The sequence below is a fragment of the Acidaminococcus sp. genome (assembly GCA_022482815.1).
GTDB lineage: Bacteria > Bacillota > Negativicutes > Acidaminococcales > Acidaminococcaceae > Acidaminococcus.
On sequence record JAKVOM010000001.1, the window covers coordinates 922,746 to 1,038,088 of the forward strand.

A 115,343-nucleotide genomic window follows, 5' to 3' on the forward strand; every position below is an offset into this window, starting at 1 on the left:
ATGAACAGGGAAAAGTTCCGTCAGATCCCGAAGTTCTCCGGAAACTGCCCGGCATTGGTGAATATACAGCCGGTGCCATCGCTTCGATGGCTTACGGTGTTCCGGTTCCCGCGGTGGATGGAAATTTGCTGCGTGTGCTGGCGCGGCTTTATGCGGTTCGGGACGATGTGCTGTCGACGTCCGGTAAAAAGAAGATCGGAACCCTGGCTGAATCTGTGATCCCGTCCGCGCGGCCGGGAGATTTTAACGAGGCTATGATGGATCTGGGCGCTGACATCTGCATCCCTAAGAAACCTCGCTGCGAGAAGTGTCCCTTGATGGGCTGCTGTCAGGCTTATGCAAAGGGAATGACAGAAGAATTGCCCGTACGCAGGCGCCGCCAGACTCAAAAAGTCTATTATGCGGCATGCCTTTTTGCCAGACAGGAGGGCCGTGTGCTGCTGCACCGCTGCCCTGCAAAGGGCCTTTTGGCGTCCTTATGGGAATTACCGACTTTTCTCGCGGTCTCCGAAGAGGAGAGCAGGGCACTTGCTGCCGAAGCAGCCGGTGCGCCGCTGGAGAATCCGGTTTGGTCACACAAGCATGTCTTTACCCACGTCATCTGGTATATGACTGCTTATCCCGTCGTTTTGCGGGACAAGCAATTTGAAGAACGTGGAGATTACTGCTGGGCAGCGCCGGAAGACTACAGACGCCTTCCGCTCTGCGGTCCTTGTGAGCGCTTCTTCAAGGATATCCGGAATGGCACGGAAACCGAGTTATTCAGGTGAATCGGCGACTGGGTGTCAGTCGCTTATACCCTTATATTGTTCTCTATAGACCCCTGTGTTATAATATGGACAGTTTTCAGACTGAGTAGTCAGAAGGAAAGGTGATGTGCATGAAGGATAACAGACAGCCTTCCAAAAGTGCGCTCTACTATTATGTGGCGGCCATTATTGTGATTTTGGTCATTAATACCATCATTACACCTATGTTCTTTAAACCCCATGTACAGGAGGTTACCTATACGAATTTCCTGAAAATGGTGGACGAAGGCAAGGCATCCAAAGTTGAAATCAACCAGAATCGGATTGCACTTCTTTGCAAGGGTGATGACGGCAAGGAAATGATCTATGTGACGGGGCGTGTCGACGATCCTGAACTGGTCAATCGTTTGGTGAAGGCCAATGTAGAATTTTCTCAGGTTGTACCGAAGGAAGAATCTCCGATTGCAAAGTTCTTTAATAACTGGATCTTCCCATTCCTGCTCTTTATTGTCATCGGACAGCTGATTATGCGGTTCCTCGGGCCGAAACTTGGCGGCGGAGGCAATATGATGAGTTTTGGCAAGAGCAATGCCAAAGTCTACATCGAAGCACAGACCGGCAAGACATTCAAGGATGTGGCCGGGCAGGATGAAGCTAAGGAAGCTTTGCAGGAAATTGTTTCCTATCTGCATAATCCGACAAAATATAAGGAAATCGGTGCTACGATGCCGAAAGGCGTTCTCCTTGTGGGACCTCCGGGTACTGGTAAGACACTGCTTGCCAGAGCTGTTGCCGGTGAGGCCAAGGTGCCTTTCTTCTCGATTTCCGGCTCCGAATTTATTGAAATGTTCGTAGGTATGGGTGCTGCCCGTGTTCGTGATCTCTTTAAACAAGCACAGGAAAAAGCTCCTTGTATCGTCTTCATCGATGAAATCGATGCCATCGGTAAGAAACGTGATAACGGGTCTTTCGGCAGCAACGACGAACGGGAACAGACACTGAACCAGCTGCTTTCTGAAATGGACGGTTTCGATGGCAGCAAAGGGGTCATCATTCTGGCTGCAACGAACCGTCCGGAGGTGCTCGATAAGGCACTGCTCCGTCCGGGCCGTTTTGACCGCCGGGTTCCTGTTGAACTGCCGGACCTGCAGGGCCGTGAAGCTATCCTGAAGGTTCATTCTCATGATGTCAAGATTTCTCCGGATGTCGATTTTCATACGATTGCCCTGGCAACGAGCGGTGCTTCCGGCGCAGAACTGGCAAACATCGTCAACGAAGCAGCCCTGAGGGCCGTACGTATGGGACGTAAGGAAGTCATCCAGGAGGATCTGGAAGAATCTGTCGAAGTGGTTATTGCCGGTGCACAGCGTAAGGGTGCCGTGATTTCTCAGGAAGAAAAGCGGATTATCGCTTATCACGAAATTGGTCACGCGCTTGTCGCTGCCAAGCAGACGGAATCGGCGCCGGTACACAAGATTACGATTATCCCGAGAACTTCCGGTGCACTCGGCTACACGATGCAGGTAGACACGCAGGAAAAAGTCCTCATGACCAAGGAAGAACTGTTCAACAAGATTGTTACACTGACAGGCGGACGGTCCGCAGAAGAGTTGGTTTTCTCCAAGGTAACAAGCGGTGCTTCCAATGATATTGAACAGGCAACGAAGCTGGCACGGGCTATGATTACCCGGTTCGGTATGACGGATGAGTTTGATATGGTGGCACTGGAAACCGTCAATAATGCTTATTTGTCCGGAGATACGTCTCTGGCCTGTGCTCCTGAGACGGCCGCTAAAATTGACAGCGCTGTCTTTGAAGTCGTGAAAAAGGCTCATACGGAAGCACGCCGTATCTTAAATGAAAATCGTGACAAACTCGATGAACTGGCAGCCTATCTGCTGAAAAAAGAAACGATTACGGGTGACGAATTCATGGCTATCTTGAATGGCAAGGATCCGGATGGCCCGAAACCGGTCGAGGCCGAAGTTGTGCAGGAACAACCAAATGCTTAACTGCCTGTAATAAAGGGGCTGTGAAATAATGCATGTGCGTTATTTCACAGCCCCTTATCGCTTTCCGCCGTCCGCAGCCCGCATTCCGCCTATGGACGAAAAATGACAAGGCATTTTTCTAGAAACTTATAAAAATAAAACCTAAAATTTAGGTTTTCTGCTAAATTTCAGGTTTTACATAATTATTTATTTGAATCAAAACCTTCAATACACTGTTGTAGGCGAGGCTAAATGCCATAAGCTAAAAGCCAAATGCGCTTTTTTGTTTTTTCACAGTCCCTTTTCAAAAAGGATTTGTGCTGATTTTGATGCACTTTCCTCCTGTTTTGTCTTATGCTTTGACGCCTCTTTTCCCATTCTTCACATTATATGATATAATAACGGGTACAATTTTCTGATGACGCTTCTTCGTGGCGTGCTCCCCGCGAATTTGCACGCATTTTCGAGTGGGCGGAAGGAATGATGGATATGGAAATGAATAATTTACCCTGGAAAAATGAACCCGGTATTTTTAATCTCATAAAAGAACATCTTGATGAAAATGGTTTCTTCGCACCGGAACAAATTAAGGATAAAAATTTGCTTGAAAGTTATCCGACGGTTTTTCTGGATCCGGGAGCTGCCGATATCTTTCTCTCGGATATGCATATTGAAGGGCAGGAGGGCCTGGCAGAACCGATTTGGCAGACACTTATCGCCTATGCAGAGAATCCCGACCCTGAAACTGCCAAGAAAATCTATTATGGACTTTCGGCAACGCCGTTTATCTTCTATTATGATGCCATCGTCGAGCTCATGTCACAGGCACCCATTCCCGATGCGCTGTGGCAGCTCTGCAACGACTGGCTGCACGAGGCGATTAATCCGGAGCCGATAAAGCTGGCCATCACTGTGGCCGGGCTGTATTTGCTGAATGAAGAAAATCTGAACCGTGCCCAGAGCCTCAAAAAGGATTTAATGCTGATGGCGCGCTGCGAAGAATTCACGAATTATGTCATCTATGCACTGGAGCTCGGCCATATGCTGGAAGAGAATGATTTGTGGGAAATCATGAACCACACAAATCGCTGGGGCCGCGTCAGTGCCATGGAGATGTATAATTACGTAACGCCGGAGGAAAAGCATTGGCTCCTGCTGAACGGATGGGATTTGAACGTAGACTATCCGGCAATTTCTCTGCTGATTTTAAAGCGGAGCGACATGATGGACCTGCTGGAACAGGACGCCATGTCCGCAGAAGATTTTGCGGCCGTAATGCATACAGTTGTTGATTACGTGGACTTTTTACTGAACTTTGAACCGCCTACCCGGAGGGCGGCGGAAGAGATGCCGGTCATTCAGCTGTACAGCCTGCTGCAAAAATGCATTCTTCATGCCAAGGCGCATCATAAGACGTTGGAAGAGGCGGCCGTCCTGATGAATCTGTCGCGCGAGCTGCAGACTATGGTGGATCAGAAGAATTGGGATCAGCTCAGCATGAACCAGTGTCACACCCTGATCAGTGCTATTGAGTCCCTTGTCTATGAGACGCCCTGGAAGGAAATCCTGCCCAAGCATCTGCTGAATGAAGACGGCAGTACGAATCTGCTGGCCGTACAAATGGCCTACGCCATGGAAATCCCAATCCACACCAGGCTGTGGAATCTTTTGAAAAAGGATCCGATGCGGACGGAACTTTATCCTTTCCTGCTTTCGACGGAAAGCAAACGGTCTTTTGACCGGGTACTAGCTTTCGCTGAAGCCCACGTCAATGAGTATCTGGTGGATGAGCGGACAATTGTGCCGCTTTTGGTGGCCTTGACTCAGCACCCCGGCGAAGGTGAAAATATTCTGGCACCGGCGCTGACGAGTCTTTACGAAAGCGTGCGGGCCAATGCCATTACTGTCCTGGAAACCTGGCCGGATAAAAACTGGTCCCCTACCATTCAGCTTGCACTGATGAAAGCAAAGGAAATGACGGCGCAGCCATTTTTGACGTTGCGTCTGAATGAACTGCTTCGTCATCGGGCACTGCAGGTGGAAGATTTGAGCGCTGCGTTCTTCTCACATTTATCATAACCATAAAGGGGCTGTGAAATAATGCACACGCATTATTTCACAGCCCCTTTTTCACGCTTTCAGCTGCTCGCCGCCCGCATCCCGCCCATGGAAGAAAAATGCCTTTCATTAAACCAAACCGTCAGGTTGGGTATTCCTTTGGGACCTTGTATCATATGTATTGGGACTTTACCCCTCTTCTGGGGGAAAGTGCTACACTGTAGAAGATGCTGTGGATTGGTTTTGGGACCTACCGATTAACGGTTTGAAGAAGACTCCAACCACAGCTCTTTGCAGCGATGTTAATTAGTTAGATACCGCCAGACGGTTTATATAGAACAAGGATACATGGCAGAGAGTCTGTGGTTTCAGCATCATATTTTTTAGGAGGTTTTATATTATGATCTACGTTGGAATTGATGTGTCCAAAGACAAACATGACTGCTGCATCCTTGACCCAGAGCATAAGTCCAGGTACAAGCAATTTACTATTACCAATGATTGGGAAGGCTTTGACTTTCTGCTGAAGCAGATATGCTCTTACAAACAACCGGCAGAAAACATAAAAGTAGGGCTTGAAGCCACCGGACCTTACAGCGAGAATATCACCAGATTCCTGCTGAATAACGGGCTACCAACTTATGTCTTCAATCCCATGATGACAGATCAATACAAAAAGAGTCATAGCCTTCGCAAAACTAAAACCGATCGCATTGATGCTCATTTTATAGCCTGTATGTTCATGTCCGATTTGGATCTCAAACCCTACGTTCCTAAAGAATACCACAATGAACGTCTCATGTCACTTACCAGATCTCGGTTCAGAATGGTTCAGGCAAGAACAAAGATTAAACAAGACGTGGATCGGCTTGTGGTTCTCAACTTCCCTGAACTAGGAAAATATATGAACCTGAATTCTGCTACTGCTCACGCTATATTCATGGAATATCCTACCCCCGAGGAGCTGGCAAACGCCAATTTGAAACACTTGAAAAACATTATTCACAAGGCATCCAGAGGCAGCTTAAATGAGGATTTGGCTGAACAAATTCGTGACGAAGCAAAAAAATCTATCGGTAAACACAACAATCTGGGCAATGAACATGAATTGCGGGCGAACATCCGGATTCTTGAGGACTATGATGAAGAAATTCGCAAAATCGAGGCTGAGGAAAAGGAGCTGCTGAGCGAGCATCCGGAACCTATACTTACAATTCCTGGGATTGGTGCCGTCACAGGGGCTGCAATTTTAGCGGAAGTCGGGGATTTTTCCAGGTTCTCTTCTCCCGACAAAGTTCTAGCCTATGCCGGGCTTGCACCGTCCAGGAACCAGTCAGGACGCAGAAGTGGGATAGGTCGAAGCGCCCACATGGAGAAAAGAGGGTCACGTTATCTACGATTTGCGCTCTTTAACGCAGCGATATTCGTCTGCCGGTACGAACCCGCCTACAAGGAATATTTGGCTAAGAAACTAAACGAAGGCAAGCATTACTACATAGCAATCTCTCATGCAGCCAAAAAGTTGGTACGGTTAATTTATACACTTCAGACAACAGGAAATACATACAAAACATCTGCTCAATTAATGCTTCAAAAGCAGATAAATACTAGCTCCGATTCGCAGAATTTTGCACTTGACATATGATAGTTAGTCTCCTTCCACGCAGTCGGAAGGAGGAGGCCGCGAAGTGGCGGAAGATAGTACCAATCCAATGTTAAATGCCATAAGCAAAAGGCTAAAAGCATCTTTTTAAAATAAAACCTGAAATTTAGATTAACTGCTAAATTTCAGGTTTTATATCATATTTCACTTGAATCAAAAGCTTTAACACACTGTCGCAGACGAGGCTATATGCCATAGGCCAAAAGCGTTTTTTATTTTTTCGAATTTTACCAGGCCGGATGCAGTCCGGCATGTTATCAAAGAATTGCTGTCTCAGCGGCGTGCGAGAGCAACACCCTGATAAGCCAAGAGACCGCCGCAGATGTTGCCGGCCGTGATGACAAGGAGACGGCAGAAACCGGTTCCGTCCATGGCTCCTGCCATAAAATAATAGAACATATCGGCCACGCAGTGCTCATACCCGCTCAGAATGAAAACGGTGATACCGACAAAAATGGCAAGGTATTTACCTATTTGAAGCGGAATGCTGCGAAAGCCTTCCACCGCAAGAAAAACGAATACATTGCAAAACATGCCCAGAATGAACAGGGACAGCAGCGTATCGTTATTTTTGACTTGTACCAACGCCTGGGCCGCAGCCTGATTCGCTGCCAGCAGCCGGGTCTGACGGAGCAGGAATGCTACGATTCCCGTTCCCAGAAAATTTCCGACCCAAATCACCGGGAATTCCCAAAAGCTGTTCACGGGACGTTCGGTGGCGTAGCAGACTTTTCCGGTAAACAGGTGAAATTTAAATTCACAGATGGCGTAGAGTCCGACACAGAAAAGTACGGCGCCGAGGGGTTTATTGCTGATTTGGGCGACATAAACAGCTCCGCCGAGTCCGATACAGAAACCGGCACAAATTGCGGATAGTAAGAGTTTGAGAGGATTTGTGGAAGCAGTCTTCATTTACTTGTTGTCTCCTTATTGCCAACATGGATAAAAATAGGGATTGCTGCGTTTCGTCCTAAAAACGTCAAAAGCCTCAAAACAGGGCGGAATTTTTCCACGTCTTCTTTCTGTTTTAAGCCGGACGAATTTTGTTCAAGCCCGGTTTTTCGACGTTTGACTGTAAAAAGGGGCTGCCGCATGGCGTCAGTCCCTTTACGTGGTTAATCTACAGTTGTATAGATCAAGTCAACGCTCTTTTTCATCACTAAAGTAAATGCATCAGCCGGATTATCGGAAACGTAGAGCGTATCCGGTGTCAAGGCTATTCCGTTTAATGTGCAGCCGGTAAGATTGGAAGCGTCAACCAGCGGTACGTAGAGAAAGCGATGGGGTGCCGGAAGCATTTCTTTAGACGTGTTGACAATTTCATAGAAAGCTTTCAAGCCTTTCTTGTACATGACATTGAAATCAACGGCTTTGCCTTCGGAATGGGTATGCCAGCCGCCGTCAAAAAAGGCTTCTTCCAGCGGCTTCAGTGTTTCGGACTTGCCGGTTTCGGCGTACGTCAGCGTAAAGCCTCCCTTCAGCGGCGTGATGATCCGGTTGTAGTCAGGAAGCATTGTAAAGTCGGAGGCATCCAGATCGACGGTAGCCGAACTGATGCGGATTTCGAAGCGGCGGTCTTTGTAGGAACCATCCTTTGGAAAAATGTAAAATTCCGTAGTCGTCCCGCCGGACCAGGTCGAAGTGGTGGCTTTGGAACGAGGAATTACGGATACTGTCATAAAAAATCACCTCACATATTAATCCATTGCTATGCTAGGCCAAAAACGTCAAATATTTGTCAAAAGAGAGCTTTTTTCAGTATTTTTTGTGTTCAGACGTTTTTTAGGCGAAGCATTGGTACAATGACCACGATGTTTGCGGCAGGGCAAGAAATGCCGCGTGTTCTTACAAATTTATGGAGGTGCTCAAATGGCTAAGAAGTTAGTAGAATTTGTACCGAATTTTAGTGAAGGCCGTGACCTGGAGAAAGTTGAAAAGATTGTTGATGAAGCTCGTAAAATCAAGGGCTTGACGCTGCTTGACTATTCTTCCGATCCTAACCATAACCGTTCTGTTGTAACCTGCATCGGTTCTCCGGAAGCAGTAACCGAAGCTGCTATCAATATGGCCAAGGTTGCCATCAAATTGATTGATATGAGAACGCACCATGGTGCTCATCCTCGTTTTGGTGCCGTCGACGTTGTACCGTTTACTCCGGTTATGGGCGTCACGATGGACGAATGCGTTGAAATCGCTAACAAGGTTGGTAAGGCTTATGGCGAAATGGGCATCCCTGTTTACCTGTATGAAGATGCAGCAACCTGCGAAGAACGCCGCAACCTGGCTACCGTCCGCAAAGGACAATATGAAGGTTTCTTTGAAAAGATTAAGGATCCGGCTTGGAAGCCTGATTACGGCCCCAGCGAAATGAACGCTGTTTCCGGCTGCTCTGCTGTAGGTGCTCGTGTACCTCTGGTTGCTTTCAACGTAAACCTCGGTACGGACAATGTAGAAGTCGCCCAGGCAATTGCCAAGAAAGTCCGCAATATTGGCGGCGGCCTGCATTATGTCAAGGCTATCGGCCTGAAGCTGGAAGAAAGAAATCAGACCCAGGTTTCCATGAACCTCGTCAACTACGAAAAGACCGCTGTTTACAGAGCTTTTGAAATGGTTAAGATGGAAGCTCGCCGTTACGGTGTTCCTGTGGTTGGCAGTGAAGTCATCGGTACCGTTCCGATGAAGGCTCTGCTCATGGCTGCTGAATATTATCTGCAGATTGAAAACTTCGATATCAACGAAATTCTTGAAAAACGTCTGCTGGATGCAGAAGACTGACCGAAAAGGGAGGGTAAGACCGTGTTAAGTGATATTGAGATTGCTCAAAAAAATGTAATGGAACCGATCAGCAAGATTGCTGAGAAGCTCGATATTCATCCTGAAGAGCTGGAACAATACGGCCATTATAAAGCTAAGATTTCCCTGGATGTCCTGAAACGCCTGGAAGATAAGCCCAACGGCAAGCTTGTGCTGGTAACGGCTATCACGCCTACGCCTGCCGGCGAAGGTAAGTCCACGACGAGTATCGGTCTGGTTCAGGCTCTGAATAAAATCGGTAAAAAGGCTATTGTAGCCCTCCGTGAACCGTCCCTGGGACCTGTCTTCGGAATCAAGGGCGGTGCTGCCGGCGGCGGATATGCCCAGGTAGTTCCGATGGACGATATCAACCTGCATTTCACCGGTGATATGCATGCTATTACGGCTGCTAACAACCTGCTTGCCGCAATGATTGATAACCATATCCAGCAGGGAAATGAACTGCGTATTGATGCTCGTCAGGTAACCTGGCGCCGCGTAATGGATATGAACGATCGTGCCCTGCGTCATGTTGTTGTCGGTCTGGGCGGCAAACCCTGCGGGTACCCGCGTGAAGATGGCTTTATGATTACGGTTGCTTCCGAAATCATGGCTATCCTCTGCCTGGCAACGGATCTGCAGGACCTGAAGAAACGCTTCGGCCGCATTATCATCGGTCCGGATCTGGACGGCAATCCTGTTTATGTACATCAACTGGGCTGCGAAGGCGCTATGGCACTTCTGATGAAGGACGCCATTAAACCGAACCTGGTTCAGACACTGGAACATACCCCGGCCATTATCCATGGCGGCCCGTTCGCCAATATCGCTCACGGCTGCAACTCCATCCTGGCTACCAAGATGGCCATGAAACTCGGAGATATCGCAGTGACGGAGGCAGGCTTCGGTGCTGACCTGGGTGCTGAAAAGTTCATGGATATTAAATGCCGGTACGGCAACATCTTCCCGGATGCGGTTGTTCTGGTAGCTACGATTCGTGCCCTGAAGATGCACGGCGGCGTCAAGAAACCCGATCTCGGCAAGGAAAACGTTCAGGCTGTCAGCGATGGCTTCTCCAACCTGGCAAAACAGGTCGAAAATATGAGAGCTTTTGGTCTCCCTGTACTGGTAGCTATCAATAAGTTTGCTACGGATACGAACGCTGAAATCGAAATGCTGCTCAAGAAATGCGAAAGCTACGGCGTAGAAGTTACCCTGAACGAATGCTGGGAAAAGGGCGGCGAAGGTGGTATCGATATGGCTAACAAACTGGTGGAAATCCTGGATGAAAGCCATACGAAACCGACTACGCTGTATGATGTCAATGACTCTATTCCCGACAAACTGAAAACAATCGTGACCAAGATTTACGGCGGCAAGGGCGTTGAATTCACTCCTAATGCCAAGAAGCAGATTAAACAACTGGAAGACTGGGGCGTTGACAAGCTGCCGATCTGCGTAGCAAAGACGCAGTACTCCCTGAGTGATAACCCGGCTCTTCTGGGTGCCCCGAAAGACTTCGATATCAGTGTACAGGATGTCCGTGTCTCCAACGGCGCAGGCTTCATCGTTGTACAAACGAGCAACATCATGGTAATGCCTGGCCTGCCTAAGAAACCGGCTGCCCTGAACATGGATATTGATGCCAACGGTAAGATTACCGGTTTGTTCTAATAAAAATAGCAATAAGACACTGATTCACTTGTTGAATCAGTGTCTTATTTGAGAGAAATGAGGAATTCACATGGAACTGAAAAAAATGACCGTAGCAGATTTTATCCAGGAAACCAGTTCTTCTTCTCCGGCTCCTGGCGGCGGCAGCATCGCTGCCCTGAACGCGGCTTCCGCAGCTGCTCTGATTGAAATGGTTGCTCATCTGACCATCGGTAAGGAAAAGTATGCCGCTTCCGAAGCTGAGATGAAAGAAGTCGCTGCAAAAGCTGCTGACCTGAAGAATCAATTCTTGTCTTTGATCGATGAAGACAGTACTGCTTTCAATAAGATTATGGCTGCTTTCAAGATGCCGAAGGGTACAGACGAAGAAAAGAAAGTTCGCCATGAAGCTATCCAGACAGCTACGAAAGGTGCTGCCCTGGTACCTTTTAAAGTCGGTGAAACCGCTAATAAGCTGTTTGCCCTCGCTGACGCTGTCATTATGCGCGGCAACCCGAATGCCGTAACGGACGGTGCGGTGGCTTCCATGAACGCCCGTGCTGCCGTACGCGGTGCTTTCCTGAACGTTAAGATCAATCTGGGAAGCATCAAGGATGAAGCTTTTGTAAAAGATCTGACGGATAAAATGTCTGCCATTGAAGCTGAAGTAGACGGCAAAGAACATGAACTTCTGAGCAAAGTAAATCTTTGATTGCCTGATCTGAACACAGCGCCTGACATTTCCTATGTGAATAGGAGATGTCAGGCGTTTTTTCGTATATGAAGCAAAGCGATACAGGAAATGCCGCTGTTTATAGTCTGTATTCATAATGATATGAATGATTCGTAAATGAAGTGCCATAGAATCTATTAATCTTAAAGAAAATTTTGCAATAAAATTACTTCTTTAATGAGCCGACGGTATGATGAGGCGCCTGAAAAGCCCTTTATCGCTTATAAATTTCCTGCAAATAAGGGCAAAAAAATGACCAGTGAACCAATACAATTCAGAATTATACAATTTGGAGAATCACTTTAACATACGATAAGGGCCGAATAATTTATTTGACGGTACAGAAGAGAAATGTCATAAAAAGACTCAAAATCTGTGTTGTGCTATCAATTTTAGAAAGTAAAAAAAGCGCATGAAACCTTGTATTTTCGCATACTGACAACAAAAAGTTACAATGTTTAGCAAAGTAAAACGGTAAAACGATAAATTCCGTCAAAAGTTTCAGAAAAGAAAAAGACAAAAGAATCAGAAAAATAAAAACTATAATCGCTGTTTTTTGACGTTTTTCAGTCAGTCATGACGTACAATGGGGCCGTAATTTAAAAAAGAAGCTGAGCAGGCAGCTTCCGGACTCGGTAAAATTCATATAAAGGAGTTGAGAGTTTCATGGGTATTTTGTCCAACCCAATTGTACTTTCCGTTATTGTAATGACAGCTTTATGCTTGCTGAAAATGAACGTGCTCTTAGCCATTCTGGTTTCAGCCGTTGTAGCCGGTCTCACCGGGGGCATGGATCTTCCCACCACGTTTTCTACACTGATTAAAGGTATGGGCGGCAACTCTGAAACAGCTTTAAGTTATATCCTGCTTGGTATCTTAGCTGTTGCCATTGGCCGTTCCGGTGTGGCGGACATTGCAGCCCGCAAGATTGCAAAGCTCGTAGGCTCGAAGAAAATTCTTTTCTGCTTTACCATTGCTTTCTTCTCTTGCTTCTCTCAGAACTTACTTCCGGTTCACATTGCTTTCATTCCTATTCTGATTCCGCCTCTGCTGCACGTTATGAACAAGATGAAGCTGGATCGCCGTGCAGTGGCCTGTGCTTTGACATTCGGCCTGAAAGCTCCTTACGTTTCCCTTCCTGTTGGTTTTGGTCTGCTCTTCTTCACTATCATTAAAGACCAGATGGTTGCCAATAACGTTGACGTAGGAATTGGTGAGATTTCTTCCGTAATGTGGATTGCTGGTGTGGCTATGGTCGTCGGCCTGATCCTGGCTGTGTTCCTGTATTGCGCTCGTGACCGTGAATACAAAGATTTGCCGATTACCGGCGTGCAGGATGCCACCGAAAGTGAATCCAAGATGACTGCGGATTGCTGGAAAGCACTGGCAGCTGCTATTGTCGCTTTTGTAGCACAGCTTTACTTTGAATCCCTTCCTATCGGTGCTGCCTGCGGTCTTGCCCTGATGATTATTACTGGGGCTATCAAGTGGAAGAACATTGATGATTATGTCAACGGCGGTGTTGCCATGATGGGCTTTATTGCCTTCGTAATGCTGGTAGCTGCCGGGTATGCCCAGGTACTGCGTGATACTCACTCTGTAGAAGCTTTGGTCAACGCAACGACTTCCGTCATCAACACGAAGTTCGGCGGTGCTTTTGTAATGCTGGCTGTAGGCCTTCTCATCACGATGGGCATTGGTACTTCTTTCGGTACGATTCCGGTTGTCGCTTCCATTTACATCCCGATGGGATATAAACTGGGCTTCTCCACCGGTTCCATCATCCTGCTGATTGGTATTGCTGCAGCTTTGGGCGATGCAGGTTCCCCTGCTTCCGACTCCACGCTGGGCCCGACTTCCGGTCTGAATGCGGATGGTCAGCATAACCACATTTGGGATACTTGCGTACCGACCTTCATTTTCTACGATATTACCCTGTTTATCGGCGGCTTGATCGGTGCCATGATTCTCGGATAAGAAAGATGACTTCGGCTGCTGTTCCTGTTAAACGGCAGCCGATTTACTTGGAAAATTCACTTCGATGAAGTAAAAGAAATAAAGTTTTTAGAGGTTTAAGGAGGATGTATTTAAAATGTTATTAAAGGATGTAAAGGCTATCAAAGAAGTTACGCTGAATGGCAATGACCTGACCCTGGAAGAATTGATTGCTATTTCCCGCTACGGCGCCAAGATCAAAGTTGATCCGGATGCTGTTGCCCGCATCAAAGCTTCTCGTGCTCTGATTGATGACATCGTTGAAAACGAAAAGGTTGTTTATGGTGTAACGACCGGTTTCGGTTCCCTCTGCCGCGTTTCTATTTCTAAGGAAGACTGCAGCCAGCTGCAGGAAAACCTGATTCGTACCCATTGCTGCGGCTACGGCAACCCGCTTTCCCGCGAAGTTACCCGCTGCGCTATGACGATTCGTGCTAACGCACTGGTTAAAGGTTACTCCGGTGTTCGTCTGGAAACCCTGAATACCCTGGTTGACATGATTAACAAAGGCGTTCATCCTTATATTCCTGAAAAAGGTTCCCTCGGTGCTTCCGGTGACCTGGCTCCTCTGGCTCACATGGTACTTCCGATGCTCGGCCTTGGCAAAGCAGAATATAAAGGCGTGCTGATGGATGGTAAGGAAGCTATGGAAAAAGCCGGCATTCCTATCATTAAACTGGTTGCTAAGGAAGGCCTGGGCCTCATCAATGGTACCCCGATCCTGACCGCTATGGGCACCTTCGCTCTGTGGGACGGCATGATGCTCCTGAAACAAAGCGATATCGCTGCTGCCCTGACGATTGAAGCTAACCGCGGCATCATTGATGCTTTCGATGAAAGACTGCATACGATTCGTCCGCATCGCGGCCAGCTCGATACTGCCTACAATATGCGTTCCCTGCTGAAGAACAGTACTTTCGTAACCCATCAGGGCGAACTCAAAGTTCAGGATCCGTACTCCCTCCGCTGCGTGCCGCAAATTCACGGCGCCAGCAAGGATGCGCTGGGCTTCGTAAAAGAAAAGGTAGACATCGAAATCAACTCCGCTACGGATAACCCGATTGTGCTTCCGGATGGCGATGTAATTTCCGGCGGTAACTTCCATGGTGAACCGATGGCTCTTCCGTTCGACTTCCTGGGCATTGGCCTTTCTGAAATCGCCAACGTTTCCGAACGTCGTCTGGAACGTACCATCAACAACTCTCTGTCCGGATTCCCATCCTTCCTGGTTAAGCATTCCGGCCTGAACTCCGGCTTCATGATTACGCAATATGCAGCCGCTGCTCTCGTCAGCGAAAACAAAGTTCTGGCTCATCCTGCTTCCGTAGACTCCATCCCGAGCTGCGAAAACCAGGAAGACCTCGTTTCCATGGGTGCCTGCGCTGCCCGCAAAGCTGAAGAAATCTGCGGCAACGTTCGTCGTGTCGTCGCTACCGAAATCCTCGCTGCCTGCCAGGCCATTGACCTGCGCGACGGTGAAGGCTTCCATCTGGGCGATGGTACTCAGGCCGCTTACAACGCTGTTCGTAAATCCAACAAGTTCATTGAATACGATAAGGATATCCAGATGTTCGACGAATTGCAGAAGATCACCAAGACGGTTGCCGATGGTGATATCCTTGAAGCAGTTGAAGAAAAAGTCGATCTCAAGTTCTTCTAAAATCCATACCCTCGAACAAAGCTCCCGCTTATCGGGAGCTTTGTTCAATTTTGGAGGGAAACGGAAAGTGCTGTACGAATTATGCTGCATCAGGTTACCAGGAGGCTGGCACGTGATGGCATGACAGCTCGGCGACCGGATTGGTTCATAATTTTGAGCTGACTGCCCGTACCGGAATAATATTAACTGTTGCTTTTTTGCAGGGATGGTTTTCCACATTGTGTTCAATGAGAATGCTGTAGACATTGCGTGACTGCGGCATTCTTTTGTAGATTGAGTTATTTTAATTTTTGTTTTTTATTGACGGAAAAGTTGTTTTTTGGACGTTTTTGGTCATTTCATTGACGTTTAGCTTCTATTTCCGTCAAAAAACGTCTAAAAAGATTATTTTAAAAATATGCTAAAAATTGAATAAATTAGACGTTTTTTTGATGTAGGCTTCGTACAATAAGGTCGTAAGAAACGAGAGAATGCGATTCCTCGTAAGTGATATAGAAAAAAGGAGTGGATTCAAATCATGAAAAATGCTGACATTGCAAAGGCTATGACCATTAAACTGGAATTTCCTAACGGACTGCCTCCAAAGAAAAAATTTGTGGAAGGTATCCGCAGAGCTCCGGATCGTGGTTTCCGTCTGACCCCTGCTCAGACCGAAGTGGCTCTGAAGAACGCGCTCCGTTATATTCCGGAAGAATATCATGAAGAACTGATTCCTGAATTCCTGGAAGAATTGACGACCCGCGGCCGTATCTATGGTTATCGTTTCCGTCCGGAAGGCCGTATTTATGGCAAGCCTATCAATGAATACAAGGGCAAATGCACTGAAGGTAAAGCTTTCCAGGTCATGATTGATAACAACCTGGACTTCGAAGTGGCTCTGTATCCGTATGAACTCGTTACTTATGGTGAAACTGGTTCCGTTTGCCATGACTGGATGCAGTATCTGTTGATTAAACGCTATCTGGAAGAAATGACACCGGATCAGACCTTGGTTATGGAATCCGGTCATCCTGTAGGATTGTTCCATTCTAAACCGGAAGCTCCGAGAGTCATTATTACCAACGGTCTTATGGTTGGTGAATATGATAACCTGAAAGACTGGGAAATCGCTGAAGAAATGGGCGTTGCTAACTACGGTCAGATGACTGCAGGCGGCTGGATGTACATTGGGCCGCAAGGTATCGTTCATGGTACGTTCAACACCATCCTGAATGCCGGCCGTCTGAAACTGGGCATTCCTAACGATGGTGACCTGAGCGGCAAACTCTTCGTAACGTCCGGTCTGGGCGGCATGAGTGGTGCTCAGGGCAAGGCTGCTATCATTGCTAACTGCGCTGCTATCATCGCTGAAGTTGATGAATCCCGTATCAAGACCCGTCTGGATCAGGGCTGGATTACCGGCGAATCCGATTCTATTCCTGAAGTTATCAAACTGGCTCAGGATGCAATGGCTAAGGGCGAAGGCAAAGCCTATGCTTACCATGGCAACATTGTAGACCTGCTCGAATACATTGCTGACCATGATGTTCATGTAGACCTGGTTTCCGACCAGACTTCCTGCCACAACGCTTATAACGGCGGTTACTGCCCGCAGGGCCTGACCTTCGACGAACGTACGAAGATGCTGGCTGAAGATCCGAAACACTTCCGTGAACTGGTTGACAAGTCTCTCCATGCTCACTTCAATGCTCTGAAGAAAATCACCGCCAAGGGTGTATACTTCTTCGATTATGGTAACTCCTTCATGAAGGCTGTGTTTGATTCCGGTGTCAAGGAAATCTCCAAGAACGGCATTGACGATAAAGACGGGTTCATTTGGCCGTCCTATGTAGAAGATATTATGGGACCGCAGCTGTTCGACTACGGCTATGGCCCATTCCGCTGGGTATGCCTGAGCGGCAAACCGGAAGATCTGCATAAGACCGATATGGCTGCCATGAGCTGCATCGATCCGAACCGTCGTTATCAGGACCGCGATAACTATATCTGGATCCGCGACGCTGAAAAGAATAAGCTCGTTGTTGGTACCCAGGCTCGTATTCTCTATCAGGATGAAGTGGGTCGTGTAAATATTGCCCTGAAGTTCAACGAAATGGTTCGTAAGGGCGAAATCGGACCTGTCATGATGGGCCGCGACCACCACGACGTATCCGGCACGGATTCTCCGTTCCGTGAAACTTCCAACATCAAAGATGGTTCTAACGTAATGGCTGATATGGCTGTACAGACCTATGCTGGCAACGCTGCCAGAGGCATGAGCCTGGTAGCTCTCCATAACGGCGGCGGTACTGGTATCGGCAAGGCTATCAACGGCGGTTTCGGCCTGGTACTGGACGGCAGCCATCGTGTAGACGAGATTATCCGCAGTGCTCTGAGCTGGGATGTTATGAGTGGTGTTGCACGCCGCAGCTGGGCTCGCAACGAACATGCTATGGAAACGGCTGTTGAATTCAACAAGACCCGTGCCGGCATTGGCCATCTGACCATTCCGTATCTGGCTGACGATAAGAAAGTCCATGATGCTGTAGCTAAGGTTTATCCGACCGCTCATGTCATCAAAGACTAATGTGTCAACTTTAAATTGAATCGGAAAGCGATTGCTGCCGCAGGGCGGCAATCGCTTTCCATGTATTCACAGGAATATGAAAAAGGAGCCGAATGATGGGAAAAACTCTGTTGATTAAAAATGCGGCCCAGATAGTAACTCCGCAGGGAAAAGAAGCTCATTTCGGCAAAGAAATGAGCAATTTGAAGATTTACGAAAACGCTTCTATCCTCGTTGAGGATGGCAAAATTGCTGCCATTGGCACCGATCCTTCCTGGGAAAAGAAAGTTCCGGAAGAAAATCAAATTGATGCGGCCGGCAAGGCCGTTTTGCCGGGCTTTGTAGACTCTCATACTCACCTCGTTTTTGGTGGTTATCGTCCGGATGAATTCCTGTGGCGCATGGGCGGTATGAGCTATATGGATATCATGAACCGCGGCGGCGGCATCGTAAATACCATGAAGGCAACTCGTGCTGCTTCCGAAGAAGAATTGGCTGATCATGCCATGGACCATTTAAAAAAGATGCTTGCCATGGGCGTTACGACCGTGGAAGCAAAGAGCGGCTACGGCCAGGATTATGATACGGAAATCAAACAACTTCATGTAACTCAGAAACTCAATGCCTCCCAGCCCATTGAACTTGTTTCCACATTCCTGGGAGCCCATGCTGTACCGCCTGAATTTGCAGGACGGGGCGATGATTTCATCGAATTCCTGCTGAAGAAGGTTATGCCGACGGTGGCCAAGGAGCATCTCGCTGAATTTTGTGATGTCTTCTGCGAAAAAGACGTATTCTCTGTGGAACAAAGCCGTCACTTACTGACGGAAGCCCGCAAGATGGGCTTTAAGCTGAAAATCCACGCTGATGAGATTGTTTCTCTGGGCGGCAGTGAATTGGCCGGTGAGCTGCACGCTACCAGTGCTGACCATCTGCTGCACGCTTCCGACGCAGGGATTAAAGCAATGGCAGAGAACAAAGTCGTCTCTACGCTGCTGCCGACAACGGCTTTCTGCCTGCGTGAACCTTTCGCCCGTGCACGTGAAATGATTGATTCCGGCTGCGCTGTGGCACTTGCTACGGACTTCAACCCGGGCAGCGGCTTTACGTTCTCTGTACCATTGATGATTGGTCTGGCTGTAATCTATATGCACATGAGTGCTGAAGAAGCGATTACCGCACTGACTCTGAACGGTGCCGCCGCTGTTGACCGTGCGGACCGGATTGGTACGCTGGAACCGGGCAAACAGGCTGATATTGTTATTCTGCAGTATCCTTCTTACAAGTTCCTGCCATACCATACCGGCATCAATATTGTCGAAAAGGTCATCAAGAAAGGTGAACTTGTCATCGGGTAACCTATAATACTCTATATAAGAAGGGGCTGTGAAATAATGCACACGCATTATTTCACAGCCCCTTTTTGCGTCTTATAAAACTCCCCGAAAGGATTTTCTTTTCTGTTTTCTTCCTGCTGCTATATTGAAACTGGTAAACTCGTTCTTTCCTTTGTTTTCTGTATGATTTTATATTATAATGTATAGGTATTATGGGGTAGTATGTTGTTTTTAACTGGAGAGGAAAATACTGAAATCAAAAGATTTTTAAACTTATCAGTATTTTCTACCGGTTGCCTGATTTTATTTGAACGGTGAGGAGGATGGCATGTCTTGTAAGTTGGAAGCGCGCTTTCTTGGCGCACCGGTCATAAAAAAAGATGGGAAAGAAGTCTTTTTCCCGTACAACAAGGTCAATGCCCTTGTGTATTATATTCTCGTCAAGGGAACCGTCATGCGCGATGAGCTCAGCGGAATCCTGTGGGGTGATAAGTCGGATGCCGTTGCCAAAAAGAATTTGCGTAATGCGCTCTACGAGACCAAGAAGCTGCTTGGGAACGATGTCTTCGTATCTCCACGAAAAGCCATTATCAAGGTCAATCCGGACGTTTCCTTTACTGTGGATGTCAAACAGTTTGAGGAGGATCCGGGCAACCATCTGGAAACGTATCAGGGAAGTTTTTTACAGGGGTTCTATATCAAGGATGCTCCCGAGTATGAAAACTGGTACCTGACGGAGCGCGATCGGCTGGAAGGCATCTATATCGATGCTCTTTTTCAAAAATTGAAGGAAGCTGTGGCCACGCGCAATATGGCCCATGTGTCCAGGTATGGAAAGCAGCTGATTGCACACAATCCATATGACGAAAGTATTTACATTCTGCTTTTGAAGACGTATTGTGAATCCGGGAATATGCGCCAGGCTTTGGAACTGTATGACGAAATGAAGAAGCTTTTCCGTGAGGAACTGCAGAGCAGCGTACCTCCGGAAATCGAAGACATGATGAAACATGCCGAAGCCAGGGAGCGCAGTGCACAGGCTGAAACACAGCCGCAGATGGAAAATACGGCTACGGGCCGTGAGAAAGAGCAAAAGGCTGTAGCTGAAATCCTGCAGCATTTCCTGCGCGGTGACGGAGGAGACACACTGCTGCTTCGCGGGGATGCCGGAAGTGGCAAGACTATTGTGAAGGATATGGCACTCAAAACGCTTCCCCCTGATGTGGCTGTGATACAGTGTCACTGTTATCAGCCGGAGCAGAATATTTTGCTGCGCCCCTGGACGGACGTGATGGAAGGGCTGCGGAATATGATTCAGAAAGAACATATCCGCGTTCCCGATGTCGATGCGAATCGCCTGTACCGTCTTTTTCCACAGCTTGACCTGACGGAAGGCAGAGAAGTCGGACTCGGGGAAATCAAGGAACTTTTAAAGTTTGATGCAATTTTCCATACTCTTTATTCCGTGCTGGATGCTGTGACGACCAATCATCCCGTCGTAATCGTCTTTGAGGATGTGCAGTGGATGGATACGCTCAGCTTGTCTCTGCTGAGCAGTTTGATTCTTCACAAGAAATCGCGCCGTTTCATGTTTTTCCTGACGGCTCGGGAATCTCAGGAAAAGGAATTTCAGCAGTTTGAAACATCCGTTTCCATGTATGGTAAGATGCAGATTTTTGACTTGCAGACTCTTTCTTTGGAGGACGTGCGGCACTTGGCCGAGCAGCGTGACCTGGGGGTCAAGGTAGATGATAAGCTGGTGCAGCGTCTTTATGACGAGTCGGAAGGGAATTTATTCCTTCTGAATGAGTACATGATGGCTCTGAAGACGACGGGCAGTCTGGATAATCTGACCGAAAACGTCCGGGCGATCTTTAAGAGTGAGTGTATGACACTGAATGATGATCAGCGCAAGATCCTGGATTTTATTTCGCTCTTCTATGACGGTGCGCCGCTGGCCATGATTTCGGAATATATGCATATGAGTAATCTTCAGGTTTTGGAAAGCCTGGAAGTACTGGAAAAGAAAAACTTTATCCGTCCGATTCCGCAGCAGCCTGAGGTGCTCTATGAAATCGTTCAGCAGAAACTAAAGGACTATCTTCACTCCCAGCTGTCTCCGGAAAAATGCCGGATTTTGCATGGCTTTGTGGCTGAACTGTGGGAAAAGCGCCTGACGCACTCCACTCAGGATATCCGGATTTATCGCCACCTTGAATATCATTACAAAGAAGCAGGCGAGCTGGTCAACATGGGGCGCTACAAACTGAAGACCCTCATGTATTATCTGGACTTCAGCAACGAACTTTTCCCTGTTTTAAACAGCAGCGACGGCCAGGAAGACCGGGCGGAAAGCACTTCCATGGAGCTTCATCTGGACGAATTTCTTGCCGAAGTCAATGAGATGATGCATACGATCCATCGGACCTACGGGGATACGGCCGAGGTCAAGGATCTGGAAATGACCTACATGCATCTCATGGGACGCCATTATATCCGGACCGGTGAATATGAAAAGGGTGTCCGCAACATTCTGAGTCTGCTGGAACTTGCCGGTGAAGTCCATAATCTGGATTACCTGCTTATGGGTTACAAGCAGATGATTTATTATGATATCCAGATTGGCAATACGGAAGAAATGAAAAATTACCTGGAGCTTGCCCTCAATGTGGCTGATGAGTGCAACTACCACAAGGAAATGGGTATCCTGCTGAGACTGAAGGGCCTGAACATGATTATGCAGGGCGACTTCAAAGAGGCGGAACGTCTGCTCCGGGAATCCATCTCGACGCTTATGGTTACACAGAGTGTCCAGCGCCGGTATGCTCTGAATATTGCCGGTGCCTATAATTACCTTGGTGAAATCCGCCGCGGTCAGGGCCGGCTGCAGGAGGCCCTTGATTTTTACAAAGAGGCAATGCAGTATGCTTCGAATCAAGACGCCTATAGTTCGTGGGTTGTTTTTTCCTGCAACGCCGGTATTGTGTCCTATGAAATGAAACAATATGACCTGGCGAAACAGTATTTTAATCAGGCTTATGAGCTCTTCCCCCGTTATAATTTCTATTGGCGGCACCCGATTGTTGAAGCGTATCTGGCGCTGCTTAATATGCAGGATGGAAAAGAGAAAGAAGCTCAAAAGTTTTTGGATGACGCCCTGGCTAAACTGGGGAAGATGAATAATCCCCGGGAAGCCGGATATGTCTATATGGTCATTGCTTTGGTCAAGCATGGTTACCCGGAATCGGCGCTGGCAAGTCATTATCCGGGAAGCATGTCAAGTTATGCAACGCGGGCCCTGCAGGTTCTGGACCAGTACCGGGATGCATGGGAACGCCAGGAATTAGAAAAATTGTTCTGTATTACCAGAAGGTAAGGATGAAGGAGGAACGAATATGATTACGTTACAGCAAGCTGTGGATGTGCTGCAGGCCCAGGTCGTTTCCGGAGAAAATCTGCTGAACCGGGAAGTCAAGACGGCGTGCGGCAGCGATATGATGAGTGATGTGCTGGCTTATGCCAAGGAAAAGGCTATTCTGTTGACCGGTCTGCTCAATATTCAGGTTGTCAGAACAGCTGACGTCAGCGACGTGGCCGCACTTGTCTTTGTCCGCGATAAACATCCGGAACAGGATGTGCTGCGTGCCGCCAAGGCGAAGAATATCCCCGTTCTTTATACCAAATGCACTATGTTTGAAGCCTGCGGCCGTCTGTACCAGTTGGGAATCCGCGGCTGTACGGCCAAAGACGCGGAGAAGCGCTGACGTGGAAAGAGAATATACAGTAGCTAAAGATGATTTTGAACGGGCAGGCGCAGCTTCTATTTCCCTGAAGGAGCTGCTGCAGAAACTGGGCCTTTCTCCGGAGCTGATCCGTCGGATTGCCATCGGGACTTACGAAGGGGAGATTAACTGCCTCATTCATGGGGGCGGTGGTACCGTGAAAGCCGAAATTGACGGAAAAGCGATCAAAATCATCATCAGCGACCACGGTCCCGGTATTCCCGATGTGGGAAAGGCGATGCAGGAAGGGTGGTCTACGGCCTCCGAAGAAATCCGTGCCAAAGGGTTCGGAGCCGGTATGGGACTGCCGAATATGAAAAAGGTATCTGATGACATGGTCATCAATACGACACCGGGCGAGGGTACGACTGTAACAATGACATTTAATTGTTGATAGAAAGTGCAGGTGAGGTCTGTGGAGAGTTCCTATCTGAATTCCGTTTATATCAACAAGGAGCGCTGTACCGGCTGTCTCCTGTGTGTCAAAAACTGTCTTGTCCAGGCTATCCGTGTTCGCCGCGGCAAGGCCGTAATCATTACGAATCGATGCATTGACTGCGGTGAGTGTGTCCGTCACTGTCCGACTCATGCCGTGGAAACTCTGGCGGAACCACTTTCGGAACTGGCCAACTATAAAGTTAATATCGCACTCGTAACACCGTCTTTTTACGCACAGTTCGGCAGTGATATTCCGGCTTCCGTGCTGTGGGCGGGCCTCAAAGAAATCGGCTTTGATTCGGCTTTTGACGTGCCTCTTGCCGGTGATTATATCAGCGAGGAGATGGAAAATTTCCTGAAGCACCATGAAGGACCGTTTCCGGTGATTTCTTCCGCTTGTCCTGCCGTACTGCGTCTGATTCAGACAAAGTATCCGGAGCTTCTGAAGCATGTGATTCCGGTGCTGGCACCGGCGGAAGCGGCGGCCATTTACGTCCGGAGGGAAACAAGCAAGCGCCTTCAGCTTGATCCTGACAAGGTTGGCATCTGGTTTTTGTCGCCTTGTCCGGCTAAAGGAACGAATATCCATCAATCCGTCGACGTGGCCCATACTGCTGTGACCGGTTCGTTTACACTGTCGTCTTTGTTTGCCCCGCTGACCAAGGCAGTCAAAAAACTGCGGGCCGAGCGTAATGAGTTTCCCTCGATACCCCTTGGAACTTCCTACGGGCTTAGCTGGGGGGTGAAGACGGGAGAAGTAGAGGCTATGGGTGAAAAGAACGCCCTGGCTGTGAGCGGTCCACAGGATGTAGATGAAGTGCTCCAGCAGGTTATGCTCGGAAACCTTTCAGATGTGAAATACATCTGCTGCTACATTTGTGCCGGCGGCTGTATTGGCGGGCCAAGTGTGGCTGTCAATAAGTTCGTCGCCCTGAAGAACCTGAATCGACGCATTGCACTGCGGCGCGGCCGCGAGCTCGAAGACCGGAGAGAAGCCATGAGGGCAGCCCGCATTTGTGAAGATTTTCCAAAATCAGCCGCTTATATAAAACCGCTTCAGCCGAAACCGGCGCCGCCGCTGGATGCCGACTTTGGAAAAGCATTGGAGAAAATGGAGACTCTCACAGCGCTGGAAAAAGAATTGCCTCAGCTTGACTGCGGGGCCTGCGGCGCACCGACGTGCCGCAGCTTTGCCGAGGATGTAGTGCGCGGCTACGCCCGGAAGGAAGACTGCATTATGAAAAAGAGGGAAGCTTGCACATGTTCTCCCTGATTTCTTCTATGTGAAGTTTGGGAAAATGTGATGGCCGTGTTTAAAAAAGTTTTTCTTTTTGCAGCGGCATTTCCCTTGCTAGTTGTCAGAAAAATTGTTATGATTGAGTATGCAGTTTTGAGGCAGTCGGGCGGCAGAAAAAATGCAATTTTCCTCTGTCGGACGGTGACGCGGATAAACGCAGGCACAAGTCATAGAATTATTCAAGGATTTTGTATAAAAAACTTGTTAATGATTGAGCTTTTATGTTAGAATTGTGCTATTGCTTTAAGAGAATAGGACTGTATGTTCTGTTGTCAGGGAGGTGCGTTATTTGACTACAGCTGAAAAGATTCAGGATTTACTCGCACGTTATGAAAAGATCGAGGCCGGTGGTGGTGCCAAGAGAGTTGCCAAGCAGCATGATTCCGGTAAAATGACCGCACGGGAACGCATCGATGCTTTTCTGGATAAAGGAAGTTTTGTAGAACTCGATAAATTTGTTGAGCATCGCTGCTCTAATTTTGGCCAGGAAAAGAAATATCTGGCCGGTGACGGCGTAGTCACAGGGTATGGTACGGTAAACGGCCGTACGGTATTTGTCTATGCCCAGGATTTTACCGTAGAAGGCGGCAGCCTTGGTGAAATGCATGCAAATAAGATTGCCAAGGTTCAGGCCATGGCACTCAAAGTAGGAGCTCCGATTGTTGGTATGTCCGATTCCGGTGGTGCCCGTATTCAGGAGGCTACGGATGCACTGGCCGGCTTTGGTAAGATGTTCATGCAGAACACCAAGGCATCCGGGGTTATTCCTCAGATTTCCGCTATTATGGGACCTTGTGCCGGCGGTGCGGTATACAGCCCGGCACTGACGGATTTCATCTACATGGTGAAAAAGAGCTCCAAGATGTTTATTACGGGGCCTGAGGTCGTAAAATCCGTTACGGGTGAAGACGTTGGTCAGGAAGACCTGGGCGGCACTTTTACTCACACCACGCGTTCCGGCGTTGCTGATTTCCCGGCGGAAAACGATGCGGACTGTTTGGAACAGATCCGTTATCTGTTGAGTTTCCTTCCGTCTAATAACCGTGAAAAACCGCCTGTGTATGAAACTGGCGACAGTGCTTACCGGACGGATGAAAGTCTGAATACGATTGTTCCGGACGGATCCCATCTCCCGTACGATATGTACAAAGTAATCCGCAGCATCGTTGATAACGGTGAGTATGTAGAACCGCATAGAATGTATGCCCGCAATATCATTACCTGCCTTGCCCGCATGGACGGCAGCACGGTAGGTATCATTGCTAACCAGCCGCGCATCATGGCCGGTTGCCTTGATATTAACGCGTCCGATAAAGCGGCCCGTTTCATTCGTTTCTGCGACGCCTTCAATATTCCGCTGATTAACATTGTTGATGTTCCGGGCTTCCTGCCGGGAACTGACCAGGAATACGGCGGCATTATCCGTCATGGTGCCAAGATGCTGTATGCATACTGCGAAGCCACGGTGCCGAAGATTACGCTGGTAACGCGTAAGGCTTACGGGGGTGCTTATCTGGCTATGTGTGCCCAGGATCTGGGTGCGGATCACGTCATTGCATGGCCGACAGCCGAAATCGCTGTCATGGGGCCTCAGGGCGCTGCCAAGATTATTTTCCGTCATGAAGACGACGTGGAAGCAAAGACCCAGGAATATATTCAGAACTTTGCTACTCCGTACTATGCTGCCAAGCACGGTATGGTTGAAATGGTTATCGAACCGAAGGTTACTCGCCCGACGCTGATTAAAGCTCTGCGTATGTTAAAATCAAAGCAGGAAGACCGACCAGAAAAGAAACATGGTAACATTCCTCTGTGATTTTGATATAATTCATTCATCAACAGGAAAGAGAGGTGACATTCATGACTGAAAACCCTTGGTTAATTGCACTAATCAACATGACGATTGTGTTCGGCGTGCTGATTGTCCTGGGTATTCTGATGAAGATTATTTATTGGATTGACCCGACAAAGAACAAGAAACCGCAGGCCAAAAAACCGGTTCCGGCTAAACCTGCTTCTGCAGCAGCTGCTGCAAGACAGGAAGAGGAAAAGGTGGCTGCTATCGCAGCTGTATTAGCACTCGTACAAGATGAGGACGATGCAATGGCCGCGGCCCTGGCAGCTGCAATTGCCGAGCATAAGAAAAAGATGGAGCCGATGGCTCTGCCTCATCACTTTTTCTGATAAACAGAGGAGGGCTGTTTATCAGGGGAAAAGTATGTGAATGCCGCTTGAGCGGATAAAACAATAAACATCAAGCAAGTAAGGAAAATTAGGAGGTTATTGTAATGAGAAAATTTAATGTAAACGTTAATGGTACTGTTTACCAAGTAGAAGTTGAAGAAGTTGGCGGCGCCGTTTCCGCTGCTCCTGTTGCTCCGGCTGCTCCTGCTGCCGCTGCTGCCCCTGCTGCTGCTCCTGTAGCTGCTGCTCCTGCCGCTGCTCCTGCTGCTGCTCCTGCACAGGCTGCTCCTGCTGCTGCTCCTGCTCCTAAGAAGGAAGCTGCTGCTGCACCTGCCGGCTCTGTAACTGTAGAAGCTCCTATGCCTGGTAAGGTTCTGTCCGTTAACGTTAAACCCGGCGACAAAGTTGAAGCCGGTGATGTCCTGCTGATTCTGGAAGCTATGAAGATGCAGAACGAAATCATGGCTCCGGAAGACGGTACTGTTTCTGACGTCCGTGTAAGCGCTGGCGATACCGTTGCTACCGGTGACGTGATGGTTGTTCTCTAATCTCACGCCACCTGCTTAATAAGGAGGACGTAAGAATATGGATGCTTTTCTTGTAGCTCTGCAGTCTATTATCACAGACAGCGGATTTACAGCTTTTACGATGGGCAATGCCATCATGATGCTGGTAGGCTGCATCCTGCTCTACCTTGCCATTGTAAAAGGGTTTGAACCGCTGCTTCTGACCCCGATTGCCTTCGGGTGCCTGCTGGCTAATATTCCTAAAACCGGGTTCGAAACCGATCCTGGTGTTATGAAGCTGATCCTGGCTGGTATCAAATACGAAGTCTTCCCTCCGCTCATTTTCATGGGCGTAGGTGCTATGACTGACTTTGGCCCACTGATTGCTAACCCGAAGACGCTGCTCCTTGGTGCTGCTGCTCAGGCCGGCGTGTTCGTAGCGCTGCTGGGTGCCATGCTGCTGGGCTTCAATGTCCGCGAAGCTGCTGCTATCGGTATCATTGGCGGTGCTGATGGCCCGACTTCCATTTATCTGGCCACTAAGATGGCTCCTCATCTGTTAGGTGCAATCGCTGTTGCCGCTTATTCCTACATGTCTTTGGTCCCTCTGATTCAGCCGCCTATTATGAAGCTGTTTACTTCCAAAGAAGACCGTAAGATTAAGATGGCTCAGCTGCGTACGGTTTCCCACTTTGAAAAAGTGGTATTCCCGATTGTCTGCACCATTTTCATTTCCCTGCTTCTGCCTTCCGTATGCTCTCTGATCGGTATGCTGATGCTGGGTAACCTCTTCACCGAAGCTGGCTGCCTCGGACGTTTGTCCGATACGGCTCAGAACGCTTTGATGAACACCGTTACTATCATGCTGGCAACTGGTACAGGTCTTACCATGAAGGCTGAAAGCTTCCTGACTTATCAAACCATCCTGATTATCTTCCTGGGTCTGGTTGCCTTTGCCGGTGGTACCGCCGCTGGTGTTATCTTTGGTAAACTTATGTGCATCCTTGACCACGGCAAGACGAATCCGCTGATTGGCAGCGCCGGCGTATCTGCCGTTCCTATGGCTGCCCGCGTATCTCAGGTTGTAGGTCAGAAAGCCAACCCAAGTAATTTCCTGTTGATGCATGCTATGGGCCCGAACGTGGCTGGCGTTATCGGTACGGCTGTTGCCGCCGGTACGATGTTGGCTATGATTGGACCTGCAAAATAAGGTCGGTCTTGAACAACGTCCTTCCCAAATGGGAAGGACGTTGTTTTTTATATTAATTAAGGGGCTGTCGCAAGTGACCGATTTTTAATCCCTGAAATAACTTGCTAAAGGCCCCAATTTGCCTTATTTTTTAGTTGAATATGTTTTGAGATGAAAAAAGGGCGCACGAAATTAAGCAACCCTAAGTTGCTTTTTTCGAGCGCTCTTTTTGTATCTTTTAGGCCTCTTTTTTCAGCGGATACAAGTGCAAATCCTCTTTGCCGTCTTGAACTTTGTGATGAACCTTCAAGACATTCCGTGCCATGGCACATATTCCCACTGTTACCAGGGCATTTCCTTTGCCTCGGGTTTCTAGTCTTCTGACATTTAATGAATCCTTGAGATCCGCAAAGGCTCCTTCTGCCTGTATACTGCGGTTCATCCTCAGTTCCTTACCATATTCGGAAGTAATGTTCTTCAGGGATTCTGCCCTCAATGCAGCAAAATTCTTCGAGACCACTAATTTCTTGTTTCTTTTCTCCATGGGTGTCCTGCAATTGTTCCCATGGATGCACTGTTCCTTGTAGGGACAACCGCTGCAGTCCTTACATTCGTAATATGTTTTCTCTGACACATATCCCGACCGGTTCTTTACCTGGGTTACTTTGCTGACTTTCAGCAGTCTCCTGCCTTTACAGATATACATGTCTTGATCAGGCAAATATGTCATGTTTTCTGCTTTGCCGATGTCGTTCTTATACTTTTTCCTCTTGCTTCTTTCATAATTGTTAGGCTTGATATATGAAGTATACTGATTCTTCTTCAGCCAGACCAAGTTCTCTTCGCTTTCATAGCCTGCATCGGCTACAATGTTTGCAAATTTCTGACCGAAGTGGGCTTCAAATCCTTCAAGAAAAGGAATGAGTGTCCGCATGTCTGTTGGATGTGCACTTACATCTGCAAACAAGGTAAAACCGGAATTGTTTGCATATTGGACATTGTATCCCGGCTTTAAGGCGCCATTAAGCATGGCGTCTTCTTTCATCCTCATAAAGGTAGCATCCGGGTCTGTTTTGGCAAAGCTGTTCCGTTCCCCACAGATATGAAGCTGCTTCGTATACACCTTAAGCCGTTTGAGATAGTTAGCTAAAATCTCATAGTACTTCTGTAGGATGGTCTTTCTTTTCCCACATCCGTGAACAAACTCGATTCCCTCAGCCCGCTTTATGACAAGCAGTTTTTTTAGGAGCTTCTTTAAATGACGGATGTGGAAAGTGTTTCCGTAACAGACCTTGATTCCGAAACGTTCCTCGATTTCGGGAACCAGTTGCTCCAGTTTCTCTATGAGTTTGTTCTGGCTGCCTAAGACTCTGTTTTTCCAAACAAATTTGTATTTGTTTGCCACAGATTCAATTTTTGTCCCATCGATGAACAGGCTATCCAGCGTGATGAACCCGCGAGCCAGCAGCCATTTATCCATCTGAATCATGAGCTCCTTGATACATGGTTTTAGATGGAGGGAACAAAATCTTGCAATGGTTGCATTATCCGGAGCTTTTTTCCCATCTAAGAGGAACATGAAATGAGTGTCTCTTTTACAGGATTGCTCTATCTTACGCGAACCACGAATTCCTTCCATACATGCATAAATGACGATTTCCAGCAGCTGAATTGGTGACGTTAATTTATTTTCGACATGAGAATACGTGTCATACAATGCCTTTACATCCATCCCTTCTACCATGGCACGCACCAAGCGAACAGGATCGTCATTAGGGATTTGTACTTCAAAATTTAGAGGAAGAAAAAGTTGATAAGAACTGCCAATTTTTGTATAATCCTTTTGTGTAGGTTTCTTTTTTGGCATATTTAAATTCTACACCAAGGCGCGGTCTCATTCAATGAGGCCGCGCCTTGCTTTTACCTTGTTTTTGATACAAAAGGGGCCGTCGCAAAATGCGACAGTCCCATTCCTCTGCCACCTCCTTCCACGAAGTCGGAAGGAGGAGAATCGCGCAGCGATGGAGGATAGTTTTTAGGTTTTATATCATATTTCACTTGAATCAAAAGCTTTAACACACTGTCGCAGACGAGGCTATATGCCATAGGCCAAAAGCGCTTTTTATTTTTTCACAGCTTCTTACCCATAAACAGACGGAGGGGGTTGGAAAGATACTGCCGCCGTGGGACGCCAGCCGCAGACAGGATTGGAGAAAGTAAACCAATAAACCGGTTTGCAGTGAACTAAAAGGCTGACTGCTGCCTGTATTCTCTTTTCAGAATCAGCTAAGGCAGATGTTTGCAGGATTGTACTAACCACCACACGCTAACCACTTTTTGTTCAGAGAGGGCAGGCTAATGATTATATGCACTTTTTTATGTTTTTGCTGTCTCTCTCTTCCAATTTCGTGTCAAACTGATTTCCAGTATGAAAACTGTGCAAAGTTTGTTATAATAAAATGATGTCTCTAAGAGAGTGTATTTTTTCTGCCTGAAGTAACCCATTTTTGTTCGGGCAATGTACAATGAGGAGCAGTTCATGGAAAAAGAAATCAAAGAAATGTCAACAGTCAGCCCGGCACGCCGGCCGTTCCAATACGTGGCACTGGCACTTATTGTGCTGGATTTTGTTTATGAAGGTTATCGTACTTTCGGACTTTACGAGTTCAGCCTTTTGGGCTGGGGATATGCTGTTCTTTTTCTGGCCCTCTGGCTGTGGCGCTGTGCGTTCCAATATTCCTATGCGCTGACGGATCGGTCTTTTACTGTCATTATGTTCGGTCTTGGTATCGAACGACGGATGACTATTCCCTTTGCGGATATGGAAAGCTTCAGTAATCACTACAAGAAGCGGTTCTTCCGTAAAACAAAGGTCAGTATGTATACTTACCGCTATTCGTCGCTGGATGGGAATCCGGTCAGAATTCTGGTGTACCGTCACGGAACAAAGCTGCGCGGATTGCTCTTTAAATGCAGTGACACTATGATCGATGAACTGCGCCGGCGCTATCCGGATCGCTTTATCGATCTCACAAGTTGATTAAGAGGTGGATTGTGACGTATTTTGTAGGTAAAGTGGTTTCGCGGAATGGGCAGCGTGCGACGGTATCTGTCGAACGCAAGAAAACTGATGGTACCAACGTGCCGCGTTTTCTTGACTGCTGGAACGTCTGTGAAGCAAAACCGGGAGCCCGCGTCCGTGTAGAACGGCAGACGCTTGACGAAAGTAAGGGAAAGTGGATCGTGCGTGGAATTCCGATTCTCTGTATTCTGGCCGGAGCGGCCTTTGGCAAAGCGGTTTCCCATTATTTGCCGCTGAATCCATGGATAACCATCGCTTTGAGTACACTTATCTGGCTGCTCATTGGCTGGAACTATGCCCATACTTTTGCCCGTGATGTTTCACACCGCGGTGAGCAGTGGTCTATTACGGGTTATTACAGTGAAGGGGAGATTCCCGACGAGGAGAAAGCGGGAAAAGACGGGGTGAAGTAACATGTTTGGTTCCAAAAATAACTTTTGGTTTTTTCTGTTTCTTGCGGCGGGAGCGATTATCGGCGGTCTTTTGGGAGACGCGCTGCAGGCTTCCCAATTTTTCGGTGAGGGAACAGAATTTCTGGTTCATAAATACCAGGTACTTTCCATTCCGCCCGTAACGATTGATTTATATATTGCCCAATTGAGTGTAGGTTTTAGTTTTTCACCGAATCTGGTATCCATTATTGGGATGGTTCTTGCCATGATTCTGTTTAAGCATCTCTAAGGAGGAAGTCATGAATGTAATTTTGGCGTCGGCCTCCCCGCGGCGCCGGGCTTTGCTTCGGCAAGTCGGAATCAATCCGATTGTAAAAATAAGTCATGTCAAGGAATTTTCCTCGGCGGAGTCTCCGGAGGCTTTGGTCAGGGAGAACGCGCTGCTGAAAGGCCGGGCTGTAAGCCTTACCACAAATAAGCAGGATTTGGTCATCGCGGCGGATACAGTTGTCGCGCTGGATGGGAAAATCCTTGGTAAACCGCATTCTCCCGAAGAAGCGGCGGCCATGCTTGAGCTTTTGAGCGGCCGAACCCATCAGGTTCACACGGGACTTGCCGTTTTTTATCAGGGACAGGAAAAATGTCTGGTCGAAACGACGGATGTCACTTTTGCACCGTTGTCTCCGAAGCAGATCAAGTATTACGTCGCTTCCGGAGAACCGGCCGATAAGGCAGGGGCTTATGGCATTCAGGGTATTGCCGCCCTTTTTATTCCGGCAATCAGAGGATCCTACAGTAATGTAGTAGGGCTTCCGTTAGCAACACTATTCGCAGCATGTAACGCACTAGGAGTGAATTTTTATGACGCAGTACAAAATCAAAGATTTAGCACCGGAGGAACGCCCCCGGGAGCGTCTGATGACGCAGGGGCCTGAGTCTCTGAGTCTTTCTGAACTATTGGCTATTTTAATCGGTTCCGGTACGCGGGGCCGCTCGGCACTCAGCATCGCCCGGGAACTGACGAACGGGAGCCTTGATGAACAGCAGCTGGCACGTGTCCGGGACATTCACGAGCTTACCGGCATAAGCGGACTTGGTCCGGCACGGGCTGCCGTAATTGTAGCGGCCCTCGAAGTAGGACGCCGTCTTTCAGGTGCTCAGAAGCAGCGGGGTACGGTCGTCCGTAGTCCGCAGGACGCAGCTCAGTTCATTATGGACCGGCTTCGTTATGAAATGCAGGAACACTTTTTGACGATGCTTCTCAGCAGTAAAGGCAAAGTCATGGCCGTCAAGGAAATTTCGCGGGGGTCGCTCAATGCAACCGTAGCTCACCCGCGGGAAGTGTTTGCTCCGGCCCTTGTTCATCACGCCGCTGCGATTTTAGTGATTCATAATCATCCGTCAGGTGATCCGACGCCCAGCAGGGAAGATGAAAAACTGACCCGTAAATTGGAAGCGACCGGGAGAGTCATGGATATTCCGCTTCTGGATCACGTAGTTATTGGTGACGGGATTTACTATAGTTTTAAGGAACATGGATTGTTATAGAGAAAGAGGGATGCAGGTTGTTAGGGTTATTCAACTCTTTTTCCGTGGATATGGGTATCGACCTGGGAACGGCCAATACCTTGATTTGCTCAAAAACTGCAGGAATCATCCTGCGTGAGCCATCCGTTGTGGCTGTGCACAAGAAAACAGGGAAAGTTATCGCCGTGGGAAGCAACGCCTATCGGATGATCGGAAGGACACCGGAATACCTGACAACGGTTCATCCTTTGAAGGACGGAGTCATTGCCGATTTTGATATGGCCCGCATCATGCTTCATGCTTTTTTGAAAAAAGCACTGCGGGGACGCTCGTTTGTGCATCCCCGGTTTGTCATCAGTATTCCCTGCGGCGTGACTGCCGTCGAACGCAGGGCGGTCATTGACACGGCCATTCAGGCCGGCGGCAGGGAAGCTTTTCTTATTGAAGCACCGCTGGCAGCCGCCATGGGGGCCGGTATGTTCATTCGTGAAGCGGCCGGCAATATGGTTGTCGATATCGGCGGCGGCACGACCGAGGCTGCTGTGATTTCCCTGGGCTCCATTGTTCAGTCCAGGACACTGCGCATCGGGGGCAATCGTCTTGATGAAGCACTTGTGCGATATATCAAGAGAAAGTATAATCTCCTTATCAGTCTGCCCATGGCAGAAATGATGAAAGTAGAAATCGGGACCATTCTGGAAACTACACGGCCGGCTTCTATGGAAGTCAGCGGCCGGGATCTCGTTTCCGGACTGCCCAAAACGCTGACCATCAATCAAAACCAGGTGATTCCGGCACTGGCCGATACAGTCCGGGAAATCGTGGATGCTGTGAAAACAACAATCGAGCAAACACCTCCGGAACTGGCTTCGGATATCATGGATCGGGGAATTGTTCTTACCGGCGGGACAGCACTTTTGCGTAATTTGGACCGCGTGCTTTCCCGGGAAACAGGTATGCCGGTTGCGGTGGCTGAAGACGCGCTTTCCTGTGTCGCTCTCGGTACGGGAAAAGCAGCAAAGAATTTGAATTATGTACGGCGGACGGCGGGTGTGCCGGCCCATAAAAAATAAGGAAGTCTGGAAGTATGATGCAGGATAAGAAAATCAAATTGGCTTTGCTCGTCGGAGGAGTACTGCTTGTTTGTGGAATTATTTGGGATGCAGTGTCCCATTTTCCCGCGACAAACAGTGTCTTGTCCACGATAGCGCGGCCAATCTATTTTGTCGTAGGAGGCGTGGCGAAAGGAGTTCGTAGTACGTCTGATTTCTTTACGACAAGATCTGCTTTAGAAAAAGAGAATAAGGCGCTGAAATCCGAAAATGAAGACTTGCGCCAGACCAATGTGGAACTCATTGCCATGAAGGCAGAAAATGAGCGTTTGGCCAAACTGCTCAAATTTACCCAGCTTCATCCGAAGTACGAAACGCTGCCGGTCAAGGTTATCAGCCGGGACCTTGGCGATTTTAAAGATGTCATTCTCATTGATAAAGGGAGTGTAGAAGGTCTGCGTGTCAACATGCCGGTCGTCAATGCATCAGGTTTGATCGGGATTATTGATAATGTCTATCCCCATATGTCCAAAGTGCTTCTTATCACAAGTTCGCGCAGTAGTATCGGCGGGCTCAATCTGCGCGGTGATTCCCGTGCACCCGGTATTGTTAACGGTGTAGGAGGCCCCGATCTTTCCCTGGAAATGAAGAATCTTGCGCGCAATGCCGATATTCTGCCCGGTGATACGATTGTAACAAGCGGCTACAGCGGGTACCATCCCGAAGGGCTGGTCATCGGTACCGTGGAAGAAGTCCAGATGGATGCCGGCGGACTTACCAAACGGGCCATGATTTCTCCTGCCGTGGATTACAGTCACCTGGAGGAGGCTCTTGTTATTACTAACTATGCAGGATTTGCCGATTTCCTGAAACAGGAAGGGAAGGATCCGGAGTATAAATCTTCCCGAGGGGGCAAAAAGTGATGAATGTACTAGCCTTTTTGCTCTTGAATCTTGTTCTTTTTTCGATTCAAAATCATTGGTTTATGGCTTTTACGACATGGCAGTCTCCTGATTTGCTGCTGCTCATGTTGATTTTGTATGCCCTGAAGAACGGGGGCAAGAAGGGTGCTCTCTACGGATTGGGCATCGGGACCTTTTTGGATGTAGTCACGTTCAGTTATTTTGGCTACCATATCGTGACCCGTACTTTTTTGGGAGCGGTCATCGGCAAGAACAGGATGAATATTTTTGCCGACCGGCTGCCTACGTATTTGATTCTTACAGCCATGACGACACTGCTGCTGCAGGTCTCCCATGGGCTGTTTCTGTGTGTGGCAACTCGGCGCTGGCTGCCCTTTTTTCCTTTTGTGGGCATGACACTTCGCAGTATCGGATGGAATCTTGTGTGTGCTCCTCTGGTCTGGGTGCTGTATCATAAACTGCAAAAGCGTCTGCAGCGCCGGGATACGTATTATTATCATTTCTAGGAAGGATTTAACGTGCTGAATAAAAAATATGCTTATCGGCTGGAGTTCATGCTGGTGGCTTCGGCGCTTATTATTTTCCTCCTGATTGGCCGTATGTTCTACCTGCAGATTATTCGCGGCAGCTACTACAGCAGGCAGGCCGAAGGAAACCGGACGCGGTATACGCGGATTGCGGCGCCCCGTGGGATTATCTATGACTGTAATGGTGAGGAACTGGCAAATAATAAGCCGGGATTCATGGTTTCCCTGGCCCACCGCAATGACGGGTACAAAGAGGAGACGCTGGATCGCCTGTCCACGCTGATTCATATGCCGGTTTCCAAAATTAAAGAAACGATAGAACTGCATGGCGGCAGTGCCGAACCGATTCGTTTGGTACGCAATGCGTCGCCTGATGTCGTAGCTCAGGTGGAGGAGAATCTGCGGTATTTGCCGGACGTCATGCTGGAAGTGCAGCCGGTCCGGAACTACCCGAATAAAGATCTGGCTGTCCATGCCCTGGGCTATGTAGGCGAAGTGAGTGAATACGAAATCAGCCAGGGCGTGTACAGTGACTTGAAGGTTGGCGATACGATCGGTAAATTTGGCCTTGAAAGTTACTACGACTCCTATTTGCGCGGGACAGACGGCAGTTATCGCGAAGAAGTCGACGTCAATGGCCGCGTTATACAAATTATGGACAGGGTGGAACCTAAGCCCGGACAAGGCCTGGTACTTACAATTGATGCCAAACTGCAGCGCATCACCGAACAGGCTGTGGACCGCCAGTTAAAAGCAATTGGTGCCAGAGGCTGCGCGGTTGTTGTCCTTGACCCGAATAATGGTGAAGTCAAGGCGCTTGTCTCCCGCCCGGGATTTGATCCTAACTGGTTCGTCAACGGTATCAGTGAGAAAAACTGGAAATATTTGACGACAGATCCGTTCCATCCCATGATAGATAAGGCAATTACCGGTGAATATCCGCCCGGTTCTACCTTTAAGATTGTTACCGGCTCGGCGGCGCTCGAAGAGAAGAAAGTGACGCCGGATGAACTCATTTATGACTCCGGCCGGCACTGGCTCGTTGATATGAGAAACGCCGGAGGTGAGGCACTTGGCTGGATCAATTTCAAACGAGCGCTGTCTGCTTCGGATAACGTATACTTCTACGAAATGGGTAACCGTCTCGGCATCAAGGCTCTCGATAAGTATGCTGAGGAGTTCGGTTTCGGTGCAAAGACCGGTATTGATTTGAACGGCGAGGCATCGGGACTTATCGCTACGCCGGCCTATAAGAAAAAGGTATTCGGTGAAGAGTGGTACCTCGGTGATACCTTTAACACGGCTATCGGTCAGGGCTTTACCCTTGCAACTCCGATGCAGGTAGCTGAGATGCTGGCTGCTGTGGCTACGGACGGCAAGCGGTATAAACCGCACCTGGTGAGCAAAATCATTAACGACGACGGCAGTGTAGCCAAGCGCTTTGATCCACAGGAAGAGGGATCCCTGCCTGTGTCTGAGGAAACATTGAATCTGGTTCAGGAAAGCCTGCAGGCTGTAACAGAAGAAGGCGGTACGGCTTCTTCCCTGAAGAACCTGCCTGTCGAGGTGGCCGGCAAAACCGGTACGGCAGAAAACCCGCATGGACTGGAACATGGCTGGTTTATTGCCTATGCCCCGGCCAAAAAAGCACAGCTTGTGGTTGTCTGCATCGTTGAACAGGGCAGTTACGGCTCCATTTCTGCCGCGCCTATTGTTAAATCTATCCTGGAATATGCCTTTACGACTCCGGGTGTGAAGAGAGCTAATACCGCTTCGGGTACGAAGAGAAAGAGTTAAGGAGTTTTATGCTGAGAAGTGCTAAAAAATATTTGCAAAATATGGACAAGGTGCTTTTGGGCAGCGTCCTGGCTTTGATTTTTATCGGGATTCTGCTGATTGCCAGTGCCACGCACGCCAATATTCCGGGGCCCCGGCGCTACAGCTATGTACTCCGCCAGGCAGCTTTTGTCGCTATCAATCTGGTTCTGGGAGCTTATCTGCAGCGGTTTGACTACCGCGTCTTGAAGCATCTGGCCAAGCCGCTATACATTTTTAATCTGGTCATGCTGCTGGCTGTTATGTTCTTCGGTAAGTCTGCCCTGGGTGCACAGCGCTGGCTGCAGATTGGTCCTATCAGCCTGCAGCCCAGCGAATTTTCCAAGGCGATTATGATCATATCGCTTTCCGCTTTTGTGGATCAGAGACTGCCAAAACTCGGCACTTTTAAAAGCTGGCTGCCTGTTTTCGGGTTTGTCTTTGCACCATTTTTTCTCGTAATGCGGCAGCCGGATTTAGGGACATCCCTGGTCTTTTTGGCGATTCTTCTGGGTACCATGGTCATGTGTGGATTCCGGATTCGTTATTTCCTGGCGATGGGCGGTCTGGGACTTGCATCGGCACCTCTTGTCTGGCGCCTGCTTCATGAATACCAACGGAACCGGATTCGCGTGTTCCTGAATCCTGGTCTGGAACCGTATGGCAGCGGCTATCACGTCATCCAGTCCATGATTGCCATTGGCTCGGGGCTCTTTTTCGGCCGCGGACTGTTTGGCGGGACGCAGAGCCAGCTGAACTTCCTTCCGGAAAACCATACGGACTTTATCTTTGCCGTGGCCGGTGAAGAATTCGGCTTCGTCGGAGTCACGATTATCCTGATTCTCTATTTTATTGTGATTTACCGCGGCATCTCTATTGCGATGCATGCTGCGGATGATTTTGGAACATTGCTCGCCGTAGGTGTCGTTTCCATGTTGTCTTTCCATATTCTGGTCAATGTCGGTATGACGAGCGGCGTAATGCCTGTTACCGGCGTGCCGCTGCCTTTTATGAGCTACGGGGTCAGCTCGCTGACGACAAATATGCTTATGATTGCACTGCTGCTGAACATTCATGCTCATCCGCAGAAATTACGTTTTATATAAGGAGATTTTATGCGCAAGGAATTACCCATTGATATTTTGAGTGCCGTCGAAAAACCGGCCCGTTATACGGGAATGGAGTTCGGCAGCATTGTGAAGCCCGAAGGAACGACGGATGTTTCCTTCTGTCTTGCTTTTCCTGATACTTACGAAATCGGGATGAGCTATCTGGGTTTCAAAATTCTCTATGCGATTTTGAATAAACGATCCTACATCCAGGCGGAACGCGCTTTTGCGCCGTGGGTCGATATGGAAAAGAAAATGCGGGAGCGGAAGATTCCGCTTGCTTCGCTTGAAACGATGCGTCCTCTGGGTGAGTTTGACCTTGTCGGGTTTACACTCCTTTACGAGATGTCTTATTCCAATATTTTGAATATGCTGGATATGGGGGGCATTCCTATCTGGCAAAAAGACCGTGGCATTGACGATCCTTTTGTCTGTGCCGGCGGGCCTTGTGTTTTTAATTCTGAACCGCTGGCTGATTTCTTCGACTTTTGCATGCTGGGGGATGGAGAACATATCATCCTTGAAGTGACAGAGTGCTACCGGGAATGGAAAAAGGCCGGCAAGCCAGGCGGCAGGAATGAATTCCTGCATCGCGCTGCCCGCATCCAGGGTGTCTATGTGCCGTCCTTTTATGACGTGACCTATCGGGAAGATGGGACACTGGCGGCAGTAAAGCCGAATACAAGCGACGCTCCTGCCGTCGTTTACAAACGGGTCGAACCGGATATCAATACGCTGGAATACCCGACACATCCGGTCGTTCCCTATGGGGATACGGTTCATGACCGAATCATGCTGGAACTTTTCCGCGGCTGCAGCCGTGGCTGCCGGTTCTGTAATGCCGGTATGATTTACCGTCCTGTGCGGGAACGTAAAATGGAAAATGTGCTTAAACTCGCGCGGGAACTGGTACCGGCTACCGGTTATAACGAGATGTCACTGTTTTCTCTGAGTACAGCGGATTATTCCCATCTGGATCCGCTTATCCATAAACTGATTGACGAATTTAAAGATGACAAGGTGAGTGTCTCCCTGCCGTCACTGCGCATTGACAGCTTTTCAGTCCGTCTAGCCAAGGAAGTGCAGGCTGTGCGCAAGAGTGGTCTGACTTTTGCGCCGGAAGCCGGCAGTCAGCGGATGCGTGATGTCATCAACAAGGGCGTGACGGAGCAGAATCTGATGGATGCCGTGGGGGCCGCTTTTGAAAACGGCTGGTCCACGGTCAAGCTATATTTTATGATTGGTCTTCCGACTGAAACTGATGAGGATGTCCTGGCCATTGCTAAACTGGCTCAGGCTGTGCAGCGCAAGTACAAGGAAGTGACCGGTCATTACGGGGCTAAAGTGACGGTCAGCGTGTCGAACTTTGTCCCCAAGCCGTATACGGCTTTTCAATGGGTAGGCCAGAATACGAAGGCAGAGTTTGACCGGAAGCATAATCTGCTGAAGGAAGCTTTTTCTTATTTGAAGAACGTACATTACCAGTATCATGACTCCCTGACGAGCCTCATGGAAGGGGTTCTGGCGCGCGGGGACCGGCGCCTTTCACGCCCCATTTATATTGCCTGGGAAAAAGGTGCCCGCTTTGACGGGTGGGGTGAACTATTTTCTTTTGAGCGGTGGCAGGAGGCTTTTACGGAAGCCGGAGTGGATATGGCATTTTATAATCAGCGGGAACGCGGCAAGGATGAAATTTTTCCGTGGGAGCATACGAGCTGCGGCGTGAACCGTGCTTTCCTCGCTAAGGAGATGGAACGGGCAAAGGTGGCTGCTCTGACGCATGACTGCCGCCGCTCAACTTGTACGGGCTGCGGAGTCTGTCAGAACCTGGGAGTAAAAATTATCGACTGGGAGGATGGGACGAAGTGAAACTGAGAGTGCAGATTACGAAGGAACGGGGTATCCGTTTCATTTCCCATCTGGAATACCAGAAAACCATCGAAAAGGCGATCCGGCGGGCACGGATTCCTGTCGCTTATTCTCAGGGTTTCAATCCGCATATGCGCTTTTCCCTGGCTTCGGCTCTGGGCGTGGGCGTGACGAGTCAGTGCGAATTTATGGAACTGAAATTGCGGGAAGAACGCCCCCTTACGGATCTCGTGGAAGCGCTTTCCGCTAACCTTCCCATGGGGATTCACGTGGTAGCAGCCGATTTGGCGGATGATAAGGCTCCCAAGCTGATGGCAAGGGCTGCCGGCGCGTCCTATCACGTCAGCGTGCCCTGTTCGGAAGATCCGGCAGCGGCACTCAGAACCTATGAAATCACACCGGAAGTTACTTTTACCAAGGAACACACTAAGAGTAAGGGAAAACCGCGGACGATTGACGTCAAGGACTTTATTTCTGAGCTGCACTATGCCTGGGACGGGAAAGCACTGGAGCTCACTTTTGACTGCAAAATCACGCCTACAGGCAGTATGAAGGCCCGGGAATTTCTGCAGGTCCTCAGGGAACAATTTGGCCTGGCGCTGAACCTCGACGCGGCGGATATCGGCCGTACCGATCTTTATGCCCGCGATGACGGCGGACGCAAAGTACCGCTCCTTGCAGCTTCCAGGGCCTGAACAGAAGGGTGTTGCCATGAAGACCATTTACGTAAGTGTGAGACCGGAAGAAACCCGGATGGGCCTTGTTGAAGATGGCAGACTGCAGGACTATGCCGTCGAAAGGCGCAGCGGGGAAAATCTTGTCGGCAACATATATCGCGGCAGTGTCCGTAATGTGGTGCCGGGTATCCAGGCGGCGTTCATCGATCTTAATCTCGGGAAAAACGGATTCCTGACGCTGCGCAGTGAAGATCATCTGACTCAGGGACAAATGATTCTGGTACAGGTCGTCAAGGACTGCCGCGGCAACAAGGGCCCCGGTGTGACGAGAAATATTACCCTTCCCGGCCGTTATGTAGTGCTGGAGCCGTTTGGCAAAAAAGTTTCCCTGTCGCGGAAACTTACGGGACGAACCAGACGCAACCGCCTCCGTGAGCTGGCGGAACGCTGTCTGCCCGATGGTATGGGGCTTGTCGTGCGTACCGCTGCCGCAGATGCGGAAGATGAGGAAATTCAGTCGGACGTGGAACAGCTTCTCCATAACTGGGAGGTTATCCAGAAACGGAGCAAGGTGGGGCGCGGACCGCAGCTCCTTTACCGCGAACTGGATCTTTCTATCCGCATGATCCGGGACTATGTGACGGATGAAATCCATAAGATTATCGTGGATGATTCTGCAACCTATCGTACCGTGCGGGAACTCCTGGAGAATATGGGACTGCAGTCGGTACATACCGAGCTGTACATGGAAGCAGAAGATCTTTTTACCCATTATGGCCTGGATAACGAAATTGCAGCTGTTTCCGACCGGATTGTCTGGCTTCCCGGCGGTGGATACCTGGTTTTTGACTATACGGAAGCGATGACGGTCATCGATGTGAACAGCGGGCACTATGCTGAAGGCGAAAGCCGCGAGGAAACTTCACTGCGGACAAACCGGGAGGCAGCGGTGGAAATTGCCCGCCAGCTGCGTCTGCGGGACATCGGCGGCATTGTTGTAGCCGATTTTATCGACATGGATACGCAGGAAGCACAGGAAGAAGTCCTGCAGCTCTTGAAAAGAGCCTTCGCTTCGGATAAGATGAAACCGAGGGTACTTGGATTTACCCGGCTGAATCTTGTTGAAATGACGCGGCGGAAAGCCCGGCGCAATCTGGCAGGAGCCCTTTATACGACCTGCCCTATGTGTCAGGGCAGCGGACGCGTGGAATCCCCGGAAACGGTTTATGTGGAAATCAGGCGCCGCCTGCGCGGCCTGTACTCGCAGCACGCCATGGCAAGAAGTCTGCTTGTCACGGTGCACCCGCAGGTGTATGAATGGCTGACAATCCGCGGTGTCCGTGATATGGAAGAGGAGTTCAAGTGTCATATTCGCATAGCCAGTGACCCGGCCCTGACAGCCGGTACGTTTACTATCCTGAACCATTCTGCTTAAGGAGTACGAAAGGGCGTGAGGACAATGAAACTGACGTTTCCCGATTATGTAGTGACGGTAATGAAGCTTCTGGAGGCACAGGGCTTTGAGGCCTATGTCGTAGGTGGTGCTGTCCGGGATATGCTGCTCGGCCGTACACCGGAGGACTATGACATTGTAACCAACGCCCGCCCGGATGAAATCAAACTGGCTGCCGGACGGAGCGGCCTCGATGTCATCGGAACCCTGGGGCAGAACTTTGGCGTGGTCAACCTGAAGCTGGGACGTCATACCGTGGAAGTCGCTTCTTACCGCAATGAAACGTATGGCAGTGATGCCCACCGGCCCGCTGAGGTCTGGTACTGTGAGCGGCTGGAAGATGATCTGGGAAGGCGCGACTTTACTATTAATGCCATGGCAGCTGATCGCAGCGGACGTATCATCGACTGTTTTGATGGAATGAATGACCTGCGGGAACGCGTCCTTCGGACCGTAGGCAATGCACAGAAGCGCTTTCAGGAAGACGCCCTGCGTATGTTCCGTGCCTGCCGTTTTATTGCACAGCTTGGTTTTACGCCTCACGAAGGAATTCTGCCTGCCATTGAGGCTAACCTGGACCGCGTCAGTGGTCTGTCCCTGGAACGTGTGCGCTCTGAGCTCAATAAACTGCTTTGCGGCGCCTGGGCGGGGCAGGGCATGGATCTTATGGTAAAGAGCCATTTGGCGGCGCAGAGCTGCCGTATCAAGGCTCATGGAGCCTATGTGCCTGTGCCTATTCTCCCCGAATTGGAAGCACTTGTCGGTGTGCCCCAGAATCCGGCCTTCCATCCTTATGATGTCTGGACTCATACGGCAGTGGCTCTCAATAAGACCGACCGTCAGCTGGCAACCGGGTGGGCCGTGCTGCTTCATGACATCGGGAAGGGGCGGGAAGGCGTCCGGACCTATAACGAGGAAGGACTGCCCCATGATAACGGTCATGAAAAGGTGGGCGCTGTCATGGCCCGGACCATTATGGAGCGTCTGCGTCTCCCGGAACCGCTGACTGACCGGGTTGCCTGGCTGGTGCGCAGTCATATGCACTTCGGCTTTGCGAGTGCTCTTGAAGATGAGGCTACCTGGCGCTGGCTTCGGAAAGAGGCAAGAAGCGGTCACTTCCGGCTTAATAAGGAAATGGCTGAGGCTTTTAAGCAGCTGACCGCTGTCTGTGTAGCTGACGTGGCTGCTACTGCCGCGACACGCAGCGATGTCATTCACGCCCAGATGTATGGCGAGCGGCTGATCAGGATGGCCTATCTGATGCCTGTCCATACGTCTGACCTCAACATCAACGGCAGGCAGCTCCTGGAAATGGGCGTGCCGCAGGATCAGCTTTCACGGATTCTGCCGCTTTTTCTGCAGCGTATCCAGGATCGGACGTTGAAAAATGATCCGGAGGAGCTGCGGAAGACGGTAAGACATATTTTAGAACGGCAGGAAAAAAGAAAGTCCTGAAAATGAGATGAATTGTCTTCCTATAGAGGAATATGTCCTGCTTTTTGTGCTCGATTTGCAATATTTATGTGATTTTTTGAGCCGTTTTACGTGATTTTTTGGGAGTTGTATACAGAATTTAATAAACTAAAGAGAAAAATACGAAAGTATTTAACATAGCACAATTAAATTTTTAGAATTCATAAAAAACTTATAAAAATCGAAGAATATGGCCTAAAAGAATGTAAAAAAAATGTTATTTGTGTTATAATCCAAATGTACTATGGAGACGTAACCTTTGGAATTCCACTTCGATAATTTCTGAACAAAAGGGGGATGGATGATTTTTATTAAAGGAGAATTCCGAAATCTTCAGCAAGGATTGGCAAAAGAATATATTTTTGTAAGGAGGTTTTTGCTTTGAGTAAAGTAATGACGTTACATGACGCTATTGCAAAGTATGTCCACACTGGAGACCACATCGCGTTAGGTGGTTTCACTACTGACCGTAAACCGTATGCTGCTGTATACGAAATCCTGAGACAAGGGATTACCGACCTGACGGGCCTTGGTGGTGCAGCCGGCGGTGACTGGGATCTGCTCATCGGCAATGGCCGCGTAAAAGCTTACATCAACTGCTATACTGCAAACTCTGGCGTAACCAACGTTTCCAGACGTTTCAGAAAATGGTTCGAAGGCGGCAAGCTGACTATGGAAGACTATTCCCAGGATGTTATTTACCTGATGTGGCATGCTGCTGCACTGGGACTTCCGTTCCTGCCTGTTTCCCTGATGCAGGGCTCCGGTCTGGAAAAAGAGTGGGGCATCAGCAAGGAAGTCCGCAAGACCCTGGATAAGGTTCCTGATGACAAGTTTGTAGAAATTGAAAACCCCTTCAACAAGAACCAGCGCGTCCTGGCTATTCCTGTTCCTGAAATCGATGTAGCTATCATTCACGTACAGCAAGCTTCTCCGGACGGCACTGTCCGCATCTGGGGCGGTAAGTTCCAGGATGTTGATATTGCTATGGCTGCTAAGCACACGATTGTTACGTGCGAACAGATTATCAGCAATGAAGAAATCCGCAGAGATCCGACTCAGAACGATATCCCCTGCATGTGCGTAGACGCCGTGGTACAAGCTCCTTATGGCGCTCATCCGTCTCAGTGCTATGGCCTGTACGACTACGATAATCCGTTCCTGAAGGTTTACGACGTCGTCAGCAAGACTCAGGAAGACTTCGATAAGTTCTGCAAAGAATGGATCTTCGACGTAAAGGATCATGACGAATACCTGAACAAGCTCGGTGCTACCCGCCTGATCAACCTGAAGGTTGTTCCTGGTCTGGGCTATCACGTTGATATGACGAAGGAGGGCAAATAAGGATGTCTGATTACACGAATTATACCAACAAAGAAATGCAGGCTGTGACCATTGCCAAGCAGATTAAAAATGGTCAGGTTGTCACTGTAGGTACCGGTCTTCCTCTGATTGGTGCCAGCGTTGCAAAGAGAGTCTATGCTCCTGACTGCCATATCATCGTCGAGAGCGGCCTGATGGACTGCTCCCCTGTTGAAGTACCTCGTTCCGTTGGTGACTTGAGATTCATGGCTCACTGCGGTACGATTTGGCCTAATATCCGCTTCGTAGGTTTCGAAATCAATGAATACCTGCATCATGCAAATCGTCTGATCGCTTTCATCGGCGGTGCTCAGATTGATGCTTACGGCAACGTAAACTCCACTTCCATTGGTGATTATCATCATCCGAAAACCCGTTTCACCGGTTCCGGCGGCGCTAACGGTATCGCTACCTACTCCAACACCATCATCATGATGCAGCATGAAAAACGCAGATTCATGAAAGACATTGACTATGTCACCAGCCCTGGCTGGATTGATGGCCCTGGCGGACGTGAAAGACTGGGTCTGCCCGGCGATGTAGGTCCTCAAATGGTTGTTACCGACCGCGGCATTCTGAAATTCGACGAAAAGACGAAGAGAATGTATCTGGCTGGTTACTATCCGACTTCTTCTCCTGAAGATGTCATTGAAAACACCGGTTTTGAAATTGATGTTTCCAGAGCTGTTGAACTGGAAGCTCCGGATCCTGCTGTTATTAAACTGATCCGTGAAGAAATCGATCCGGGCCAGGCTTTCATTAAGGTTCCTGTAGAAGAAAAGAAATAACTCAATCATAGGGAGGACAACCAATAATGGGTTTTTATTCAATGCCTAGATATTTTCAACAGATGCCTCAAGTCGGCAAACCGTTGAAAAAGGCAAATCCTGAAAATGAAGAACAATTAAAGAAGATTGAAGCAGAGATTCATGAGCTGATTAAGGCCGCTCAGTCTGCGGGCCGCAGCGATGAATCCCTGAACGAATCCGGCCAATTGACCGCACTGCAGCGTATTGAAAAGCTGGTTGAACCGGGCACTTTCAGACCGTTGAACTCCCTGTTTAACCCACAAGACAACAAGAACGGCTCTGTCAGCATCATCAAGGGCCTGGGCCGTATTAACGGCAAATGGGCAGTGATTGTAGCTTCCGATAACAAGAAGCTGGCCGGTGCCTGGGTACCGGGCCAGGCTGAATGCCTGCTCCGTGCTTCCGATACGGCTAAGACGCTGCATATTCCTCTGGTATATGTCCTGAACTGCAGTGGTGTTAAATTCGATGAACAGGAAAAGGTTTATCCTAACCGCCGTGGTGGTGGTACTCCGTTCTATCGCAACTCTGAACTGAACCAACTGGGTATTCCTGTCATCGTCGGCATCTATGGAACCAACCCTGCCGGCGGCGGCTACCATTCCATCAGCCCGACCATCCTGATTGCTCATGAAAAAGCCAACATGGCTGTCGGCGGCGCCGGCATCCTGGGCGGCATGAGCCCGAAGGGCTACATCGATATGGAAGGTGCAGAACAGATTGCTGATTCCGTAGCTAAGAGCAAGAAGGTAGAACCTCCTGGAGCTGTAGATATTCACTACACCGAGACCGGTTTCTTCCGTGAAGTATATGCTTCCGAAGAAGGCGTTCTGGAAGGCATCAAGAAATACATCGGCATGCTGCCGAAGTATGACCCCGAATTCTTCCGTGTAGATGATCCGAGAGAACCGGCTCTGCCTCTGGATGATCTGTATTCTCTCGTTCCTCTGAACGATAAGAGAGCCTATGATATGTACAATGTCATCGGCCGTCTGTTTGATAACAGTGAATTCAAGGAATACAAGAAGGGCTATGGCCCCGAAATGATTACCGGTATGGCTAAAGTCAACGGCCTGCTCGTTGGTGTAGTTGCCAACTTCATGGGCCTCTTGATGAACTACCCTGAATACAAGACGGGTGCTGTAGGCATGGGCGGTAAGCTTTATCGTCAGGGTCTCGTTAAGATGAACGAATTTGTTACCCTGTGCGCCAGAGACCGTCTGCCGATCATCTGGATTCAGGATACTTCCGGTATCGATGTAGGCAACGATGCAGAGAAGGCTGAACTGCTTGGCTTAGGTCAGTCCCTGATCTATTCCATCCAGAGCTCCCATATTCCGCAATTCGAAATTACCCTGAGAAAAGGTTCCGCCGCTGCTCACTACGTACTGGGCGGTCCTCAGGGCAGCACGAACGCATTCTCCATTGGCACGGCTGCTACCGAGATTTATGTAATGAACGGTGAAACCGCTGCTGTGGCTATGTACTCCCGCAGACTCGCAAAGGATAAGAAAGCCGGCAAGGATCTGCAGCCGACCATCGATAAGATGAACAACCTGATCCAGTCTTTCCACACCAATTCCCGTCCGAAGATCTGCGCAAAACTTGGTCTGGTAGACGAAGTGGTAGACTTCTCCAAGTTGCGTGACTATGTAGTAGCATTCACTGAAGCTGCTTATCAGAATCCGCAGTCCATTTGCCCGTTCCATCAGATGATGCTGCCTAGAGCTATCAGGGAATTTGATACGTTCGTGAAAAAGTAATCCTTGTGGAGGAACAGGCAACTAATGAGTATTTATACACTTGGCATTGATGTCGGATCCACGGCATCCAAATGCATTATCCTCAAAGATGGAAAAGACATCGTCGCCAAATCCCTCGTGGACGTTGGGGCCGGTACTTCCGGCCCGTCTCGGGCGATTTCTGAAGTCCTCGAAAATGCGCACATGAAGAAGGAAGATATGGCGTATACCCTGGCAACAGGGTATGGCCGTAACTCCCTGGAGGGCATTGCGGACAAGCAAATGAGTGAATTGTCCTGCCATGCCAAGGGCGCATCTTTCATTTGGCCGAATGTCCACACCGTTATTGATATTGGCGGTCAGGATGTAAAAGTTATCCATGTGGAAAACGGCGTAATGACCAACTTCCAGATGAACGATAAATGTGCAGCTGGTACGGGACGTTTCCTTGATGTAATGGCTCGTGTGCTCGAGGTCAAGGTGGAAGATCTGGCTAAGCTTGGTGCTCAGTCCAAGAAGCGTATTGCCATCAGCTCCACGTGCACGGTATTCGCTGAAAGCGAAGTAATCAGCCAGCTGTCGAAAGGTACGGACAAGATTGATATTATTGCCGGTATCCATCGTTCAGTGGCCAGCCGCGTGATTGGTCTTGCCAACCGCGTTGGTGTGGTGAAGGATGTCGTCATGACCGGCGGCGTTGCTCAGAATTACGGCGTAGTAGATGCCCTGCGGGAGGGTTTGGGTGTAGAAATCCACACGTCCCCGCTGGCCCAGTACAATGGTGCTCTTGGTGCTGCGCTGTATGCCTATCGTAAAGCATCTAAATAAGCTTTTTACTTATAAAAGAAGGAAGGATAATTATGGCGAAAGTTGTAAGCCCTGGCGTCCAGGCTTTAAGAGATGTAGTAGAAAAGGTTTACAGAGAACTGCGTGAAGCAAAAGAAGCAGGCCAGCCTGTAGGTTGGTCCTCTTCCAAATTCCCCTGCGAATTGGCTGAATCCTTCGGTCTGCACGTAGGCTATCCTGAAAACCAGGCTGCCGGCATTGCCGCTAACCGCGACGGCGAAGTAATGTGCCAGGCTGCTGAAGATATTGGCTATGATAACGATATTTGCGGCTATGCCCGTATTTCCCTGGCATATGCTGCCGGTTACCGTGGCGCCAACAAGATGGACAAAGACGGTAACTATATCATTAACCCGAACAGCGGCAAGCAGAAGAAAGATGCAAACGGCAAGAAGATGTTCGATGCCGATGGTAAGCCTGTCATCGATCCGAAGACCTTGAAGCCTTATGCAACCGTAGATAATATCTATGAAATTGCTGCTCTGCCCGATGGCGAAGAAAAGACCCGCCGTCAGAATGCACTGCATAAGTATCGTCAGATGACGATGCCGATGCCGGACTTCGTACTGTGCTGCAACAACATTTGCAACTGCATGACGAAGTGGTATGAAGACATTGCTCGTCGTCATAACATTCCTTTGATCATGATCGACGTTCCTTACAACGAATTCGACCATGTCAACGAAGCCAACGTAAAGTATATTCGTGCTCAGCTCGATACGGCTATTCGTCAAATGGAAGAGATTTCCGGCAAGAAGTTCGATGAAGATAAGTTCGAACAATGCTGCCAGAACGCAAACCGTACCGCTAAGGCTTGGTTGAAAGTTTGCGATTACCTCCAGTACAAACCGTCTCCATTCAACGGCTTCGACCTGTTCAACCACATGGCCGACGTCGTTACGGCTCGTGGCCGTGTAGAAGCTGCTGAAGCTTTCGAACTGCTGGCCAGCGAACTGGAACAGCATGTCAAGGAAGGTACCACGACGGCTCCGTTCAAAGAACAGCATCGTATCATGTTTGAAGGTATTCCTTGCTGGCCGAAACTGCCGGCTCTGTTCAAACCTCTGAAGGCCAACGGCCTGAACATCACCGGTGTTGTATATGCTCCGGCATTTGGTTTCGTTTACGACAACCTGGATGGACTCGTAAAAGCATACTGCAAGGCCCCGAACTCCGTCAGCATCGAACAAGGTGTGGCATGGCGTGAAGGTCTGATTCGCGACAACAAGGTTGACGGCGTTCTGGTTCACTACAACCGTTCCTGCAAACCTTGGAGTGGTTACATGCCTGAAATGCAGCGTCGTTTCACGAAGGATCTGGGTATCCCGACCGCCGGCTTCGACGGCGACCAGGCTGACCCGAGAAACTTCAACGCTGCTCAGTATGAAACCCGTGTACAAGGCTTGGTCGAAGCCATGGAAGCAAATGACGCAAAGAAGGGGAATAAATAATGGCTATCAGTGAACTTATTGAAGAGTTTAAGAAAGTATCTGCCAGCCCGAAGACCATGCTGGCCAAATATAAAGCTCAAGGCAAGAAGGCTATCGGTGTTCTGCCTTACTATGTTCCTGAAGAACTGGTTTATGCAGCTGGAATGGTTCCTATGGGTGTATGGGGCTGCAACGGTAAACAGGAAGTTCGTTCCAAGGAATATTGCGCTTCCTTCTACTGCACAGTAGCTCAGCTGTCCCTGGAAATGCTGCTGGATGGTACGCTGGACGGCCTGGACGGCATTATTACGCCTGTTCTGTGCGATACCCTGCGTCCTATGAGCCAGAACTTCAAAGTCGCTATGAAGGGTAAGATGCCGGTTATTTTCCTGGCACATCCTCAGGTTCGTCAGACTGCAGCCGGCAGACAGTTCACCTATGACGCTTACAATGAAGTAAAGGGTCATCTGGAAGAAATCTGCGGCCATGAAATCACTAACGATGCCATCCGCGATGCCATCAAAGTGTATAACAAGAGCCGTGCTGCCCGCCGTGAATTCTGCAAACTGGCAAATGCTCATCCTGACCTGATCTCTGCTTCCACTCGTGCTGCCATCCTGCGTGCTGCTTACTTCATGCTGAAGGATGAATACACCGAAAAGCTGGAAGAACTCAACAAGGAACTGGCTGCTGCTCCTGTCGGCAAGTTCGATGGCCATAAGGTCGTTGTTTCCGGCATCATCTACAACATGCCTGGCATCCTGAAGGCTATGGATGACAACAAACTTGTCGTTGCTGCTGATGACTGCGCTTATGAAAGCCGCAGCTTTGCAGTAGATGCTCCGGAAGATCTGGATAATGGCCTGGCTGCACTGGCTGTACAGTTCTCCAAGCAGAAGAACGATGTGCTGCTGTATGATCCGACCTATCGTGAAAATACCAGAAGCGAACATGTCTGCAGCCTCGTAAAGGAAAGCGGCGCTGAAGGCGTTATCGTTTATATGATGCAGTTCTGCGACCCTGAAGAAATGGAATATCCTGATCTGAAGAAGGCTCTGGATGCTCATCACATTCCTCACGTCAAGATTGGCGTAGATCAAATGACCCGTGACTTTGGTCAGGCTACGACCGCTCTGGAAGCATTCGCAGAAAGCCTGTAATTCTCAAAATAAAAAGACTGTCGTCCGTTGGGCGGCAGTCTTTTTTTGAGGCAAACCGACGCAGGTGGTTTGTATTCTTCTACAACATCCTTTCACGTAGTCGGGAGGAGGGATGTAGACGTGATGGAGGATAGCTTCAGGTTCGAACCTTGAGCAATCTGCGACCAGTGTCCGGCGACATGCGAAAAAGAGACTGTGAAAAATGAAGGTTTTTTCACAGTCTCTTTATATTTTACAAAATTTTTTTCGCGGAAGCTTCCAACAGGTGAAGCAGTTGTTTGATATGTGGGTTCTTTTTTTGATTGGGAAGATAGCATACCATCAGCCACGGGGTATTTTTAGGAGTATCGGTGCGGAAAAAACGAAGGTTTTTAAATTGTGTGACTGACCCTACATAAGATTCCATCAGAAAACCAACGCCGCTCTCGCCTGACACGAGACGCATTGCATTTGGCGTACTATCGATTTCAAAAGTAGAGAAATTCTTGATTTTTCCGGAATGGAGCAGTTTATCTTCCTGCCAGCGCAGTTGTTGGGCAGGCTGCTGAATAATGAATCGTTCGCCTTCCAGTTCATGTATTGGCAGGTAAGGGAAACGTTCTCCGGGAATGGAAATCGCTTTTTGACATGCTGGATGATTTTCCGGAAGTACCAATAGCAGGGGAACCTGTTTTAGCAGTTTTGTCTTGACCCCGGGATCCGGTTTATCTTGGATGCAGAGGATGGCATCATAGCGGCCTTCACGCAAACCCTTTCTGAGTGCTTCGTTATGTTCATGCTGTAATTTCAGCGTAAAAGGCAGTTGTGTAGTATTTACTTTAGGCAAAAAAGAGTCCAGAAGCAGGAAGTACAGCATGGCGTAAGTTCCGACATGGAGTTCTTGTTTTTTCTCTTTACGGAAGGCCCCAGCCTTTCTTCCAATTCCTCATCAAGGGACAGCATTTTTTTGGCGTAGTCAATGACAAGTTCGCCGGCTTTTGTCAGTTCGATTCCTTTACTGGAACGTTCAAAGAGTGGGAATCCCAGGTGGTCTTCTAACTTTCTGACCGCGATACTCAGCGTAGGCTGCGTGATAAAGAGCCGGTCTGCGGCAGCGTGATAACTGTGTGTTTCGGCTAGTGTCGTCAGATACAGAAGCTGGCGCAGGTTTAGTATCATTCTGGGTCCCTCCTTACAAATAAATTTCCTTTATTATAAACTAGTTTTCTGTAAATTAATAGATAAAATTTATCAGGCAATGAAATTAAACAATTGGAAAAGTCAGATAATTTTCATTACAATAAAATCATCAAAATAGAATTGATGCCAGGAAGTATTGTAGGGAAGGAGTCTGAATAACTATGAAAACTACAACAGCGGCACCTGTGAAAAAAGTGACTGTACCGCATACCTTTATCATTATTTTTGTGATGATCCTGGCTGCGGTATTGCTGACGTGGATTGTTCCGGCCGGCTCCTATGAGTTTGTAAAGAACGCATCGGGCCAGAAAATGGTGGACCCGGCTACTTTCAAATTTGTGGCCAGCTCAGCGGTCAATCCTATCAAAATTCCTCTGTATATCGTAAAGGCGTTTTCCAAACGTATTTCGCTGTTGATGGTTATCTTCATGGCCGGGTCCGTGTTCCATATTGTGACGAAGACCGGCGCTCTGCAGGCACTGCTTGCCCGCGGTGCTCGTAAGTTCTCGGACCGTCTGTACGTATTTATTCCGGTTCTGATGCTGATCTTTGGCCTGATTTGTACAACGCAGGGTGTAAATACGTTCATCCCGTTTGCACCGGTTATGGTTATGCTCAGTATGGCTATGGGATTGGACAGTATTACAGGTGAAGCTATCATGGTGCTCGGCGGTGCTATCGGGTTCTCTACGGGGACTCTGAATGTTTTCACCACACTCGTTGCCCAGAATATTGCTGGGCTGCCGCCTTATTCCGGATTGGGGTACCGTTCGTTCTGCTTTGTCGTATTCTACATTGTAACGAGTATCTACGTAGTTCGCTATGCGCTGAAAATCAAGAATAAACCGGAACTCAGCCCGATGTATGAACTCGATAAGGAAAGAGAAGAAAATACCTCCGGCGGCATGAATCTTGATGAAGCCAGCCATTTGACAGGCCGTATGCTGCTTGTAATTGTGCTTCTGGTGGCCATGTTTGCCCTTGTCATTTACGGTTCTATCTTCTGGAAATGGAACATGGACTATATGTCTGCGGCCTTCTTGGTCTATTCGGTTGTAGCGGATGCGATTGCCGGAGCAAGTCCCAATCAGATTTGCAAGGATATCATTGATGGCAGTAAGAAGATGCTCGGCGCTGTTTATATCATCGGAATGGCTACGGCCATTAGCAGCATTATGACGGATGGCAAGATTACCTACACCATTGTGCATTACCTGACTGACATGATGGCGGGGCTTCCGGCTGTACTCATTGCTCCAGGTATGGTCATTGCCAATACGATTATCAACGTGTTCCTGACTTCCGGCTCCGGACAGGCCGTAGCCGTAATGCCTATCATGCTCCCTATTGCCGATGTGCTGGGAGTTACTCGCCAGACGGCGATTCTTGCCTTTAACTTTGGCGACGGCTTCTGCAACTTTATCCTGCCGACTTCTACGGCACTGATGGGAACTCTGAGTGTCACCAATATTCCTTACGACCGTTGGATTAAATTCATGTGGAAATTGTTCCTGATCTGGCTGGTAACGGGATGCCTCCTGACCACGCTGGCACAAGTCATTCACCTGGCTTAAATGAGAGGAGTTAGTCTGAAATGGAAGAAGAAATGCAGCAGCAAGTAAATACCTGGATTGAAAAAGAATTACCTGTCCTGACCGCAATGGCCGATGATATTTTTGATCATCCTGAAATCGGACCCCATGAGGTATATTCCCACAAGGTACTGACTTCGTATCTGGAAGCCCATGGCTTTACGGTAACGCATGGCCTGGGAGGTCTTGAGACGGCTTTTAAAGCTGTTTGGCAGCATGGTGAAGGCGGCCCCAATATTGGTCTTTTATGCGAATTTGATGCGCTGGCCGGAATGGGCCATGGCTGCGGGCACCACATGCAGGGACCTGCTATTTTAGGCGCTGCCTGCGCTTTGAAAGAGGCCGCCGGGGATAAACCTTTTACTTTGACCGTATATGGCACGCCAGGAGAAGAAAATATAAGCGGCAAATATATCATGATCCAAAATGGAATTACTTTCGAAGAACTGGATGTGGCACTGATGATGCACGGCGGACCGGCCACTCAGACAGATATTAAGTGCCTGGCCTGTGCGGATATCAATCTGGTCTTTCACGGTAAGGCGGCTCATGCTGCACTGAAACCGGAAGCCGGCAGAAGTTCCCTCGATGCGACGATGCTTGCTTTTCATGCGCTGGAATGCCTGCGGGAACACGTTCCGGGAGATGTTAAAATTCACTATAACATTATGGATACGGGCGGGACGAAGGCTAATGTTGTTCCCAGTTATACCCAGACTGATCTTTACGTGCGCGCCGATACGGTGGGGACAGTCAAATCTGTGCTGCAAAGGGTTGAAAAGATTGTGCGCGGCGCTGAATTGATGACTGAAACGACGGCTGATTTTACGGTGTCGAAGATTCTGGATAACAAAATTCCCAATCTGACCTTAAATGATATCCTGATGAAACATGCCTGTTCTTTAGGGGCCCCGAATTGTCAGGAACCCAGAAAAAGGACGGGTTCTACAGATTTTGCCAACGTTATGCATCGGGTCCCCGGTTCCTGTATCCGTGTGGCTTTTGTGCCTGACGGAACTGCATCCCATTCGCAGGCATTTATCGATGCCGGTAAATCAGAAAAAGCCCATCAGGCCGTTAAATTTGGTGCTCAGATTCTTGCGGATACCTGTCTTGAACTAATTTATCATCCGGAAGAATTAAAGGTCGTAAAAGAAGAATTTCAAACGCGTCTTGCCAAAGAGCAGGCTGGCGAAGCGTAAAGCTGCTGGCCGCGGATCACTTGTAAAGGAAAAATGACGCGGCGCTTTTGCTTTTAATGGGTTAAAACAGCTGTAGTCCCTAATGTAGGTCTGCAGCTGTTTTAGTATTTTCGGGCAAAGCCACGTATATTCGTAACATGGACTTTTAGATTTTTTGCTCATGGCATCTGCTTCTTTGGAATTGTGAAAAATGTCCATTTTTTCACAACCCTGTTTTCATCAAATGATTCGGGAGAAAATATTCGAAAAAATTCTGCTTGTCCATAAAAAGTTGTAAACAATAGGAATTCCTGTTTAAAGGCTCAGAAAGGGCATTACTGTTTCCTTTCCTCCTCTTTTTAAAGGAAAACGGGAAAAATTAAAATAAGCAAAAAAATAAGTAAAACGTAACGCCTGTCTGTTTACCATGTGCAAAACTACCTGTTGTGTATATTTGTCGAAAAATGACATAAAAACCACAATATATAGTTGCACAGGCTCCCTTTTTGGTGTATTCTATTAATGCGGTTCCGAAAGGGAACTGTATTTATTTCTGTTTTCTTTTAGATTGGAATATCAATTTTTACTATTTATCAATTGAATTTGATGGGAGGAAGATGGAAGTGGCGCCGTTGGGGAAGCAAGTCATCAAACGTAATGGGACTACTGTAGCTTTTGACCGCAATAAGATTGTCGTCGCCATTCAGAAGGCAAACAAAGCTGTGGATGAGACAGAACGCCTGCCTCAGGAGGATGTGGAAGCAATTGCTTCTTACGTGGAAGGAAAGAAACGTAAACGTTTGCTTGTAGAAGATATTCAGGACATGGTGGAAAAGCAGATTATGAAGCGCGGCCGTTATGAACTGGCCAAAGCATATATCATTTACCGCTACAACCGCGCCCTTGTACGTAAAGCCAACACGACGGATGAATCCATTCTTTCCCTTATCAGTAATAAAAATAAGGACGTCATGGAAGAAAACTCCAATAAGAATGCCGTCATGATTTCTACACAGCGTGACCTTATTGCCGGTGAGGTATCCCGTGATTTGACGCGCCGTGTGATGCTGCCGGAGAAAATTTCCAAGGCCCATGATGAAGGCATTTTGCATTTCCATGATTCCGATTATTTTATTCAGCCCATGATCAACTGCTGCCTGATTAATATCGGTGATATGCTGGATAACGGTACTGTGATGCATGGCAAACTGATTGAAACCCCAAAGAGCTTTCAGGTAGCCTGCACGGTGATGACACAGATTATTGCTTCCGTGGCTTCTGCTCAATATGGCGGTCAGTCTGTCGATGTGTCTCATCTGGGCAAATACCTGCGCCGCAGCCGTGAAAAATTTAAGAAACGCCTGCTCGAAGCCTCCCACGGCAAGATGGGAGAAGAGGAAATGAAAGCAGTGCTGGATGCCCGCATGAAAGAAGAACTCTCAAGCGGTGTCCAGACCATTCAGTACCAGATTAATACCCTTATGACGACCAATGGCCAGTCTCCGTTTGTTACTCTCTTCCTCCATTTGGATCCGAATGATGAATACATTGAAGAAAATGCCCAAATCATCGAGGAAATTCTGAAGCAGCGTCTGGAAGGAATTAAAAATGAAGCCGGTGTGTATGTCACGCCTGCTTTCCCGAAACTGGTTTATGTACTGGACGAAAATAACTGCCTGAACGGCGGTAAATATGATTATCTGACGAAGCTGGCCGTGCGCTGCTCCATCAAGAGAATGTATCCGGATTATATCTCCGCTAAGAAGATGCGCGAAAACTACGAAGGAAACGTGTTTTCTCCGATGGGCTGCCGTTCTTTCCTGATCCCTTGGAAAGATAAAGACGGCCACTACAAATTCGAAGGCCGTTTCAATCAGGGCGTCGTTTCCATCAATTTGCCGCAAATCGGTATTATTGCCAAAGGTGATGAAGATAAGTTCTGGAAGCTGCTCGATGAACGCCTGGAACTCTGCCGCGAGGCATTGATGGTACGCCATAACCACCTGAAAGGCATTAAGAGCGATGTATCTCCGATTCATTGGCAGTATGGTGCCATTGCCCGCCTGAAGAAGGGTGAGACCATCGATAAGCTCCTGGAAGGCGGTTATTCTACGCTGTCTCTGGGATATATCGGTCTCTATGAGTGCACGGTAGCCATGAAGGGAGTCAGCCATACGACTCCGGAAGGCGAAGAATTTGCTCTGCGCGTGATGAAGCATCTGAATGAAGCCTGCAAGAAATGGCGTAAGGAAACCGGTCTGGGTTTCTCTCTTTACGGAACACCGGCTGAATCACTTTGCTATCGCTTTGCACGCATCGATAAAGCTCGTTTTGGTACAATCAAAGATATTACCGATAAAGGGTACTATACGAATTCTTACCATGTGGATGTCCGCGAAAAAATCGATGCATTCAGCAAGTTTACTTTTGAAAATCAGTTCCAGCCGATTTCGACGGGTGGCTGCATTTCCTATGTGGAAATTCCGAACATGAAGAAAAACCCGACTGCCATCGAAGACCTGGTTCATTTTATCTATGATAATATCCAGTATGCTGAATTCAATACTAAGTCCGATTATTGCCAGGTCTGCGGCTTTGACGGAGAAATCAAGATTAATGATAATCTTGAATGGGAATGCCCGCAGTGCCACAATAAGGACCAGCGTAAGATGAACGTAGTACGCCGGACCTGCGGCTATCTTGGAGAAAATTTCTGGAATGTGGGGAAAACCAAGGAAATTAAAGCCCGGGTATTACACTTATAAAAGGGAGTGTTGGCGTTGAATTACGCAGCCATTAAAAAAACAGACGTAGCAAACGGACCCGGAGTGCGGGTGTCCCTCTATGTGAGCGGGTGCCGGCATCACTGTAAGGGCTGCTTCAATCAGGAAACATGGGATTTTGCCTATGGTCATCCTTTCGGGCAAGAGCAGGTTCAGGAAATCCTGGAAGCACTGGCGCCGAGTTATATCAGAGGATTTTCCCTGCTTGGCGGGGAACCGTTCGAACCGGAAAATCAACTTGTCCTTGTTGGATTGCTCCGGCACATACGGGAACGTTACCCGAAGAAAACCATCTGGTGTTACAGCGGGTATTTACTCGATTCCCAAATCCTTTCCGGAAAACTCGGTGATCCCGAAGTTACACGGGAAATGCTGGGATATATCGATATTCTTGTGGATGGTGAATTTGTCGAGGCCGAAAAGGATATCAACCTGCGGTTTAAGGGGAGCCGAAACCAGCGGATCATTAATGTACCGGAATCTTTAAAAGAGGGCACGGTGGTTCTCTGGGGCGGCCAGGAGTATGCGTAAATAGTCAAGGGGCTGTGGAAAATGAAATTTCATTTTTCACAGTCTCTTTTTTAAAGGCCGCAGGCCGCAGAATTCAGGACTGTGGCTCCTTCTTGCAAACCATGGGTAAAATGTTAAAATACGTTATATAGTGGTCATTTTAGGAGGTACCCTCATGGACGTTCTGCATATGACAGAGGAAGAGTTGGAACAACAATGTATTGAATGGCGGCGCTGGTTCCATCGTCATCCTGAAGTCAGTACAAAAGAAGAGCATACATCGGAAAAGATTTTTGGTATATTATCTGACTTAGGGCTCAATCCTGTGCGCGGCAAAGGTCATTACGGCATTGCGGCGACACTCAAGGGTGACAAACCGGGACCGATGATTGCCCTGCGGGCCGACATGGATGCTTTATCCGTCAAGGAAGAGACAGGGCTGCCTTTTGCTTCTGAAAGTGAAGGCGTGATGCATGCCTGTGGTCATGATGTTCACATGGCGACACTGCTCGAGACGATACTCCGCCTGCTTCGCCGCAAGGACGAAATCGAAGGCAGTATCCGTATCCTTTTTCAGCCTTCGGAAGAACTTTCTCCGACTGGCGGTGCCCGTTATATGATGAATGACGGCTTCCTGAAAGATGTGAAGGGCGTATTTGGCCTGCACGTATGGCCGAATTATCCTGTAGGTAAAATTGGAGTGAAACCGGGAGCTCTTATGGCCGGTTCTGACCGGTTCCGGGTGGAAATCAAAGGCCGCACTTCCCATGCCGGACACCCTCATGAAGGTATCGATGCGATCATGGCAGCGGCAGATTTCCTCGAACAGGTCAACCATATTGTAGCCCGCCGGGTCAGCCCGCTGGATACAGCGACTATCAATATCGGTACGATTCACGGCGGCTCGCGCTACAATGTAGTTCCCAGTTCTGTGGTAATGGAAGGCACTATTCGGACGTTAAACGAGACAACCCGCAATCATATTCCGGAATGGCTCAAAGGGATGCTGGAAGGACTGAAATTATCTGCGGGAGTTGACTATCAATTCGACTACTATCGCGGCTATCCTGTCGTAATGAATTGGCCGGTTCCTGCCAAACTCGTCGCAGATACTGCGCGGGAAGTGCTCGGGGAAGATGCTGTGGAACCCCACGTCAATCCCGACCTGACGGCGGAAGATTTCGGCGTATATCTGACTGAGGTGCCGGGTTCTTTCTTGTGGCTCGGTGTTGGTACTCCGGGAGAGCCCGTCTACGGACTGCATAGTTCAAAATGCTGTCCAAACGAAAAGGCGCTTGTTGTAGGATCCAAATTGATGAGCCAGGTGGCGGTCAATGCACTGAAAGCTTTGAACGCCGGTGCAGATTTCAGTAAGGATATTTAATGCAGATGTCTTGAAATGACGTGCGGTCGGCATCGGAAGTACAAGAGGTGAAGTACATGAAAATTATGGTAATTGGCGGCGGCGGTGTCGGCGGCTACATCACTGCGTATTTAGATAAATATTGTCCCGGGGAAGTTACTTTGGTAGAACGGGGCGAACATAAGGAATATCTGGAAGCCCATGGCCTTTCCGTATACAGCGAGGCACTGGGAGACCGGCATGTGGAGGTTCCCGTATTGGGACAGGCTGCTGATGCAGGTGTACAGGATGTCATCTTCATCTGTGTCAAAGCAGATGCTCTTGGAGAGGCACTCAGAAATATCAAACCGGCAGTAGATGAACATACGATTCTGGTGCCGCTGATGAACGGTGCGGAACATGAAAGATGGATTCGCCGCGTGCTGGATAAAGGAATTGTTGTGGACACTGCTCTCTACATCAATAGTGAAGTGGCATCAGACTATTCCATTCACCAGCGTGGCCATGTAGTACGTATTTATGTTGGTTCCGAAGATCCGGCAGCCCTGGAGGAAATTCATGACTTGCTTAATCATCCGGGTATGAGAGCTTACCAGGCAGTCGATATCCGTCTGGAGACGTGGGAAAAATATGTCTTTAATTTTGCCTACAACCTGATAACCGCTTATTACGGCATGACGCTGGGTGAGGTGCTCGCCCAGGAGGGCAGCCATACGATTATCCAGCGACTTCTTGAAGAAGTGTGCTCCGTAGCAGATGCTATGGGTGTCATCCTGCCTAACCGAATCGGAGAAGCTCAGTACAACCGGATTTGTACCAAAGAAGATAAAACGGTAAGCAGCTCGCTGGCTCGTGACATTGCAATGGGCAGAGAAGGTGAGCTCGATATGTTTTCCGGCTTTCTTATCCGTATGGGCAAGCGTTATCATGTGCCTGTACCGATGACAGAGAAAGTCGATCAAGTCATCCGCGAACGGTTGACAGCTGTCCAAAAGGAGAAAAAATGATGAAATTCGTTTTTGTCGGAGACAGCCTTGTGAGCTGTCCCAATGTGAGACTTGCAGAATCCTGGCCGGAAGCAGCTGCCCAAAAAGTTGGGTTTAAAGCCGTCAATAGTGCGGCTGGAGGTCGTCTGACCCTGATTATGCGCGGCATGTTCCGGACCGATGTGATTGCAGAAAATCCAGATGGTGTGTTTATCCTGTGCGGTACCAATGATGTGCTGCTTGATGAACCTCTGGAAAAGATTAAAGAAAATATTAAAGTAACGCTTGATCAGGCAGAAAATGCCGGTATTAAAATGATTGTACTGGGACAACCCAGCTTTACGCGGCCTGAGAGTGCTGATGCAGGCTGGCAGATTCCCAGTGAAGTAGATAAGCATAATAAAGTACTGGAAGAGTACAGGGCCTGGCTTGAAAAAGAAGCACAACGCCGCCGGATTCCGACACTGGATCTTGAAAAAGTTCTGGCAGCTGGGGAGAAAGCGGCCGGTCACTCTTTATTTATTGACGGACTGCATCCGACAGCCGAAGGAAATGGCCTCATTGCGGACGCTTTTGTGACGCTTCTTAAGAAGCACTTCGGAGATCAATTATGATGCAGCACGAAAAACCGCTTGCAGTGATGGAACGCTCCGTCATGCTTTCCATGGCAAATTCTTCCGGCCATCTTTTCGGCGGACGGCTGATGGCCTGGATGGACGAACTTGCCGGCATTACAGCGCACCGTTTTGCCTGGACGCGGGTCACGACAGCTGCCGTCAAATCCATGAATTTTTATGTGCCCATCCATTACGGCAGGGTGCTGAAGCTGGAAGGACGAGTCGTCCGCGTCGGCGGCTCCTCGATGGATATCGAAATTCAGGTCTTTTTGGAGCCTGAAGAAGAAAATGGCATTTGGGTCAAAGCGGCTGATGCTGTTTTTGTGTACGTTTCTTTGAATGATGCGGGAAGACCCATCCGAATTCGCCGTAATCTTGATGGGTCCGGCAGAGTATAAGATCGAGGGATGCTAAGATGATATATTATTTTTCCGGGACAGGTAACTCCTACCACCTGGCTAAAAAATTGGGTGAAGCCCTGAACGAGCCTATTGCTTTTATAAGTCCAATGGGCGTGGACTGTCAGGACGAAGAGGTAACAGGACTTGTTTTTCCGGTATATTTTGGAGAAATCCCCGGACCGGTCCGGGCTTTTTTGAAAAATAGTACATTTTCCCCAAGGGGTTATTTCTTTGGCGTCGCTACCTGCGGGACGACGATTGGTTCTTCTCTGAAGACCGTCGATACGCTTCTTCAGGCAAAAGGCAGACGTCTTGATTACGGCGCAATGATCGCTATGGTGGCAAACAGTACGCCCGCAATCCGCAGTCATATCCGGTATGCTGTGGAAAAACTAGATAATGAGCCGCTGGTGGTAGAAGGTATTGCGGAAGGAGTCAGAAATCGCAAGGAAGATCGCAGCCTCTGTAAGTCCTCCTTGATGGGAATCCTGTTCCAAACCGGCCCGGGACAGGATTTTTCTCATTGGTATTTTAACCTGGGCGTAGACAACGATATTTGTACGGGATGCGGCCTTTGTGCACGCCTCTGCCCGGTGCATAATATCGTTATAAAAGACGGGAAGGCTGTGCACGAGGATCACTGCGCCGAGTGCCTTGCCTGCCTGCATGCTTGTCCTGTTCAGGCGACGACGGTTCGCGGCCGGCACATCTTAAAAGAAGATCAATACCATCATCCCGAAGTTACGTGGAAAGAATTGGTAAAAAGATAAGAAAAAACGAGCGAAGCCGTGGAAAATGAGCTTTCATTTTCCACGGCTTCGCTCGTTTTAAAGGGAAACTATTCTATAGTTCTCTCCAGCGGGGGTTAATTTTTCTCAATCGCCTGCCTTGGACATATATCGAAACAAGTTCCGCAATGGCGGCACAAAATTTGATCAATGACGGCTTTTCCATCTTCAATTCGGATTGCGTTTGCAGGACATTCGGCAGCGCACTGACCGCAGCCGATACAGTTGTCGCCTGCAAAATAGTGAATTTCAGATGCCAGTGCGGCTGCAGGAAAGGCGGAGAAGAGCGTAGTCAAACAAAATAATTTTCCCGAACCGATTACACAGGTTTTTAAGAATTCTCTTCTATTCATTTGACTATTTTTGCTTTCTTATTTTATTGCGGCAAGGGCCCAGTTTCTGATATCAGCCGCCGAATAACCATTCAGCATAGTGCCTTTTTGAACCTTGGCACCCTTGCATATTTTCTTGAGCGCCGTATCAGAACCGCTGATGCCGCTTCCTCCGGACACGGCAAAGGGGATGATTCTTTTATTGCTGAAATCAAGGGATTCCGCGAAACTATAGATGATCATCGGGGCATTATACCACCAGATAGGATAACCGATAAAAATCGTGTCATACGTTTCCAGCTGGGCCTGTGTAAGCTGGACTTTCATCTGAGGGCGGCGGCTGATGCTCTCCTCATCCCGTGCCCTTGTGAGGCACTCATTATAACTGGCGGGATAGGCAGCGGCAGGCTCGATGGGAAAAAGATCGGCTCCCACGGCTTTTGCAATTTGCTCTGCAGCCCGCTTGGTATTCCCGCTGTAAGAAAAATAAGCGACCAGTGATTTCATTGTTATCATATCCTTTCATGCTTTTATGACGCTCTATCGAAAAAACGTATCCATGGGATGATTTAGCTGGCATTCAATCCCTTTGACACTATTATATTTTTAAAAAGAATATCGAGAAAATACTTGTTTTTCATAGAGCACCATGCTGAAAAGGTATGGAAATTTGAATCACCGTGGCACAAAAAAGGGGCTGTGAAAGTAATATACACGCATTATTTCACAGCCCTTAAGGATAATTGCAGATTGCGGATAGCTTTAGGACGAAAAGCGCTTTTGTTCTATGGCTTGAATTCAGGAAACCGTTTTTATTTTAAGACAAAATTGTGGCGGCAATTTTGTCTCCAGCGGCAATTCGCAGTCTATGGGAAAAGGCCGTAAGACAATGATCCATCACTATTTTACGGCCCTTTTCTTCCAGTTCTGACAGATTCTCTATTCTTTTCCCAGCGTTACTCTTTTAACTTGCGGATAACGTCGACAACGGTACCGTCGCGATACTCAACGATGCAGACGACGTCATCGGTCGTTTCAATTGGTTTTGGCACGCCGGTCAGATCTTCGGCCATCTTTTGCAGCTCTTCAATGGAAACAAGAGGCAGGCTGGTCTTTTTCAGATCCTCTTTCAGCATTTGATAATTTTTGTGACGCGGGTTCAGGGCAATGCCGGCTTCGGTAACGACAACAGCTACCGTTTCGCCAGGCGTGCAGGCCGTAAACACGTGCTTGACGATGGAAGGCGTCCGCCCACGAATCAGGGGAATGGTGACAATGGAAACCTGTGCGCCGCCTGCAACATCCGGGCCGCCGCCAAGACCGCCGCGCATTTCACCGGATGAACCGGTCAAAATGTTGACGTTGAAATCAGTATCAACTTCTAGGGCACCCAGGATACCGAAAGTTTCGCGGTTCAGGAAACCACCTTTTGTATAGGCACTGGCGTAGTCTTCTGTGTCAATTTCCACTACACCCGGACGGTCGTTGATGGCTTTGGCAGCTACCGAGTCGAAAGACTGGTTGCATTCAACTGCACGAACCAGGCCTTCATCGTACATATCAATGATGGCAGAAGTAATCCCACCGAGGGCGAAGCTGGCTTTTACACCTCTGGCGCGCATGCAGTCGGCCAGGTACTTGGTCGTAGCAATGCTGATGGCACCGGCACCCGTCTGGAAGGAGAAACCATTCTTGAAGAAACGGGAAGCGGCCATAACTTTGGCTGCGCGTTCTGCAATCATCAAGTCACGCGGATTCTTGGTTAAACGAGCAGCACCGGATCCGATTTTTGCGGGATCCCCGATACTGTCAACCTTGACGACATAATCCACATACTGCTGACTGATACTTGCCGGGATGCAGGGATATTCGACGAGGTTATCCGTAATTACAATTACACAGCCGGCATTGTGCACATCGACGAAAGAATAGCCAAGTGCGCCGCAGGCATTCGGACCAATGAGCCCCGTGCTGTTGCCATAGTCATCAGAAGCAGAGGCACCAATGAAGGCAACATCAATCTGCAGTTCGCCCGTTTCAATAGCGCGGGAACGGGCACCATGCGTTCTCAGGATAACCGGTTCAGAAAGGGCACCATGAAGTACAGCATCACCTAACGAGCCGCGGATACCACTGGCTTCAATGCGGTTGATTGTGCCGGATTTAACGAAATCGACAATAGAAGGATTCTTCAGGTCTACAACGGCACTCGGAGCAAAACGCAAGTTTTTGATGCCCAAGTCGCGGATTGCCGTCAGAACCTGACCAATCACCTTATCACCGGAACGGAAACTGTGGTGGAAAGAAATTGTCATGCCGTCTTTCAGCCCGGAAGCCTTGATAGCTGCTTTTAAATCGGGAAGCAGTTTTGACTCACCGGGAATGCGCAGACGCTGTGTTCTTTTGGTTACAACAGGTGTAGTCGGGGCTGGGGTAACATGTGCGCCGGCATAAGGCTTTACCTTATAAGTTCCAATTGTTTCAGGCAGTTCGCGCCCTAATTTATTTACAATCATTTTTCCGAACCTCCTACTTTGATACCGGCAGCAATGGCCTTAGCCAGCGTCTGGCGGGCTCGTAGTTCCATGGGCTTATCAACCATGGCGCCGTCCAGGGTGCAAACACCTGTATGATTACGAGCAGCTTCGTCCAATACTGCAAGAACGCGCTGTGCATTTCGGATTTGCTTCATGCTGGGCGTGAAGCATTCGTTAACAGCCTCAATCTGACGCGGATGGACACAGGTCTTGCCGTCAAAACCAAGCGAACGAGTCATCTTCAAATCTTCGGCTAATCCGTCGGCATCATTGATATCCGCAAATACGGCATCTTGTGCACTGATGCCAGCGGCCCGGCAGGCCATCAGGATAGCATTTCGCGCATAAAAGATTTCCCAGCCTTTTTTCGTACGCTCTGCACCAATACTGGCCGTCAGATCTTCAGCACCGATAGCCATAGCGGCTACTCTGGGGCTTGATTTAGCGATTTCCAGTGCATTGATGACCCCCATATAGGATTCAATGTTGCACCAGAACTGAATTTTACCCGGCTCGACACCTGCTTTTTTCTCGATTTCCGTTACTTTGGCATCGAGTTTTTTGACTTCATCAGCGTACTCTACTTTCGGAATACGGATAGCATCAGGCTGTGCCCGGACGGCCATTTCCAGATCTTCGTCAATAAAATCGGAATAGATGCCGTTGACACGGATGATTACATATTTATTATTGGGACGATGGTTTTTAATCAGGTTGTAGATGAGAAAACGGGCTGCGTCTTTTTCACCGACTGAAACAGAGTCTTCCAAGTCGTAGACCAGGCAGTCTTCTCCATAGAAACCAGCCTGAATCATGCGAGCCGGACTGGTTCCGCCTGCGTACAAAGTAGTTCTCATTAATCTGGTTTCAGACATGGCCTGCATCCTCCTTTGACCAGTCATACGGCTGTTCGGCAGCCCTGGTGATGGCGCATTCAAGTCTGGCACGAATCACGCAGTCAAGTGCGCCTTTGTCCTGTATTTCTACCTTGGCATCTTTTACTTGAAATTGAGAAAGTACGTCTTGTACAGACTCCACAATGGAGTCTCCAAACATGGCCTTGACATCACTTTCCAGGTTAATGTCGATTCCTTTGCCGGCCTGGGGATAAATTGTAATCATGGCGTCACTGGATTCCAGGGTTCCAGCGACGGCTGGCTTTTTGAGTTCCATAAGAGAAGAGCACCTCCTTAAAAATTTATCCAATTCATCTTTGCTGCCATCACCTTACCATCCGGCTGTTTCTTTGTTAAATACAGGTTCTACATGGGGATATAAGGATTTTATTTAAACTCCCTTGCTGCGTCGTTATAAATTGATATCGCTGCTTCATATACACGACTAGGGAAAGTGACGGTAACAATCCGCAAAAAATACATTTCATTGGTTCATTGGACTGTAATAATAAGAGTTGAGTTATATCCGGATATTATTTCTTATCTTGATAGAGCCAGTCAGCACTGGCTCAGTGAAAAACTATTTTCCAAAGCCGTAAAGTTCTTCCGGGTTTTTGACAAGCGCAAGTTCGCGAGCGTGCGCGGTTGGGAACCAAGAGGCGGCCAATTCTGTCAGTTCTATTTCACTGGGTTTTATTTTTTCTGTTGTATGTGGAAAATCGGTACCAAAAACAACACGTTCCGGTGCGTAAGAAGCAATTGCCTTGGCTACTTTGGCTGCATCAGGCCAAGGTCTTCCTACCGTTGTGTTTAAATAGGGACCGCTGAGTTTTACCCAGGTGTGTCCTGCATCGATCAGGGAACAAATAAAACGGAACGCCGGGTCATCTGTGCCTTTAGCAGGGTCAAGGCGCCCCATATGGTCAATGACGATAGGGCAGGGCAGACTTTTGAGGTCGTCAGCATGTTCCAATAATTGAGCAGCACCCATGTGTAGTTGAACATGCCATCCCATATCGGCAATGCGTTTTGCAAGTGGTAAACAGTCCTCATAGGAAACAACTGCATTTTTGGGGTTCCAAAGACTGAAACGCAGCCCTACGACGCCTTTCCTCTCCAAATCCCGGAGTTCAGCATCGGAAATGCTGTTGTTTACGACTGCAATTCCCTTGGCTTTACTGCGGCCGTAAGCAGCGATGGCGTCAGTTAAGCAGGTGTTGTCGGTACCAAATACTTTTGCTTGTACAAATACAGCCCGCTCAAAGCCCAATTTTTCAGCAATTTTGCGATATTCTTCTACTGTCCCCTTTTGGGCGGCTGCCTTGCCATTATTGGGATACTTGGGATCAATAATGTGCAGATGAGAATTGCAGGCATTTTTTGGCATCTGAAAGGACAAGATTGAACTTTCCATAAACTGAACCTCCTTTAATTTATTTTGTCTAAGTCAAATATATCGGAGAATTCAAATAATGGATAATATCATTATTGCCTGGAGACATAAAGTTCTCGTATATCTTCTTTATTTCTCTGTTCCAAATAGACAGGTGATTATAAAACTAGATATAATAGAACTAGAGAGAAGGGATGTATTCATGAAAATTCAAAATTTGAAATACATGATGGTAGTTGCACAGGAAAAGAGCATCACAAAGGCTGCGAATAAGCTTTTTATTGCTCAGCCGGCGCTTTCTCAAATTATTAAGCAAGTTGAAAAAGAAGTAGGAGCTTCCATATTCGTCAGAAACACCAGTGGCGTAACCTTAACGGAAGAGGGGCGCATCTTTTTAGATTTTGCCGAAAATGTGGCACGCGATGAATATCGTTATAAAAAACGGATAGAAGAAGTTCGGAGTAATGCAGCCCGGGAAGTACGAGTGGGGCTTACGGGTACTCAGGGAACTTATAGTCTTCCTTATTTTCTGCCGCAGTTCAAAAAGAAATATCCTATGGCGCGTGTTACCCTTGTTGAAAACAATAGTGGAATCATTGAAAGAAAAATCCTGGATGGCACTGTAGATATTGGTTTGATTCACCCTCCTATCCAGGTGGATGGATTGGAAAATTTTGAAATCAGCCATGACGATTTTGTTATCATTCCTACGGAACAAAGTCATTACCAGCGGTATATTTATTATCGAGAAGGAGATGATCGTCCTTATCTCGATTTAAAATTTCTGCAAGATGAACCTATAGCGATTACCACACCGCAGCAGCGCAGCCGGCGACTATGTGACGAAGTTTTCCTGCGTGCGGGCATAGAACCTCGAATCCTCCAGGAGTCTAAAAATCTTATTACCCTGGATGCGCTTGCACAAGTTAACTATGCTACCGTGCTGCTTCCGCGAAAACAGCTGTCAGCCGAGCTGAAACGACGTGCTTATTTTTTTATTGATCCTAAGTACGCTGCCTATTATCCGCTATATGTGTCGGTAGCTAAAGGTGCTTATCGCTCATCAATGACTGAAAAATTACTGGCTTTTCTCCGCAGCTTGATTTATACGTTTTAAATAGGTGAGACCGTAAAAAATAAAAAGATGTCTTGGCATTTAGCCTCACGTGCGTTGACATAATGAACTTTGCGGATGATGAAAGGCAAAAAAGGGACTGCGAAAGAATGAATTTTCATTTTTCGCAGCCTCTTTTTTATTTCCGCTAACTGATGATGTTCGTTTAAATTATATAAAAATCCATATGCCCCTATATAGATTCTGTATTTTTCAACGAAGTATTTATGGTGATACTGTTTAATAAACAAAAATTAAATGGCGGATTAGAGGGGGGATGACAATGAAGATAAATAAAAAGAATATTAAAACAAGTAAGAGTCGAATTATACTGAAATGCGGTAAGTAACTTTTTACTAGAGAAGGATTTGAAGCATCTGTCTGCTGCATGTTGCTTCTGGGATATGCCGCGGCGGGGACCGGTTCGGAAGAAGTTGTTGGGTTACCTGCAGTAAATCAGACAGTATGCCGCGCTGTTACGTATCGTAAGGATAGCGTAATGATGTTATTCGTGAGGTAGAAAAATGATTAACATAATTATCGTCATCAGTATTGTCATCGCTATTGTTTTAGGCTTTAAAACAAAATATAACATTGGCTTCTTCGCCATGACGTTTGCCTATTTTATTGGCTGTTTTGGCTTGGGAATGAAGCCAAAAGCCATTATTGCGCTTTGGCCTATCAGTACGTTCTTTGTCATTTTTTCCGTCGGTTTATTTTATAATTTTGCCGTTGTTAACGGCACGATGGAGAAAATTGCCGGCTACGCATTGTACGCGACTCGCAAATTCCCTGATTTCTTGCCGCTGATCATTTACTTAGCCAGTGTTTTTGTTGCTGCTTTAGGTGCCGGCTTCTTTACTGTTATGGCTGTTTTTTGTCCTATGACGCTGATTCTCTGCGAAAAAGCACACCAGAATAAGTTGATAGGGGCTTCAGCCGTTAACTGGGGAGCCTTGTCCGGAGCCAATCTTATGACGAGCGGATCTGGTGTTGTCTTTCAGGGGCTCATTAAAGATGCCGGCTACGAAGAACAGGCTTTTGTCATGGGGATTCCTCTTTTCGTGGTCACGGTTGTCTACCCTATCGTTGTTTTGTTAATTTATATTCTTGGTAAACGCTTGTTAGGAAAAGGCGTGCGGGGAAGTTTGGAAGTGCCTCGTCCCCAGCCGTTTGACGCAACGCAGAAAAAGACACTGATGCTGATGGCACTTACCATTGTATTAGTTCTGATTTTCCCAATTATGCATATCATAATGCCTGGTAATGCTGTTATTTCACGAGTCAATGCCAGCATAGATATTGGTCTGGTCTGCATTGTTATGTCGGTTGTTGCGTTGTTTATGCATCTGGGTTCCCAGAAAGCCGTTGTAGATAAAGTGCCCTGGAATACCATCATCATGATTTGTGGTGTCGGGATGCTGATTAAAGTGGCAGTTAAGGCTGGTCTGATTGATATTATTGGTGCCTGGATCGGTGGAAATATTCCTATTTTCTGGCTGCCTGTGGCCTTTGCGTTTATCGGTGCCGTGATGTCCTTCTTCAGCAGTACGCTGAGCGTGGTAGCCCCGGCCCTGTATCCGGTGGTAGGTGCTATGTGTGCGGCGAATCCGGCTCTCAATCCTGCTGTTCTTTTTGCAGCTGTTGTCTGCGGAGCACAGTCTTCCAATATTTCCCCATTTTCGTCCGGAGGTTCGCTTATTCAGGGCTCTTGCCAGAACGATGAAGAACGTGACTGGCTTTTCCCACGACAGATATTTATCGGTGTTCCTATAAGTGTTGGATCAGCTTGTATTGCTACCCTTATTATGAGCTTGATATTAAAATAATGAGCTGATTTTCATAACACATAAAAAGGTTTTAAATAATTCTATGATTTTCTATTGTAGGACTATTAGCGCCCCTCTATAAACCCTTATGTGGTTATAAAGAAGACTCGAAGAGACTATAATTGCTTCGAGTCTTCTTTTATTTTTTGGCTTTAGCTGGTCGAGCTCCGCGACTGAATAAGGCGCGAGCGAAACAAACAACCACCCGCTATGCGGGTGCGCGTCGATTGTTATACAAAAAAATCACCCTTTCAAGGTATAATACAGCTGCTCAGACCGTATTGTCCTATAGAAAGGATGATTTTTATGGCAATGATGGCTAATAGCCTTGCCCACACCAGATGGATTTGCAGATACCATATAGTGTTCTGCCCAAAGTATAGAAGAAAAATTGTTTATAATCAATATCGAGAAAGCTTGAGAGACATTATCCGAGTACTTTGTAAATACAAAGGAGTCGAAATTATAGAGGGACACCTCATGCCCGATCACGTACACCTGCTGGTATCGATACCACCGAAACTAAGCGTAGCACAGTTTATGGGATATCTGAAAGGGAAAAGTGCTCTGATGATGTTTGATAAACACGCAAATTTGAAATACAAATTTGGGAACAGACACTTTTGGGCCGAAGGCTACTACGTAAGTACAGTAGGAGTCAATGAGGCCACAATAGCAAAATATATCCGAGAGCAGGAAAAACGAGATATAGCAATGGATAAATTAAGCGTAAAGGAATACGAAGACCCCTTCAGGGGTCCAGGCAAGTAATACAAACACCCTTTTAAGGGTAGCTACGAGTCAAGGGCAATACGGCTTGAGCCAAGCCAGCGCCTTGAGACGCAGCCGGTAACAGGGGCTTATAGCCCCAGAGCAAACCGGGGCTGTCGCAAGTGACCGATTTTTAATCCCTGAAATAACTTGCTAAAGACCCCAAATTGCCTTACTTTTTAGTTGAATATGTTTTGAGATGAAAAAAGGGCGCACGAAATTAAGCAACTCTAAGTTGCTTTTTTTCGTGCGCTCTTTTTGTATCTTTTAGGCCTCTTTTTTCAGCGGATATAAGTGCAAATCCTCTTTGCCGTCTTGAACTTTGTGATGGACCTTCAGGACATTCCGTGCCATGGCACATATTCCCACTGTTACCAGGGCATTTCCTTTGCCTCGGGTTTCTAGTCTTCTGACGTTTAATGAATCCTTGAGATCCGCAAAGGCTCCTTCTGCCTGTATACTGCGGTTCATCCTCAGTTCCTTACCATATTCGGAAGTAATGTTCTTCAGGGATTCTGCCCTCAATGCAGCAAAATTCTTCGAGACCACTAATTTCTTGTTTCTTTTCTCCATGGGTGTCCTGCAATTGTTCCCATGGATGCACTGTTCCTTGTAGGGACAACCGCTGCAGTCCTTACATTCGTAATATGTTTTCTCTGACACATATCCTGACCGGTTCTTTACCTGGGTTACTTTACTGACTTTCAGCAGTCTCCTACCTTTACAGATATACATGTCTTGATCAGGCAAATATGTCATGTTTTCTGCTTTGCCGATGTCGTTCTTATACTTTTTCCTCTTGCTTCTTTCATAATTGTTAGGCTTGATATATGAAGTATACTGATTCTTCTTCAGCCAGACCAAGTTCTCTTCGCTTTCATAGCCTGCATCGGCTACAATGTTTGCAAATTTCTGACCGAAGTGGGCTTCAAATCCTTCAAGAAAAGGAATGAGTGTCCGCATATCTGTTGGATGTGCACTCACATCTGCAAACAAGGTAAAACCGGAATTGTTGGCATATTGGACATTGTATCCCGGCTTTAAGGCGCCATTAAGCATGGCGTCTTCTTTCATCCTCATAAAGGTAGCATCCGGGTCTGTTTTGGCAAAGCTGTTCCGTTCCCCACAGATGTGAAGCTGCTTCGTATACACCTTAAGCCGTTTGAGATAGTTAGCTAAAATCTCATAGTACTTCTGTAGAATGGTCTTTCTTTTCCCACATCCGTGAACAAACTCGATCCCTTCAGCCCGCTTTATGACAAGCAGTTTTTTTAGGAGCTTCTTTAAATGACGGATGTGGAAAGTGTTTCCGTAACAGACCTTGATTCCGAAACGTTCCTCGATTTCGGGAACCAGTTGCTCCAGTTTCTCTATGAGTTTGTTCTGGCTGCCTAAGACTCTGTTTTTCCAAACAAATTTGTATTTGTTTGCCACAGATTCAATTTTTGTCCCATCGATGAACAGGCTATCCAGCGTGATGAAACCGCGAGCCAGCAGCCATTTATCCATCTGAATCATGAGCTCCTTGATACATGGTTTTAGATGGAGGGAACAAAATCTTGCAATGGTTGCATTATCCGGAGCTTTTTTCCCATCTAAGAGGAACATGAAATGAGTGTCTCTTTTACAGGATTGCTCTATCTTACGCGAACCACGAATTCCTTCCATACATGCATAAATGACGATCTCCAGCAGCTGAATTGGTGACGTTAATTTATTCTCGACATGAGAATACGTGTCATACAATGCCTTTACATCCATCCCTTCTACCATGGCACGCACCAAGCGAACAGGATCGTCATTAGGGATTTGTACTTCAAAATTTAGAGGAAGAAAAAGTTGATAAGAACTGCCAATTTTTGTATAATCCTTTTGTGTAGGTTTGTTTTTTGGCATATTTAAATTCTACACCAAGGCGCGGTCTCATTCAATGAGGCCGCGCCTTGCTTTTACCTTGTTTTTGATACAAAAGGGGCCGTCGCAAAATGCGACAGCCCCGGTGCTGATTTTTCCATCTTACTTTTTAAAAGAGATTAGATTAATTTCCGGATTTCTTCTGTTTCAATCTGTAAACTGAAATAGGGTAAAATACCTCATATATATTTTTTCCTTGGAACAAATTGGGGGAATGTATTGTTAAAGGAATAAGCGCGTCACAAAGTTGTTTTACGTGTCTTTTTTCATAATGCATAAAAAAGCGGAATCTCCCATATCGCTCAGGCTGGAGAGGTTCCGCTTTTTTGTGCAGATATTTTTATTTTTTGCTCTTAACTGTCCCCATGCTTCCGTAAAGGATATACAACAGGAAGCAGGCAGCGATGCAGAACCATTTGATGAGAGCACCGGTGCCCTGCTTCACAAACATGTCGTAGTAGCCCTTCAGGTAGATTGTCAGGATAAAGAGCGGAAGGATATACATTAAGTAGTTCTTAACGCCGGCAGGCATCTTGGTACCAAGACCGTCATTAGCCTCGGCCAGGAAGTTTTCCCAGGTCCAGCCGTTTTTCTTTGTACAGAACAGAACAAAGACAAGACTGCCTAATGGCAGCAGGTTATTGGAAACGATGAAATCTTCCAAATCGAGGATGCCCGTACCGGGACCCAGTGGCTGGAAGCCGGACCAGATATTAAAACCAAGGACACAAGGGACACTCAGGATTACTACAAGAATGCCGTTAATCATAACGCTCTCTTTGCGCTGCCAGCCGAAGAGGTTCATCCCAAAGGCGATGAGGTTTTCAAAGACGGCAATGACCGTCGACAAAGCGGCAAAGGAAAGAAAAACAAAGAACAACATACCCCAAATCTGACCGCCCGGCATTTGAGCAAACAAGTTTGGAATGGTCAGGAAGATGAGGCTCGGACCGGCATCCGGTTTGATGCCATAGGCAAAGCAGGCCGGGATGATGATGAAGCCGGCCATCAGCGCTACAAATGTATCAAGCGCTGTGATGGTGACAGCTTCGCCGAGCAAGCTGCGGCCGCGGGGCAGGTAGGCACCAAAAATCAGCATAGCGCCGATACCGATGGACAACGTAAAGAATGCCTGGCTCATGGCGGCAAAAATTACGTTGCCCCAGCCAATTTTGTTAATCGCATCAAAATTGGGTACCAGGTAAAATTCGATTCCTTTTTCTGCGCCTTCCAGGAAAACGGAATGGATGGCCAAAGCAACCATTAAAAGCAGCAGGGCGACCATCATGACCTTCGTAATGCGTTCAACGCCATTTTGAATCCCGAAATAGCAAACCAAAAAACCGATGACGCAGGCAAGTACCATCCAGAACATCATTGTAGAGGCACTGCCCAGCATGGCTCCGAATGCGGCTCCGATGACTTTTGGAGTAGCTCCGATAAAGGCACCTCTGAAATGAAGATAGCAATAGTAGAGCATCCAGCCTGTTACGGTCGTATAGTACATCATCAGCATGTAACAGCCGATGATACTGATCCACTTAAATTTGTGCCAGCGTGTGCCGGGCGGTTCCAGTACGTCAAAACTCTTGGCGGCACTGCGGCGGCTGCCGCGGCCGATGGCAAATTCACAGACCATGACGGGAATGCCCATAATAAGAAGAAATATCAAATAGATCAGGATAAAGGCAGCTCCGCCAAACTGACCGCACAGGTAAGGAAATTTCCAAACATTGCCAATACCGATAGCACATCCTGCCGATACCAGAATAAACCCGAGCCGGGTCGCAAAAGAGTCCATAGGATTATCTTGTCCTGCCATAAATACACCTCATTTTAGTCGTTTTGTTTTATTTTGTGCCGAAGTGCTCAGCGTGGCTTATTCGGCGTGATGGGAGTTGGCTGCATTGCTTTTATATTAGAATGGGGCTGCCCGGGAGCCGGTGCAGAGACATTCCCTTTATTGCTGTGGGGAATTGATCCGGAAGGAAGCTGAGAACCACTTTGGCTTTTAGCAGCAGGAACCTGCGGTTGGGAAGATTTGAACCTTTTTTTGAATTCCTGAAGTGCACGGTTCTTATCTGCCTGATTCAGCTTTACCTCCTGTTCAAGACGCGCTTTTTCTGCCCGATAGCGTCTGACATAACGTGTCCAGACGAAAAGACCGCCTGCCAGAATAGCAATCAAAAACATCGCAATCAACTTCGTTGTTCTGTTGTCATGGGGCTTGGTCCCGCCATTATTTTTGTTTTTATTATATTCATTCCACGGAAATACCATATCGATCTCTCCTTACAAGATTGATATATCCTTATTTTACTATTTATGTCTTTAAATAGAAATAGGATGTTACAAAAAAGTCTGTTAATATTCAATAAAATAAGAAAAATGGGTTCTTCTTTTTCTGCTTATCAGGGAATCATTATGGTATAATCATGCTAATTCAGAAAGTAAAAGGATGGGAGTATGATGCGGAAACTCGATTATGGAAGCGGGAGTGTCGGAAAAAATATCCTGTATTCGGCAATTCCTCTAACGATTGCCCAGCTCCTTTTGATTTTTTATAATATCGTTGACCGCTTTTATATCGGCCGAATTCCGGGAAGCGGGACCCTGGCCCTGGGCGCTGTGGGAATTTGTTTTCCGGTCATCGTTTTGGTTACTGCCTTTACTAATTTATTCGGAATCGGCGGTGCACCGCTGTTTTCTATCGCTTTAGGGCAGAAGAATCCGAAGAAGGCGCAGGAAATTGTCAATACGGCCTATCGATTGGAGTGCATTTCTGCTCTTTTGATTTTGCTTATCGGGGAAGCTGCAATGGTTCCGCTGCTCCATCTTTTCGGGGCCGGAAAAGAAGCAATGCCTTATGCAGTTCCGTACCTCAGGATTTACCTTTTGGGGACATTCTGTGTGATGATTTCCGGCGGTATGAATCCCTACATGACGGCACAGGGATATCCCAGAGCCGGAATGATTGCAATCCTTATCGGGGCAATAGCTAATTTGATTCTGGACCCGATCTTTATTTTTGCATTTGGCATGGGTGTCAGCGGTGCTGCCTGGGCCACCGTGATTTCACAAACACTCTCCTGGTTTTATGTGAGGCGCTTTTTTGCTTCTTCCCTCTCGTCTTTCAAGTTATGGCTGCGTAAAAAAGACAGTGAAAAATATTTACCTCATGCACTTGATATCATGGGACTGGGTGTAGTGCCTTTTATTATGCAGGCGACTAACAGTCTGGTACAGGTTGTTGCCAATCATGCTTTGATGCAGTGGGGCGGAGCTCTTTTCATTTCGGCGATGACCATCATTTCTTCTGTCCGCCAGGTAATCGAGACGCCGGTTGCCACCATTGCTCAGGGAGCGGCACCGCTGGTCAGCTACAATTACGGGGCACATGATGCTGCAAAGGTACGGCGGGGTATTCAGATTACTACCATTGTGGCCGTAGGATATGCCCTGACTGTCTGGATTTTGATAGCTTCTTTCCCGCACTTTTTTGCCCGCATCTTTACTTCGGATGAAGCGTTGATCGAGGAGACAGTACACGCTATTCATTTGTACTTTTTTGCTTTTATTTTCCAGGCTTTTCAGGTTACGGGACAAAATATTTTTCGTGCTCTCAATAAGAGAAAGCAGGCTATCTTCTTCAGTTTGTTCCGTAAAGTGATCCTGGTGGTGCCGCTGACTCTGCTGTTGCCGAATTTCATGGGACTTGGAACCGACGGCGTATTTATAGCGGAACCGATTTCCAATTTAATCGGCGGTACATTCAGCTATTCCACCATGGTCTGGATTGTCAGCCATGAATTAAAATCCTGGAAAGAAAAAACAGATTCATCTCAAATGGCTGACGGCAGGTAGACAGACCTGGTCTGGTGTACGGACGGCGAAAAAAGGAGAGTGGAGAATGCAGGTGTGTTTCTCTGCTCCCCTTTTTTATAACCGGAGCTGATTCTGGATACTTTTTTTCCTTCGTGTTATAATTGCATTCTTGTAGGTAGGAAATTATGCAGCATGCATTATGAAAGGGATTGTCATGAGAAAAAAATATTTCTTTTTTGATATCGATCAAACCCTGGGAATCGGCATCTCCCAGATTGTTCCGCCGGATGCACAGGCCTGTCTTGATGCCCTGCAGGCAGCCGGCCATTTTGTGGCGCTAGCGACAGGGCGTCTGCAGTGCGATGCAGCAGCGTTTGCCGATAAACACGGTATTCATTCTATTGTAGCTGACGGCGGTAATAGTCTGACAGTAGATGGAAAGATTATCTTTATGGAAGGTCTTCCGCTGAATCCGGTAAAAAAGATGCTGCACTATCTGACGGATATCCATCGTCCCTGGGCAGTGGTCAAAGATAATACATTCTATCGGTACTCGCCTTACTCTGATTATCCCCGCAAAGATCCGCGGAATTATATGATTACTCGCGTGGCACCCGTGGATATTGATGCTCTTTCCACAGTGTACAAGGTTACTTATGCTCAGGAACCGGAAGGAGAAGAGCCTTCTCCTCAATTTGGGCTTCCGCATCTTGATTATATCGATCGAACTTATTTGGTAGAACCTGTAGATAAAGGCCTTGGCGTGGAACGCATGATGGAGCGTTTGGGAGCAGATCCTTCCGATGCTGTCGTATTTGGAGACGGGATGAATGATCTCACCATGTTCCGCCCGCCGTTTTTCTCAATTGCTATGGGCAATGCACGGCCGGAACTCAAAAAACAGGCTGATTACATCACGGACCCGGTTGATCAGGGCGGAGTCATCAATGCCTGCCGTCATTTCGGCTGGATTAAATGAGGAGAGAAATTATCAATGAAAAAAGGATTTTTTCCTAGAATTGCCCAGCATAAAAAACTGCTGATTGGAATTTTTACTTGTCTGCTCGTACTGACGGGCTGTTTTACCCTGGGATACAAAGGTGCAGGAGCCTTTTCGGAGGAGACAAAAGGCCGCGTCGTAACTTCTGTCGGCAAGACAAAGCTTCCGAATGATCCGAAGACGACTGCTATGAAGAATCAGCAGGCAGGAGAGGCATCAAAGGCTGAGGAGAAGCCGGCAGCACCAGTGTCCCTGACACCGGGAAAAACGTATAAAATCATCGTTGATAAGAGTGAACATATGCTGTATTTGTATGACGGGGATATGGTTGTCCGGAAATGGACCTGTGCCGTAGGACGCGGCGGATTGGGACAGAAACAGCGCCGCGGCGATAATATGACGCCTGTTGGCACATTCCGTATCGATGAAATTGATGATGCGTCTTCCTGGACTCATGATTTCGGAGATGGTAAAGGCGCCATTGCCGGAGCTTATGGACCCTGGTTCCTGAGCCTTGATACCAATGAACTGAGCGGGGGCGCCTGGGACGGCATCGGTATCCATGGTACGCACGACCCGGCAAGCCTGGGAACGGATGCTTCCGAAGGATGTATTCGGCTGGATAACCGAAACCTGGAGGAATTGCATCGTATTGCTCGTGTCGGAATGCTTGTGGAGATACGGGATTAAGAAAAAGGGACTGTGAAAAAATAAAAAAGCGCCTTTGGCTTTTGACCTGTGGCATTTAGCCACGTCTGCAGCAGTGTGGTAAGGCTTTTGATTCAAATAAAAAATAAAAGCCTGAAATTCAGCAGATAACCTGAATTTCAGGCTTTTATTTTTATAAGTTTTTGGAAAAATGCTTTGGTCATTTTTTTTCCCACGGGCGGGATGCGGACGGCGGGATGGCGGAAAGCGCTCAAAAAGGGGCTGTCGCATTTTGCGACGGCCTCTTTTGTATCAAAAGCAAGGCGCGGCCTCATTGAATGAGACCGCGCCTTGGTGTAGAATTTAAATATGCAAAAAAACAAACCTACACAAAAGGATTATACAAAAATTGGTAGTTCTTATCAACTTTTTCTTCCTCTAAATTTTGAAGTACAAATCCCTAATGACGATCCTGTTCGCTTGGTGCGTGCCATGGTAGAAGGGATGGATGTAAAGGCATTGTATGACACGTATTCTCATGTCGAGAATAAATTAACGTCACCAATTCAGCTGCTGGAAATCGTCATTTATGCATGTATGGAAGGAATTCGTGGTTCGCGTAAGATAGAGCAATCCTGTAAAAGAGACACTCATTTCATGTTTCTCTTAGATGGGAAAAAAGCTCCGGATAATGCAACCATTGCAAGATTTTGTTCCCTCCATCTAAAACCATGTATCAAGAAACTCATGATTCAGATGGATAAATGGCTGCTGGCTCGCGGTTTCATCACTCTGGATAGCCTGTTCATCGATGGGACAAAAATTGAATCTGTGGCAAACAAGTACAAATTTGTTTGGAAAAACAGAGTCTTAGGCAGCCAGAACAAACTCATAGAGAAACTGGAGCAACTGGTTCCCGAAATCGAGGAACGTTTCGGAATCAAGGTCTGTTACGGAAACACTTTCCACATCCGTCATTTAAAGAAGCTCCTAAAAAAACTGCTTGTCATAAAGCGGGCTGAGGGAATCGAGTTTGTTCACGGATGTGGGAAAAGAAAGACCATTCTACAGAAGTACTATGAGATTTTAGCTAACTATCTCAAACGGCTTAAGGTGTATACGAAGCAGCTTCACATCTGTGGGGAACGGAACAGCTTTGCCAAAACAGACCCGGATGCTACCTTTATGAGGATGAAAGAAGATGCCATGCTTAATGGCGCCTTAAAGCCGGGATACAATGTCCAATATGCAAACAATTCCGGTTTTACCTTGTTTGCAGATGTGAGTGCACATCCCACAGATATGCGGACACTCATTCCTTTTCTTGAAGGATTTGAAGCCCACTTCGGTCAGAAATTTGCAAACATTGTAGCCGATGCAGGCTATGAAAGCGAAGAGAACTTGGTCTGGCTGAAGAAGAATCAGTATACTTCATATATCAAGCCTAACAATTATGAAAGAAGCAAGAGGAAAAAGTATAAGAACGACATCGGCAAAGCAGAAAACATGACATATTTGCCTGATCAAGACATGTATATCTGTAAAGGTAGGAGACTGCTGAAAGTCAGCAAAGTAACCCAGGTAAAGAACCGGTCGGGATATGTGTCAGAGAAAACATATTACGAATGTAAGGACTGCAGCGGTTGTCCCTACAAGGAACAGTGCATCCATGGGAACAATTGCAGGACACCTATGGAGAAAAGAAACAAGAAATTAGTGGTCTCGAAGAATTTTGCTGCATTGAGGGCAGAATCCCTGAAGAACATTACTTCCGAATATGGTAAGGAACTGAGGATGAACCGCAGTATACAGGCAGAAGGAGCCTTTGCGGATCTCAAGGATTCATTAAACGTCAGAAGATTAGAAACCCGAGGCAAAGGAAATGCCCTGGTAACAGTGGGAATATGTGCCATGGCACGGAATGTCCTGAAGGTCCATCACAAAGTTCAAGACGGCAAAGAGGATTTGCACTTATATCCGCTGAAAAAAGAGGCCTAAAAGATACAAAAAGAGCGCTCGAAAAAAAGCAACTTAGGGTTGCTTAATTTCGTGCGCCCTTTTTTCATCTCAAAACATATCCAACTAAAAAGTAAGGCAAATTGGGGCCTTTAGCAAGTTATTTCAGGGATTAAAAATCGGTCACTTGCGACAGCCCCTTTTGAACCTATAAAAGTAAGTTCTCAGATTCAAGTCAAGTGCTGAAAACTGAATGCCATTTTCGCTTTTCTTAAGGGACGGCTTATTGGTCCGGGCAGTCTGCCTGTTCACTAGATGATACCGATTTGTTTTCGGTACCAAAAATATGTAAAGAAAACTGGATAATAAAACGACTAAATAGGCATGATTTTATTATTTATTATTTAATGTTCGGAAATTAAATAATATCAATTATTTAATTTTATATTGCTTTGATTTAAAAATTTAGTTTGTAAAAGCAAAAATACGAAAGTAGTAAAGATTATTATTATTATTAGAAAAGAATATAGAAAATATCTAAAGTTTTTTAAAATCGTTATTGACATTTAGCACCAAATTATATATTATTAAATTGTAATAATCGTTATTTGTTTGAGAGGGAAAATAACCAAAGTAAGGATATTAATTAGGGAGATGATTTTAATGTATACTGCAGTGGAGCTTGCAAAAATTTTGAGGGATCACGGATGCAAAGTAACCCCGCAGCGTCTTGTTGTCTATGATGTATTGGCTCATACCAAAGAACATCCGACGGCTGAAATGATTTATGAAAAGGTTCGTGAAGAGTACCCGACCATGAGTTTTGCTACGGTGTATAAATCCGTGGAAATCTTTAGCAAACTCGGTATTATTCAAGTATTAAACACTGGCGAAGACAGCTTCCGTTATGATGCAAACACGACGGAACATCCGCATATCAGATGTATCAAATGCGGTAAGGTATGTGATGTATCCCACTTGGAAGCAAAGGCTGTTGAAAACATGGTATCTACAGAAACCGGTTTTGATGTAAAGGGTCATCAGTTCTATTTCTACGGTGTATGCCCCGATTGCCAGAGCAAGAAATAAGATTTGATAAAAAGAGTGACTGTGAAGAAATAAAGGGTGCTTTTGGTTTTTGGCCTATGGCATTTAGCCTCGCTTGCAGCAGTGTGGTAAGGCTTTTGATTCAAATAAAATAATAAAAACCTGAAATTTAGCAGATAATCTAATTTCAGGTTTTATTTTTATAAGTTCGTAGAAAAATGCCTTGGCAATTTTTCTTCCACGGGGGCTGCGAAAAGCGTGAAAAGGGGGCTGTGGAATAATGCACACGCATTATTTCACAGCCTTATTTTTTGTCTGTTCCTGTTTTATGGGCGTCGCTGGTTACTCCAAAAACTTTAAAAAGGCGTCAGCCTGCTTTTGCAGTTCTGACTTCGTATTGTCGCTGAGCACAAGGACATTCGTCTGCATTTCTTCCGGCGTAAGCGATATCCCCACCTGAGTATCCATGAGCTCAAGTCCCATGAAATCAAGCAGGTCTGTGAGTTTAGCCCGGGAAAAACTTGCGGCAGAGCGCCCGGACACACCACTGATGGCTGCTTTCTTTCCATAGGTTACAGCCGATTTCCGTACTCCTGGCTGTACGGGACGGGAGAGCCAGTCTAAAAGATTTTTCAGGATACCGGGATAACTGTGGTTATATTCCGGCGTAAAGAACCAGAGACCATCGGCTTCAGACACTTCTTTTCGCACGCGGGCCACTTCCGGGGGTGCAGGAAATTCTTTGTCCTGGTTCATGTAGGGGAGGTCCTCATAGGAAAGTAAGGAGACTTCTGCTTTATTTTCCACCATCTTTTTTATCAGCAGGGCTGTTTGACGGTTAAAGGATTCCCTTCTCAGAGATCCAACGATGAGCAGTACTTTTTTCATGGTTTATCGACTCCTTTCATAATCAGATGAAGATGACCAGGAAGGTTTTCTTCATTAAGTTATTAAGTTGAATGAGTTATTGTACCATATTTCCTACTTAATTACTATAATAAACTCTTTATTATTTTGCCGCCATCTGCTACAATTCTATCTGTTGGAGACCTTGTTTTGATAGTTCACGCCGGAATATTCACTATCTTAACCATAGGGTCTCTCCTTTGTTTATTGGCATTAAAAAATGCGAATCGCCGGCCGCTCTAAAGCGAAAGTGCCGGGGCAATTATACACCGAACAAAGCGAGTTCTTAAAATCAGATTAAAAACCATATTTGATATGCTGAATGCAGTTTTCGTCTCAATATAGTTTTTTTGTTTTTCGGCGCTGCCGTAATGACCTCTGTTCTTGCTTGACGGTCGTTATTGGCTTTGAATGTATATTTATCCGTGAAAAAGTCACATTTTGCCACGTTTTCTTTCATAAAATGTCACAATCAGGAAAGCCCAATTTTAGTGAAATTTGTTATAATAGGGCAAATATTATAGAATAGACGAGTAAATTCAACTTTTATAGCAGGTGTAAATCATGCATACTCATTTCGAAATTGATCTTTTAGCCAGCGGCAGCAAAGGCAATTCTGCACTTATCCGTGCGGGCGGAACCGCCATTTTGATTGATGCCGGAATTTCCTGCCGCCGTATTGTCCAGGGACTGCAGGCCTGCGGACTTACACCGGAAGACTTATACGGAATTTTTCTCACTCATGAGCATCGCGATCATATTGCCGGCCTGGAAGTGTTTTGCAAGCACCATACAGAAATTCCCGTTTTTGCCAATGAGCGGACTTGGGAGGCGATGCCTCTGCGCAGGCAGCTTGAACGTTCCCAGATGCGAGTTATCCCCCGGAGCTGTACGCTTGGCAGTCTTCGTATAGCCTCTTTTAAGATTCCTCATGACGCGGCTGATCCGGTTGGTTATCAAATTTTTTATGGTGATGAAAAATGTACGTACCTGACCGACTGCGGGGTATTGACAGATACCTGTGAACGGGCCGTGGATGGAGCGGAAGCCCTGATTCTTGAAGCCAACCATGACGAGGAGATGCTGAAGGCTGGTCCTTATCCGGCCGATTTGAAACGGCGCATCCTCGGGAGGGAAGGGCATCTCTCCAATCTGGCTGCCGGCAAGCTGCTCGCTTCTATCGGGAAGCCGCCGCGGGAAGTTTTCCTGGCGCATCTCAGTGAAGTCAACAATAACCCGGAAACGGCGTTTCATACTGTGCATGATCAGCTGGAAACGGCGGGTCTTGAACGGCAGGTTACCTTATATGTCGGGAACCAGCATCATATGGTCAGCAATATAAAAAAAGAGGGTAATTTATAATGAAAAAGTGGCTGTTAACGGGAGGTCTTGTCTTTTTGCTTGCGTTCCCATGCTTTGCGGCAGAACAGAGCGCGGCACCTTCGACCCCGGGGCAGAAAGAAACGGCTATGGAGAAAGCACTTCAAGAAGAAAAAGAACGCTCTGAAAAATACGGCGTTTCTTTTGGGGAATGCTTGTCGCTTGTCGAGGACGGCGACGTTTATGAGGATTTATCCCCTCTGCCGCCGGCCAGTGAGCCGATGGACGTTCTGAATTCCATGGTACTTGATATGTCTGGCGGCCGGGTAAAATCCGTTAACATGGTGCTCCGCAGCGCACGCAAAGCAAAAGATGCCGCAAAAATAGAAATCGGCAAACCGACCATGGTTTTTCATGCAGTCGACACAGTCAATGTAGATGTCAAACCGGTTAAGGATAAAGAAGCAGCCGTGGCGATTGAATTCGTCGGCGCCCACAGGAAAGAATGCAGCAAGTTATTTACCTACGTACTGCGCTGCTATATCCGGAATCCGAAAAAAAATACTTACACTTGTGTAGACGCTGAGGATTTGGCGAAAGATAAAATTAAAATCAACAGCCTTGAAGATTTTCTTAAGGCCCCGCAGCGTAAAATCAAGAAGGGCAGCAGGGACTGGGAAATCGCCGAGATGATATTCCATAAAGAAGCAAAGTCGAATGAACAGCAGGTAGAAGTAGTAAAAAAATAGTGAGGCTGCTGCGAAGAAGATGAAGGAGTGGATACTATGAAACAGGCAATTGTCAAGAAAACGATGGCCGCTCTCCTGGCCATGTCTTTTACAATGAGCTTTATTACGACAGGCTGCAGTTCTGCCGGTAAGGCTAAAACAGAAAATACTCAGCCGTCAAAAGAAGTTGCACAGCAGCAGGAACAGATGCAGCAGGCAGAAAAGAAGATGAGCGCAGCCCGTAATACAGCTATCGTGCAGGCAGCTAAAAAAGTAGGACCCGCTGTTGTCGGTATTACTAATAAAGCCCTGGTTCGGGATTATTTTAACCGTACCCAGATGGTAGAAAAGGGATCTGGTTCCGGTGTTATTTACAGCAAGGACGGGCTCATCGCTACGAATAACCATGTGGTGGAGGGTGCTCAGGAAATCGTTGTCAGCCTGTCCGACGGGACGACCTACAATGGGAAAGTACTGGGCCGTGACTCGACGACCGACCTGGCCGTAGTAAAAATCGATGCCAAGGAACCGCTCACGGTCGCAGAATTTGGCGATTCCGATTCACTTATGGTCGGCGAACCGGCCATCGCTATCGGCAACCCGCTCGGCATGGAATTCCGTGGTACCGTTACTGCCGGCGTAATCAGTGCATTGAACCGTTCTGTGGATGTAGGCGAGCGTCGTTTCAAACTGATTCAGACGGACGCAGCCATCAACCCCGGTAACTCCGGCGGGGCGCTTGTTAACGCAGATGGTCAGGTCATTGGCATCAACAGTGCCAAGATTGCGGCAAGCGGTGTAGAAGGCATTGGATTTGCCATTCCTATCAACGAAGCTAAACCAATCTTGGAAGAGCTGGCCAAGAATGGCCGTGTCGCTCGTCCTTATCTGGGAGTCAGCCTGATCGATGAAGATACGGCAAGACGTTTCGGTATCGGGCTTGACCTGAGAGGTGGACTCTTTGTAGCCAAATTGTTTCAGAATGGTCCTGCCTACAAGGCTGGTATCAGACCTAATGACATTATTACAAAGTTTAATGGCAAAGCTGTCAAGTCTGTGGCCGATTTGAGAGAAGCTTTGAATGAATGCAAGATTGGTCAGCAGGTGTCGGTTACGGTACTGCGTGGTGATACGGAAACTGATATTACGGTGACGCTGACTGAAATGCCAAGGACTACCAATGATTAAGATTACGCTTGCCTGTGTCGGCAAGCTGAAAGAAGATTATTTAAAAGCCGCGGAAGCGGAATTTCGGAAGCGCCTGGGAGCTTACTGCCAGCTTGAAATTTCTGTGATTAATGAAGAGAAGATGCCTGACAATGCGTCTCCCGCAGAGGCGCAGCAGATTCTCCGCAAGGAAACGGAGCGGCTGCTCAAAATCATTCCCGACCATTCTTACGTGATTTTGCTTGATCTTAAGGGTAAGGAGATTACTTCTCCGGCGCTTGCGGAAAAAATGGAGTCACTGATGGTAGGCGGCGTCAGTCATCTGACGTTCGTCATCGGAGGACCTTTCGGATATACGGATGAACTGAGAAAAAGGGCCGATTTTCGCTGGTCCTTTTCTCCGCTCACCTTTACCCATCAAATGATTCGGATTCTCTTGTTGGAACAGATTTATCGGGCCTTCAAGATTATGCGAAAAGAAAAATATCATCATTGAGGATGGCAAAAGTTATGGAAAAACGCGTTGACCTGCATATTCATACCGTTGCTTCTGACGGCAGCTGGACACCGGAACAAGCCGTGACGGCTGCCGCGAAAGCAGGGCTTGGCCTGATGGCTATTACGGATCATGATTCGGTTGCCAGCGTGGCGCGTGCACAGGAAGCAGCCCGGAGGGAAGGAATTCAGTGCAGGACCGGTGTTGAAATCTGCAGCACATTTCGCGGTCATTGTTTTCACATTTTGGGCTATGACTTTGATGTGGAAAATAAGCATTTGCTGGAACACCTGGCTTATAACACGAAGCTCCTCGATGACTGCGATGACGCTGCCATAGGCACTCTTGCCCAGGAAGGGTGGCCGGTATCCGTGGAGGAATACCGCGCCTATCAGTACGACCCGGCAAGAGGGGGCTTTAAAGCCTTATGTTATCTGGTCGACAAAGGGCTCTGCAAAGACGTAAAGGACTTCTTTTCCCGTATCTTTGTCAAGGAACGGGGTCTTGATTTTCCGACCTTTCCGACTATCGAGGAAACGGTTGCCGTGATTCATGAGGCCGGAGGCAAGGCACTTCTTGCGCATCCGGCCAGTCATTTTCATGGGCCGGGCCTTCAGGAGACGTTAAGGGAAGTCGGGGGAAAATCCCTGGATGGGTTTGAGTGCTATCACACGGCGCATAATGCGGAAGACACAGCAGCTCTTGTCGAGTACTGCCGGAGCCACCATAAACTGATCAGCGGCGGCAGTGACTGCCATGGCCGTTTTGTGGACGGCCGCATCATTGGTAAGCCTGTGGTATATGAAAATCAGATAAAGCTGAGCTGAAGGGCTGTCGTACCAATTTGAATCTGTGCGAGAATTTATCCTCATGGCAGCATGACGGCCGTCTGCTGTTTTATCTTAAAATGTGCGCGGCATACTAGATGCGGCAGATCAATTTATCTATTGCTTTGTGTGAAATTTGTGTGAAATAGTGCCTGCATATGATACAATGAAAAGAGTACATAGAGCCGAAAAACGCACCTTGTTTAAAGGCGCGTTTTCCTTTATTTCAACATGGTACGGAGGGGATAACTATGGAAAAAGCAAAAGTATATATGACGGATTTTCGTGTTCCCGTGGGAACCAGTCTGCCTCAGAAACTGCAGAAGCTGTGCCGCTTTGCCGGCATGAAGAATATTGATTTTGAAGGAAAATTCACGGCCATCAAGATGCATTTTGGAGAATTGGGCAACCTGGCGTCCCTGCGTCCGCAGTATGTAAAAGCGGTTGCTGACCTTGTCAAGGAATTTGGGGGCATGCCTTTCCTGACAGACTGCAATACCCTTTATCCGGGCAGCCGTAAAAATGCACTGGACCATTTATACTGCGCGGCCATGAACGGCTATAATATGACAACAACCGGCTGCCAGATTATCATCGGCGACGGCCTGCGCGGTACTGATGAAGTGGAAGTCCCCGTAAAGGGCGGGGAATACATCAAGACAGCCAAAATCGGGCGTGCTGTCATGGACGCTGATGTATTTATCAGTCTGGCTCATTTCAAGGGACATGAAGCGACTGGCTTCGGCGGTGCCATTAAAAATATCGGTATGGGCTGTGGGAGCCGTGCCGGCAAGATGGAGCAGCATTCTTCCGGAAAACCCGTTGTAGATGAATCCAAGTGCCGTGGCTGCCGCCGCTGCGCCAAGGAATGCGGTTCCGACGCCATCAGTTATATCAATAACAAAGCGCATATCGACGAAAATCTCTGCAAGGGCTGCGGCCGCTGTATCGGCGCTTGTGCATTTGATGCCATCAGCAATGTGCAGTGGGACGCCAACGAACAGCTGGACCGCAAGATGGCTGAATATGCCAAGGCGGTTTGTGACGGACGGCCTTGCTTCTATATCAATCTGATTGTCGACGTATCCCCGAACTGTGACTGCCATGGTGAAAATGATGCCCCGATTCTGCCGAATATCGGCATGTTTGCTTCTTTTGATCCGGTGGCACTGGATCAGGCCTGTGCCGATGCCTGCCTGAAAGCTTCTCCGCTGCCAAACAGTCAGCTTTCTGACAACCTGGCAAAACCGGATTGGAAGTGCCATCATGATCATTTCCTTGACAGCAACCCGCGGATTGATTGGCAGACTACCTTGGAGCATGCCGAAAAGATTGGACTTGGCACCCGTCAATATGAATTAGTTGTTATGAAATAAGAGGAGCAGAGTATGTCAGATTATCAGATCAGTCCGGTCTATCCGGGCGACAAACGCACTATGGAACAAGTCGAGGCGCTGCTGCACCAGGAAGGAATCCGGCTTGATCCGAACTTGGACTATACCTGCGTTATGTTTGACGAAGATTATAATGCGATTGCCACGGGAAGCTGCTTTGGAAATACGCTGCGCTGCTTTGCAGTCAGCCATGAGCACCAGGGCGAAGCACTCATGAATGAAATCGTATCTCATCTGATTCAGTACGAATACGACCGCGGGTACGTTCGTCTTTTCCTCTACACCAAATGTTCTTCTGCTAAGTTTTTCCGGGATCTGGGATTCCATGAAGTAGCACGGGTCGAAGGCCAGGTTGTTTTCATGGAAAAGGAAAAAGATGGCTTTGAGCACTATCTGGAAAATCTGGAATCCCAAAAGGTGTCCGGAGCCCGCATTGCTGCCATTGTCATGAACGCCAACCCATTTACCCTGGGACACCGTTATCTCGTGGAAACGGCGGCCCGGGAAAATGACTGGGTGCATCTTTTCATGGTCAGCGAAGATGCCAGCTTATTTCCGTATGCCGTGCGCAAAAAATTGATCCTGGAAGGTACGGCGGATTTGAAGAATCTGGTCTACCACGACAGTGGTCCCTATATCATCAGCAATGCTACGTTCCCAAGCTATTTCCAGAAGGACGACATGGCTGTCATTGAAAGTCACGCTAACCTGGATTTAGCCGTGTTTGTGCAAATCGCGGCACGACTTGGCATTTCCGTGCGTTACGTCGGCGAGGAACCGACCAGTACTGTGACAAAACGATATAACGAAATTATGGCACAGAGACTGCCGGAGGCAGGTATTGCCTGCCGCATTATTGCGCGTAATCAGACGGTCAATGGAGAAATCGTCAGTGCATCGACGGTCCGAAAAGCTATCCATGACGATGACTGGGAGACGGTGAAGCAAATGGTTCCTGAAACGACCTGGAACTTCCTCCGGAGCGAGGAGGCTAAGCCGATTATCGCAAAGATTAAAAAAACAACAGACGTCGTGCATTATTAAAGTTGCGGCTCGCTGCCAGCGACCAGTAAAAAGGGGCTGTAAAAAATAAAAAGCGCATTTGCCTTTTGGCCTATGGCATATAGCCTCGTCTGCAGCAGTGTGTGAAAGCTTTTGCTTCAAGTAAAATATGATATAAAACCTGAAATTTAGCAGTTACCCTGAATTTCAGGTTTTATTTTTATATGTTCAGAGCAAAATGCCCTGGTCATTTTGCTTCCACGGGCGGACTGCGGACGGCGGAAAGCGACAAGGGGCTGTGAAATAATGCACACGTTATTTCACAGCCCCTTCTTTTCGCATCATAGCCAGCCGCCAGGCGAAGTGTCGCGGCTGACTGCTTTTTTGTAGGCTGTCATGTTGTCTGCTTTCTTCGAAGTGCCCTCTTGTAATTTTTAAATATATTCAGTATAATTAGATGTCACAACTGAATATGCTCATCAAGAGTAGGGGAGGGAATGGCCCTGTGAACCTACAGCAACCATGGCCGTATGACCAACGGTGCTAAATCCTGCAATGTTTTTTGTTGTGAGATGAGAGTTGATAGGTGCTCTCATTTCGTGAGAGTATTTTTTTTGTTATCTTGAGGAGGAGCCATGAAAAAATTTTTTACTTCTGAATCCGTAACAGAAGGTCATCCTGATAAAATTGCGGATCAGATTTCGGATGCCATACTGGATGCTATTCTGGAAAAAGATCCGCATGCCCGTGTGGCCTGTGAAACGCTGGTAGCTACCGGCCAAATTCATATTGTAGGCGAAATTTCTACCGACTGCTATGTCGATATCAATAAGATTGCCCGTCAGACAGTTATTGATATCGGCTATGACCGTGCAAAGTATGGTTTTGACGGCTATACCTGCGGTGTGCTCATTTCTTTGGATGAACAGTCCCCTGATATCGCTCAGGGTGTCAATGAATCCGATGAAGCTAAGCAGGGCAATAAGGATGATGAAGAACAGATTGGTGCCGGCGATCAGGGTATGATGTTTGGCTATGCAACGGATGAAACTCCGGAATACATGCCGCTGCCAATTTCTCTGGCTCATAAGCTGGCACGCCGTCTGGCTGAAGTCCGTAAGAACGGGACGCTGGATTATCTCCGCCCCGACGGCAAGACCCAGGTGACGGTCGAATACGATGATGATAAGCCTGTCCGCGTTGATACCATTGTCGTTTCTGCTCAGCACAGTGAAAGTGTTACCCAGGAACAACTGCGCAAGGACATTATCGAACAGGTTATTAAACCGATTGTGCCGGCTAACCTGCTGGATGCCAATACAAAGTACCATATCAATCCGACGGGCCGTTTTGTTATCGGCGGACCGCAGGGTGATTCCGGTCTGACCGGCCGTAAGATTATTGTTGATACCTACGGTGGTATGGCACGTCATGGCGGTGGTGCTTTCTCCGGCAAGGATCCTACGAAGGTTGACCGCAGTGCTGCTTATGCTGCCCGCTACGTAGCTAAAAACATCGTAGCAGCTGGTATTGCAAAGCGCTGCGAAATTCAGCTCGCTTATGCCATCGGGGTAGCTCGTCCGGTTTCTATCAGTGTCAATACTTACGGTACCGGCAAGCTCTCTGATGAAGAAATCGTTTCCCTCATTGAAAAGAACTTCTCTTTGACACCGGCAGGTATCATCAAGACCTTGAATCTGAGACGCCCGATTTACAAGCAGACTGCTGCTTACGGGCATTTTGGCCGTACTGACATCGATCTGCCCTGGGAACATCTGGACAAGGTGGAAGTCCTGAAGGAAGCATTGAAGAAAGCACAGCATTAAGATGAAATATGCAAAAGTAGCCATCAATCTGCCGGCAAAAAATCTTTTTCGACAGTTTACCTACCGCGTTCCTGAGACGCTGGATTTCCTGGGCGAAGGCTGGCGGGTTGTGGTTCCTTTTGGCAGACAGATGCTGGAGGGCTTTATCGTCGAGGAAGATCGGAACGTGGATTTGTCCCTGGACATCAAAGATATTGCCGATGTTATTGGGACGCAGCCGTGGTTCGATGCGGAAATGCTCGCTACAGCGCATTGGCTGTCGCAGTATTATCTTTGTTCTTTGGCTGAAGCTTTACGGCTATTTATTCCGGGTAAACGCACTGTAGCCGCCATCGGGCGCTACCGTGCCGTTCCCGACAAAGAGGGTCCGCTGACGGAATCGGAGCGGGCCCTCTATACGTATATTGCCATCAAGGGACCGAAAACCCGCAAAGAAATTGCCCGTCTGGATGAAGGCGAGAAGGCCTTGAAAGGACTGATTACAAAACAGTTTGTAAGCCTTGATTATGAAGTGACCTACAAGATCAAAGAAAAGTGGGAACGTACAGTCAAAATCCTGCCGGAAGGGTACAAAGCGCTGCAGGAAGGCGGCATTCGGGGTAAGAGTCAGAAGGCAGCACTTTCACTGCTGCAAAACGGAGAAGAAACTTCGGCCCGGGACGTGGAAAAACAGGGTATTTCCGCAGCCGTGCTGCATTCGCTGATTCAAAAAGGCTGGCTCGCTGAAGGAAAGCGGCGCGTCCTGCGGGACAGTTATGACGATTGGCAGGGAACCAAGGAGACTATGACGCTTACTGAAGAACAGCAGGCCGCTGTCGACGCGGTCGAGGCAGAACGTCAGAAGCATCGGTTCCGCACTTTTTTGCTGCGTGGTGTTACGGGAAGCGGCAAGACAGAAGTGTATCTGAGGCTCACGGACAAGGTGCTGCGCGCAGGCGGGCAGGTCATGGTCCTGGTGCCGGAAATCGCGCTGACGGGACAAATCGTAAAACGTTTCAAAGCTTGGTTTGGAGATATTGTTGCCGTGGCACATTCCCGCCTTTCTGCCAGTGAACGTGCCGATGTCTGGGAGCGCATGCGCTCCGGATCGGCACGGGTTCTCATCGGAGTCCGGTCGGCTGTCTTTTGTTCTTTTCATAAGCTCGGGCTGATTATCCTCGATGAGGAACACGAGGGAACTTATAAGCAGGAGGAACGGCCGGGCTACCATGCCCGTCTGGTGGCCCAGGTGCGGGCCAGCCACTACCAGATTCCCGTTGTGCTGGGCAGCGCTACGCCGGATCTTGAATCTTATGAAATGACCAGGCAGGGCCGATATACTGAACTTGTCATGACTCACCGCGCTCACAGCGGATCGCATCTGCCACAGGTTTCCATCGTCGATATGCGCGAGGAGCTGCAGCACGGGAATCGGTCTGTTTTTTCCGATGAGTTGCGTGAAGCTCTGGAAACGACGATAAAAAATGGGGAGCAGGCTATTATCCTGCTGAACCGCCGCGGTTTTTCCACTTTTGTCATGTGCCGTGACTGCGGGGAATCGATTCAGTGCCCGAATTGTGCTGTATCCCTGGTATACCATGCCAAACAGCAGATGCTCGTCTGTCATTACTGCGGCCATACGGAACCTGTTCCGACTGTTTGCCCGAAATGCGGCAGCAAACGGATTCGCTTCTTCGGAACGGGGACGGAAAAGGCCGAAGCAGAGATTGCCGCACTGTGTGAAGGAGTTAAACCTCTGCGCATGGATCAGGACTCGACGGCGCGTAAATTTTCTCACGAAAAAATTCTGCGGGCTTTCCGCAGTCAGGAATATAATGTGCTTCTTGGAACCCAGATGGTGGCAAAGGGACATGATATTCCTAATGTGACGCTTGTGGGTATCTTATCAGCCGATTCACAGCTCAATCTGCCTGATTTTCGCAGCGGGGAACGCTGTTTTGCCCTGCTTACACAGGCAGCGGGACGGGCCGGCAGGGGTACGAAACCGGGCCGCGTCATTTTTCAGGCCTACGATGCAGACAATCCTATCCTGAAACTGGCTGCCGATCAGGATTATGTGACTTTTGCCGCACAGGAACTGGAACAAAGGAAACAGCTTCATTATCCGCCCTTCACGATGCTGCTCAAAGTCGTGGTGACAGGTAAGAATCAGGAGGAAGCTCTTGAAACAGCCCAGCGGGTTGTGAACGGCCTGCAGGCCTGGCAGTTGGAGACAAAATATGAGCTCGAAATTCTGGGCCCGTTCCCGGCTATTGTTCCGGTTATTAACCATATCTGGCGGGTAAATATCCTGCTGAAAAGCCGCAGCATGAAACCGGTGAAAGACTGGATCAGAAAGTCCGAATTCATCAATCTGCCGAATGTATATTTTGATGTGGACCCAATCAGTGTAATCTGAAAAACGGGGCTGCCGCATACTGCGGCGGCCCCGTTTGTGTACCATAAGGCAGTTGTTAGCCGACAAAAAATATCAAAGGCGCTTTTGGCTTATCGCCTTCAGCCTTGCCAGCATCACGGTACGGCCCGGCGGCCGGAATAAAATCAAACCGGAAGCATGCTCTTAGCATTTAGCTTGAATTCAGGAATCCGCTTCTGTAAGTTCAGCGCAAAATTCTTTCGGAAATTTTGTCCCTACGAGTGGGCAGCCTGCTGGCGGTTTGATATTCCTGAACGAGAGCCGCCCTTTTCTTCCCAAAAACGTGCATTCTATATCTGTCCTGTGGTAAAATGAAGGGTAAATTTGTAAAGGAGTAAGATTATGTCACTTTTAAAAATTGTAAAGGTGGGAGCACCGATTTTGCGCGAAACTGCTGAACCGGTTACCCGCTTTGATAAAAAGCTTCAAAAAACATTAAAGAATATGGCAGAGACCATGTATGCAGCTAACGGATGCGGCCTTGCCGCTCCGCAGATCGGCCTCAAAAAGCGTATGGTTGTCATTGATGCGGGCGATGGTGCCGGCATCCGTGAATTCGTTAACCCTGTACTCAGTGATTTTAAAGGAGAAGCCATCGATACGGAAGGCTGCCTCAGTGTGGATGAGTATGAAGGCGAGGTTAAGCGGGCCGCGGAAGTGACCTGCATTTTTCAGGACAGCAAAGGAACTCATTGGAAGCTGGAAGCTCATGGCCTTCTGGCCCGGGCACTGCAGCACGAATGTGATCACCTCGATGGCATTCTTTTCATCGATAAAGCCATCAGCCTGACTCCGAAACGGAAGGAAGAATAATATGAGAATCATCTTTATGGGAACTCCTGAATTTGCCAAGGCTAGCCTGCAGGCTTTGGTGGAATCGGGGCGTCATGAAATTCTTGCCGTGGTTACGCAGCCCGATCGTCCGAAAGGGCGGGGGCATAAGCTGATGATGTCGGCAGTCAAGGAATACGCACTTTCTCAAAATCTGCCGGTACTCCAGCCGGAAAAGGTTAAAACTGAATCTTTCCTTGCCCAGGTGAAGGCTTATGCTCCGGACCTCATTGTGGTGGCGGCTTTCGGACAATTTTTACCCAAGCGTCTCCTTGAGCTTCCTAAATATGGCTGCATCAATGTGCATGCTTCGCTGCTTCCAAAATATCGGGGTGCAGCACCGATTCATTACGCCATTTTAAAGGGTGAAAAAGAAGCCGGTGTCACCATTATGCAGATGGATGTCGGTATGGATACCGGTGCTATGCTGGCCAAAGTCAGCACACCCATCGGACCGGAAATGACCCAGGGTGAACTTCATGATGTGCTGAAGGAAAAGGGAGCGGCCCTGCTTCTTGAAACGATAGATGGCCTGGCGCAGGGAACCGTTAAAGCCCAGGCACAGAACGAAGCGGAAGCTACTTATGCCACGTTGATTACGCGGGAAATGGAAAAGCTGCAGTGGCAGAATACGGCCGATGCCCTGCATAATCAGATCCGCGCTTTTAATCCCTGGCCGGGATCTTACACGCTGCTGCCTGACGGCAAGCGTCTTAAAATATGGAAAAGCCGTGTCCGCACGGATGTTTCCGGAAAGGCGGTACCGGGAACAGTTCTTCAAGCCGATTCCAAAGGATTTTTAGTAGCCTGCGGTACGGGCGTGCTGGAAATCGTGGAATGCCAGCCGGAGGGGAAAAGGAAAATGGCGGCAACCCAGTTTGTCAATGGCAATCAGGTTTCTGCCGGTGTTCTCCTTTCTTGATGTAACATGATTGTAAGCAGACCTAAAAAGAGATTATTCATCGTACTTATTTCCCTGTCAGCTCTGCTCATGGGGGTTGTGGGCTATGCCGTCTGGCGCATCATGGTGCCGGGGCTTGCTCAGATCCATCCAGTGCTGCCAGCTATTATTGGCGGCGCGATATTATTTATTACGGTAGCCCTTTTTGTCGGAATTGCCGGGATTGTCCTGGCGATTTTGGGATTTCCGACAATTCGCTTTTTCTATTTCTGGGCATGGAATGTCATTAACCTGATCTATCCGATTGCCATTTTTCTGGGCAAAGCCATGCATATTTCCAAACGTAAAGTAGAGCAGTCTTTTATTGAGGTCAGCAACCACCTTGTTCGCCGCCAGCATATTCGCGTGCCGGCTGACAAATTGATGATTCTGACGCCTCATTGCCTGCAGCTGGATACGTGTCCCTTTAAAGTGACACGGGATATCCATAACTGTCATCAGTGCGGGCGCTGCGGGGTGGGCGATCTTCTTCGCCTGTCCCAAAAGTACGGTGTCCACGTCTATATTGTAACGGGCGGCACCCTGGCCCGTCAGGCGGTTAAAAAAGTTCGCCCCAAGGCTATCCTGGCCGTAGCTTGTGAGCGCGACCTGACAAGCGGTATCCAGGACGTTTTCCCTATGCCGGTTATCGGAGTGCTCAACCAACGGCCAAACGGGCCTTGTTTTAATACATGTGTAGACATGAAACGCGTTGAAGAAGAAATTCGTTCGTTTATTCTGGAAGAGGACAAGCATGAATAAATCCACCAACCCGAGAGCAGCTGCGCTCTTTATTCTCCATGATATCTATCACAAGGGAGCTTATGCCAATCTGGCCTTGAATAAGGGCCTGAAGCAGGCTTCCTTGTCGAATGTCGACCGCAGACTGGCAACGGAACTTGTATACGGTACGGTGCGCACTACAGGTACGCTTGACTGGTATCTGGGTAAAGTCGTAAAGCGTCCTCTCTGGAAAATGCTGCCGCTCTTAAGGACGCTGCTGCGTCTGGGTGCCTATCAGATTCTGTATCTGGACCGGATCCCCGATGCGGCGGCTGTCAACGAAAGTGCCGAGCTCTGCCGGCATTTTGTCAATGAAAATAGTGTCAGTCTCGTCAATGGTTCTCTGCGTCAGCTTTCACGGGTCAAGGGTGAGCTGCATTTTCCTGAAGGGGAAGAGCATCTGTTGGAGAGAATCGCCCTGGAAGAATTTCACCCCGAGTGGCTTGTCCGCCGGTGGAAGTATCGCTTCGGTCTGGACGAAGCCATTGCGCTCTGCCGCTACGACAATACGGTGCCGCCGCTGTCTCTGCGTGTCAATACACTGAAAACGACGCGGGAAGCCCTGCGGGAAAAACTGCAGGAAGCCGGAATCGGAACCGAACTTTCCAAGTGGTCTCCGGACGGACTCCTCTGCCATAAACTGCCTTCATTGGAACAGCTTATGAAGGATTTCGGAACTTGCCTCTATATTCAGGATGAAAGCTCCATGCTGGATGCGGCAGCACTTGCTCCCAAGCCGGGTGAAACTGTGCTGGATCTGTGCAGCGCTCCGGGCGGCAAAGCGACGCATCTGGCCCAAAAAATGCAGAACCAGGGAAAACTTGTGGCCATGGATATCTATGATCACAAATTGGAACTTGTGAGAGCAAATGCCGAGCGTTTAGGGATTACCTGCCTTTCCACCAGGAAGGCAGATGGTACCGTATTTTTGCCGGAATGGGAAAATCAGGCAGATAAAGTGCTCGTCGATGCTCCCTGCTCCGGTCTCGGTGTTTTGAACCGCCGGGTGGAGGCTCGCTGGACAAAGGTAGAAAAACATCTCAGCCAGTTCCCTCCGCTGCAGAAAAAAATCCTGGATAATGCAGCCCGATATGTCAAATCGGGCGGACGGCTTCTTTATAGTACGTGTACGCTGGAACAGGACGAAAATACACGAGTAAGGGCAGCTTTTTTGAAGGCGCATCCGGAATTTAAGTCAGCTTCCTTCCCGCACCCTGTAACGGGAGCGCCCTTGGAGGAACTGCAGATCCTGCCCTGGCGGGATGGTATCGACGGTTTCTACCTGTGTCTGTTTGAGAAACAAAAAGAGGATTAAGGTATGACTAAAAAAGAAATCATGGGCCTGACTCTTCCTGAATTGCAGGAAGAACTGATGGCCCTGGGTTTTAAAAAATTTCGGGCCGAGCAGGTTTTTCGCTGGCTTTATGAAAAATCAGCCGTGACGTTTGACGAAATGAGCAATCTTTCTAAAAAAGACCGGGCGCTGCTAGCCGAAAAATATTCTATTGCGGCGGGAGAAGTCAGGATTCTGAAAGAATATCGTTCTACTGACGGACTGACGCATAAAGTCCTGCTGGAACTTTCTGACGGGGCCTCTGTGGAAACTGTGCTGATGCACCACGATTATGGCTACAGTGCCTGTTTATCCAGTCAGGTGGGCTGCGCTATGAATTGTGCTTTCTGTGCCAGCGGACTGCATGGGTTCGTCAGAAATCTGAAACCAGCCGAAATTCTGGCTCAGCTTTACTATTTTCAGCATATCCTGCAGCAGAAGGGGGAACGCGTCAGCCGTGTAGTCATCATGGGCAGCGGGGAACCGATGCTGAACCTGGATAATGTGCTGAAAGCGCTCGATATTCTGCACAGTGACCGGGGACAGTGCATCGGATACCGCAATATGACGATTTCGACCTGCGGTGTCGTACCGGGCATCCGGGAACTGACGCGGCAGGGCAGGACCATCAATCTGGCAGTTTCCCTGCATGCGGCGACGGAAGTACTGCGCAATCGGCTTATGCCAATCAACCATAAATATCCCTTCCCTGAGACCATTGCTGCGGCCGATGAATATGAGCACAGCAACGGACGTCAGGTGATGTATGAATATATTCTCCTGGCTGGCGTCAACGACAGCGAAGATGATGCCAAAGCACTGGCCGATGTGCTGACCGGACGGGAATGTGTTGTGAACCTGATTCCTGCCAATCCGGTACCGGAAAAGGGCTTTGCACGGCCTTCGGACAAACAGGTTGACCGCTTTTTCCAGTATTTGAAAAAGCGGCACATCAATGTGACTGTGCGCAGGGAAATGGGTAAAGATATCAATGCGGCCTGCGGCCAGCTGCGGGCCAGTATGCTGAAGGAGGCAAAAGCATGATAGCAGTGATGAGGACCAGTACGGGTCACGTCCGTAAGAATAATGAGGACATGACGCTTGTACGCGAGCCCGATTTTTATGCGATTGCTGACGGAATGGGCGGCGCCGATGCCGGGGAAGTTGCCAGCTTTGAGGCAGTGAATCAGCTGAAGCGGCTGGACTTTTCGGGTCTCAAAAAATCAGAAATCCTTCCTTTTCTGGAACGCAGCATTCAAAATATCAATCGTAAGGTATGGGAATTATCCCAGCAAAAAGAAAATTTGAGCGGCATGGGCACAACGCTGACAGCATTGTATCTTCCTGACCGCACCAAAGCCTTTGTAGGTCATGTCGGTGACAGCCGGGTGTACGTCTGGCAGGACGGCGTGCTTCGCCAATTGACGAGCGACCACAGCTACGTAGCGGAACTTGTCCGTCAAAAGCAAATTACACAGGCAGAGGCTGATGTTTCGGATCAAAAGCATGTCATCACCCGGGCCATCGGAGCGGCTCCGACCGTGGAAGTCGATACATTTGAAATCCTCCTGGGCGGAGTTCAGAAAATCCTGTTGTGTTCGGACGGTCTGACGAATATGATTTCAGAAACGGAGATTGCCCGTATCATGGGAGACTCTAACCCGGAACGACTGGCCGACGGCCTGATGAACGCGGCCATGACAGCCGGCGGGGATGACAACATCTCTTTCATCATTATTGATCTGGAGGCTGCGGAATGGAAGAAAGAATAACCCTCAATCATCGCTATGAAATCATAGATAAGGTCGGGGGCGGCGGTATGGCCGAAGTGTTCCACGGCTATGATATTGTGCTGCACCGCGATGTTGGTATCAAGATCCTGCGGGATCAATTTATTCAGGATAAAGATTTTGTGGCTCGTTTCCGTCAGGAAGCCTGCAATGCGGCCGGCCTTTCGCACCCTAACATTGTAAATATTTACGACTGCGGCAGCGAGCATAACATTTATTACATCGTCATGGAATACGTGGTCGGCCGAACCTTGAAAGAAGTCATCGAGGAAAATGGCCCCCTGGATTACATGACGGCTGTGCGGTATGCGACAGGCATCGCTTCTGCTCTGAAGCAGGCTCATGATCACTCCATTGTCCATTGTGACGTGAAGAGCCAGAATATCCTCATTGACACCAAGGGCGTCGCGAAAATCACTGATTTTGGCATTGCCCGTGCTTACGGTCAGCCTTCGAACGGGCCGGATAAAAATGTCATGGGTTCTGTGTATTACCTTTCTCCGGAACAAGCCGCCGGTCAGGAAGTGACACCGCAGTCAGATTTGTACTCACTGGGTGTCGTTTTATTTGAAATGCTGACCGGTAAGCTTCCTTATGACGGCAATACGCCAATCGAGGTGGCAAGGATGCATCTGGAATCGTCGACGCCTTCTGCACGCCGTTATGATCCGGATATTCCGTATTATCTCGACAATGTCATCACCAAGGCACTGGCCAAGAATCCACGGCTGCGCTACGCCAATGACGATGATTTCCTGGCCGACTTGCATGATGTGCAGGAACGACTGATGCAGGAAGCAAGAAACGGGGCGGATCCGGATAAGTGGGGCTATCGTGAGGCAACTAATCCCGTGAGCCAGCAGACCATGGTCATCAGTAAGACCGAAATGCTGGATGGGATTTTGCATCCGGACACGCAGCCTGTGGAAGAATCCTCAAATCAGCAGAACGAGAGAGAAGAAAAGAAACCGCCCAAGACAAAAAAATGGATTGCCATTTTTATTGGGGCCATTATTGTTTTGTGCGGCATTATTTACGGCATTGCCGGCTATTCCAGCGGTGATATCCTGGTACCGAATGTGGAAGGAAAGACGATTGTCGAGGCAGAAACCATTCTGAAAGAAAAGAACCTGGATTATACGCTGACGGAACAGTATGATTCCAAGGTGACACCTGGCGTAGTCATCAAGCAAAAACCGGGAGCCAATGCCCGCGTGAAAGCGGGACGGAAAATACAGCTCTTTGTCAGCAAGGGTGCAGAGCCTGGCGTAGTTCCTGATTTGAAGGGTAAAACTCTCGCCGATGCCACGGCTCTTCTCCATGAAGTAAAGTTGTCCCTGGGCAAAGTGACCGTACAATACAAGGAAGGTACGGCACAGGGTGTTGTACTCAGTCAGAGCGTCAAACCTTCATCTAAGGTGGATCTTGGGACGAAGGTGGACGTTGTTGTGAATATCAGTGAAGGACAGACCGTGGTGCCCTCTTTGAGCGGTATGAAAGTCAGTGAGGCCCGGGAACGCCTGGCATCTATGGGCCTGAGTGTAGGCGCTGTCAAAGAACAGGAAAATGATGCCGAGAAGGGTACCGTTATCGGTACGGAACCGGCTGCCGATGAGGTGATTTCAAAAGGCGGCGTGGTTACGCTGGTCATTTCCAAGGGCAAAAAAGAGGAGCCTAAGAAAACGCAGCCCTCGGAAAGCGATAGCAATAATTCCGGCAGCAGTACACCGAAATCGTATTCGATTGATTTCACGGTACCAGGTTCCGGCAGTAATGCCAAAAAGGTAAAAGTAGTCGCTTCTGATGCGACCAGCTCTCGTGTGCTGTATTCCGGGTCCATGAAACCCGGTACCCGCTTCCATCAGTCTGTAACGCTCGGGCAGGATGCCAGTGTGCAGGTTTATATCAATGGAACGTTAGTGGAGGACAAATCTCTTTGAGTGAAGTGACAGGAAGAATCATCAAAACCTATAACGGCTACTATTATGTGGCAGACAAAGCCGGTACTTTATATACCTGCAAAGTGAAAGGCAGGATGAAGAAAAATCGCTTCGTTCTTGCTGCCGGTGACTTTGTGACTGTTGACGCAGCGGGCAGTGAAGGCATGATCAGCGGGATTACGGATCGGAAAAACCTGCTGCAGCGTCCTCTGGTGGCCAACCTTGACTGGCTTTTTGCTGTTTTTGCCTGCAGCAGCCCGGATCCCAGCTTTCTCCTGATTGATAAACTGCTGGCACTTTCGGAGTGCGCGGGTATTCCCGCTGCTCTTGTTATGAATAAGCGGGACCTTGCCCCGGAGGGGATGGAAGCACGGATTCGTTCCGTCTATGAACCCTTGGGCTATCCTGTCCTTTTTGTGGAGGCTAGAAATGGGCTGGGTCTGGAACCCATCAAGGAAAGGATTGCCGGAGCTACGGTGGCTTTCGGGGGGCCTTCCGGCGCAGGAAAATCTACGCTGCTCAATCATCTTGATACCCGGCTTTCCCTTAAAACAGGCGCAGTCAGTGATAAAATCGGGCGCGGCAGGCACACTACACGATTTGCCGAGCTGCTGCCCTATGCAGGCGGGTTTATCGTGGATACTCCGGGTTTCGGCAACATTAATCTGGCCGAGCTTGAAATGGAGTCCGCTGCGGCGGGATTTCGGGAGTTCCGAGCTTATGAAGGACAGTGCCGGTTTACGGGCTGCAGCCATACTCACGAACCGGACTGCGCTGTCAAAGCAGCGCTGGCAGCAGGAAAAATCGCCCAGAGCCGGTATGATTCCTATCTTGTCATTCGTGAAGAACTAGCAAGTCAAAAGAAAAGAGGAAAAAAGTTATGACGATTATTGCACCATCCATTCTCTCATCTGATTTTTCCCGTTTGGCCGAAGAGACGGCACGCATCAAGGATGCCGGTGCCGACTGGGTTCATATTGATGTGATGGACGGGCAGTTTGTACCTAACCTGACATTTGGCGCTCCCGTCGTAAAGTGTCTGCGCAAACGGACCGATATGTTTTTCGACTGCCACCTGATGGTAGAGCACCCGGAAAACTATATTGATGCTTTTACTGCCGCCGGCGCCGATATGATTGTGGTGCATGCCGAGGCTACAAAACATCTGCATCGCCTGATTCAGACTATCCATGGCAAAGGAATCAAGGCCGGCGTTGCGCTGAATCCTGCAACTTCTCTTTCGGCTGTTGAAGAAATTCTGCCTTACGTGGATATGGTGCTTATCATGTCCGTAAACCCTGGTTTTGGCGGTCAGAAATTTATTCCGACGAGCGTGGACAAGATCCGTCGTCTGAAGAAGATGCTCACGGATAGAAAGTTGGACGCCTTGATTGAGGTTGACGGCGGCGTCAACGCCGAAACGGGGCGGCAGGTACGGGAAGCCGGAGCTAATGTGCTCGTGGCCGGCTCCTATATTTTTGGAGCGACGGATATGGAGGCCGCTGTTTCTTCACTGCGGTAATACAATATGTATCCAAAACGGTTTTGGAATAAACATAAAAGAAAAATAAAATATGGCTGTGCAATCTTTTTCGGCACCGTTATTGTTCTTTTTGTCATGGCCTGGATTTTAAGCCGTCAGGCAGCTGCTATCTTCAATATGGTGGCTGCTAAACAGCATTTTTTTGAAGGGACTATCACGGTAGAGGCCTTGTCGGCGACGCCGCTCGGACATGTACATTTTGAGAATCTGGTCTGGAAATCGGAAGGCGGGGAAAACCAAGTTGTCATTCCGGACGGACACTTCCACGTCAAACCGCTTGATTTTATTTTTAAAAGAGTTTCTACATCTACCATTGATAACCTGGAACTGAATGGAGCGGACATTGCGCTTACTTTTGATGACAGGATGCATATCAAGGGAATCCGGGCTATCGAGCGGGTGCAAAAGCCAAAAAAGAAGGACACTGGGAAAAAGAAGAAAAAATTTGATATCAAACTGAAAAACTTGAATGTTGTAGTGACGCTGAACCACTGCCGGCTCACTGCTTACTACAAGAGTCGTGTCCATACGTTTAAAGACGTAAATGCAACACTGCACTATGACAGCAACGATAAGCTGACCATCGACTTCTCTACGGGCGAGCTCGGTGGTACCCTTGAAGGCGGCGGTGTGGATATTCAGGGAACGATAGACCTTAAACCCAAAATTTCTACCTATGACCTGCAGCTTGGCATCAAGGAACTGAATCCGTCCTCCCTGGGGACCGGACTCGATATCCATGAAACGGTTACTGCCGGTGCTGCTGTTACGGGACAGCTTCCGGAACCGGTGATTGTGGGCAAGCTTTACATGAAGAGCCTGACGCTTCCCGGTCTTGCGTTTACCAATCTTCGCGGTAATTTTAAGTACAAAGACGGGTACATCGGGGCGCAGAATGTGACGGCTGATGTTTTCGGCGGTACGTGCGACGCCCATGGTGGGTTTAATATCGATACCAAAGCTTATGACGTTTATGTCAAAGGGCATAACCTGAAGAGTGAAGTGGCGGCCAATGCTCCGTATTTCAAGACTCTGGTAGAGCTCGATCTCACGATGAAATGTGACGGGAACCCGAAATCCACTTTGACGTATGGTTCTTTTACTTCGGGTAAGGGAATCTACGCGCTCATTAAATTTGATTCTATCAGCGGGGCTTTCTCCAACCAGTACAAACGGCTTGCTTTTGATGACGTTCAGATTAAATCGCAGGGCGGCGACATCGTTGCTCCGCAGTTTGAGCTGATCGATGGCAAACTTCACCTGGGCAATCTTTATTTTGTGTCCCCGAACGGTACGCGCAGTCTTATCAGGTTCTAGATGAAAGAGGCTGGGAAGAAATGTGTCAGCATTTTTTTCCAGCCTCTTTTTGCGCAGTTCGTTGCTTGACACATACCTTGCCAGCCACTCAATTTGCATTTCTACTCATATGTGTTATAATAAAGCAGTAATTTAATAGGAATTGTCTTTGGGGCAGGGTGAGATTCCCAACCGGCGGTAAAGTCCGCGAGCCTTCGGGCATGAATTGGTGCAAGTCCAATACCGACAGTAGAGTCTGGATGAGAAAAGACAGCATGGAATGAGTGTAGCCGTACTATCTCCCCAAGGAGTTAGTGCGGTTTTTTCATATGTGAAGAGGTGACTGACTTGACTGATGAAGAGTATATGAGAATTGCCCTGGACCTTGCTGAGAAGGCCCGTGGCTATACGAGTCCCAATCCGCTTGTGGGCTGCGTCATTGTGGCACCGGACGGGAAAATTGTGGGCCGCGGGTATCATCACAAGGCAGGGACACCGCACGCAGAGGTCAATGCGATGGCGGACGCTGGAGATAAAGTCCGTGGTGCGACGGCTTATGTGACCCTTGAACCGTGTTCCCACTATGGACGTACGGGCCCTTGCTGCGAGGCCTTGATCAAGGCCGGTATCCGCAAGGTGGTCGCGGCGACCGGAGATCCGAATCCCCGGGTTTCAGGGCGCGGATTTGCCCGTCTCAGAGAGGCCGGTGTAGAAGTGGTCACAGGCATCCTGGAAAAGGAAGCACGGCGTCAGAATGAAGTGTTTATGCATTGGATGACGACGGGTCGTCCTTTTACCGTTTTGAAATATGCAATGACGCTCGATGGCAAGATTGCCACGGCATCCGGTGACTCCAAGTGGATTACAAGCGAAGCTTCCCGCCGCTATGCCCACCGTCTGCGCGCCTGGTATGATGCCATTCTGGTAGGGAAGGGAACCGTTCTTGCCGATGATCCGTCTCTGACCTGCCGTCTTGTAGAGGGCAATAACCCGGTTCGTGTCATCCTGGATACGCATGCCGAACTTCCAACGGACCGGAAAGTTTTTACCGATGGCGCAGCAAAGACAATTCTTGTTGTTTCAGAGAAAGTGCCGCAGGAAAGATGGAAAAAGATGTCTGAAATTCCGCAGGTTACAGTGCTTCCTCTGCCGGAAAAAGACGGTCATATCGACTTGGAGGCCCTTCTTGATGCACTGGGCAAAGAGTCGCTTACCAGTCTTCTTGTAGAAGGCGGCAGCGCTGTTCTTGGCGCTTTCCTGGATGCCCGGCTGGCTCAGCGTGTGTACGCGTTTATTGCACCTTCCCTGATTGGCGGAAAAGATAACCTGACCGCCATAGGAGGCAAGGGGGCTTCCACAATGGATGAGCGGATTACCTTGCAGGAACCACACGTTGAAGAGGTGGGACCGGACGTTATGGTTACGGGCCTTCTGGAAAGGAGCTGACCTCATGTTTACCGGACTTATTGCCGAATTGGGGCATGTGGAAGCGCTGCGGCGTGAACAGAATTCTTATCGACTGACCCTTTCGGCCGAAAAAATTCCGCCCCAGCTCGTGATTGGAGAAAGTGTCTGCTGTAATGGGGCTTGTCTGACCGTGACGAGTGCGGACAGCCATCATTTTACAGTGGATGTCATGCCGGAAACGGTGCGGCGCACAACAATCGGCCTCCTGAAAAAGGGAGATCCCGTGAATCTGGAACGGACCCTCCGCGTAGGTGACGGCCTTGATGGCCACATTGTGCAGGGCCACGTTGACGGCGTGGGAACGATTGTGCGTATGGTACCGGAAGGTATTGCGAAGGTCACGACAATCAGTGCTCCGCCGGAATTGCTGCAGCTTATGGTGACCAAGGGCTCGATTGCCATTGACGGAATCAGCCTGACGTTAACGGATGTCACGGATACGAATTTTTCAGTGTCCCTGATTCCCCTGACTGTGCAGTTTACAACGTTAGGTGTAAAGAAACCCGGCGATAAGGTCAATCTTGAGACCGATATCCTGGGAAAATATATAAAAAAAATGATGGAAAACCGTAGCGGTGGTCTTACAATGAAGTCCCTGCTGGAAAATGGGTTTGCATAAGGAGTGTGTGTTATGGACAATGAATTTAAGTTTAACACGATTGACGAGGCAATTGCCGATATCAAGGCCGGTAAGATGGTACTGGTAACGGATGACCCTGACCGTGAAAACGAAGGCGACCTGATCATGGCGGCGGATTTTGTAACGCCGGATGCCATTAACTTTATGGCTACTCATGCCAAGGGATTGATTTGCGCTCCCTGCGACGGGTCCATTCTGGATCGTCTGCAGCTGGAGCCGATGGTTGCTAACAATACGGATAATCACGAAACGGCTTTCACCGTGTCCATTGACCATGTGGATACGACCACGGGCATTTCTGCTGTGGAAAGAGCCTATACCATCAAGAAGCTTACCGACAAGGATGCCAAGCCTCTGGACTTCCGTCGTCCGGGCCATGTCTTCCCGCTGCGCAGCAAAGAAGGCGGCGTTATGCGCCGTACCGGTCATACTGAAACAACGACCGATTTGTGTAAACTCGCAGGTCTCACTCCGGCTGGTATCTGCTGCGAAATCATGAGTGCCGACGGTACGATGGCAAGAACTCCGGAACTGATTGAATTTGCCAAGAAATATCATCTGACCTTTATCACCGTGGCCGATCTTGTTGCCTACCGCAAGAGAACCGAAAAGATGGTTCATCGTATTGCTAATGTGGCATTGCCGAGCAAGTATGGCACGTTCCGCGCAATTGGTTACGAAAATGATTTGAATGATAAGTGCGATGTAGCTATCATCAAGGGAGAAGTGGCCGGTAAGAAAAACGTACTTGTCCGCGTCCATTCCGAATGCCTTACGGGGGATGCTTTTGGTTCCCTGCGCTGCGACTGCGGCGACCAGCTGGCAACGAGCCTGCGGATGATTGAAAAGGAAGGCTGCGGCGTGGTTCTTTACATGCGCCAGGAAGGCCGCGGTATTGGCCTTGCCAATAAGCTGCGCGCTTATGAACTGCAGGATAAGGGCCTCGATACGGTGGATGCCAACATTAAGCTGGGCTTCAAACCGGATCAGCGCGACTATGGTATCGGTGCCCAGATTCTGTCCGACCTGGGACTGACGAGTATCCGTCTCCTTACGAATAACCCTGCCAAGCGTGCCGGCCTTTCCGGATATGGCATTACCATTACGGAAAGCGTGCCTATCATCATGAAAGATAATCGCTATAATCATAGATACATGGTTACCAAGCAAGTCCGCATGGGCCATGAACTGCATGAAACGGAGGTTTTGAAATGAAGGTTTTAGAAGGAAAATTACTTGCGCAAGGTCTTAAATTCGGGATTGTCGTCTCCCGTTTCAATGATTTTATTACGAGCAAGCTGCTCTCCGGGGCGGAAGATACGCTCGTTCGTCATGGTGTATCCGCTGATGATATTACAGTAGCCTGGGTTCCGGGCGCTTTTGAAATTCCACTCATTGCCAAAAAGATGGCAAAAAGCGGTAAATATGATGGCATCATCTGCCTTGGTGCCGTCATTCGCGGTGCAACGAGCCATTATGATTATGTCTGCAACGAAGTCTCCAAGGGCATTGCCCTCGTCAACATGGAAACGGAAGTCCCGACGGGCTTTGGTATCCTTACGACCGAAAACATCGAACAGGCCGTGGAACGCGCCGGCACTAAAGCAGGCAACAAGGGATCTTCTACGGCAGAAGCTGTTATTGAAATGGTCAACCTGACGAAGAACCTGTGAGCATCATGGAAGATGTATTAGTGCGTGGTACAGTGGGAGATGCTCGCGTGTATGCGGTTACGACGACCCACTTGACCCAATATATGAATGAAACTCACAAATTAAGTCCGGTAGCGGCAGCTGCCCTGGGGCGCGCCTGTGCCGGAGCGCTCATGATGGCAGCCACGATGAAGGACAACGAAGGTGTAACACTTCGCTTCAAGGGCAACGGCCCTCTGGGCCAGGTACTGGCTGATGCCACAGGATACACGGTTCGCGGTTTTGTGCAGCATCCGCAGGTCATGCTGCCTTCCAAAAACGGCAAACTGGACGTTGGCGGCGGTGTTGGTAAGGATGGGCTCCTTATTGTCACCCGGATTCCTGAAAAGGGTGCGCCTTTTACCGGCTGCTCTCTGCTGAAAAGCGGCGAAATTGCCGACGATCTGACAAAGTATTTGTTTGATTCCGAGCAGACGCCCTCCGTTGTCGCATTAGGGGTACTGGTGAATCCGGACTGTTCCATTGCTGCATCGGGCGGGTTCTTTGTCCAGCCGCTTCCAGGTGCCACGGATGATTTTCTGGAAGCGCTGGAACATAATGTCATGTCCCTTCCTCCTGTAACAGAAATGCTGAAACAAGGGCATACGGCTGAGGATATCATTCGCATCGTCGGCAAGGGGATGACCGTGGATATTTTGGACTCCCATCCCGTATCTTTCCACTGCAGCTGCAGCCGGGAAGGTGTAGAACGCATGATAGAGGGCCTTCCTGATAAGGAATTTGAGGCCATGCTGAAGGATCCGAAGACGGAAGTGACCTGTCACTACTGCGGCCGTCATTACCTCTTTACGCCGGAGGAACTGCGGGCCCTGCCGCGGAAACCCAGAAAAGAAAATGACGCCAAAGCGGTAAAATGATAAGAAAGGGACCGTGCAAAAATGATTTCATTTTTGCACGGCCTCTTTTACGCCGGCGGCTGGCTGCCGACTACAGCAGGCCGATATATTCAGAGAAAAAAATCAGACTAAGTGGCGGAAAGACTTGACGAATCGAACAAATGTTTATAGAATACCAGTATGAAGATATTGCAAGGAGATGAAGTGATGAGCATGGATATGGATAAAAGCAAAGCTTTAGACGCAGCAGTAAAACAAATTGAAAAAGACTTCGGTAAAGGCTCCATCATGAAACTGGGTGCCGCCGGAGATAAAATGAATATTGAAACAATCCCGACCGGCGCTCTTTCTTTGGATATAGCCCTCGGCGTCGGCGGCATTCCCCGGGGCCGCATCATTGAGATTTACGGACCTGAATCTTCCGGTAAGACGACGGTCGCGCTGCATATGATTGCGGAAGCTCAGAAGCGCGGCGGATATGCAGCTTTCATTGATGCTGAACACGCGCTGGATCCGGAATATGCCCGTCATCTGGGTGTCGATATCGATAACCTCTTGATTTCCCAGCCGGATACCGGTGAACAAGCCCTTGAAATCTGTGATGCCCTGGTTCGCAGCGGTGCCATTGATATTATTGTTATTGACTCTGTGGCAGCGCTGGTTCCGAAAGCAGAAATCGAAGGCGACATGGGTGATTCCCACGTAGGACTGCAGGCTCGTCTGATGAGCCAGGCACTGCGTAAATTGACGGGTGTCATTTCCAAGTCCCGTACGGCAACCGTCTTTATCAACCAGATTCGTGAAAAAGTCGGCGTCATGTTCGGCAACCCTGAAACGACGACCGGCGGCCGTGCGCTGAAATTCTATTCGACGGTTCGTATGGATGTACGCCGGATCGAAAGTATCAAAAACGGTAATGATGTTATCGGCAACCGGACGCGTGTCAAAGTCGTTAAGAACAAAGTAGCGCCTCCGTTCAAACAGGCTGAATTTGATATCATGTATGGCCAGGGTATTTCCCACGAAGGGTGCCTGGTAGACCTTGGTGTTCAGTACAACATCATCAATAAGAGCGGTGCCTGGTATTCCTATGGTGATGAGCGTATCGGCCAGGGCCGTGAAAATACGAAGGCATTTCTCAAGGAACATCCGGATATGGCTTTTGAGGTAGAAAACAGAATCCGTGAAGCTGCAGGACTTCCTCCTCTGGCTCCGCTTGCAGGGGATGAAGGCGATTCCGAAAATCTGTTGAAACCGGAAGAGGACCCGACGAATGTGGGCTAAATCGAAAAAAATGCTCCTTTCCTACGCCGATGCGTATAATTTTTCCCTTGATCGCCTGGCAGATCGGGATCACAGTTCGGCTGAACTCACGGCTAAGCTGAAAGAACGCGGCTGCAGCGATGAAATGACAGAGCGTGTCCTTACGGCGCTCCGTTCCCATCATTTCGTCGATGACGAGCGCTGTGCCGGATATGTGGTCGATGCCTGGAGAAGGAAAAAATATTACGGACGGCAGTATCTGCGCCTGATGTTTTCAAAACGGATGATTCCGCAGGACATTGCGGAACGGCTTATGGAAGAAATCACGGAAGCAGAGGAGCGGGAAAGAGCCGGAGCACTGGCCCGGCAGCAGATGCCCAAACTTCGCCGCAAATATGGGGATGAATCCCGCAAGGGCAAAGCCGCACTGGCAAGGATGCTGACATCCCGTGGATTTACGAGCGGCGTGATTGCGGAGACGATTGGTCTCTATGATGATATGGCAGAGTAAAATCGGTCATTGGAATAATTTGTGTAAAAATGCAGTGTCTGGAAAGTATAAACAGCCTTTCAGACACTGCATTTTTGTTTTTGAGAAGAGATTACACGAAAAGGGTGTACTTGTTCAAAGACCATATATAAATCCGTTTAAACCGCGGAAAATCGGGCATGGGCGACGGCTCCTTTGTTGACACTCCTCTCAAAATACTATAAAATAACAATGTCCAATTCATTGGGTATTAAGGCGACCCTCATGGTTGCCTTATTTGTTGTATGTAAAGAAAGTGTGAAAATTCCATAAAAAAGGAGGTGTGAATCATAGATCCCATAGTTATAGTTGTTGCAGTTGGTGCCGTGATTATCGGCGCAGGCGCAGGATACTTCGGACGCAAGAATGTGGCCGAAAGTAAAATTGGCAAAGCAGAAGACGTTTCCCGTCAAATGGTCGAGGATGCCCAGAAAGAGGCAGAGGCGAAGAAGAAGGAAGCGCTTCTCGAAGCAAAAGAAGAAATTCATCGTCTGCGTTCCGAAATGGAACGGGAAAACAAGGAAAGACGTGCCGAACTGGCTAAGAAAGAACGCCGCTTAGTCCAAAAAGAAGAAAATATGGACCGCAAGATGGATGCGTATGAGAAGAAGGAAGAAAAACTTCAGGAACAAAGCAACCATCTTCGCGAAGCACAGAAAAAAGTGGATGAACTCTATGGTCAGCAAGTCACGGAATTGGAACGAATTTCCGGACTTACCAGTGATGAAGCGAAACAGGAATTGCTGGATAATGTGCGGGATGAAGTTAAGCATGACAAGGCAAAACTGATCAAGGATATGGAGCAGGAGGCAAAAGACATAGCCGATCAGAAAGCTCGGGAAATTATTTCCCTGGCGATTCAGCGCTGTGCTGCCGACCAGGTAGCAGAAACTACCGTAACGGTCGTTCCGCTGCCGAATGATGAAATGAAAGGTCGTATCATCGGGCGTGAAGGACGTAATATCCGGACCCTCGAAACCCTTACCGGTATCGATCTTATCATTGATGATACGCCGGAAGCTGTTATTATTTCCGGGTTCGACCCTGTGCGCAGGGAAGTAGCCCGTATCGCTCTGGAAAAATTGATCAACGATGGCCGAATTCACCCAGCTCGTATTGAGGAAATGGTGGAAAAGGCCCAAAAAGAATTGGATCAGAAAATCAAGGAAGCCGGTGAGCAGGCTACCTTTGAGACGGGAGTTCACGGAATTCATCCGGAACTCATCAAACTGCTGGGGCGGTTGAAGTACCGTACCAGTTATGGGCAGAATGTGTTGAAGCATTCTACGGAAGTTGCGCATTTGGCAGGCCTTATGGCTGCTGAACTGGGCGTAGACGTGAACGCGGCAAAACGTGCCGGTCTGCTGCATGATATTGGTAAAGCTGTGGACCACGAAGTGGAAGGATCCCATGTGGATCTGGGTGCTGAGGTGGCTAAGCGGTATCATGAAACGGATACGGTTATCAATACAATTATGTCCCATCATGGTGATGTGGAACCAACCTCTGTTGAAGCTGTTCTTGTTTCCGCGGCCGATGCGATTTCGGCTGCCAGACCTGGAGCTCGTCGGGAGACCCTGGAAACTTACCTCAAACGGCTTACGCGGCTTGAGGAGATTGCCGAATCCTTCGACGGTGTCGAAAAATGTTATGCGGTTCAGGCCGGCCGTGAAATTCGTATCATGGTCAAACCTGATAAGGTGGACGATGATGCTGCCGTTATCCTCGCTCACGATGTGGCAAAGCGCATCGAAGAGGAAATGGAATATCCGGGCCAGATCAAAGTTGTCATTGTGCGGGAAACCCGCGCGGTGGACTACGCAAAGTAAACTCAGAAGCGGTGAAGAAAATTTTCTTCGCCGCTTTTTTAGTCATTATAATCGTCCCTTTGTCATTTCTGCACGTGTCCTGAAGCCTGGCAGATGGAAAACTGACGACTCGAAAGTCATTAAAGTTTCACTGTAATCGGCAGATGATACTGATTATTTCATCCCCTTTCACACTTTTGTGATATACTTATTCCATACGCATTGAAGGGAGCTTGACAGTTATGAGCGAAAAAACGAGAGAAGAAGCCTGGGCTTTAGTCAAGGAATATAATAAAGAACCGTTTCACCGTCAGCATGCACTGACCGTAGAAGGCTGCATGCGCTATTTTGCCCGGACTTTGGGATATGAAAACGAAGAGGATTTCTGGGGCCTTGTCGGACTGCTGCATGATTTGGATTATGAAAAATATCCGGAACAGCACTGCCGTAAGGAAGCTGAAATCCTGAAGGATAAAGGCTGGGATGAAAAATTGATCCACGCTGTAGTAAGCCATGGCTGGCCGCGCTGCAGCGATGTCAAACCGGAACTTGAAATGGAAAAAGTTCTTTATACAGTGGATGAACTTTCCGGTCTTATTGGGGCGGCCGCTTTGATGCGTCCTTCCAAGAGTGTGCAGGATATGGAAGTAAAATCTCTGAAGAAGAAATTCAAGGACAAACGTTTTGCCGCCGGCTGCAGCCGTGATGTTATTAAAGACGGAGCAGAAATGCTGGGGTGGGATCTTAATAAAGTCTTTGAGGAATCCATTCTTGCTATGCGCAGCTGCGAAGAAGCTGTAAAAGAAGCGATGGAAAAAGATTCACAGGAATAAAAACAAGGGACTGCCAGAATGAGAAATCATTCAGCAGTCCCTTTATTTGTAAAGCCATGTAAAAAGTGTACACATTTTAAGAAAAATTTTTACAACCGTGCATTTTCATTTTCAGGCTGCTTTCCTATAATGTAAACCATATAGGGGAGTGATTCTGATGAATTCCGTACAAATTCACAAGCTGACGCTGGCAGGGCTCTTCGCGGCCCTGGCGTTTGCCTGTTTTTCGTATTTGCGGATTGAAATTCCGATGGGGCTGGGTCTTACAGGAAAAATTTATGTCGGCCATACTTTTATCATGCTGTCGGCACTGTTTCTGGGTGCGAAGTACGGCGCTCTTTCGGGAGCTGTCGGGCTGACACTAGCGGATGTTCTTGCCGGTTACACCACGTCGGCACCTCCGACTTTTTTGGCTAAGTTTATACTCGGGTGGGTTACGGCCGCAATTTTTCATGCCGGACATAATGCAGAAAAGCAGGCTTCTTCCCGCCGCGTTTTTCTGGCCTGTGCGGGCGGCGCAGTGGCTAATGTAATTACAGAGCCTTTGATTCGGTTCAGTTTCAAATACTTTATTTTGGGAATTCCGCGCGAGGTGGCTTATGTATCGGCCTTGAATTGCTGTGTCAGCATGGCTGTCAGTAATGTGGTTTGTGTTATCCTGTCTCTGCTTCTTTACAAGGCTGCATTTCCTATCGTCAGCCGGTCGCTGCAAAATTAAAAAACTGCGTGAGGATAGCCCCGTGCCGCACTTGAGGTACGGGGCTGTTTTTATTTTAGTGAAAAATTATACCCACTAAAAGCTGAAGGGCAGCGGAACGTTTTACAATGAAAATTCCTCAAAAAGAATAGTTACTAAGTCCGATTCATGCGCTTATCGGCCAACAGCCGTCGGCAGCTTAAAACAGTCATTACCGCAGATGTACCAATCATCAACTGATTACGTATTGCTTAGATTTCTCTCAATTTTCTGCTTGGCTATGGTATAATTATCTATACGATATATGCCTGAAGAATTAGATTCCGGAGGGAATAAAAATGGCCAATTTTTCCAAACCAGAAGAAATTCTGTATCATACACAATTGTCAAGAAATATGCTCCTGGGAGCCGACACGGCTATTTTGCCGGGGGATCCCGGACGCGTTAAGACGCTTGCGGAAGCGCTGGGTCCGGCCGTAGAGCTGGGCAGCCACCGTGAATATACAAGCTGGCTTGCCCAGGTTCAAAATCAGCCTG

Annotated in this window: 101 protein-coding genes and 2 riboswitches (2 of these 103 cut by a window edge); of the genes, 86 read left to right on the top strand and 15 right to left on the bottom strand. The window is 48.3% G+C overall.

Features of this window, described 5'->3' with window-relative positions; genetic code table 11:
- The 4 genes from mutY to LKE33_04105 form a co-directional block, all read left to right on the top strand.
- Positions 1 to 770: the 3' portion of an A/G-specific adenine glycosylase gene (gene mutY, locus LKE33_04090; GenBank protein MCH3950106.1), read on the top strand. The gene continues 301 nt to the left of window position 1, outside the view; only the last 770 of its 1,071 coding nucleotides appear in the window; its start codon lies beyond the left edge, outside the window; its stop codon occupies positions 768 to 770.
- Between the two features lie 110 nt (positions 771 to 880).
- Positions 881 to 2,761, top strand: a complete 1,881-nt coding sequence (gene ftsH, locus LKE33_04095) for an ATP-dependent zinc metalloprotease FtsH (protein MCH3950107.1) — start codon at positions 881 to 883, stop codon at positions 2,759 to 2,761.
- 459 nt (positions 2,762 to 3,220) lie between these two features.
- Positions 3,221 to 4,819 (top strand): hypothetical protein, encoded by a 1,599-nt coding sequence (locus LKE33_04100; GenBank protein ID MCH3950108.1) that lies wholly within the window; start codon positions 3,221 to 3,223, stop codon positions 4,817 to 4,819.
- Positions 4,820 to 5,198: 379 nt separating this feature from the next.
- Complete coding sequence (locus tag LKE33_04105) at positions 5,199 to 6,443, top strand: IS110 family transposase (protein ID MCH3950109.1); 1,245 nt, start codon at positions 5,199 to 5,201, stop codon at positions 6,441 to 6,443.
- 291 nt (positions 6,444 to 6,734) lie between these two features.
- On the opposite strand, the gene LKE33_04110 is transcribed toward LKE33_04105, so the two are convergent.
- Both LKE33_04110 and LKE33_04115 read right to left on the bottom strand, forming a co-directional pair.
- Positions 6,735 to 7,373 carry a formate/nitrite transporter family protein gene (locus LKE33_04110; GenBank protein MCH3950110.1) on the bottom strand — a complete coding sequence of 213 codons (639 nt, stop codon included), beginning with the start codon at positions 7,371 to 7,373 and terminating at the stop codon, positions 6,735 to 6,737.
- A gap of 203 nt (positions 7,374 to 7,576) precedes the next feature.
- On the bottom strand, positions 7,577 to 8,140 hold the full coding sequence (locus LKE33_04115) for a HutD family protein (protein ID MCH3950111.1): 564 nt from the start codon (positions 8,138 to 8,140) through the stop codon (positions 7,577 to 7,579).
- A 190-nt stretch (positions 8,141 to 8,330) separates the two neighbouring features.
- Between LKE33_04115 and ftcD the strand changes: the two genes are divergently transcribed.
- From ftcD to LKE33_04190, 15 genes are all read left to right on the top strand, one after another.
- Positions 8,331 to 9,236 (top strand): glutamate formimidoyltransferase, encoded by a 906-nt coding sequence (ftcD, locus tag LKE33_04120; protein MCH3950112.1) that lies wholly within the window; start codon positions 8,331 to 8,333, stop codon positions 9,234 to 9,236.
- A gap of 21 nt (positions 9,237 to 9,257) precedes the next feature.
- Positions 9,258 to 10,928 (top strand): formate--tetrahydrofolate ligase, encoded by a 1,671-nt coding sequence (locus LKE33_04125; protein ID MCH3950113.1) that lies wholly within the window; start codon positions 9,258 to 9,260, stop codon positions 10,926 to 10,928.
- 70 nt (positions 10,929 to 10,998) lie between these two features.
- Entirely contained in the window at positions 10,999 to 11,619 is a 621-nt protein-coding gene (locus LKE33_04130) for a cyclodeaminase/cyclohydrolase family protein (protein MCH3950114.1), read from the top strand.
- A gap of 687 nt (positions 11,620 to 12,306) precedes the next feature.
- Positions 12,307 to 13,617, top strand: a complete 1,311-nt coding sequence (locus LKE33_04135; protein ID MCH3950115.1) for a Na+/H+ antiporter family protein — start codon at positions 12,307 to 12,309, stop codon at positions 13,615 to 13,617.
- Between the two features lie 115 nt (positions 13,618 to 13,732).
- Entirely contained in the window at positions 13,733 to 15,295 is a 1,563-nt protein-coding gene (gene hutH / locus LKE33_04140) for a histidine ammonia-lyase (protein MCH3950116.1), read from the top strand.
- Between the two features lie 517 nt (positions 15,296 to 15,812).
- Positions 15,813 to 17,861, top strand: coding sequence for a urocanate hydratase (locus tag LKE33_04145; protein ID MCH3950117.1), 2,049 nt, complete (start codon positions 15,813 to 15,815; stop codon positions 17,859 to 17,861).
- Between the two features lie 92 nt (positions 17,862 to 17,953).
- Positions 17,954 to 19,198 (top strand): imidazolonepropionase, encoded by a 1,245-nt coding sequence (gene hutI / locus LKE33_04150; GenBank protein ID MCH3950118.1) that lies wholly within the window; start codon positions 17,954 to 17,956, stop codon positions 19,196 to 19,198.
- Between the two features lie 307 nt (positions 19,199 to 19,505).
- The gene (locus tag LKE33_04155; GenBank protein MCH3950119.1) at positions 19,506 to 22,553 is read left to right on the top strand and encodes an AAA family ATPase; all 3,048 of its coding nucleotides are present in this window, start codon (positions 19,506 to 19,508) and stop codon (positions 22,551 to 22,553) included.
- A gap of 19 nt (positions 22,554 to 22,572) precedes the next feature.
- The gene (locus tag LKE33_04160) at positions 22,573 to 22,941 is read left to right on the top strand and encodes a DRTGG domain-containing protein (GenBank protein MCH3950120.1); all 369 of its coding nucleotides are present in this window, start codon (positions 22,573 to 22,575) and stop codon (positions 22,939 to 22,941) included.
- 1 nt (position 22,942) lies between these two features.
- Positions 22,943 to 23,353 (top strand): ATP-binding protein, encoded by a 411-nt coding sequence (locus LKE33_04165; GenBank protein ID MCH3950121.1) that lies wholly within the window; start codon positions 22,943 to 22,945, stop codon positions 23,351 to 23,353.
- 21 nt (positions 23,354 to 23,374) lie between these two features.
- A complete protein-coding gene (locus tag LKE33_04170) occupies positions 23,375 to 24,670 on the top strand; it encodes a 4Fe-4S binding protein (protein MCH3950122.1) in 1,296 nt (431 codons plus the stop codon).
- A 304-nt stretch (positions 24,671 to 24,974) separates the two neighbouring features.
- A complete protein-coding gene (locus tag LKE33_04175; GenBank protein ID MCH3950123.1) occupies positions 24,975 to 26,510 on the top strand; it encodes a methylmalonyl-CoA carboxyltransferase in 1,536 nt (511 codons plus the stop codon).
- 44 nt (positions 26,511 to 26,554) lie between these two features.
- Positions 26,555 to 26,878 (top strand): OadG family protein, encoded by a 324-nt coding sequence (locus LKE33_04180; GenBank protein ID MCH3950124.1) that lies wholly within the window; start codon positions 26,555 to 26,557, stop codon positions 26,876 to 26,878.
- Positions 26,879 to 26,982: 104 nt separating this feature from the next.
- The gene (locus tag LKE33_04185) at positions 26,983 to 27,426 is read left to right on the top strand and encodes a biotin/lipoyl-binding protein (protein MCH3950125.1); all 444 of its coding nucleotides are present in this window, start codon (positions 26,983 to 26,985) and stop codon (positions 27,424 to 27,426) included.
- Between the two features lie 37 nt (positions 27,427 to 27,463).
- On the top strand, positions 27,464 to 28,594 hold the full coding sequence (locus LKE33_04190) for a sodium ion-translocating decarboxylase subunit beta (protein MCH3950126.1): 1,131 nt from the start codon (positions 27,464 to 27,466) through the stop codon (positions 28,592 to 28,594).
- Between the two features lie 217 nt (positions 28,595 to 28,811).
- On the opposite strand, the gene LKE33_04195 is transcribed toward LKE33_04190, so the two are convergent.
- Positions 28,812 to 30,440, bottom strand: coding sequence for an IS1182 family transposase (locus tag LKE33_04195; protein MCH3950127.1), 1,629 nt, complete (start codon positions 30,438 to 30,440; stop codon positions 28,812 to 28,814).
- Positions 30,441 to 31,112: 672 nt separating this feature from the next.
- On the opposite strand from LKE33_04195, the gene LKE33_04200 reads away from it, so the two are divergent.
- The 20 genes from LKE33_04200 (at position 31,113) to LKE33_04295 (ending at position 51,821) form a co-directional block, all read left to right on the top strand.
- A complete protein-coding gene (locus LKE33_04200; protein MCH3950128.1) occupies positions 31,113 to 31,613 on the top strand; it encodes a hypothetical protein in 501 nt (166 codons plus the stop codon).
- 14 nt (positions 31,614 to 31,627) lie between these two features.
- Positions 31,628 to 32,068, top strand: a complete 441-nt coding sequence (locus tag LKE33_04205; protein ID MCH3950129.1) for a SoxR reducing system RseC family protein — start codon at positions 31,628 to 31,630, stop codon at positions 32,066 to 32,068.
- Position 32,069: 1 nt separating this feature from the next.
- Complete coding sequence (locus LKE33_04210) at positions 32,070 to 32,336, top strand: DUF4321 domain-containing protein (GenBank protein MCH3950130.1); 267 nt, start codon at positions 32,070 to 32,072, stop codon at positions 32,334 to 32,336.
- 10 nt (positions 32,337 to 32,346) lie between these two features.
- Positions 32,347 to 32,982: a Maf family protein gene (locus LKE33_04215; GenBank protein ID MCH3950131.1), complete on the top strand. Its 636-nt coding sequence runs from the start codon at positions 32,347 to 32,349 to the stop codon at positions 32,980 to 32,982.
- On the top strand, positions 32,909 to 33,595 hold the full coding sequence (gene radC, locus LKE33_04220) for a DNA repair protein RadC (protein ID MCH3950132.1): 687 nt from the start codon (positions 32,909 to 32,911) through the stop codon (positions 33,593 to 33,595). The genes LKE33_04215 and radC overlap by 74 nt, the downstream gene beginning before the upstream one ends.
- Before the next feature lie 50 nt (positions 33,596 to 33,645).
- Positions 33,646 to 34,647: a rod shape-determining protein gene (locus LKE33_04225; GenBank protein ID MCH3950133.1), complete on the top strand. Its 1,002-nt coding sequence runs from the start codon at positions 33,646 to 33,648 to the stop codon at positions 34,645 to 34,647.
- 14 nt (positions 34,648 to 34,661) lie between these two features.
- Complete coding sequence (mreC, locus tag LKE33_04230) at positions 34,662 to 35,549, top strand: rod shape-determining protein MreC (protein ID MCH3950134.1); 888 nt, start codon at positions 34,662 to 34,664, stop codon at positions 35,547 to 35,549.
- Positions 35,549 to 36,055 carry a rod shape-determining protein MreD gene (gene mreD / locus LKE33_04235; GenBank protein MCH3950135.1) on the top strand — a complete coding sequence of 169 codons (507 nt, stop codon included), beginning with the start codon at positions 35,549 to 35,551 and terminating at the stop codon, positions 36,053 to 36,055. The genes mreC and mreD overlap by 1 nt, the downstream gene beginning before the upstream one ends.
- A 12-nt stretch (positions 36,056 to 36,067) precedes the next feature.
- On the top strand, positions 36,068 to 37,873 hold the full coding sequence (gene mrdA, locus LKE33_04240) for a penicillin-binding protein 2 (GenBank protein ID MCH3950136.1): 1,806 nt from the start codon (positions 36,068 to 36,070) through the stop codon (positions 37,871 to 37,873).
- An 8-nt stretch (positions 37,874 to 37,881) separates the two neighbouring features.
- Positions 37,882 to 38,997, top strand: coding sequence for a rod shape-determining protein RodA (gene rodA / locus LKE33_04245; GenBank protein MCH3950137.1), 1,116 nt, complete (start codon positions 37,882 to 37,884; stop codon positions 38,995 to 38,997).
- Positions 38,998 to 39,006: 9 nt separating this feature from the next.
- On the top strand, positions 39,007 to 40,869 hold the full coding sequence (locus LKE33_04250) for a TIGR03960 family B12-binding radical SAM protein (GenBank protein MCH3950138.1): 1,863 nt from the start codon (positions 39,007 to 39,009) through the stop codon (positions 40,867 to 40,869).
- A complete protein-coding gene (locus tag LKE33_04255) occupies positions 40,866 to 41,564 on the top strand; it encodes a TIGR03936 family radical SAM-associated protein (protein ID MCH3950139.1) in 699 nt (232 codons plus the stop codon). The genes LKE33_04250 and LKE33_04255 overlap by 4 nt, the downstream gene beginning before the upstream one ends.
- 16 nt (positions 41,565 to 41,580) lie before the next feature.
- Positions 41,581 to 42,981: an Rne/Rng family ribonuclease gene (locus LKE33_04260; protein MCH3950140.1), complete on the top strand. Its 1,401-nt coding sequence runs from the start codon at positions 41,581 to 41,583 to the stop codon at positions 42,979 to 42,981.
- Positions 42,982 to 43,005: 24 nt separating this feature from the next.
- The gene (locus tag LKE33_04265; GenBank protein MCH3950141.1) at positions 43,006 to 44,454 is read left to right on the top strand and encodes a CCA tRNA nucleotidyltransferase; all 1,449 of its coding nucleotides are present in this window, start codon (positions 43,006 to 43,008) and stop codon (positions 44,452 to 44,454) included.
- Between the two features lie 399 nt (positions 44,455 to 44,853).
- Entirely contained in the window at positions 44,854 to 45,816 is a 963-nt protein-coding gene (locus LKE33_04270) for a glutaconate CoA-transferase (protein ID MCH3950142.1), read from the top strand.
- Between the two features lie 2 nt (positions 45,817 to 45,818).
- Entirely contained in the window at positions 45,819 to 46,622 is an 804-nt protein-coding gene (locus tag LKE33_04275) for a CoA-transferase subunit beta (protein ID MCH3950143.1), read from the top strand.
- A gap of 41 nt (positions 46,623 to 46,663) precedes the next feature.
- Positions 46,664 to 48,406, top strand: coding sequence for a glutaconyl-CoA decarboxylase subunit alpha (locus LKE33_04280; protein MCH3950144.1), 1,743 nt, complete (start codon positions 46,664 to 46,666; stop codon positions 48,404 to 48,406).
- A 30-nt stretch (positions 48,407 to 48,436) separates the two neighbouring features.
- Complete coding sequence (locus LKE33_04285) at positions 48,437 to 49,213, top strand: acyl-CoA dehydratase activase (GenBank protein ID MCH3950145.1); 777 nt, start codon at positions 48,437 to 48,439, stop codon at positions 49,211 to 49,213.
- Between the two features lie 32 nt (positions 49,214 to 49,245).
- Entirely contained in the window at positions 49,246 to 50,682 is a 1,437-nt protein-coding gene (locus LKE33_04290; GenBank protein MCH3950146.1) for a 2-hydroxyacyl-CoA dehydratase, read from the top strand.
- The gene (locus LKE33_04295; protein ID MCH3950147.1) at positions 50,682 to 51,821 is read left to right on the top strand and encodes a 2-hydroxyacyl-CoA dehydratase family protein; all 1,140 of its coding nucleotides are present in this window, start codon (positions 50,682 to 50,684) and stop codon (positions 51,819 to 51,821) included. The genes LKE33_04290 and LKE33_04295 overlap by 1 nt, the downstream gene beginning before the upstream one ends.
- Before the next feature lie 232 nt (positions 51,822 to 52,053).
- Here LKE33_04295 and LKE33_04300 read toward each other — a convergent pair whose 3' ends face one another.
- Both LKE33_04300 and LKE33_04305 read right to left on the bottom strand, forming a co-directional pair.
- A complete protein-coding gene (locus LKE33_04300; GenBank protein ID MCH3950148.1) occupies positions 52,054 to 52,677 on the bottom strand; it encodes a substrate-binding domain-containing protein in 624 nt (207 codons plus the stop codon).
- A complete protein-coding gene (locus LKE33_04305; GenBank protein ID MCH3950149.1) occupies positions 52,635 to 52,979 on the bottom strand; it encodes a LysR family transcriptional regulator in 345 nt (114 codons plus the stop codon). The genes LKE33_04300 and LKE33_04305 overlap by 43 nt, the downstream gene beginning before the upstream one ends.
- A gap of 182 nt (positions 52,980 to 53,161) precedes the next feature.
- Between LKE33_04305 and LKE33_04310 the strand changes: the two genes are divergently transcribed.
- From LKE33_04310 to LKE33_04350, 9 genes are all read left to right on the top strand, one after another.
- Positions 53,162 to 54,574, top strand: coding sequence for a YfcC family protein (locus LKE33_04310; protein MCH3950150.1), 1,413 nt, complete (start codon positions 53,162 to 53,164; stop codon positions 54,572 to 54,574).
- 20 nt (positions 54,575 to 54,594) lie between these two features.
- Complete coding sequence (locus LKE33_04315) at positions 54,595 to 55,794, top strand: M20 family metallopeptidase (protein MCH3950151.1); 1,200 nt, start codon at positions 54,595 to 54,597, stop codon at positions 55,792 to 55,794.
- A gap of 596 nt (positions 55,795 to 56,390) precedes the next feature.
- Positions 56,391 to 58,538 (top strand): anaerobic ribonucleoside-triphosphate reductase, encoded by a 2,148-nt coding sequence (nrdD, locus tag LKE33_04320; GenBank protein MCH3950152.1) that lies wholly within the window; start codon positions 56,391 to 56,393, stop codon positions 58,536 to 58,538.
- Positions 58,539 to 58,544: 6 nt separating this feature from the next.
- Complete coding sequence (gene nrdG / locus LKE33_04325; GenBank protein MCH3950153.1) at positions 58,545 to 59,087, top strand: anaerobic ribonucleoside-triphosphate reductase activating protein; 543 nt, start codon at positions 58,545 to 58,547, stop codon at positions 59,085 to 59,087.
- Positions 59,088 to 59,241: 154 nt separating this feature from the next.
- The gene (locus LKE33_04330) at positions 59,242 to 60,450 is read left to right on the top strand and encodes an amidohydrolase (protein ID MCH3950154.1); all 1,209 of its coding nucleotides are present in this window, start codon (positions 59,242 to 59,244) and stop codon (positions 60,448 to 60,450) included.
- Positions 60,451 to 60,506: 56 nt separating this feature from the next.
- Positions 60,507 to 61,436, top strand: a complete 930-nt coding sequence (locus LKE33_04335; protein ID MCH3950155.1) for a 2-dehydropantoate 2-reductase — start codon at positions 60,507 to 60,509, stop codon at positions 61,434 to 61,436.
- Positions 61,433 to 62,029: a GDSL-type esterase/lipase family protein gene (locus LKE33_04340; protein MCH3950156.1), complete on the top strand. Its 597-nt coding sequence runs from the start codon at positions 61,433 to 61,435 to the stop codon at positions 62,027 to 62,029. The genes LKE33_04335 and LKE33_04340 overlap by 4 nt, the downstream gene beginning before the upstream one ends.
- Positions 62,026 to 62,430: an acyl-CoA thioesterase gene (locus tag LKE33_04345; protein ID MCH3950157.1), complete on the top strand. Its 405-nt coding sequence runs from the start codon at positions 62,026 to 62,028 to the stop codon at positions 62,428 to 62,430. Before LKE33_04340 ends, LKE33_04345 begins: the two co-directional genes overlap by 4 nt.
- A 17-nt stretch (positions 62,431 to 62,447) precedes the next feature.
- Positions 62,448 to 63,203: an EFR1 family ferrodoxin gene (locus tag LKE33_04350; protein ID MCH3950158.1), complete on the top strand. Its 756-nt coding sequence runs from the start codon at positions 62,448 to 62,450 to the stop codon at positions 63,201 to 63,203.
- A 95-nt stretch (positions 63,204 to 63,298) separates the two neighbouring features.
- On the opposite strand, the gene LKE33_04355 is transcribed toward LKE33_04350, so the two are convergent.
- The 6 genes from LKE33_04355 to LKE33_04380 all read right to left on the bottom strand — a co-directional run bounded on the left by LKE33_04355 (position 63,299) and on the right by LKE33_04380 (position 68,400).
- Entirely contained in the window at positions 63,299 to 63,574 is a 276-nt protein-coding gene (locus tag LKE33_04355; protein ID MCH3950159.1) for a 4Fe-4S binding protein, read from the bottom strand.
- Between the two features lie 18 nt (positions 63,575 to 63,592).
- Entirely contained in the window at positions 63,593 to 64,060 is a 468-nt protein-coding gene (locus tag LKE33_04360; GenBank protein ID MCH3950160.1) for an NAD(P)H-dependent oxidoreductase, read from the bottom strand.
- 449 nt (positions 64,061 to 64,509) lie between these two features.
- Positions 64,510 to 66,069, bottom strand: a complete 1,560-nt coding sequence (gene citF / locus LKE33_04365; protein MCH3950161.1) for a citrate lyase subunit alpha — start codon at positions 66,067 to 66,069, stop codon at positions 64,510 to 64,512.
- On the bottom strand, positions 66,066 to 66,965 hold the full coding sequence (locus LKE33_04370) for an aldolase/citrate lyase family protein (GenBank protein MCH3950162.1): 900 nt from the start codon (positions 66,963 to 66,965) through the stop codon (positions 66,066 to 66,068). Before LKE33_04370 ends, citF begins: the two co-directional genes overlap by 4 nt.
- Positions 66,958 to 67,263: a citrate lyase acyl carrier protein gene (citD, locus tag LKE33_04375; protein ID MCH3950163.1), complete on the bottom strand. Its 306-nt coding sequence runs from the start codon at positions 67,261 to 67,263 to the stop codon at positions 66,958 to 66,960. The genes LKE33_04370 and citD overlap by 8 nt, the downstream gene beginning before the upstream one ends.
- 303 nt (positions 67,264 to 67,566) lie before the next feature.
- Positions 67,567 to 68,400 (bottom strand): amidohydrolase family protein, encoded by an 834-nt coding sequence (locus tag LKE33_04380; GenBank protein MCH3950164.1) that lies wholly within the window; start codon positions 68,398 to 68,400, stop codon positions 67,567 to 67,569.
- 58 nt (positions 68,401 to 68,458) lie between these two features.
- Between LKE33_04380 and LKE33_04385 the strand changes: the two genes are divergently transcribed.
- The 3 genes from LKE33_04385 to tnpA all read left to right on the top strand — a co-directional run bounded on the left by LKE33_04385 (position 68,459) and on the right by tnpA (position 72,093).
- Positions 68,459 to 69,496: a LysR family transcriptional regulator gene (locus LKE33_04385; GenBank protein ID MCH3950165.1), complete on the top strand. Its 1,038-nt coding sequence runs from the start codon at positions 68,459 to 68,461 to the stop codon at positions 69,494 to 69,496.
- 521 nt (positions 69,497 to 70,017) lie between these two features.
- Positions 70,018 to 71,322 (top strand): SLC13 family permease, encoded by a 1,305-nt coding sequence (locus tag LKE33_04390; GenBank protein ID MCH3950166.1) that lies wholly within the window; start codon positions 70,018 to 70,020, stop codon positions 71,320 to 71,322.
- Between the two features lie 306 nt (positions 71,323 to 71,628).
- Positions 71,629 to 72,093, top strand: a complete 465-nt coding sequence (tnpA, locus tag LKE33_04395; protein MCH3950167.1) for an IS200/IS605 family transposase — start codon at positions 71,629 to 71,631, stop codon at positions 72,091 to 72,093.
- A 267-nt stretch (positions 72,094 to 72,360) separates the two neighbouring features.
- Here tnpA and LKE33_04400 read toward each other — a convergent pair whose 3' ends face one another.
- From LKE33_04400 to LKE33_04410, 3 genes are all read right to left on the bottom strand, one after another.
- Entirely contained in the window at positions 72,361 to 73,989 is a 1,629-nt protein-coding gene (locus LKE33_04400) for an IS1182 family transposase (GenBank protein MCH3950168.1), read from the bottom strand.
- A gap of 358 nt (positions 73,990 to 74,347) precedes the next feature.
- Complete coding sequence (locus LKE33_04405) at positions 74,348 to 75,829, bottom strand: sodium-dependent transporter (protein ID MCH3950169.1); 1,482 nt, start codon at positions 75,827 to 75,829, stop codon at positions 74,348 to 74,350.
- A gap of 47 nt (positions 75,830 to 75,876) precedes the next feature.
- Positions 75,877 to 76,287 carry a hypothetical protein gene (locus LKE33_04410; GenBank protein ID MCH3950170.1) on the bottom strand — a complete coding sequence of 137 codons (411 nt, stop codon included), beginning with the start codon at positions 76,285 to 76,287 and terminating at the stop codon, positions 75,877 to 75,879.
- 186 nt (positions 76,288 to 76,473) lie between these two features.
- On the opposite strand from LKE33_04410, the gene LKE33_04415 reads away from it, so the two are divergent.
- The 5 genes from LKE33_04415 (at position 76,474) to LKE33_04435 (ending at position 82,525) form a co-directional block, all read left to right on the top strand.
- Positions 76,474 to 77,871 (top strand): MATE family efflux transporter, encoded by a 1,398-nt coding sequence (locus tag LKE33_04415; GenBank protein MCH3950171.1) that lies wholly within the window; start codon positions 76,474 to 76,476, stop codon positions 77,869 to 77,871.
- Between the two features lie 175 nt (positions 77,872 to 78,046).
- Entirely contained in the window at positions 78,047 to 78,811 is a 765-nt protein-coding gene (locus tag LKE33_04420) for an HAD hydrolase family protein (protein ID MCH3950172.1), read from the top strand.
- A 15-nt stretch (positions 78,812 to 78,826) separates the two neighbouring features.
- On the top strand, positions 78,827 to 79,522 hold the full coding sequence (locus tag LKE33_04425) for a L,D-transpeptidase (GenBank protein ID MCH3950173.1): 696 nt from the start codon (positions 78,827 to 78,829) through the stop codon (positions 79,520 to 79,522).
- Between the two features lie 327 nt (positions 79,523 to 79,849).
- Positions 79,850 to 81,478 (top strand): IS1182 family transposase, encoded by a 1,629-nt coding sequence (locus LKE33_04430; protein ID MCH3950174.1) that lies wholly within the window; start codon positions 79,850 to 79,852, stop codon positions 81,476 to 81,478.
- A gap of 621 nt (positions 81,479 to 82,099) precedes the next feature.
- A complete protein-coding gene (locus LKE33_04435; GenBank protein MCH3950175.1) occupies positions 82,100 to 82,525 on the top strand; it encodes a transcriptional repressor in 426 nt (141 codons plus the stop codon).
- Between the two features lie 300 nt (positions 82,526 to 82,825).
- Here the strand turns inward: LKE33_04435 and LKE33_04440 are convergent, their stop codons facing one another.
- The gene (locus LKE33_04440) at positions 82,826 to 83,371 is read right to left on the bottom strand and encodes an NAD(P)H-dependent oxidoreductase (GenBank protein MCH3950176.1); all 546 of its coding nucleotides are present in this window, start codon (positions 83,369 to 83,371) and stop codon (positions 82,826 to 82,828) included.
- Between the two features lie 582 nt (positions 83,372 to 83,953).
- Between LKE33_04440 and LKE33_04445 the strand changes: the two genes are divergently transcribed.
- From LKE33_04445 to udp, 30 genes are all read left to right on the top strand, one after another.
- Positions 83,954 to 84,751, top strand: coding sequence for an MBL fold metallo-hydrolase (locus LKE33_04445; GenBank protein MCH3950177.1), 798 nt, complete (start codon positions 83,954 to 83,956; stop codon positions 84,749 to 84,751).
- Positions 84,751 to 85,458 (top strand): hypothetical protein, encoded by a 708-nt coding sequence (locus LKE33_04450; GenBank protein MCH3950178.1) that lies wholly within the window; start codon positions 84,751 to 84,753, stop codon positions 85,456 to 85,458. The genes LKE33_04445 and LKE33_04450 overlap by 1 nt, the downstream gene beginning before the upstream one ends.
- A 36-nt stretch (positions 85,459 to 85,494) precedes the next feature.
- Positions 85,495 to 86,625, top strand: a complete 1,131-nt coding sequence (locus tag LKE33_04455) for a trypsin-like peptidase domain-containing protein (protein MCH3950179.1) — start codon at positions 85,495 to 85,497, stop codon at positions 86,623 to 86,625.
- Positions 86,618 to 87,100: a 23S rRNA (pseudouridine(1915)-N(3))-methyltransferase RlmH gene (gene rlmH / locus LKE33_04460; protein MCH3950180.1), complete on the top strand. Its 483-nt coding sequence runs from the start codon at positions 86,618 to 86,620 to the stop codon at positions 87,098 to 87,100. The genes LKE33_04455 and rlmH overlap by 8 nt, the downstream gene beginning before the upstream one ends.
- Before the next feature lie 14 nt (positions 87,101 to 87,114).
- Complete coding sequence (locus tag LKE33_04465; GenBank protein ID MCH3950181.1) at positions 87,115 to 87,927, top strand: PHP domain-containing protein; 813 nt, start codon at positions 87,115 to 87,117, stop codon at positions 87,925 to 87,927.
- Between the two features lie 251 nt (positions 87,928 to 88,178).
- Positions 88,179 to 89,303 carry a DUF362 domain-containing protein gene (locus tag LKE33_04470; protein MCH3950182.1) on the top strand — a complete coding sequence of 375 codons (1,125 nt, stop codon included), beginning with the start codon at positions 88,179 to 88,181 and terminating at the stop codon, positions 89,301 to 89,303.
- Between the two features lie 12 nt (positions 89,304 to 89,315).
- On the top strand, positions 89,316 to 90,365 hold the full coding sequence (gene citC, locus LKE33_04475) for a [citrate (pro-3S)-lyase] ligase (protein ID MCH3950183.1): 1,050 nt from the start codon (positions 89,316 to 89,318) through the stop codon (positions 90,363 to 90,365).
- Positions 90,366 to 90,796: 431 nt separating this feature from the next.
- Positions 90,797 to 90,902: riboswitch (SAM riboswitch) on the top strand.
- A gap of 56 nt (positions 90,903 to 90,958) precedes the next feature.
- Positions 90,959 to 92,149 carry a methionine adenosyltransferase gene (gene metK / locus LKE33_04480; GenBank protein MCH3950184.1) on the top strand — a complete coding sequence of 397 codons (1,191 nt, stop codon included), beginning with the start codon at positions 90,959 to 90,961 and terminating at the stop codon, positions 92,147 to 92,149.
- Between the two features lies 1 nt (position 92,150).
- Positions 92,151 to 94,547: a primosomal protein N' gene (gene priA / locus LKE33_04485; GenBank protein MCH3950185.1), complete on the top strand. Its 2,397-nt coding sequence runs from the start codon at positions 92,151 to 92,153 to the stop codon at positions 94,545 to 94,547.
- 360 nt (positions 94,548 to 94,907) lie between these two features.
- Positions 94,908 to 95,378, top strand: a complete 471-nt coding sequence (gene def / locus LKE33_04490) for a peptide deformylase (GenBank protein MCH3950186.1) — start codon at positions 94,908 to 94,910, stop codon at positions 95,376 to 95,378.
- 1 nt (position 95,379) lies between these two features.
- Positions 95,380 to 96,318 carry a methionyl-tRNA formyltransferase gene (fmt, locus tag LKE33_04495; protein ID MCH3950187.1) on the top strand — a complete coding sequence of 313 codons (939 nt, stop codon included), beginning with the start codon at positions 95,380 to 95,382 and terminating at the stop codon, positions 96,316 to 96,318.
- A gap of 6 nt (positions 96,319 to 96,324) precedes the next feature.
- Positions 96,325 to 97,098 (top strand): DUF116 domain-containing protein, encoded by a 774-nt coding sequence (locus tag LKE33_04500; protein MCH3950188.1) that lies wholly within the window; start codon positions 96,325 to 96,327, stop codon positions 97,096 to 97,098.
- Positions 97,091 to 98,434 carry a 16S rRNA (cytosine(967)-C(5))-methyltransferase RsmB gene (rsmB, locus tag LKE33_04505; GenBank protein ID MCH3950189.1) on the top strand — a complete coding sequence of 448 codons (1,344 nt, stop codon included), beginning with the start codon at positions 97,091 to 97,093 and terminating at the stop codon, positions 98,432 to 98,434. The genes LKE33_04500 and rsmB overlap by 8 nt, the downstream gene beginning before the upstream one ends.
- Before the next feature lie 3 nt (positions 98,435 to 98,437).
- Positions 98,438 to 99,496, top strand: a complete 1,059-nt coding sequence (gene rlmN, locus LKE33_04510) for a 23S rRNA (adenine(2503)-C(2))-methyltransferase RlmN (GenBank protein MCH3950190.1) — start codon at positions 98,438 to 98,440, stop codon at positions 99,494 to 99,496.
- Positions 99,493 to 100,224: a Stp1/IreP family PP2C-type Ser/Thr phosphatase gene (locus LKE33_04515; protein MCH3950191.1), complete on the top strand. Its 732-nt coding sequence runs from the start codon at positions 99,493 to 99,495 to the stop codon at positions 100,222 to 100,224. Before rlmN ends, LKE33_04515 begins: the two co-directional genes overlap by 4 nt.
- Positions 100,209 to 102,182 (top strand): Stk1 family PASTA domain-containing Ser/Thr kinase, encoded by a 1,974-nt coding sequence (gene pknB / locus LKE33_04520; GenBank protein ID MCH3950192.1) that lies wholly within the window; start codon positions 100,209 to 100,211, stop codon positions 102,180 to 102,182. Before LKE33_04515 ends, pknB begins: the two co-directional genes overlap by 16 nt.
- A 5-nt stretch (positions 102,183 to 102,187) precedes the next feature.
- Positions 102,188 to 103,066, top strand: coding sequence for a ribosome small subunit-dependent GTPase A (gene rsgA / locus LKE33_04525; GenBank protein ID MCH3950193.1), 879 nt, complete (start codon positions 102,188 to 102,190; stop codon positions 103,064 to 103,066).
- Positions 103,063 to 103,704 (top strand): ribulose-phosphate 3-epimerase, encoded by a 642-nt coding sequence (gene rpe, locus LKE33_04530; protein MCH3950194.1) that lies wholly within the window; start codon positions 103,063 to 103,065, stop codon positions 103,702 to 103,704. The genes rsgA and rpe overlap by 4 nt, the downstream gene beginning before the upstream one ends.
- A gap of 6 nt (positions 103,705 to 103,710) precedes the next feature.
- The gene (locus LKE33_04535; GenBank protein MCH3950195.1) at positions 103,711 to 105,042 is read left to right on the top strand and encodes a hypothetical protein; all 1,332 of its coding nucleotides are present in this window, start codon (positions 103,711 to 103,713) and stop codon (positions 105,040 to 105,042) included.
- A 140-nt stretch (positions 105,043 to 105,182) separates the two neighbouring features.
- A riboswitch (FMN riboswitch) is annotated at positions 105,183 to 105,297 on the top strand.
- Positions 105,298 to 105,360: 63 nt separating this feature from the next.
- Positions 105,361 to 106,467 carry a bifunctional diaminohydroxyphosphoribosylaminopyrimidine deaminase/5-amino-6-(5-phosphoribosylamino)uracil reductase RibD gene (gene ribD, locus LKE33_04540; protein MCH3950196.1) on the top strand — a complete coding sequence of 369 codons (1,107 nt, stop codon included), beginning with the start codon at positions 105,361 to 105,363 and terminating at the stop codon, positions 106,465 to 106,467.
- A gap of 4 nt (positions 106,468 to 106,471) precedes the next feature.
- Complete coding sequence (locus LKE33_04545) at positions 106,472 to 107,107, top strand: riboflavin synthase (protein MCH3950197.1); 636 nt, start codon at positions 106,472 to 106,474, stop codon at positions 107,105 to 107,107.
- Positions 107,108 to 107,119: 12 nt separating this feature from the next.
- Positions 107,120 to 108,343: a bifunctional 3,4-dihydroxy-2-butanone-4-phosphate synthase/GTP cyclohydrolase II gene (locus tag LKE33_04550; GenBank protein ID MCH3950198.1), complete on the top strand. Its 1,224-nt coding sequence runs from the start codon at positions 107,120 to 107,122 to the stop codon at positions 108,341 to 108,343.
- On the top strand, positions 108,340 to 108,801 hold the full coding sequence (gene ribE, locus LKE33_04555; protein MCH3950199.1) for a 6,7-dimethyl-8-ribityllumazine synthase: 462 nt from the start codon (positions 108,340 to 108,342) through the stop codon (positions 108,799 to 108,801). Before LKE33_04550 ends, ribE begins: the two co-directional genes overlap by 4 nt.
- 5 nt (positions 108,802 to 108,806) lie before the next feature.
- Positions 108,807 to 109,697 carry an Hsp33 family molecular chaperone HslO gene (hslO, locus tag LKE33_04560; GenBank protein ID MCH3950200.1) on the top strand — a complete coding sequence of 297 codons (891 nt, stop codon included), beginning with the start codon at positions 108,807 to 108,809 and terminating at the stop codon, positions 109,695 to 109,697.
- 186 nt (positions 109,698 to 109,883) lie between these two features.
- Complete coding sequence (recA, locus tag LKE33_04565) at positions 109,884 to 110,960, top strand: recombinase RecA (protein ID MCH3950201.1); 1,077 nt, start codon at positions 109,884 to 109,886, stop codon at positions 110,958 to 110,960.
- Complete coding sequence (locus tag LKE33_04570) at positions 110,950 to 111,450, top strand: recombination regulator RecX (protein ID MCH3950202.1); 501 nt, start codon at positions 110,950 to 110,952, stop codon at positions 111,448 to 111,450. The genes recA and LKE33_04570 overlap by 11 nt, the downstream gene beginning before the upstream one ends.
- A 344-nt stretch (positions 111,451 to 111,794) precedes the next feature.
- Positions 111,795 to 113,297, top strand: coding sequence for a ribonuclease Y (gene rny, locus LKE33_04575; protein MCH3950203.1), 1,503 nt, complete (start codon positions 111,795 to 111,797; stop codon positions 113,295 to 113,297).
- A gap of 221 nt (positions 113,298 to 113,518) precedes the next feature.
- Positions 113,519 to 114,109 (top strand): hydrolase, encoded by a 591-nt coding sequence (locus tag LKE33_04580; GenBank protein ID MCH3950204.1) that lies wholly within the window; start codon positions 113,519 to 113,521, stop codon positions 114,107 to 114,109.
- Positions 114,110 to 114,266: 157 nt separating this feature from the next.
- A complete protein-coding gene (locus LKE33_04585) occupies positions 114,267 to 114,827 on the top strand; it encodes an ECF transporter S component (protein MCH3950205.1) in 561 nt (186 codons plus the stop codon).
- Positions 114,828 to 115,144: 317 nt separating this feature from the next.
- On the top strand, positions 115,145 to 115,343 hold the beginning of the coding sequence (gene udp, locus LKE33_04590) for a uridine phosphorylase (protein MCH3950206.1). The gene runs 590 nt beyond the window's last position; the window shows 199 of its 789 coding nt (coding positions 1–199); its start codon is at positions 115,145 to 115,147; its stop codon lies beyond the right edge, outside the window.

Bases quoted from the DNA above. Each gene is read 5' to 3' on its own strand.
- ftsH (MCH3950107.1), top strand. From the start codon at position 881: ATGAAGGATAACAGACAGCCTTCCAAAAGTGCGCTCTACTATTATGTG.
- LKE33_04100 (MCH3950108.1), top strand. From the start codon at position 3,221: ATGATGGATATGGAAATGAATAATTTACCCTGGAAAAATGAACCCGGT.
- LKE33_04105 (MCH3950109.1), top strand. From the start codon at position 5,199: ATGATCTACGTTGGAATTGATGTGTCCAAAGACAAACATGACTGCTGC.
- LKE33_04110 (MCH3950110.1), bottom strand. From the start codon at position 7,373: ATGAAGACTGCTTCCACAAATCCTCTCAAACTCTTACTATCCGCAATT.
- LKE33_04115 (MCH3950111.1), bottom strand. From the start codon at position 8,140: ATGACAGTATCCGTAATTCCTCGTTCCAAAGCCACCACTTCGACCTGG.
- ftcD (MCH3950112.1), top strand. From the start codon at position 8,331: ATGGCTAAGAAGTTAGTAGAATTTGTACCGAATTTTAGTGAAGGCCGT.
- LKE33_04130 (MCH3950114.1), top strand. From the start codon at position 10,999: ATGGAACTGAAAAAAATGACCGTAGCAGATTTTATCCAGGAAACCAGT.
- LKE33_04135 (MCH3950115.1), top strand. From the start codon at position 12,307: ATGGGTATTTTGTCCAACCCAATTGTACTTTCCGTTATTGTAATGACA.
- hutH (MCH3950116.1), top strand. From the start codon at position 13,733: ATGTTATTAAAGGATGTAAAGGCTATCAAAGAAGTTACGCTGAATGGC.
- LKE33_04145 (MCH3950117.1), top strand. From the start codon at position 15,813: ATGAAAAATGCTGACATTGCAAAGGCTATGACCATTAAACTGGAATTT.
- hutI (MCH3950118.1), top strand. From the start codon at position 17,954: ATGATGGGAAAAACTCTGTTGATTAAAAATGCGGCCCAGATAGTAACT.
- LKE33_04155 (MCH3950119.1), top strand. From the start codon at position 19,506: ATGTCTTGTAAGTTGGAAGCGCGCTTTCTTGGCGCACCGGTCATAAAA.
- LKE33_04160 (MCH3950120.1), top strand. From the start codon at position 22,573: ATGATTACGTTACAGCAAGCTGTGGATGTGCTGCAGGCCCAGGTCGTT.
- LKE33_04180 (MCH3950124.1), top strand. From the start codon at position 26,555: ATGACTGAAAACCCTTGGTTAATTGCACTAATCAACATGACGATTGTG.
- LKE33_04185 (MCH3950125.1), top strand. From the start codon at position 26,983: ATGAGAAAATTTAATGTAAACGTTAATGGTACTGTTTACCAAGTAGAA.
- LKE33_04190 (MCH3950126.1), top strand. From the start codon at position 27,464: ATGGATGCTTTTCTTGTAGCTCTGCAGTCTATTATCACAGACAGCGGA.
- LKE33_04195 (MCH3950127.1), bottom strand. From the start codon at position 30,440: ATGCCAAAAAAGAAACCTACACAAAAGGATTATACAAAAATTGGCAGT.
- LKE33_04200 (MCH3950128.1), top strand. From the start codon at position 31,113: ATGGAAAAAGAAATCAAAGAAATGTCAACAGTCAGCCCGGCACGCCGG.
- LKE33_04210 (MCH3950130.1), top strand. From the start codon at position 32,070: ATGTTTGGTTCCAAAAATAACTTTTGGTTTTTTCTGTTTCTTGCGGCG.
- LKE33_04215 (MCH3950131.1), top strand. From the start codon at position 32,347: ATGAATGTAATTTTGGCGTCGGCCTCCCCGCGGCGCCGGGCTTTGCTT.
- radC (MCH3950132.1), top strand. From the start codon at position 32,909: ATGACGCAGTACAAAATCAAAGATTTAGCACCGGAGGAACGCCCCCGG.
- LKE33_04225 (MCH3950133.1), top strand. From the start codon at position 33,646: ATGGGTATCGACCTGGGAACGGCCAATACCTTGATTTGCTCAAAAACT.
- mreC (MCH3950134.1), top strand. From the start codon at position 34,662: ATGATGCAGGATAAGAAAATCAAATTGGCTTTGCTCGTCGGAGGAGTA.
- mreD (MCH3950135.1), top strand. From the start codon at position 35,549: ATGAATGTACTAGCCTTTTTGCTCTTGAATCTTGTTCTTTTTTCGATT.
- rodA (MCH3950137.1), top strand. From the start codon at position 37,882: ATGCTGAGAAGTGCTAAAAAATATTTGCAAAATATGGACAAGGTGCTT.
- LKE33_04250 (MCH3950138.1), top strand. From the start codon at position 39,007: ATGCGCAAGGAATTACCCATTGATATTTTGAGTGCCGTCGAAAAACCG.
- LKE33_04260 (MCH3950140.1), top strand. From the start codon at position 41,581: ATGAAGACCATTTACGTAAGTGTGAGACCGGAAGAAACCCGGATGGGC.
- LKE33_04265 (MCH3950141.1), top strand. From the start codon at position 43,006: ATGAAACTGACGTTTCCCGATTATGTAGTGACGGTAATGAAGCTTCTG.
- LKE33_04275 (MCH3950143.1), top strand. From the start codon at position 45,819: ATGTCTGATTACACGAATTATACCAACAAAGAAATGCAGGCTGTGACC.
- LKE33_04280 (MCH3950144.1), top strand. From the start codon at position 46,664: ATGCCTAGATATTTTCAACAGATGCCTCAAGTCGGCAAACCGTTGAAA.
- LKE33_04290 (MCH3950146.1), top strand. From the start codon at position 49,246: ATGGCGAAAGTTGTAAGCCCTGGCGTCCAGGCTTTAAGAGATGTAGTA.
- LKE33_04295 (MCH3950147.1), top strand. From the start codon at position 50,682: ATGGCTATCAGTGAACTTATTGAAGAGTTTAAGAAAGTATCTGCCAGC.
- LKE33_04300 (MCH3950148.1), bottom strand. From the start codon at position 52,677: ATGCTGTACTTCCTGCTTCTGGACTCTTTTTTGCCTAAAGTAAATACT.
- LKE33_04305 (MCH3950149.1), bottom strand. From the start codon at position 52,979: ATGATACTAAACCTGCGCCAGCTTCTGTATCTGACGACACTAGCCGAA.
- LKE33_04310 (MCH3950150.1), top strand. From the start codon at position 53,162: ATGAAAACTACAACAGCGGCACCTGTGAAAAAAGTGACTGTACCGCAT.
- LKE33_04315 (MCH3950151.1), top strand. From the start codon at position 54,595: ATGGAAGAAGAAATGCAGCAGCAAGTAAATACCTGGATTGAAAAAGAA.
- nrdD (MCH3950152.1), top strand. From the start codon at position 56,391: ATGGAAGTGGCGCCGTTGGGGAAGCAAGTCATCAAACGTAATGGGACT.
- LKE33_04330 (MCH3950154.1), top strand. From the start codon at position 59,242: ATGGACGTTCTGCATATGACAGAGGAAGAGTTGGAACAACAATGTATT.
- LKE33_04335 (MCH3950155.1), top strand. From the start codon at position 60,507: ATGAAAATTATGGTAATTGGCGGCGGCGGTGTCGGCGGCTACATCACT.
- LKE33_04340 (MCH3950156.1), top strand. From the start codon at position 61,433: ATGATGAAATTCGTTTTTGTCGGAGACAGCCTTGTGAGCTGTCCCAAT.
- LKE33_04345 (MCH3950157.1), top strand. From the start codon at position 62,026: ATGATGCAGCACGAAAAACCGCTTGCAGTGATGGAACGCTCCGTCATG.
- LKE33_04350 (MCH3950158.1), top strand. From the start codon at position 62,448: ATGATATATTATTTTTCCGGGACAGGTAACTCCTACCACCTGGCTAAA.
- LKE33_04355 (MCH3950159.1), bottom strand. From the start codon at position 63,574: ATGAATAGAAGAGAATTCTTAAAAACCTGTGTAATCGGTTCGGGAAAA.
- LKE33_04360 (MCH3950160.1), bottom strand. From the start codon at position 64,060: ATGAAATCACTGGTCGCTTATTTTTCTTACAGCGGGAATACCAAGCGG.
- citF (MCH3950161.1), bottom strand. From the start codon at position 66,069: ATGATTGTAAATAAATTAGGGCGCGAACTGCCTGAAACAATTGGAACT.
- LKE33_04370 (MCH3950162.1), bottom strand. From the start codon at position 66,965: ATGTCTGAAACCAGATTAATGAGAACTACTTTGTACGCAGGCGGAACC.
- citD (MCH3950163.1), bottom strand. From the start codon at position 67,263: ATGGAACTCAAAAAGCCAGCCGTCGCTGGAACCCTGGAATCCAGTGAC.
- LKE33_04380 (MCH3950164.1), bottom strand. From the start codon at position 68,400: ATGGAAAGTTCAATCTTGTCCTTTCAGATGCCAAAAAATGCCTGCAAT.
- LKE33_04385 (MCH3950165.1), top strand. From the start codon at position 68,459: ATGGATAATATCATTATTGCCTGGAGACATAAAGTTCTCGTATATCTT.
- LKE33_04390 (MCH3950166.1), top strand. From the start codon at position 70,018: ATGATTAACATAATTATCGTCATCAGTATTGTCATCGCTATTGTTTTA.
- tnpA (MCH3950167.1), top strand. From the start codon at position 71,629: ATGGCAATGATGGCTAATAGCCTTGCCCACACCAGATGGATTTGCAGA.
- LKE33_04400 (MCH3950168.1), bottom strand. From the start codon at position 73,989: ATGCCAAAAAACAAACCTACACAAAAGGATTATACAAAAATTGGCAGT.
- LKE33_04405 (MCH3950169.1), bottom strand. From the start codon at position 75,829: ATGGCAGGACAAGATAATCCTATGGACTCTTTTGCGACCCGGCTCGGG.
- LKE33_04410 (MCH3950170.1), bottom strand. From the start codon at position 76,287: ATGGTATTTCCGTGGAATGAATATAATAAAAACAAAAATAATGGCGGG.
- LKE33_04415 (MCH3950171.1), top strand. From the start codon at position 76,474: ATGATGCGGAAACTCGATTATGGAAGCGGGAGTGTCGGAAAAAATATC.
- LKE33_04420 (MCH3950172.1), top strand. From the start codon at position 78,047: ATGAGAAAAAAATATTTCTTTTTTGATATCGATCAAACCCTGGGAATC.
- LKE33_04425 (MCH3950173.1), top strand. From the start codon at position 78,827: ATGAAAAAAGGATTTTTTCCTAGAATTGCCCAGCATAAAAAACTGCTG.
- LKE33_04430 (MCH3950174.1), top strand. From the start codon at position 79,850: ATGCAAAAAAACAAACCTACACAAAAGGATTATACAAAAATTGGTAGT.
- LKE33_04435 (MCH3950175.1), top strand. From the start codon at position 82,100: ATGTATACTGCAGTGGAGCTTGCAAAAATTTTGAGGGATCACGGATGC.
- LKE33_04440 (MCH3950176.1), bottom strand. From the start codon at position 83,371: ATGAAAAAAGTACTGCTCATCGTTGGATCTCTGAGAAGGGAATCCTTT.
- LKE33_04445 (MCH3950177.1), top strand. From the start codon at position 83,954: ATGCATACTCATTTCGAAATTGATCTTTTAGCCAGCGGCAGCAAAGGC.
- LKE33_04450 (MCH3950178.1), top strand. From the start codon at position 84,751: ATGAAAAAGTGGCTGTTAACGGGAGGTCTTGTCTTTTTGCTTGCGTTC.
- LKE33_04455 (MCH3950179.1), top strand. From the start codon at position 85,495: ATGAAACAGGCAATTGTCAAGAAAACGATGGCCGCTCTCCTGGCCATG.
- rlmH (MCH3950180.1), top strand. From the start codon at position 86,618: ATGATTAAGATTACGCTTGCCTGTGTCGGCAAGCTGAAAGAAGATTAT.
- LKE33_04465 (MCH3950181.1), top strand. From the start codon at position 87,115: ATGGAAAAACGCGTTGACCTGCATATTCATACCGTTGCTTCTGACGGC.
- LKE33_04470 (MCH3950182.1), top strand. From the start codon at position 88,179: ATGGAAAAAGCAAAAGTATATATGACGGATTTTCGTGTTCCCGTGGGA.
- citC (MCH3950183.1), top strand. From the start codon at position 89,316: ATGTCAGATTATCAGATCAGTCCGGTCTATCCGGGCGACAAACGCACT.
- metK (MCH3950184.1), top strand. From the start codon at position 90,959: ATGAAAAAATTTTTTACTTCTGAATCCGTAACAGAAGGTCATCCTGAT.
- priA (MCH3950185.1), top strand. From the start codon at position 92,151: ATGAAATATGCAAAAGTAGCCATCAATCTGCCGGCAAAAAATCTTTTT.
- def (MCH3950186.1), top strand. From the start codon at position 94,908: ATGTCACTTTTAAAAATTGTAAAGGTGGGAGCACCGATTTTGCGCGAA.
- fmt (MCH3950187.1), top strand. From the start codon at position 95,380: ATGAGAATCATCTTTATGGGAACTCCTGAATTTGCCAAGGCTAGCCTG.
- LKE33_04500 (MCH3950188.1), top strand. From the start codon at position 96,325: ATGATTGTAAGCAGACCTAAAAAGAGATTATTCATCGTACTTATTTCC.
- rsmB (MCH3950189.1), top strand. From the start codon at position 97,091: ATGAATAAATCCACCAACCCGAGAGCAGCTGCGCTCTTTATTCTCCAT.
- rlmN (MCH3950190.1), top strand. From the start codon at position 98,438: ATGACTAAAAAAGAAATCATGGGCCTGACTCTTCCTGAATTGCAGGAA.
- LKE33_04515 (MCH3950191.1), top strand. From the start codon at position 99,493: ATGATAGCAGTGATGAGGACCAGTACGGGTCACGTCCGTAAGAATAAT.
- pknB (MCH3950192.1), top strand. From the start codon at position 100,209: ATGGAAGAAAGAATAACCCTCAATCATCGCTATGAAATCATAGATAAG.
- rpe (MCH3950194.1), top strand. From the start codon at position 103,063: ATGACGATTATTGCACCATCCATTCTCTCATCTGATTTTTCCCGTTTG.
- LKE33_04535 (MCH3950195.1), top strand. From the start codon at position 103,711: ATGTATCCAAAACGGTTTTGGAATAAACATAAAAGAAAAATAAAATAT.
- LKE33_04545 (MCH3950197.1), top strand. From the start codon at position 106,472: ATGTTTACCGGACTTATTGCCGAATTGGGGCATGTGGAAGCGCTGCGG.
- LKE33_04550 (MCH3950198.1), top strand. From the start codon at position 107,120: ATGGACAATGAATTTAAGTTTAACACGATTGACGAGGCAATTGCCGAT.
- ribE (MCH3950199.1), top strand. From the start codon at position 108,340: ATGAAGGTTTTAGAAGGAAAATTACTTGCGCAAGGTCTTAAATTCGGG.
- hslO (MCH3950200.1), top strand. From the start codon at position 108,807: ATGGAAGATGTATTAGTGCGTGGTACAGTGGGAGATGCTCGCGTGTAT.
- recA (MCH3950201.1), top strand. From the start codon at position 109,884: ATGAGCATGGATATGGATAAAAGCAAAGCTTTAGACGCAGCAGTAAAA.
- LKE33_04570 (MCH3950202.1), top strand. From the start codon at position 110,950: ATGTGGGCTAAATCGAAAAAAATGCTCCTTTCCTACGCCGATGCGTAT.
- LKE33_04580 (MCH3950204.1), top strand. From the start codon at position 113,519: ATGAGCGAAAAAACGAGAGAAGAAGCCTGGGCTTTAGTCAAGGAATAT.
- LKE33_04585 (MCH3950205.1), top strand. From the start codon at position 114,267: ATGAATTCCGTACAAATTCACAAGCTGACGCTGGCAGGGCTCTTCGCG.